117 protein-coding genes and 3 pseudogenes (2 of these 120 cut by a window edge) are annotated in these 113962 nt (G+C 51.0%); 72 read left to right on the forward strand and 48 right to left on the reverse strand.

The features are described 5' to 3' along the window. On the forward strand, positions 1-884 hold the 3' portion of the coding sequence (locus tag C1A10_RS11345; protein WP_101910370.1) for an enolase C-terminal domain-like protein. It extends 445 nt beyond the left edge of the window; only the last 884 of its 1329 coding nucleotides appear in the window; its start codon lies beyond the left edge, outside the window; it ends in the stop codon at positions 882-884. A gap of 60 nt (positions 885-944) precedes the next feature. Further along, on the forward strand, positions 945-1853 hold the full coding sequence (locus tag C1A10_RS11350) for an AEC family transporter (protein WP_101910371.1): 909 nt from the start codon (positions 945-947) through the stop codon (positions 1851-1853). 10 nt (positions 1854-1863) lie between these two features. Here C1A10_RS11350 and C1A10_RS11355 read toward each other — a convergent pair whose 3' ends face one another. From C1A10_RS11355 to C1A10_RS11375, 5 genes are all read right to left on the reverse strand, one after another. Beyond that, the gene (locus C1A10_RS11355) at positions 1864-2013 is read right to left on the reverse strand and encodes a helix-turn-helix domain-containing protein (protein WP_180951110.1); all 150 of its coding nucleotides are present in this window, start codon (positions 2011-2013) and stop codon (positions 1864-1866) included. A 627-nt stretch (positions 2014-2640) separates the two neighbouring features. After that, complete coding sequence (locus tag C1A10_RS11360; protein WP_101910373.1) at positions 2641-3162, reverse strand: TRAP transporter small permease; 522 nt, start codon at positions 3160-3162, stop codon at positions 2641-2643. 11 nt (positions 3163-3173) lie between these two features. Beyond that, positions 3174-4454 carry a TRAP transporter large permease gene (locus C1A10_RS11365; protein ID WP_101910374.1) on the reverse strand — a complete coding sequence of 427 codons (1281 nt, stop codon included), beginning with the start codon at positions 4452-4454 and terminating at the stop codon, positions 3174-3176. Positions 4455-4555: 101 nt separating this feature from the next. Beyond that, positions 4556-5659 (reverse strand): TRAP transporter substrate-binding protein, encoded by a 1104-nt coding sequence (locus C1A10_RS11370; RefSeq protein ID WP_101910375.1) that lies wholly within the window; start codon positions 5657-5659, stop codon positions 4556-4558. A gap of 49 nt (positions 5660-5708) precedes the next feature. Then, positions 5709-6176 (reverse strand): cupin domain-containing protein, encoded by a 468-nt coding sequence (locus C1A10_RS11375; protein WP_180951111.1) that lies wholly within the window; start codon positions 6174-6176, stop codon positions 5709-5711. A gap of 468 nt (positions 6177-6644) precedes the next feature. Here C1A10_RS11375 and C1A10_RS11380 point away from each other — a divergent pair, with 468 nt between their 5' ends. From C1A10_RS11380 to C1A10_RS11390, 3 genes are read left to right on the forward strand one after another with little or no spacing between them, the layout of a single operon-like run. Further along, the gene (locus C1A10_RS11380) at positions 6645-7394 is read left to right on the forward strand and encodes a GntR family transcriptional regulator (protein ID WP_101910377.1); all 750 of its coding nucleotides are present in this window, start codon (positions 6645-6647) and stop codon (positions 7392-7394) included. Between the two features lie 27 nt (positions 7395-7421). Further along, the gene (gene kduI / locus C1A10_RS11385; RefSeq protein ID WP_101910378.1) at positions 7422-8264 is read left to right on the forward strand and encodes a 5-dehydro-4-deoxy-D-glucuronate isomerase; all 843 of its coding nucleotides are present in this window, start codon (positions 7422-7424) and stop codon (positions 8262-8264) included. A 24-nt stretch (positions 8265-8288) separates the two neighbouring features. Further along, positions 8289-9023, forward strand: coding sequence for an SDR family NAD(P)-dependent oxidoreductase (locus C1A10_RS11390; protein WP_180951112.1), 735 nt, complete (start codon positions 8289-8291; stop codon positions 9021-9023). 167 nt (positions 9024-9190) lie between these two features. Here the strand turns inward: C1A10_RS11390 and C1A10_RS11395 are convergent, their stop codons facing one another. After that, complete coding sequence (locus C1A10_RS11395) at positions 9191-9886, reverse strand: GntR family transcriptional regulator (RefSeq protein ID WP_101910380.1); 696 nt, start codon at positions 9884-9886, stop codon at positions 9191-9193. Between the two features lie 501 nt (positions 9887-10387). Here C1A10_RS11395 and C1A10_RS11400 point away from each other — a divergent pair. The 5 genes from C1A10_RS11400 to C1A10_RS11420 all read left to right on the forward strand — a co-directional run bounded on the left by C1A10_RS11400 (position 10388) and on the right by C1A10_RS11420 (position 15522). Beyond that, a complete protein-coding gene (locus C1A10_RS11400; protein WP_242968979.1) occupies positions 10388-11479 on the forward strand; it encodes a TRAP transporter substrate-binding protein in 1092 nt (363 codons plus the stop codon). A gap of 104 nt (positions 11480-11583) precedes the next feature. Next, a complete protein-coding gene (locus C1A10_RS11405) occupies positions 11584-12114 on the forward strand; it encodes a TRAP transporter small permease (protein WP_242968918.1) in 531 nt (176 codons plus the stop codon). A 6-nt stretch (positions 12115-12120) separates the two neighbouring features. After that, positions 12121-13410 carry a TRAP transporter large permease gene (locus tag C1A10_RS11410; protein WP_101910382.1) on the forward strand — a complete coding sequence of 430 codons (1290 nt, stop codon included), beginning with the start codon at positions 12121-12123 and terminating at the stop codon, positions 13408-13410. Positions 13411-13511: 101 nt separating this feature from the next. Continuing rightward, on the forward strand, positions 13512-14306 hold the full coding sequence (locus C1A10_RS11415) for an HpcH/HpaI aldolase family protein (protein WP_101910383.1): 795 nt from the start codon (positions 13512-13514) through the stop codon (positions 14304-14306). An 85-nt stretch (positions 14307-14391) separates the two neighbouring features. Further along, positions 14392-15522: an MFS transporter gene (locus C1A10_RS11420; protein WP_101910384.1), complete on the forward strand. Its 1131-nt coding sequence runs from the start codon at positions 14392-14394 to the stop codon at positions 15520-15522. A 2-nt stretch (positions 15523-15524) separates the two neighbouring features. Here the strand turns inward: C1A10_RS11420 and C1A10_RS11425 are convergent, their stop codons facing one another. Beyond that, the gene (locus C1A10_RS11425; protein WP_101910385.1) at positions 15525-16220 is read right to left on the reverse strand and encodes a FadR/GntR family transcriptional regulator; all 696 of its coding nucleotides are present in this window, start codon (positions 16218-16220) and stop codon (positions 15525-15527) included. Positions 16221-16412: 192 nt separating this feature from the next. Here C1A10_RS11425 and tnpA (C1A10_RS11430) point away from each other — a divergent pair. Next, positions 16413-16877 (forward strand): annotated as a pseudogene (tnpA, locus tag C1A10_RS11430) (IS200/IS605 family transposase). A 238-nt stretch (positions 16878-17115) separates the two neighbouring features. Here tnpA (C1A10_RS11430) and C1A10_RS11435 read toward each other — a convergent pair. The 3 genes from C1A10_RS11435 to C1A10_RS18860 all read right to left on the reverse strand — a co-directional run bounded on the left by C1A10_RS11435 (position 17116) and on the right by C1A10_RS18860 (position 19091). Beyond that, a complete protein-coding gene (locus C1A10_RS11435; protein ID WP_101910386.1) occupies positions 17116-18396 on the reverse strand; it encodes a TRAP transporter large permease in 1281 nt (426 codons plus the stop codon). Then, complete coding sequence (locus tag C1A10_RS11440; protein WP_101910387.1) at positions 18397-18903, reverse strand: TRAP transporter small permease; 507 nt, start codon at positions 18901-18903, stop codon at positions 18397-18399. It lies immediately after the preceding gene. 65 nt (positions 18904-18968) lie between these two features. Next, complete coding sequence (locus C1A10_RS18860) at positions 18969-19091, reverse strand: hypothetical protein (protein WP_278309124.1); 123 nt, start codon at positions 19089-19091, stop codon at positions 18969-18971. A gap of 282 nt (positions 19092-19373) precedes the next feature. Here C1A10_RS18860 and C1A10_RS11450 point away from each other — a divergent pair, with 282 nt between their 5' ends. The 4 genes from C1A10_RS11450 (at position 19374) to C1A10_RS19015 (ending at position 22649) form a co-directional block, all read left to right on the forward strand. Then, positions 19374-20138, forward strand: coding sequence for an SDR family NAD(P)-dependent oxidoreductase (locus tag C1A10_RS11450; RefSeq protein WP_101910389.1), 765 nt, complete (start codon positions 19374-19376; stop codon positions 20136-20138). Between the two features lie 23 nt (positions 20139-20161). Beyond that, complete coding sequence (locus C1A10_RS11455) at positions 20162-21412, forward strand: enolase C-terminal domain-like protein (RefSeq protein WP_101910390.1); 1251 nt, start codon at positions 20162-20164, stop codon at positions 21410-21412. Positions 21413-21507: 95 nt separating this feature from the next. After that, positions 21508-22263: a galactonate dehydratase gene (dgoD, locus tag C1A10_RS11460; protein WP_242968919.1), complete on the forward strand. Its 756-nt coding sequence runs from the start codon at positions 21508-21510 to the stop codon at positions 22261-22263. Beyond that, entirely contained in the window at positions 22245-22649 is a 405-nt protein-coding gene (locus tag C1A10_RS19015; RefSeq protein WP_341456911.1) for an enolase C-terminal domain-like protein, read from the forward strand. Before dgoD ends, C1A10_RS19015 begins: the two co-directional genes overlap by 19 nt. Before the next feature lie 182 nt (positions 22650-22831). On the opposite strand, the gene C1A10_RS11465 is transcribed toward C1A10_RS19015, so the two are convergent. The 4 genes and pseudogenes from C1A10_RS11465 to C1A10_RS11480 all read right to left on the reverse strand — a co-directional run bounded on the left by C1A10_RS11465 (position 22832) and on the right by C1A10_RS11480 (position 25157). Continuing rightward, entirely contained in the window at positions 22832-23242 is a 411-nt protein-coding gene (locus tag C1A10_RS11465) for a DDE-type integrase/transposase/recombinase (RefSeq protein ID WP_101910391.1), read from the reverse strand. Positions 23243-24130: 888 nt separating this feature from the next. Beyond that, a complete protein-coding gene (locus tag C1A10_RS11470; protein WP_101910392.1) occupies positions 24131-24361 on the reverse strand; it encodes a hypothetical protein in 231 nt (76 codons plus the stop codon). 27 nt (positions 24362-24388) lie between these two features. Beyond that, positions 24389-24822, reverse strand: a pseudogene (locus tag C1A10_RS18990) (M23 family metallopeptidase). Continuing rightward, positions 24774-25157: a hypothetical protein gene (locus C1A10_RS11480; RefSeq protein ID WP_101910393.1), complete on the reverse strand. Its 384-nt coding sequence runs from the start codon at positions 25155-25157 to the stop codon at positions 24774-24776. Before C1A10_RS11480 ends, C1A10_RS18990 begins: the two are co-directional and overlap by 49 nt. A 737-nt stretch (positions 25158-25894) precedes the next feature. On the opposite strand from C1A10_RS11480, the gene C1A10_RS11485 reads away from it, so the two are divergent. The 9 genes and pseudogenes from C1A10_RS11485 to C1A10_RS11525 form a co-directional block, all read left to right on the forward strand. Beyond that, complete coding sequence (locus C1A10_RS11485) at positions 25895-27280, forward strand: glycerate kinase type-2 family protein (RefSeq protein ID WP_101910394.1); 1386 nt, start codon at positions 25895-25897, stop codon at positions 27278-27280. A gap of 1 nt (position 27281) precedes the next feature. Continuing rightward, positions 27282-28502 (forward strand): phosphopyruvate hydratase, encoded by a 1221-nt coding sequence (eno, locus tag C1A10_RS11490; RefSeq protein ID WP_278309137.1) that lies wholly within the window; start codon positions 27282-27284, stop codon positions 28500-28502. Between the two features lie 96 nt (positions 28503-28598). Next, positions 28599-29270, forward strand: a complete 672-nt coding sequence (locus tag C1A10_RS11495) for a GntR family transcriptional regulator (RefSeq protein ID WP_101910396.1) — start codon at positions 28599-28601, stop codon at positions 29268-29270. A 2-nt stretch (positions 29271-29272) separates the two neighbouring features. After that, a complete protein-coding gene (locus C1A10_RS11500; RefSeq protein ID WP_180951114.1) occupies positions 29273-30334 on the forward strand; it encodes a tripartite tricarboxylate transporter substrate binding protein in 1062 nt (353 codons plus the stop codon). 110 nt (positions 30335-30444) lie between these two features. Then, positions 30445-30930: a tripartite tricarboxylate transporter TctB family protein gene (locus C1A10_RS11505; RefSeq protein WP_101910398.1), complete on the forward strand. Its 486-nt coding sequence runs from the start codon at positions 30445-30447 to the stop codon at positions 30928-30930. 12 nt (positions 30931-30942) lie between these two features. Beyond that, the gene (locus tag C1A10_RS11510) at positions 30943-32433 is read left to right on the forward strand and encodes a tripartite tricarboxylate transporter permease (RefSeq protein ID WP_101910399.1); all 1491 of its coding nucleotides are present in this window, start codon (positions 30943-30945) and stop codon (positions 32431-32433) included. Positions 32434-32818: 385 nt separating this feature from the next. Next, positions 32819-33274: an IS200/IS605 family transposase gene (gene tnpA / locus C1A10_RS11515; RefSeq protein ID WP_101909239.1), complete on the forward strand. Its 456-nt coding sequence runs from the start codon at positions 32819-32821 to the stop codon at positions 33272-33274. Positions 33275-33447: 173 nt separating this feature from the next. Next, entirely contained in the window at positions 33448-33678 is a 231-nt protein-coding gene (locus C1A10_RS11520; RefSeq protein ID WP_101910400.1) for a type II toxin-antitoxin system MqsA family antitoxin, read from the forward strand. A gap of 54 nt (positions 33679-33732) precedes the next feature. After that, a pseudogene (locus C1A10_RS11525) lies at positions 33733-33891 on the forward strand (sporulation transcriptional regulator SpoIIID); the annotation flags it as partial. Between the two features lie 64 nt (positions 33892-33955). Here the strand turns inward: C1A10_RS11525 and C1A10_RS11530 are convergent. The 4 genes from C1A10_RS11530 to C1A10_RS11545 all read right to left on the reverse strand — a co-directional run bounded on the left by C1A10_RS11530 (position 33956) and on the right by C1A10_RS11545 (position 39150). Next, positions 33956-34483 carry a hypothetical protein gene (locus tag C1A10_RS11530; protein ID WP_101910402.1) on the reverse strand — a complete coding sequence of 176 codons (528 nt, stop codon included), beginning with the start codon at positions 34481-34483 and terminating at the stop codon, positions 33956-33958. Positions 34484-34676: 193 nt separating this feature from the next. Continuing rightward, complete coding sequence (gene asnB, locus C1A10_RS11535; RefSeq protein WP_101910403.1) at positions 34677-36512, reverse strand: asparagine synthase (glutamine-hydrolyzing); 1836 nt, start codon at positions 36510-36512, stop codon at positions 34677-34679. A gap of 118 nt (positions 36513-36630) precedes the next feature. Next, complete coding sequence (locus C1A10_RS11540) at positions 36631-37206, reverse strand: SLOG family protein (protein ID WP_101910404.1); 576 nt, start codon at positions 37204-37206, stop codon at positions 36631-36633. A gap of 168 nt (positions 37207-37374) precedes the next feature. Continuing rightward, entirely contained in the window at positions 37375-39150 is a 1776-nt protein-coding gene (locus tag C1A10_RS11545; protein WP_101910405.1) for a methyl-accepting chemotaxis protein, read from the reverse strand. Positions 39151-39601: 451 nt separating this feature from the next. Between C1A10_RS11545 and C1A10_RS11550 the strand changes: the two genes are divergently transcribed. The 6 genes from C1A10_RS11550 to C1A10_RS11580 all read left to right on the forward strand — a co-directional run bounded on the left by C1A10_RS11550 (position 39602) and on the right by C1A10_RS11580 (position 47245). Then, positions 39602-39883 (forward strand): DUF503 domain-containing protein, encoded by a 282-nt coding sequence (locus C1A10_RS11550; RefSeq protein WP_101910406.1) that lies wholly within the window; start codon positions 39602-39604, stop codon positions 39881-39883. Positions 39884-39972: 89 nt separating this feature from the next. Beyond that, positions 39973-40398 (forward strand): CBS domain-containing protein, encoded by a 426-nt coding sequence (locus C1A10_RS11555; RefSeq protein WP_101910407.1) that lies wholly within the window; start codon positions 39973-39975, stop codon positions 40396-40398. Positions 40399-40570: 172 nt separating this feature from the next. Next, entirely contained in the window at positions 40571-43000 is a 2430-nt protein-coding gene (locus tag C1A10_RS11560) for a DsrE/DsrF/DrsH-like family protein (protein ID WP_341456912.1), read from the forward strand. A gap of 146 nt (positions 43001-43146) precedes the next feature. Further along, on the forward strand, positions 43147-45060 hold the full coding sequence (cooS, locus tag C1A10_RS11565; protein ID WP_101910408.1) for an anaerobic carbon-monoxide dehydrogenase catalytic subunit: 1914 nt from the start codon (positions 43147-43149) through the stop codon (positions 45058-45060). Between the two features lie 466 nt (positions 45061-45526). Beyond that, a complete protein-coding gene (locus tag C1A10_RS11575) occupies positions 45527-46756 on the forward strand; it encodes an MFS transporter (protein WP_101910410.1) in 1230 nt (409 codons plus the stop codon). A gap of 234 nt (positions 46757-46990) precedes the next feature. Beyond that, complete coding sequence (locus C1A10_RS11580; RefSeq protein WP_101910411.1) at positions 46991-47245, forward strand: hypothetical protein; 255 nt, start codon at positions 46991-46993, stop codon at positions 47243-47245. A 56-nt stretch (positions 47246-47301) separates the two neighbouring features. Here the strand turns inward: C1A10_RS11580 and C1A10_RS11585 are convergent, their stop codons facing one another. The 5 genes from C1A10_RS11585 to C1A10_RS11605 form a co-directional block, all read right to left on the reverse strand. Next, positions 47302-48477, reverse strand: coding sequence for an NAD(P)-dependent malic enzyme (locus C1A10_RS11585; RefSeq protein ID WP_101910412.1), 1176 nt, complete (start codon positions 48475-48477; stop codon positions 47302-47304). 25 nt (positions 48478-48502) lie between these two features. Beyond that, a complete protein-coding gene (fumC, locus tag C1A10_RS11590) occupies positions 48503-49867 on the reverse strand; it encodes a class II fumarate hydratase (protein WP_101910413.1) in 1365 nt (454 codons plus the stop codon). Between the two features lie 118 nt (positions 49868-49985). Continuing rightward, positions 49986-51170 (reverse strand): MalY/PatB family protein, encoded by a 1185-nt coding sequence (locus C1A10_RS11595; protein ID WP_101910414.1) that lies wholly within the window; start codon positions 51168-51170, stop codon positions 49986-49988. Further along, positions 51170-52312: a trans-sulfuration enzyme family protein gene (locus C1A10_RS11600; RefSeq protein ID WP_101910415.1), complete on the reverse strand. Its 1143-nt coding sequence runs from the start codon at positions 52310-52312 to the stop codon at positions 51170-51172. The genes C1A10_RS11595 and C1A10_RS11600 overlap by 1 nt, the downstream gene beginning before the upstream one ends. Positions 52313-52325: 13 nt before the next feature. After that, entirely contained in the window at positions 52326-52772 is a 447-nt protein-coding gene (locus tag C1A10_RS11605) for an RrF2 family transcriptional regulator (protein WP_101910416.1), read from the reverse strand. 146 nt (positions 52773-52918) lie between these two features. On the opposite strand from C1A10_RS11605, the gene C1A10_RS11610 reads away from it, so the two are divergent. Beyond that, the gene (locus C1A10_RS11610; RefSeq protein WP_101910417.1) at positions 52919-53383 is read left to right on the forward strand and encodes an RrF2 family transcriptional regulator; all 465 of its coding nucleotides are present in this window, start codon (positions 52919-52921) and stop codon (positions 53381-53383) included. 36 nt (positions 53384-53419) lie between these two features. Here the strand turns inward: C1A10_RS11610 and C1A10_RS11615 are convergent, their stop codons facing one another. From C1A10_RS11615 to C1A10_RS11625, 3 genes are read right to left on the reverse strand one after another with little or no spacing between them, the layout of a single operon-like run. Next, on the reverse strand, positions 53420-54391 hold the full coding sequence (locus C1A10_RS11615; protein ID WP_101910418.1) for a pectinesterase family protein: 972 nt from the start codon (positions 54389-54391) through the stop codon (positions 53420-53422). Continuing rightward, entirely contained in the window at positions 54382-55563 is a 1182-nt protein-coding gene (locus tag C1A10_RS11620) for a glycoside hydrolase family 88/105 protein (RefSeq protein ID WP_101911639.1), read from the reverse strand. The genes C1A10_RS11615 and C1A10_RS11620 overlap by 10 nt, the downstream gene beginning before the upstream one ends. 9 nt (positions 55564-55572) lie before the next feature. Beyond that, positions 55573-57132, reverse strand: a complete 1560-nt coding sequence (locus tag C1A10_RS11625; RefSeq protein WP_101910419.1) for a glycoside hydrolase family 28 protein — start codon at positions 57130-57132, stop codon at positions 55573-55575. Between the two features lie 99 nt (positions 57133-57231). Between C1A10_RS11625 and C1A10_RS11630 the strand changes: the two genes are divergently transcribed. After that, on the forward strand, positions 57232-58083 hold the full coding sequence (locus tag C1A10_RS11630) for a helix-turn-helix domain-containing protein (RefSeq protein WP_180951116.1): 852 nt from the start codon (positions 57232-57234) through the stop codon (positions 58081-58083). 34 nt (positions 58084-58117) lie between these two features. On the opposite strand, the gene C1A10_RS11635 is transcribed toward C1A10_RS11630, so the two are convergent. The 8 genes from C1A10_RS11635 to pflB all read right to left on the reverse strand — a co-directional run bounded on the left by C1A10_RS11635 (position 58118) and on the right by pflB (position 67916). Continuing rightward, positions 58118-58990 (reverse strand): carbohydrate ABC transporter permease, encoded by an 873-nt coding sequence (locus C1A10_RS11635; RefSeq protein ID WP_207654730.1) that lies wholly within the window; start codon positions 58988-58990, stop codon positions 58118-58120. Further along, positions 58983-59954: a carbohydrate ABC transporter permease gene (locus C1A10_RS11640; RefSeq protein WP_101910422.1), complete on the reverse strand. Its 972-nt coding sequence runs from the start codon at positions 59952-59954 to the stop codon at positions 58983-58985. The genes C1A10_RS11635 and C1A10_RS11640 overlap by 8 nt, the downstream gene beginning before the upstream one ends. A 90-nt stretch (positions 59955-60044) precedes the next feature. After that, entirely contained in the window at positions 60045-61421 is a 1377-nt protein-coding gene (locus C1A10_RS11645) for an ABC transporter substrate-binding protein (RefSeq protein WP_101910423.1), read from the reverse strand. A 278-nt stretch (positions 61422-61699) separates the two neighbouring features. Then, positions 61700-63040, reverse strand: a complete 1341-nt coding sequence (locus tag C1A10_RS11650; protein WP_242968921.1) for an MATE family efflux transporter — start codon at positions 63038-63040, stop codon at positions 61700-61702. A gap of 56 nt (positions 63041-63096) precedes the next feature. Beyond that, a complete protein-coding gene (locus C1A10_RS11655; protein WP_101910424.1) occupies positions 63097-63555 on the reverse strand; it encodes a MarR family winged helix-turn-helix transcriptional regulator in 459 nt (152 codons plus the stop codon). 91 nt (positions 63556-63646) lie between these two features. After that, positions 63647-64936 (reverse strand): phosphopyruvate hydratase, encoded by a 1290-nt coding sequence (gene eno, locus C1A10_RS11660; protein WP_101910425.1) that lies wholly within the window; start codon positions 64934-64936, stop codon positions 63647-63649. After that, a complete protein-coding gene (pflA, locus tag C1A10_RS11665) occupies positions 64933-65694 on the reverse strand; it encodes a pyruvate formate-lyase-activating protein (protein ID WP_101911641.1) in 762 nt (253 codons plus the stop codon). The genes eno (C1A10_RS11660) and pflA overlap by 4 nt, the downstream gene beginning before the upstream one ends. An 8-nt stretch (positions 65695-65702) precedes the next feature. Beyond that, positions 65703-67916 carry a formate C-acetyltransferase gene (gene pflB / locus C1A10_RS11670; protein ID WP_101910426.1) on the reverse strand — a complete coding sequence of 738 codons (2214 nt, stop codon included), beginning with the start codon at positions 67914-67916 and terminating at the stop codon, positions 65703-65705. Between the two features lie 304 nt (positions 67917-68220). On the opposite strand from pflB, the gene C1A10_RS11675 reads away from it, so the two are divergent. The 6 genes from C1A10_RS11675 to C1A10_RS11700 all read left to right on the forward strand — a co-directional run bounded on the left by C1A10_RS11675 (position 68221) and on the right by C1A10_RS11700 (position 73625). Further along, the gene (locus C1A10_RS11675) at positions 68221-68571 is read left to right on the forward strand and encodes a hypothetical protein (RefSeq protein ID WP_101910427.1); all 351 of its coding nucleotides are present in this window, start codon (positions 68221-68223) and stop codon (positions 68569-68571) included. After that, a complete protein-coding gene (locus C1A10_RS11680) occupies positions 68561-68848 on the forward strand; it encodes a hypothetical protein (protein ID WP_101910428.1) in 288 nt (95 codons plus the stop codon). Before C1A10_RS11675 ends, C1A10_RS11680 begins: the two co-directional genes overlap by 11 nt. A gap of 179 nt (positions 68849-69027) precedes the next feature. Continuing rightward, positions 69028-70023, forward strand: a complete 996-nt coding sequence (locus tag C1A10_RS11685; RefSeq protein ID WP_101910429.1) for an ABC transporter ATP-binding protein — start codon at positions 69028-69030, stop codon at positions 70021-70023. Then, complete coding sequence (locus C1A10_RS11690) at positions 70023-70727, forward strand: ABC transporter permease subunit (protein WP_101910430.1); 705 nt, start codon at positions 70023-70025, stop codon at positions 70725-70727. Before C1A10_RS11685 ends, C1A10_RS11690 begins: the two co-directional genes overlap by 1 nt. Positions 70728-70739: 12 nt before the next feature. Next, positions 70740-72197, forward strand: a complete 1458-nt coding sequence (locus C1A10_RS11695) for a GldG family protein (protein WP_101910431.1) — start codon at positions 70740-70742, stop codon at positions 72195-72197. 15 nt (positions 72198-72212) lie between these two features. Next, a complete protein-coding gene (locus C1A10_RS11700) occupies positions 72213-73625 on the forward strand; it encodes a DUF4340 domain-containing protein (protein ID WP_101910432.1) in 1413 nt (470 codons plus the stop codon). A 53-nt stretch (positions 73626-73678) separates the two neighbouring features. Here the strand turns inward: C1A10_RS11700 and C1A10_RS11705 are convergent, their stop codons facing one another. Continuing rightward, positions 73679-75301 carry a M20/M25/M40 family metallo-hydrolase gene (locus tag C1A10_RS11705; protein ID WP_101910433.1) on the reverse strand — a complete coding sequence of 541 codons (1623 nt, stop codon included), beginning with the start codon at positions 75299-75301 and terminating at the stop codon, positions 73679-73681. A gap of 145 nt (positions 75302-75446) precedes the next feature. On the opposite strand from C1A10_RS11705, the gene glpK reads away from it, so the two are divergent. The 6 genes from glpK (at position 75447) to C1A10_RS11735 (ending at position 80680) form a co-directional block, all read left to right on the forward strand. Further along, positions 75447-76940 (forward strand): glycerol kinase GlpK, encoded by a 1494-nt coding sequence (gene glpK / locus C1A10_RS11710; protein WP_101910434.1) that lies wholly within the window; start codon positions 75447-75449, stop codon positions 76938-76940. Between the two features lie 161 nt (positions 76941-77101). Further along, positions 77102-77830: a nitroreductase family protein gene (locus tag C1A10_RS11715; protein ID WP_101910435.1), complete on the forward strand. Its 729-nt coding sequence runs from the start codon at positions 77102-77104 to the stop codon at positions 77828-77830. A 70-nt stretch (positions 77831-77900) separates the two neighbouring features. Then, positions 77901-78443, forward strand: a complete 543-nt coding sequence (locus C1A10_RS11720; RefSeq protein WP_242968922.1) for a phosphohydrolase — start codon at positions 77901-77903, stop codon at positions 78441-78443. Positions 78444-78531: 88 nt separating this feature from the next. Then, positions 78532-79431: a helix-turn-helix transcriptional regulator gene (locus C1A10_RS11725; RefSeq protein WP_101910436.1), complete on the forward strand. Its 900-nt coding sequence runs from the start codon at positions 78532-78534 to the stop codon at positions 79429-79431. Between the two features lie 67 nt (positions 79432-79498). Next, positions 79499-79762: a zinc ribbon domain-containing protein gene (locus tag C1A10_RS11730; protein WP_101910437.1), complete on the forward strand. Its 264-nt coding sequence runs from the start codon at positions 79499-79501 to the stop codon at positions 79760-79762. Positions 79763-79792: 30 nt separating this feature from the next. Continuing rightward, a complete protein-coding gene (locus C1A10_RS11735; protein ID WP_101910438.1) occupies positions 79793-80680 on the forward strand; it encodes an SPL family radical SAM protein in 888 nt (295 codons plus the stop codon). A gap of 105 nt (positions 80681-80785) precedes the next feature. On the opposite strand, the gene C1A10_RS11740 is transcribed toward C1A10_RS11735, so the two are convergent. Further along, positions 80786-81709, reverse strand: a complete 924-nt coding sequence (locus C1A10_RS11740) for a uridine kinase family protein (protein WP_101910439.1) — start codon at positions 81707-81709, stop codon at positions 80786-80788. A 257-nt stretch (positions 81710-81966) separates the two neighbouring features. On the opposite strand from C1A10_RS11740, the gene C1A10_RS11745 reads away from it, so the two are divergent. The 4 genes from C1A10_RS11745 (at position 81967) to C1A10_RS11760 (ending at position 84537) form a co-directional block, all read left to right on the forward strand. Next, the gene (locus tag C1A10_RS11745) at positions 81967-82803 is read left to right on the forward strand and encodes a YwaF family protein (RefSeq protein WP_101910440.1); all 837 of its coding nucleotides are present in this window, start codon (positions 81967-81969) and stop codon (positions 82801-82803) included. A gap of 121 nt (positions 82804-82924) precedes the next feature. Then, positions 82925-83518, forward strand: coding sequence for an NUDIX hydrolase (locus C1A10_RS11750; RefSeq protein ID WP_101910441.1), 594 nt, complete (start codon positions 82925-82927; stop codon positions 83516-83518). Positions 83519-83520: 2 nt separating this feature from the next. Further along, a complete protein-coding gene (locus C1A10_RS11755; protein WP_101910442.1) occupies positions 83521-84225 on the forward strand; it encodes an MBL fold metallo-hydrolase in 705 nt (234 codons plus the stop codon). 87 nt (positions 84226-84312) lie between these two features. Further along, positions 84313-84537, forward strand: coding sequence for a methylenetetrahydrofolate dehydrogenase (locus C1A10_RS11760; protein WP_101910443.1), 225 nt, complete (start codon positions 84313-84315; stop codon positions 84535-84537). 81 nt (positions 84538-84618) lie between these two features. Here the strand turns inward: C1A10_RS11760 and C1A10_RS11765 are convergent, their stop codons facing one another. Beyond that, positions 84619-85563 carry a 2-hydroxyacid dehydrogenase gene (locus C1A10_RS11765; protein WP_101911643.1) on the reverse strand — a complete coding sequence of 315 codons (945 nt, stop codon included), beginning with the start codon at positions 85561-85563 and terminating at the stop codon, positions 84619-84621. 145 nt (positions 85564-85708) lie between these two features. On the opposite strand from C1A10_RS11765, the gene C1A10_RS11770 reads away from it, so the two are divergent. The 3 genes from C1A10_RS11770 to C1A10_RS11780 are packed head-to-tail and all read left to right on the forward strand — an operon-like array spanning position 85709 to position 87837. After that, positions 85709-86461, forward strand: coding sequence for an SDR family NAD(P)-dependent oxidoreductase (locus tag C1A10_RS11770; RefSeq protein ID WP_101910444.1), 753 nt, complete (start codon positions 85709-85711; stop codon positions 86459-86461). Positions 86462-86518: 57 nt separating this feature from the next. Next, on the forward strand, positions 86519-87343 hold the full coding sequence (locus tag C1A10_RS11775; RefSeq protein ID WP_101910445.1) for an MYG1 family protein: 825 nt from the start codon (positions 86519-86521) through the stop codon (positions 87341-87343). After that, entirely contained in the window at positions 87340-87837 is a 498-nt protein-coding gene (locus tag C1A10_RS11780) for a GNAT family N-acetyltransferase (protein WP_180951117.1), read from the forward strand. The genes C1A10_RS11775 and C1A10_RS11780 overlap by 4 nt, the downstream gene beginning before the upstream one ends. Before the next feature lie 43 nt (positions 87838-87880). Here C1A10_RS11780 and aroF read toward each other — a convergent pair whose 3' ends face one another. The 3 genes from aroF to C1A10_RS11795 form a co-directional block, all read right to left on the reverse strand. After that, positions 87881-88894: a 3-deoxy-7-phosphoheptulonate synthase gene (gene aroF, locus C1A10_RS11785; protein ID WP_101911645.1), complete on the reverse strand. Its 1014-nt coding sequence runs from the start codon at positions 88892-88894 to the stop codon at positions 87881-87883. A 277-nt stretch (positions 88895-89171) separates the two neighbouring features. Further along, positions 89172-89654 (reverse strand): hypothetical protein, encoded by a 483-nt coding sequence (locus C1A10_RS11790; RefSeq protein WP_101910446.1) that lies wholly within the window; start codon positions 89652-89654, stop codon positions 89172-89174. A 139-nt stretch (positions 89655-89793) separates the two neighbouring features. Continuing rightward, complete coding sequence (locus tag C1A10_RS11795; RefSeq protein WP_101910447.1) at positions 89794-91119, reverse strand: MATE family efflux transporter; 1326 nt, start codon at positions 91117-91119, stop codon at positions 89794-89796. 234 nt (positions 91120-91353) lie between these two features. On the opposite strand from C1A10_RS11795, the gene C1A10_RS11800 reads away from it, so the two are divergent. The 11 genes from C1A10_RS11800 to C1A10_RS11850 all read left to right on the forward strand — a co-directional run bounded on the left by C1A10_RS11800 (position 91354) and on the right by C1A10_RS11850 (position 98344). Beyond that, entirely contained in the window at positions 91354-91833 is a 480-nt protein-coding gene (locus C1A10_RS11800; protein WP_101910448.1) for a hypothetical protein, read from the forward strand. 92 nt (positions 91834-91925) lie between these two features. Next, complete coding sequence (locus C1A10_RS11805; RefSeq protein ID WP_101910449.1) at positions 91926-92267, forward strand: arsenate reductase family protein; 342 nt, start codon at positions 91926-91928, stop codon at positions 92265-92267. A 4-nt stretch (positions 92268-92271) separates the two neighbouring features. Beyond that, complete coding sequence (locus C1A10_RS11810) at positions 92272-92481, forward strand: YwbE family protein (protein WP_101910450.1); 210 nt, start codon at positions 92272-92274, stop codon at positions 92479-92481. A 15-nt stretch (positions 92482-92496) separates the two neighbouring features. Continuing rightward, a complete protein-coding gene (locus C1A10_RS11815; RefSeq protein ID WP_101910451.1) occupies positions 92497-92997 on the forward strand; it encodes a CYTH domain-containing protein in 501 nt (166 codons plus the stop codon). 15 nt (positions 92998-93012) lie between these two features. Then, a complete protein-coding gene (locus C1A10_RS11820) occupies positions 93013-93279 on the forward strand; it encodes a GIY-YIG nuclease family protein (protein ID WP_101910452.1) in 267 nt (88 codons plus the stop codon). 63 nt (positions 93280-93342) lie between these two features. Then, positions 93343-94416 carry an ABC transporter substrate-binding protein gene (locus tag C1A10_RS11825; protein WP_101910453.1) on the forward strand — a complete coding sequence of 358 codons (1074 nt, stop codon included), beginning with the start codon at positions 93343-93345 and terminating at the stop codon, positions 94414-94416. Beyond that, complete coding sequence (locus tag C1A10_RS11830) at positions 94391-95164, forward strand: ABC transporter permease (RefSeq protein WP_341456914.1); 774 nt, start codon at positions 94391-94393, stop codon at positions 95162-95164. Before C1A10_RS11825 ends, C1A10_RS11830 begins: the two co-directional genes overlap by 26 nt. Positions 95165-95168: 4 nt before the next feature. Beyond that, positions 95169-95747 (forward strand): ATP-binding cassette domain-containing protein, encoded by a 579-nt coding sequence (locus C1A10_RS11835; RefSeq protein ID WP_101910454.1) that lies wholly within the window; start codon positions 95169-95171, stop codon positions 95745-95747. A gap of 111 nt (positions 95748-95858) precedes the next feature. Next, positions 95859-96221: an ArsR/SmtB family transcription factor gene (locus C1A10_RS11840; RefSeq protein ID WP_101910455.1), complete on the forward strand. Its 363-nt coding sequence runs from the start codon at positions 95859-95861 to the stop codon at positions 96219-96221. A 17-nt stretch (positions 96222-96238) separates the two neighbouring features. Beyond that, positions 96239-96457 (forward strand): cation transporter, encoded by a 219-nt coding sequence (locus tag C1A10_RS11845; protein ID WP_101910456.1) that lies wholly within the window; start codon positions 96239-96241, stop codon positions 96455-96457. Positions 96458-96493: 36 nt separating this feature from the next. Further along, positions 96494-98344 carry a heavy metal translocating P-type ATPase gene (locus C1A10_RS11850; protein ID WP_180951118.1) on the forward strand — a complete coding sequence of 617 codons (1851 nt, stop codon included), beginning with the start codon at positions 96494-96496 and terminating at the stop codon, positions 98342-98344. A 54-nt stretch (positions 98345-98398) separates the two neighbouring features. On the opposite strand, the gene C1A10_RS11855 is transcribed toward C1A10_RS11850, so the two are convergent. The 3 genes from C1A10_RS11855 to C1A10_RS11865 all read right to left on the reverse strand — a co-directional run bounded on the left by C1A10_RS11855 (position 98399) and on the right by C1A10_RS11865 (position 99955). Beyond that, the gene (locus C1A10_RS11855; RefSeq protein ID WP_101910457.1) at positions 98399-98587 is read right to left on the reverse strand and encodes a ferredoxin; all 189 of its coding nucleotides are present in this window, start codon (positions 98585-98587) and stop codon (positions 98399-98401) included. Positions 98588-98701: 114 nt separating this feature from the next. After that, positions 98702-99289, reverse strand: coding sequence for an ECF transporter S component (locus C1A10_RS11860; RefSeq protein WP_101910458.1), 588 nt, complete (start codon positions 99287-99289; stop codon positions 98702-98704). Positions 99290-99544: 255 nt separating this feature from the next. Further along, complete coding sequence (locus tag C1A10_RS11865) at positions 99545-99955, reverse strand: hypothetical protein (protein WP_101910459.1); 411 nt, start codon at positions 99953-99955, stop codon at positions 99545-99547. A 222-nt stretch (positions 99956-100177) separates the two neighbouring features. Between C1A10_RS11865 and C1A10_RS11870 the strand changes: the two genes are divergently transcribed. The 3 genes from C1A10_RS11870 (at position 100178) to C1A10_RS11880 (ending at position 103006) form a co-directional block, all read left to right on the forward strand. Then, complete coding sequence (locus C1A10_RS11870) at positions 100178-100924, forward strand: alpha/beta fold hydrolase (RefSeq protein WP_101910460.1); 747 nt, start codon at positions 100178-100180, stop codon at positions 100922-100924. Between the two features lie 158 nt (positions 100925-101082). Further along, positions 101083-102234, forward strand: coding sequence for a ribose-phosphate pyrophosphokinase (locus C1A10_RS11875; protein ID WP_101910461.1), 1152 nt, complete (start codon positions 101083-101085; stop codon positions 102232-102234). A gap of 265 nt (positions 102235-102499) precedes the next feature. Then, complete coding sequence (locus tag C1A10_RS11880) at positions 102500-103006, forward strand: diguanylate cyclase domain-containing protein (RefSeq protein ID WP_180951119.1); 507 nt, start codon at positions 102500-102502, stop codon at positions 103004-103006. Positions 103007-103050: 44 nt separating this feature from the next. On the opposite strand, the gene C1A10_RS11885 is transcribed toward C1A10_RS11880, so the two are convergent. Beyond that, on the reverse strand, positions 103051-104187 hold the full coding sequence (locus C1A10_RS11885) for a DEAD/DEAH box helicase (protein ID WP_101910463.1): 1137 nt from the start codon (positions 104185-104187) through the stop codon (positions 103051-103053). Positions 104188-104397: 210 nt separating this feature from the next. Between C1A10_RS11885 and C1A10_RS11890 the strand changes: the two genes are divergently transcribed. Genes C1A10_RS11890 through C1A10_RS11900 form a run of 3 tightly spaced genes read left to right on the forward strand, consistent with a single transcriptional unit; the run spans position 104398 to position 106624 of the window. Next, positions 104398-105651, forward strand: coding sequence for a competence/damage-inducible protein A (locus C1A10_RS11890; protein ID WP_101910464.1), 1254 nt, complete (start codon positions 104398-104400; stop codon positions 105649-105651). Then, positions 105648-106166, forward strand: coding sequence for a DNA-deoxyinosine glycosylase (locus tag C1A10_RS11895; protein WP_101910465.1), 519 nt, complete (start codon positions 105648-105650; stop codon positions 106164-106166). The genes C1A10_RS11890 and C1A10_RS11895 overlap by 4 nt, the downstream gene beginning before the upstream one ends. Next, positions 106163-106624, forward strand: coding sequence for an S-ribosylhomocysteine lyase (locus tag C1A10_RS11900; protein ID WP_101910466.1), 462 nt, complete (start codon positions 106163-106165; stop codon positions 106622-106624). Before C1A10_RS11895 ends, C1A10_RS11900 begins: the two co-directional genes overlap by 4 nt. 89 nt (positions 106625-106713) lie before the next feature. Here the strand turns inward: C1A10_RS11900 and C1A10_RS11905 are convergent, their stop codons facing one another. After that, positions 106714-108315 carry a peptide chain release factor 3 gene (locus C1A10_RS11905; protein ID WP_101910467.1) on the reverse strand — a complete coding sequence of 534 codons (1602 nt, stop codon included), beginning with the start codon at positions 108313-108315 and terminating at the stop codon, positions 106714-106716. A 393-nt stretch (positions 108316-108708) separates the two neighbouring features. On the opposite strand from C1A10_RS11905, the gene C1A10_RS18520 reads away from it, so the two are divergent. Continuing rightward, the gene (locus tag C1A10_RS18520; RefSeq protein ID WP_180951120.1) at positions 108709-108873 is read left to right on the forward strand and encodes a hypothetical protein; all 165 of its coding nucleotides are present in this window, start codon (positions 108709-108711) and stop codon (positions 108871-108873) included. Beyond that, entirely contained in the window at positions 108840-109217 is a 378-nt protein-coding gene (locus C1A10_RS11910; protein WP_341456916.1) for an MGMT family protein, read from the forward strand. Before C1A10_RS18520 ends, C1A10_RS11910 begins: the two co-directional genes overlap by 34 nt. Positions 109218-109261: 44 nt before the next feature. On the opposite strand, the gene mnmM is transcribed toward C1A10_RS11910, so the two are convergent. Both mnmM and C1A10_RS11920 read right to left on the reverse strand, forming a co-directional pair. Beyond that, positions 109262-109828, reverse strand: a complete 567-nt coding sequence (gene mnmM, locus C1A10_RS11915) for a tRNA 5-(aminomethyl)-2-thiouridylate-methyltransferase MnmM (protein ID WP_242968923.1) — start codon at positions 109826-109828, stop codon at positions 109262-109264. Between the two features lie 13 nt (positions 109829-109841). Further along, positions 109842-110594, reverse strand: a complete 753-nt coding sequence (locus tag C1A10_RS11920) for an exodeoxyribonuclease III (RefSeq protein WP_101911649.1) — start codon at positions 110592-110594, stop codon at positions 109842-109844. 148 nt (positions 110595-110742) lie between these two features. Between C1A10_RS11920 and C1A10_RS11925 the strand changes: the two genes are divergently transcribed. Then, positions 110743-111588, forward strand: a complete 846-nt coding sequence (locus C1A10_RS11925) for a patatin-like phospholipase family protein (RefSeq protein ID WP_101910469.1) — start codon at positions 110743-110745, stop codon at positions 111586-111588. A 42-nt stretch (positions 111589-111630) separates the two neighbouring features. Here the strand turns inward: C1A10_RS11925 and rpoN are convergent, their stop codons facing one another. Further along, positions 111631-112977 (reverse strand): RNA polymerase factor sigma-54, encoded by a 1347-nt coding sequence (rpoN, locus tag C1A10_RS11930; RefSeq protein WP_180951121.1) that lies wholly within the window; start codon positions 112975-112977, stop codon positions 111631-111633. A 286-nt stretch (positions 112978-113263) separates the two neighbouring features. On the opposite strand from rpoN, the gene C1A10_RS11935 reads away from it, so the two are divergent. Then, positions 113264-113962: the 5' portion of an exonuclease SbcCD subunit D gene (locus tag C1A10_RS11935; protein ID WP_101910471.1), read on the forward strand. Its footprint extends 423 nt past the window's final position; the window shows 699 of its 1122 coding nt (coding positions 1-699); the start codon lies at positions 113264-113266; its stop codon lies beyond the right edge, outside the window.

Below are 113962 nucleotides of genomic sequence, written 5' to 3' on the forward strand. Positions count from 1 at the left end.
TTGTAGGCGACCGCAAAAAAACAGATTTGCCATACTACTCTGAACCGGACTCTGACTGCGATTGGTACCGTCTGCGTCATGAAGAAGCGATGACCCCCGATGCCATCGTCGCGCTTGCGAAAGCGACGCAGAGGAAATACGGATTTCAGGACTTTAAGCTCAAAGGTGGCGTACTGGCGGGCAAAGACGAAGTCAAAGCCGTCGCCGCCCTGAAAGAAGCCTTCCCAGAAGCCCACATCACACTGGACCCTAACGGCGGCTGGCTGCTGAAAGAGGCGCTCGAGCTCGCCCCTGAGCTGAAAAAAGTGCTCACCTACTGTGAAGACCCGTGCGGTGCGGAAGGCGGCTTCTCCGGCCGTGAAATCATGGCGGAATTCCGCCGGGCAACCGGTATGCCCACCGCAACCAATATGATTAATACGGACTGGCGCCAGATGTGCCATTGCATTTCCTTGCAAAGTGTAGATATTCCGCTTGCCGACCCGCATTTCTGGACCATGAGCGGTTCTGTGCGCGTTGGACAGATGTGCAACGATTTCGGCCTGATGTGGGGCTGCCATTCCAATAATCACTTCGACATTTCACTGGCTATGGTTGTGCAGTGCGCTGCCGCAATTCCGGGAAAAATGAACGGCATTGATACCCACTGGATCTGGCAGGAAGGCATTGAGCGCCTGACCAAAAAACCGCTGCAGATTGTAGACGGCTGCATTGATCTGCCCCAGAAGCCCGGCCTTGGCATCGAAGTGGATCGGGAACAGGTTCTGAAAGCCCACCAGCTCTATCTTGACAACTGCCTCGGTGCGCGTGATGACGCCATCGGCATGCAGTATCTGATCCCCGGGTGGAAATTCGATCCCAAATGCCCCTGCATGGTCCGCTGAATACTGATACTATTGAAGATGCCTTTGACGGCAAAGGCATCTTCCTTTTTGGGAGGCATCATGGAAAACTTCTTAATGATGGTCAGAATACAGGCCATTTTGCTGATTTACCTGCTGGTAGGCGTTTATGCCCGCAAAAAAAACATCATCACCGACAACAGCCAGCAGAGTTTTATTGATTTTCTTATCCGCATAGCATTACCCTGTATGGTATTTGAATCGTTCAACCAGGAGCTCACAGCCAGGCAATTATTGTCCGCATCACTCATTCTTGCAGTGGCGTTTGCTGTTTCCCTGTTCAGTCTGCTGCTTGGCAAAGTGCTATTTCGCCATTATCCGGCGAGACGAAAAAGTATTCTGCAGTATGGCGCGCTTATCAGCAATTCCGGATTTGCCGGACTGCCATTGGTGGAAAGCGCTTATGGAAGCCTCGGCCTTTTTTATGCTTCCGTTTTTATTATTCCAAACAGGATCTTTATGTGGAGCGCCGGAATTTCGCTGTTCACACAGGCGGACTTTAAGAGCCGTATGAAAAATATCCTGCTGAACCCCGGTATTATTGCCGTTTTTCTTGGCATCTTCAGAATGCTGACCCGTTTGCCTTTTCCCGCTTTTGCGGACACCGCCATAAAGTCTATTGGAAACTGTACCGCATCGCTGTCTATGATTGTTGTGGGAACAATTCTGGCCGATATTTCGCCCAAAAGCGTTTTTGACAGGGATGCTTTCCTGCTCAGCTTCATCCGGTTGCTGGCACTGCCGGGTTTCACGCTCATCCTGTTAAAAATGGTGAATTTTGACATGACTGCCACAGCGGTAGCGGTCATCCTCACTGCAATGCCGGTGGGCACTACCACCGCGCTTCTGGGCAAAAAATATCATGCGGATGCGGAATTTGCCTCAAAATGCGTATTTGTTTCCACTGCGTTAAGTCTGGTGACCGTACCGTTTCTCACGCTGTTTCTATAAAGTTCTTCGCTTATACCTCTTCTTCCAGCCCGTATTTTTTGATGCGCCTCCAGAGCGTTGTCTTCCTGATTCCGAGCTCGGCAGCGGTTTTCCCACGGTCGCCCTTATATTTTGTCAGAATCTCTCTCAGCTGCTCTGCCTTGGGACTGCTGTACACCACAATCTGCTCTAAATGCTGCTGTTCACGGATGACGGGATTATCGATAAAAGCCGTGCCCTTTTTGAAATGAATTCTTTCTCATTTCTCTCATATTTGCATTGTAATAGTTTGTTCATGAATTTCCATTCGCAAAAAACCTAATCTTTTTGAAATAGTATAGATATTTGCATTATAATTTCATTTTTTGCTTCTATTAATTTCAAAAATGCTTATTTGTTTCATGATTTTTCACGTTTTTCGTTTTTTATAAAAATTTTACCTGCTTCGTACGCTGTTATGAAATTTAAAAATCCGACAGCGTGGAAATGAAGAAGAAATGACATTTCCAAATACAGCCCAGAAAAAGACGGCAACAGATATGAACCCATAGTTTTAAAAAGGCTGTATGGCTTTTCCCGGCGTATATGCCGGGAATCAGCGGAGACAAGAAGAAGGTGGCTGCCTAACGGCAGCCACCTTCTTCTTGAATGATTTGGTTCATATTAAGAAACAACGATATGTTCACGCTGAAATCATATTTGCGAAATATGAAAGGAGACTGAATTATCCGTGCCTTTTGATGCGCTTATAAACTGTTCCTTGCACCGTCTTCGCTGTATCATATCGCAGAGAGCGATCGAACGTGATTTAATTGGGGCTTGAATATACATATTTCGTTAGAGACTGCAAGTGCTTTGCCAAATTTCTAACTGTGTACAACAGCATAATGGAAAAATTAAATGGCATGCACAGATAAAACCATCTCTTTTGAAGCCTGAGCACCGGGCTGGTCTGCACAGCTTCAGTGGTCAGCTGCCAACTATAAAAAATAAAAATCAATAAAAACAGCGCGGATACAACATCTATGAATAGTTCAAGAATCGAGCACCACTTGCATTCTCCTAACTTCATTTGAATCAAGTCTACCCGAAAGTGTTGGTTCATTCTGGTTAGAAGAGATGCCGCTGAAAATACCATCCATGCAAATAGCAGTTCTACAATTTCATCAAACCATCCCATCGAGAAATTCGAAAATACAGAAAGGACGGGAATAAATCTGAAAAACACATTGAAGACCAAAATCACAAAGAGCAACACTAAACAAAGAAGCACGATCATTTTTAAGGTAGTAAAAATCGCTCTGTCAACTTTATTCCAAATAGCTTTCATAGAGAACCTCCCTACGCAAAAAGATTGGGAAGAAACATGGAAATGGGCGGGAAAAATGCAACAAGAAGCAAAACAAGGAAAATACCAATCAAGTATGGTAATACTGCCTTAGATAGACTTACAACATCAACATCGCAGATACTGGAGACCGCATATAAACTCATGCCTACCGGTGGCGTTAATAACCCGATCATAGACGCGAGAATCATAATGACCCCGAATTGAACAGGATCCATTCCCATCTGTGTAATGATTGGATAAAAAATCGGCGTTGCAATTAGGATTACGGCAGTTCCTTCAATAAAACACCCAAGTATCAACAAAATAGCAATAATGATTAAAATCAGAATATAAGGGTTGGATGTTAATGAGGTCATTCCGTGGATTACTTGATCAGGAATTTTCTGATGCATGAGAAAATACGCTAGAAAGTTTGCGATTGCAATGATAAACAGAGTTTTGCATGACTGAAGCATCGATTCGAAAAGTATAGTTTTGAGCTTTACAAATTTAATTTCTTTATAAACAAGTGTTCCTAGAATTAATGCATATAAACAAGCGACGGCCGCTGCTTCAGTCGGAGTAAAGATTCCGCCCCAGATGCCCCCAATAATAATAATGATTGTGAAAAGCGATGGTACAGCCTTTATAAAATAGTTTACTCGAAGTTTGAATGGTACCCGTGGCTCCACAGGGTATTTTCTTTTGACGGAAGTATAATATACGGCAATCGCCATTGCGATTGCCATCATGAACCCGGGAATAAACCCGGCCATAAACAGTTTACCGACAGAAACACCGACAATCGACCCGTAGACAACAAAAGGAATGCTTGGGGGAATGACTGGCCCAATGGTCGAGGATGCAGCGGTAATACCCGCTGAAAAAGTCTTGTCAAAACCGGCGTCTCCCATTGCTTTCATTTCAATCGCACCGAGTCCGGCAGCATCCGCGACCGCCGCTCCGGACATGCCGGAGAAAATTACGCTTGAAAAAATGTTAACCTGTCCAAGACCGCCCGGGCAATGGCCGCAGCAGGCCCTTGCAAAGTTAAAAATGCGGTCTGTAATACCACCGATATTCATTAAGTTCCCGGCGAGAATAAAAAACGGTATTGCAAGCAGTGTGAAACTGGTTGTACCTGTGTAAGTGCGTTGCGCCATGACAGCCAGAAAATCACCTTGTCCTAATGCACTGAAAATGCCGACCGCAGTCAATCCCATACTGATTCCGACGGGAATTCCGATTGCCATAAGTCCAACTAACAGGATACAAACAATCAATGCCAGCATAGTGTCCCTCCCTTACTTTAAAGCAGCAGCCAAACCGGCCGTTTTTGATAAAACTCGGTTTGGCAGCAGCATACACTACTACCAAACCGAGAAGACAAATGCTACTTCTTCCTGCAGTCATCAACCATTTTTAAGAATGTATCAATATACTCTTGATTTCCGCAATATTCTGAAATTGCTTTATAAGATGGTTCCATTAGAGCCGCAAATTGAGCACGGTCAGGATAAGTAACCTCCATCCCTTGTTCTTCCAGCAGCTTAATATAGTTTTCTTCTGAAGATTGGATTGCTCCGCGCATATAATCAGCTGCGTTTTTGCTTTCTTCCCTGATAATTGTCTGCTGCTCGGGAGTCAGTTTTTCCCACGTTTTTTTACTGATCACAAGGTTCATAGAATTATAAACATGGTTTGTAATCGCAAGATATTTCTGGGCTTCGTAATATTTGTTGTAATAAATTACAGCAAGAGGATTTTCCTGCCCATCTACAACGCCCTGCTTCAGGGACAAGTAAAGCTCGTTAAACGCAATTTTCTGTACATTGGCGCCCAGAGCCTCCATGCAAGACTGCAGCTGAATTTCACCGGGCGTACGGATTTTCAAACCGGAAACGTCGGCCGGAGAATTCACCGGATGTTTGCTGTTGGTTAGGTTACGGAACCCGTAATCCCAGCTTCCGACAAAAACCAAACCCTGTTCGTCCAGATCATTGACTGTCCAATCGTAAAATGGACCATCAAGTACGTCATACGCGTGTTGATAATTGTCAAACACAAAGGGGAGCATCACTGTTGCAAATTTTTTCGAGTATTTATCAAGAGATCCCTGGGTACCTAAAGTCATGTCAACTGCGCCGAGTATATTTTGTTCCAGCATTTCATCCGGTGCGCCCAGTTCATTGTTTGGATAAACTGAAATATGAATCGCACCGTTTGTTCGCTTTGCAATATTATCTGCAAACATTTGAGCCGCAATGCCGCCGGGATGATCCACAGCCGCATAATGCGCCAGTTTCATTTCGATAACCGGACCGGACGCTGTGGTCTCGGAGCCGGAACTTGAGGCGGCAGAGGCTTCTGATGATGACGCTGGTTGAGATGAGGAAACTGGGGCTGACGAAGATGAACTGACCGCTTTATAGTTTCCGCATGCAGTCGTAGAAACTGCCAATGAAAGGGCAAATACAACAGACAACAGCTTTTTCATAACTTTTCCTCCTCATGATATGTATTGAAATTGACACAACTGCTTGTGCTTATTTTTTAGACATTGCTGCCATTACCGCCTTAAACCAGGTTTCAATTCCCGCATCAATTTTGTTCTCGGGGTAGCTTCCATCGGGATTCGGCATGGTTTTGTATTTTTGCATCCGCTCAACGTGACCGCCAACCCCATCCCTAGGAGGGGAGAAAATGTCGATGCCCTTAAATCCCGTTAGTGTTTTACCACCGTGCTCTACACCGCCCGGGTGAACACATACATCTCCGGCTTCCATATGAAACTCTTTCCCATCCACAATGTGTTCCTCGGTGCCTTCCAGCATAATGAGAATCTGTTCACAATCGTGGCTGTGCAGCGGGAAAGTTGCTCCCGGGGGGTTCTGAATAAAGCTGATTTGGATATTATCTCCCAGGATAAATTGTGTGTTAATGTTTTCTTTTTCTACCAGCGGTGTAAACGGGAGTGCATCAATGTGATAGACAAACTGCTTTCTTTCGGCCATAATAATCCTTCTTTCTTTTGCCGTGCACACTTTCAACATTTTTTTATGTTTTTGTACTAGTTGCATAGTATACACAAGAATTTGATCGAGGTTTTGTCTTTGTACACATGATATACTCTTTGACGAAAGAACGTCAATAGGCTTGTTTCAGTTAAAAAATCTCTATTTGTATTTGTAGAACAAGAATAAGAAGATAAAACCAAAATAGCTAATTTAAACAAATAAATTAGCTACATAATATAAAAATTAAAGCAAATTTTAGCGATAAAATATATTAAATGCTTTAATTCCAGAAAAAATTATGAGGTGAATTCAAATAAATTGATTTAAGTTTCTTTAAGTTTTGTATAATTGAACAAATAAAAAAAATAAACTTAGGTGATTGCATAATTGACTTTTAAGTTCGTCATTGGTATCATAATTTTGTGCTTGTATACATGTATATGAGATTAATCAGAGGGGTACCAAATGGACAAAATAGGAAGAGCGGCAAACATTTATGTTTCAAATTATGACATCTATACCATTCTCCGAAATGAAATACTGGACATGACAATTCCACCGGGACAGTTGCTTTCTGAAAATGCGGTTGCAAAACGGTTTGAAGTCTCCAGAACACCAGTCCGAACTGTTTTTGACTGGCTGCGCAAGGACGACCTGATTGAAGTTCATCCTCGAAAAGGTACATTTGTGAGCTTGCTGGATTTAGATATGATTGACCAGATTATTTACATGCGTACCATGGTGGAAGCCGGTGTCATGACCAAAATTGCAAAAGAACGCCCGCCGATGGTGATAGAGAAGCTGCGGGCAAACATTAAACAGCAAAAATACCTGATTGATTCCGGCATCACGCCCAAAGAATTTTTTGAAGTTGATAGCGCATTCCATGAGCAATGTATGATTGCTGCAAAAAAACAAAAGCTCTGGCAGATGATCCGTCATTTAGATGTGCATTATTCCAGATATAGAATGCTTGATTATACAGTGACCTATCGGTTTGAGGACCTGTATGAGCAGCATTGTCAATTGTTTCGTTATATGGAGACGGGTCAGCATGCAAAAATCGCCAGCGCAATTAAAGTCCACTTATTCAGCGGATTTATTTATATTGGGGATCGTTTGACCACAGAATTTAAGGATTATTTTTCAGATGGGAAGCGTTCGATTTATGAAATCCTTACAGACTTGCGGGCAACGATTGACGATATAACATAACAAGAATAGTTAAAGGAGGGCCTAATCTTGGAAATTCGTTATTCCGTGAACCCTGAAGATTTTAAAGGCTATCACACTGAGGAGATGCGCAAGGAGTTTTTAATTGAGAATCTCTACCTCCCGGATAAGGTCGTTTCAGTCTATTCCCATGTAGACCGCATGGTAACGCTTGGCTGCATGCCGGTTAATGATACCGTTTCCATTGACAAAGGCCTGGATGTATGGAAGAACTTTGGAACATCTTATTTCCTTGAACGTCGCGAAATTGGTATCTTTAACATTGGAGGAGCAGGCAGTATTTTTGTGGATGATATGGAGTATCCGATGGGCTTTGAAGATTGCCTGTATATTGCCAAAGGGGCAAAGAAAGTCCTGTTCAAAAGCGATCATACTGAAAATCCCGCGAAATTTTATATGGTCTCAGCACCAGCACACAAAATATGCAGAACAACATTTATCTCTATCAAGGATGCGAATAAGCGCCGCTTGGGCGCAGCAGAAACCGCAAATGCCCGCACTCTCAACCAGTTTATCCATCCAGACGTGCTTGAAACCTGTCAGCTTTCTATGGGCCTGACCCGGCTGGATCCGGGATCAGTTTGGAATACGATGCCTGCGCATACCCATGAGCGTCGTATGGAAATTTATACTTATTTTAATCTGTCTGAAACTAATGTTGTGTTCCACATGATGGGGGAAGGGCAGCAAACCCGCCATATTGTTATTCAGAATGAGCAGGCAGTCATTAGCCCAAGTTGGAGCATTCATTCCGGATGCGGAACCAGCAACTATACCTTTATTTGGGCAATGGGTGGCGAAAATCAGGCTTTTGATGATATGGACAGCATTCCGACTGAAAACCTTCGCTAGACGAGACAAATGAAAGGAGAAGCTATGTCTAAGAAAATTTTTATCACTGGAGCAGGCACAGGAATAGGCGCTGAGACTTCTCGTCTTTTAGCTCCCGGGAATGAATTGTTTCTTCATTACAATACGTCTGTTGATGCTGTCTGCGCGGTCAAAGAGGATTGTGAAAAAGCCGGTGCTTTAAAGGTACATCTTTTACAGGCTGATATCATGACTGAAGAAGCATGCCAAAAATTAGTCAGCGATTTGCGTTCGTTGACTGATTCACTCGATGTCCTCGTCAATAATGCGGGCGGAATGATTCGCCGGCAAGCTGCCGACCAGCTGCAATGGGAAACTATGGAACAGATTTTTTCGCTCAATGCATTTTCTCTTTTTAAAATAACATCATTATGTATTCCTTTGCTAAAAAATGGTACAGATCCCAACGTCGTCAATATTTCATCAATCGTAATCCGCCATGGCGGCGCAGGTTCGACCCTTTATGCAGCTGCCAAAGGTGCGGTAGACGTTTTTACCAGGGGACTTTTCCGCGAACTTGCTCCTGCTATTCGTGTCAATGCAGTTTGTCCAGGGGTTATCGATACTCCTTTTCATGAGAAAGTGTCTACACCGGAACAGATGCAGGCTTGGGCGCAGGGGAATCCATTAAAACGCAACGGCTATCCGATTCACATAGCAAAAGCAATTAAGCTTTGCGTTGATGACGATTTCATTAATGGTGAAACCATAGATGTAAACGGAGGACAAATGATTCGATAAAACGGGCAAAAAGAGAACGATGCAGTTTTTATTTTAAACTGCATCGTTCTCTTTTTATAGGAAGAAAACCATTCGTCCAGCGAGTAGTTCCTAATACAAATACCGGAATCGGAAATTCTGGCGCCGGGGGTATTCACTTACTGTTTTCACGATGCTCTTTCTTACGGCTACTCCAATGGAGCGAAGTAGCTCCAAAGCTCCGTATAAATTTGGCTGCCCAGCCGTCGTACGCCGCCATACAGATGCTGTTGCATTAACTGTTCAATTGCCGCGATTGGGATTTTCCGGTCTATAATATCCATCATTTGCTTATGCTCGGAAAGAACATCGGGCACATTGTTTGCTTCAACGATGTCTAACATGCAAAAACGTGTATAGTCTGCCTGCGGATGGCTGAATGCGTTCCACAGGCAGACTTTGTCCGTTTCACGGAACCAGACTTCATGCATGGCAAAATCGAGCTGTAAAAAGCGGTCGATATCGAAAGAATCGGTGCCGTCGGTGAGTTTATTTGCCTCGCTATTCATTTGCTCCAGCTTATAGCGGACATGTTCCGCAACCGGAGGGCTGCACTGCAGGACGAAATCGCGCAGCACCATCGTTTCTACCGCCACACGCTGATAAATCAGTTGATTCATAACGCTATAATCAATAGGAGTGACAAAGGTTCCCTTATAGGGGATGATCTGTACAAAGCGATTTTGCTGCAGCCTCTGCAAGACACTGCGAATAGGAGTGCGGGATACAGAAAATCGCTCGCACAGCTGGTTCTCACTGAGAGTTTCGCCTGGCTTCAGCTTTAATGTAACAATTTCACGCTCCAAGATGGCGTAAATCTCTTCATTTGATAAGAAATGGTTCAACCGCGCTACCTCTTTCTCATTGCATATCCTGTATACAACTAGTAAATTCACACTATCTCAGATTCTAAAACAAAAAGATAAAATTGTCAACAGTTGTTATTTATTCGATAATTAAATCTCAAATCAATAATTATTTGTACAATTTATTTCAATTATTTTATGTAAACTGCTAAAACACACCTGTATACAAGCATAAATAATTCAGTACATGTCTTAACAAATTGGCAATGATTATGTTATATTCAACAACTGATTGATTAAATATTAGGAAGATATAAACAAATCAATCTAAAATGTAGAATAAAAAGTAAGGGTTGAATTCCCAAAAGTTCTTTGCTATTATTGGGGAAAACAAGCACAAGCCCCGTGAATTGCATAGGATAACCCGGTTTATTGGCTTGGTGAATTGGCTACTGGCCAAGAAGCAGGACCTACAAAGCTTGTATACAGGAGGCTCGAAATAAGGCTTGTAACATTTAAGGAGGCTTATTTGTGAAAAAGATGATCGCACTTGTCCTGAGTTTTGCAACGGCGTGCAGTCTGACCGCCTGTGGCAACAGCGCTCCGGAATCCACGAAGACTTCTTCCACCGCACCCGCCGGTTCTTCTGCGACCGCCAGTGCTTCTGCGGCTGGCGGAAGTGAGGATTCCTTTGCTGCTCTGGGCGACTTCACCATGACGGTCTGCCATGCGCAACCCGAAGGCAATCCTCGTTTTGTTTCTATGGAAAAGTTCGCCGCCGATGTTGCGGAAAAGACAAACGGCCATGTAACTGTTGAGGTATTTGGCAATGGCCAGCTGGGCACCGAGAAAGAGATGCTGGAGCAGGTCGTTCAGGGGACTGTGCAGGGCATGCGCGGCGGCCAGTTCGATTTCAGCCCCCGCCTGCTGATGTTCACGCTGCCGTTCCTCTCCAATACCCGTGCTCAAATCACTGCTCTGCTGCAAAGTGATCTGGCCAAAAAAGTTTGTACCGAAGCGGAAGAAGCGACCGGCACTGTCATCATTAACCTGTGCGATGCCGGCGGCTATCGTCAATTTTCAAACAATTCGCGCCCGATTAAACAGCCGTCCGATCTGGCAGGCCTGAAGATGCGCACAAACGGTATGAAGACCATCGATCTGACTTTCCTCACTTTGGGCGCCACCACAACGACCATCCCCTATGCCGACCTGTACATGGGCCTCAAGACCGGCGTTGCTGACGGTCAGGAGAACCCTTGGGTGAACGTTGAAGGCATGAAGTTCTATGAGGTGCAGAAATACTTCACCGAGGTGAACTACCAGTTCCATCCCGATCCTTTCTATGTAAATGCTGCCTGGTGGAACGATCTGCCTACCGATTATCAGAATATCATCAGCGAATGTGCTGCTGAAATGGGCAATTACAATGACCAGTTGATTGACGAAAACAGCGAAAAAGCCAAACAGGTCATTATCGACAGCGGCGCAGAGGTGTATGTGCCCACTGCCGAGGAGCTCGCTGCGTTTCAGAAAGCCTGCGAGCCCGTGTATCAGGCCTGTGTTGATGAAGGCATTTGCAGCCAGGAAGAAATCGACGAGATGATTAAAATTGTAGCCGATGCCGGCTGATCGTTTCTCCCAAACACTTTTTGCGTAAGTAAAAAGGGAGGGGCTTAGCCTCTCCCTCTTTGAGACTTTTGCGGTAGACCGGGGGAAAGAAAGGGAGACTGTTCATGGATCAAAAGAAAAAAATCAGTCAGAAGCTGACTGATTTGTATGCTGCCGTCGGTACCGTGGCTATGGGATTACTGGCGTTGCTGGTCGTGTTTACCGTTATCATGCGGTATTGCTTCTCGCTTAGCTGGAAAGGCCTAAGCGAGTTCAATGTAGTGCTGTTTGCGTTTACTACCTTCTGGGGCATGGGTCTCAACATACTGAAAGGCGAACACGTGATGATCGATATTTTATATGATGGCGTTAAGCCCGCTGCCAAACGCTGGCTCAGCGTATTCAATTACATCGTTGTATTGATTGTTGATCTGGTGTTTACCTATCAGGGCTGGCTGTACACTGCCAAAATGGGCAAGCAAATCAGTCAGGGCATGGAAATCCCCATGTATTTCATGTATGGCATTATGCCTGTGTGCGGGGTGCTGTGCGCGATATGCGTTGTGGCGAAGATCGTCGAATTTATCATGGCCGACATTTCATATTTTGCCCCTCGTAATAAAGCAGAGACCAAAAAACCGGAAGAAAGGGGCTGACGCATTATGGCAATGCTGATTTTACTTGTGCTGCTGATCATTTTTGCAGCCCTGGGCGTGCCCCTGGCCTTTGCCATTGGCGCTTCCTGTGTTTCTTACATCGTTACGAATGCTCCCAATTTTATGAGTATGGTACCCCAGCGCGTATGGAACGGTGCGTTCAGCGAACTCATGATTGCGATGCCGCTGTTCATGCTGGCCGGTGAACTGATGAATACCGGCGGCATCACCAAGCGCATTATCAATTTCTGCCTGCAGCTGCTGAAACCGTTTCACGGCGGGCTGGGCGAGGTAAACATCGTTGCCTCCATGATCTTTGGCGGCATTTCCGGATCTTCGGTGGCCGACACCTCGGCGCTGGGCAGTATTTTGATTCCTGCCATGGAGGACCACGGTTATCCGCCCGATGCGTCCGCCGGCATTACGGTGGCTTCGTCTACCATGGGAATGATCATTCCGCCCTCCACACCGATGATCGTGTATTCCATGATCTCAGGCGCCAGCGTGGGTGCTCTGTTCATAGCAGGCGCTGTGCCCGGCATTCTCATCGGCCTGACACAGTTGGTTCTGGTTTTCTGGATCAGTCATAAAAAGCGCTGGCATCCCGCCCGTACACCCTTTGTGGCGAAAGAATTTGCCGGCGCGATTCTGTCCGGTATTCCGGCGCTGCTAATGCCTGTGTTCATTATACTGTGCGTATCCTTTGGCATCTGCACCGCCTCTGAAAGCGCCGGAGTGGCCGTTCTGTATGCTCTTTTAGTCGGTTTCTTCATCTACCGTGAACTTACCTGGAAAAGCGTTTGGGAGGCCCTCAAGAAAACGCTGATCTCCTCATCCGCCATTATGCTTATCATCGGTTTTACCACCATCTTTACATGGGTACTCACCATGCAAAAGGTACCGCAGATAGTGGCGGCGTTCTTCAGCGGTCTCAATATGCCCGCTTGGGGCATTGCGTTGATGTTCGATGTGCTTATTCTTCTGATCGGCACGTTTATCGATGTCAGTCCGGCTATTTTACTGCTCACGCCCATCATGCTGCCTGTTATGCAAAGCTTTGGATTCTCGGCGCTGCAGTTTGGCGCTATGATGATCACCGGCCTGGCTATCGGCTTGGTCACGCCGCCGGTAGGCATGTGCCTGAACGCCTGCAATAAGATTAACCGTATGCCCGTAGTAGATATCTTCAAAGGTGCGATGCCCTATGTTACCTGCAATGTAATCGTGCTGGTTTCGATCAGCCTGTGGGGTCCGCTCACTACCTGGCTGCCCCAACTGCTGGGGTACAGTCTGTAAGTCGGAAACCCTCAGCATAGAACCATGGACGGCCCGTCCGCCCCGATGCGGAATGGGCCTGTCTTTTTATGTACGTTTTATAAAAAAGGAGCTGTTTTATCATGACATTGAAAGAAAAAATAAAGAGAGGCCCCGTGTTTGGAATGGCTTGCTTCACCGGCACCACCTGCATTATAGAGAACATTGCCATGTCCGGCCTTGACTTCATCTATCTCGACCTCGAGCACACGAACTGGATGCTGAACGAAGAGTTTGAAAAGCAGATTATGGCCGCCCGCTTGCATGACATTTCGGTGCTTGTGCGCATGGCCGATGATGACGAAGTGGCTATCCGCAAGGTGCTGGAATGGGGCGCCGACGGTGTCGTGATCCCCCATTGCAAAACGGCGGAGATAGCCCGCCGCTGCGTGGAGGCGGCCAAATTTTCGCCCATGGGCCGCCGCGGAGGAGAAAACAACGTGCGCGCTGCCGGATTCGGCTATCACAATTTTGATTGGAACGCCTACATGGCGCAGCAGAACCGTGACACAATGGTAATTCCTATGGATGAGGATTATGAATTCACCGATAACATTGACGAAATTTTAGCGGTAGAGGGCGTGGATGCTGTCAACTTCGGTCCGATCGATTACGCGGTGTCTAAAAACCTCAAAGTAGGCTATTCCATGGGCGAAGAAGTGAAAGAGGCTTTCCATGTGCTGGTGAAAAAGGCTAAGGCGAAAGGAATCGGCGTACTGGGCCCTGTGGTGCCGCCTACGTCTGAAAACCTGAAAAGCGCCATTGCCGACGGCTATAATATGATTATTTTGGGCAATGACATGTGGCACTTCCAGGGAGCTTTGAAGGGCATGATGAACACTGCTGTCGACCCGCTGCGCAAAGAACTGGACCTGTAAAGCAATTACCTTTCCATGCAGCGCCGGTTTACCGACGCTGCATTTTTTCAATCCGTCATCCTCAAAAAAGCAGGGGGGCTGTTTTATGACCACACGTCAGGCACGGCGCATGCAGTGGATTTGTTTTGTTACCATGGCACTTAATGGTCTGTACGCCACCAGCGGCAGTCTTGTAATGCCGCTTTTGCGCGCACAGTACAGCTTGAGCTACGACATGGGCGGTATGCTGCTTAGTGCACTTAACTTCGGCAATCTGCTTACCAGCTTTGTATGCGGCGTACTGGCAGGCCGTATTGGCCGTAAGCCGGCTTTACTGCTGTTAACAGCCGGCTCATATCTGGGCTATCTGGTACTTAGCTTCACCGGCATGCCGATTCTCATGCTGGTGTGCTTTTTCGCGGTTGGCGTTTCCAAGGGTGCAGTTTACAATATGGATAATACCATTGTCCCCGAGTGTTCTGAGAACAAGACCTACAGCGTCAATATTTTACACGCCTGCTTTGCCATTGGCAGTCTTTTGTGCGCGCCGCTGGCTGCTGTATGCTGTACGCGTTCGATACTGTGCCTGACGCTGGCGGCGGTATGCATGGTGTTGCCCTTGCTCTATATCATGAGCCCTCTAAGTAGCCGGCTCGCGATGACTAGCGTACAAAAAGGCGGCTGGCGGTTTTTGCGTCGGAAGAGTTTCTGGGTATCAGGCCTTTTGATATTTTTTGAAATTAGCGCCGAAACCGCTGTCTCCGGCTGGATTGTCTCCTATTTTCAGGACAGCAACATTATGAGCCGTGCAATGGCCCAGATGATGCTGTCGCTCAACTGGATTCTTATGATGGCAGGCCGTTTGCTCGTGGCTTTTGTGCCGCTTCAAGTGAATCCGCACAAACTGGTGTTGGGGCTGGCTGTGGGCACGGGGGCCAGCTACGCCGTTATGTTGATAGCACGGGCACCCGTGTCTGCGGTACTGGGGCTGTGTGGTTTCGCGCTGTGCGTGGCTCCGGTACAGCCCACGGTACTGGCGAATCTTGCACCCGAAGACGGAACATCTCGTGCACTTTCGGTGCTGCTGCCCATAGGCTCTGCGGGAGGTATCTTTATGCCGGCTGTTACCGGATGGGTGGCTTCTGCCACGGGTATATGGGGCGGCATGGCCGCAATTGCGGTTGCCTGTGTGGCTTTGATGATCTGCGCGTTTTTGAATATGCGAAGCCTACGATAACTTTATATATCCGGTGTCGATAAATTTTCATTATCAATTTCGAGGTCCTCTATGCCCTTTTGCAGGTGCTCACGCATAATGCTGCGCGCTCGTTTGCCATCATGCTTTTGCAGCGCATCCAACAGTAGGGTGTGATAATAAATACCTCCATAATAACCAACCGCGTTATTAAGTTGTACATGCCGCTCGCTTTTTTGCTTTAAAATATCGGACATAACCGTTTTTAGGACTGTGTTGTTCATTACGTTGCAAATTTCCTGATGAAAATCCATATCAGAATGGACGAAGCTCTCACCATGCCCGATTTCAGCCTTCATTTTCTCTAAAAGAAAGGTTAGTTTTTCAAGAGTTTCAGGTGTAATTTGTTGTGCAACAATGCTGCAAACTTCCGGCTCAATTAGCAGACGAAATTCGAGCATCTGTTTCATATCTGAAAAGTTCTTATCCGGTGATAGTCCATATCCGAATACCTCAAGGTTGTCCGACAGCACAAATGTTCCTTTGCCATGCTGACTTTGCAGAACATTAAGGGCGATAAACTGTTGAAGTGCGCTTCTGACACTGATGCGGCTTACCCCGAGTTCCCTGCAAAGCTTATGTTCCGACGGTATTTTGGAACCGACCGGCCAAATGCCTTCCCGGATATTTTTTTTCATATAGCTAACCACGCGACTTGTCACATTCTTTGTGCCTACCATCGGTGAACACCCTTTCTGCTACTACTATGGAATGGTAATACAAGTATATTTTATTGTCGTACGAAAACTCCCGGCTGTGCCGGGAGTTCAAAAAAGCTTTAGCGATGAGTATAGCAAAAAACCTCCTTTTGATATAATGAAGCTGCGGTCTGCCAACTGCAACGAGACATATCAAAAGGAGGAACATTCGACATGAAGACGAATGATATAGATAGTTTAAATCATACGAGCTGAAATTGCAAATACCATATAGTGTTTGCCCCAAAGTATCGAAGAAAAGTAACATACGGAAATATGCGGGCTGAGATAGGAAAAATACTGAGGGAGTTATGTAACTGGAAACAGGTGGAGATCATAGAAGCGGAGGTGTGTCCGGACCATATACACATGTTGGTGAAAATACCACCAAAGATGAGCGTTTCCGGATTCGTAGGATTTCTCAAAGGAAAGAGTACCTTGCTGATATTTGAGCGGCATGCGAATTTGAAATACAAGTATGGAAACCGGACATTCTGGTGCAGGGGCTATTTTGTGGATACGGCAGGGAAGAATGATAAAGCAATAGCCCAATATATCAAAAATCAACTGGAAGAAGATCAGGTTGAAGACCAGATGACACTCAAGGAGTACGTAAACCCGTTTACGGGTAGCAAGTAACAAACTTTTGCAATTGGCAGACCGTACCAGCGCCTTGAGGCGCAGCTAGTAAAACAGGGCTTTGCCCGCATATGGAGAACCCCCGGCTTTGCCGGGGGGTAACTATTTTTTTATTTTAAAATCAACCATGAACAACCGCCGCCCGTTTTTTGGCGGGCGGCGGTTGTTGTCCGCTGTATGGGTGTGTTCAGATAGGGCTTTGTAAAATGGGCCGAAAAAGAACAGACGTTATTTTATATCAGGCGAACAGATTGGGGAGAAACAGGCAGATGCCCGGTATGTAGGCCACTATGAACATAACGAGGATAAACATAATAATGAATGGCCACATTTCCGGCAGCAGCCTTGAAAACCGGACTTTGCCGACCGCACTGGCAACATACAGCGTGATGCCGACGGGAGGGGTAATGCCGCCAAGAATGAAGGTGAGCACCATAACCATACCAAAATGGATGCCGTCAATGCCTAGCGACGCTGCGATTGGCTGAAAAATTGGCACCATGATGATTGCCGCAGAGGTGGTATCCATAAAACACCCAATAACTAACATGCAGAAGATCATCAGTAGCATCAAAAGATTAGGATCTGACGATATGCCAGTTAGAAGAGCACTGACCTTTGCTGGAAATTTTTCAATTGCAAGGCAATAACCAAATACAGTTGCGCTGGCAACAATCAGCATGGTCATCCCACTTGTTTTACAAGCGCTAACGATGGTTCGCACGGAGCGCTTAAAATCAAATTCTTTGTAAACAAAGATGCCGATTAACAGCCCATATCCACCTGCAATTGCGCCAGCCTCAGTTGCGGTAAACACACCCGAAAGTGTACCTCCGATTATGATCAGTGGCATGATCAGCGCTGGAATAGCGTCAATAAAACTTTTCCAAAACCGTTTCAGATTGAATGTGTAATGTGTATTTCCGTTGTATTTTGAGGGGCAGCGCTTCGCCTGCACAAAAGCATAGGTCATTTGTGAAAAGCAAACCAGTAGTCCAGGAATTACACCTGCCATAAATAATTTTCCGCAGGAAATGCCTGTGATGGAAGAATAGAGTACCATCAGAATTGATGGGGGAATAATGGAGCCGATCGTAGCGGAAGCTGCGGTAATCGCGGTGGAATATGCGCGGTCAAAGCCTTCCTTTTCCATCCCGGCCACTTCCATGACACCAAGAGATGCGACATCGGCAGTTGTAGAGCCGGAAATACCGGCAAACAGCGTAGAGGCCAGTACGTTGACATGCGCAAGACTACCGGGGATGAATCCGACCAGTTCGTTTGCAAAATTAAAAATGCGCTTGGTGACACCGCACTCGTTCATAATCTCTCCGGCGAAAATGAACAAGGGAATTGCCATTAGCGTAAAAGAATCACTGCCGGCAAAAATACGCTGTGTCAAAATAATCAAATTTTCATTGTGTGTTGCAAGGTATAGCACGGAACACAGCCCCATAGTAAACACAGCCGGCACGTTTAACAGGAGCAGTATAAAAAACAAAAGCAGCATCAGAGTCATTCAGAGCGCGCCCCCTTCTTCGGAAGTGATATCCGGATCCAGCTGAGGGATGCGCTCCGGATGAAGAATATTGAGCGCGATCTCAATCATCATGCCAAGACCTCCGACCACCATAGCGGAGTAAGGAATCGCCATCGGAATCTGCATAGCGCTGGATTTTACAGTAATGCTAGTGAGAGTCATTTTGATCGCCTGCCATGTAAAAATCAGTAAAAAAAAGAAGACTAAGATCCGTCCGCACAAATTAACCGTGTCACGCATTTTCGTGGGCATTTTGTTAACAAAAATATCAAGGCCAATGTGGCCGTTGTCTCGCATGACATAAATGGCACCGAGATAAATCACACCCGCGAAACAGTAACGGCTAAGTTCGACGGCATAAGTAATAGGGGCATTAAAAAAATAGCGCATAATCACGTTAAGTGTCGTAACACTGAACATTGTAATAAAAAGCAGAATCATGAGCGTATAAAGGAGCTTATCAACTATAGCCTGCACTTTTTTCACAGTTTTGCCTCCTAGTCAGGGTTGTTGTACGCGGAACTTTCGTTCCGCGTACGTCGTTACGACAGTTATTTTGCGGAAACCTGCGCAGACTCAAGAATTTTCTTAGCGGTATCACCTTTCATGCAATCAAAGGTGGTGTAATCAATTTTTGCTTTCATCGAATCCACGTCGGTGTCCACAATCGTCATGCTTTCCTTAAGGATGTCTCGAGCGGCGGTGTCATTTTGCTGCGTCAGCTCCAAACCGAATTTAGAAGCGGCCCTGGCTGCTTGGGTCAGGATGTCCTGCTGTTCTCCTGTCAGACCCTCAAATACTTTATGGGAGATGGAAGGGCTTGTTTCTCATTATATCCCGTTCAGCAAAATCAATGAGGTATTTTACCATATTGATCATCCGGATGCCAGTGTAAAAAAAATGATAATCATTTTTGATAGATAATGCAAAAATAGGTATTAAAGGAGCAAATGATCATGGTTTCTAGTAAATTTGATGTCGCAGGGAAATGCTGCATTGTAACCGGCGGCGCTCAGGGGCTATCCCGCAGCATGGCGGAAGGCCTGCTTGAGAACGGCTGCAAGGTTGTACTGATGGATGTCCAGAAGGAAAAGCTGGAGGCTGCCGTGTCCGAATACCGTTCAATAGGCTATGACGCCTGTGCCGTATCCGGCAATCTAGCCGACCGCGCCGAAATAGACCGGATGTTTGAGGAAGCAATGAAATACCTTGGAGGAAAGCTGGATGTTCTTGTGCCGGCTGCCGGTATTCAGCGCCGCCATCTGCCAGAGGAATTTCCCGTTGAGGAGTGGGATTTGGTGCTGGCTGTCAATCTGAACCATGTCTGGCTCATGTGCCAAAATGCGCTGAAAGTTATGCTTAGGCAGCCCACCGGCGGAAAAATCATCAACATTGCCTCTATGGTGTCCTGGTTTGGCGGTACGACCGTACCCGCTTATACGGCGGCTAAAGGCGCTGTGACCCAGCTGACCAAATCGCTGGCCAGCGACTGCGCAGGGCGCGGCATCAACATCAATGCGCTTGCCCCCGGCTATATGGATACCGAAATGAACAGCGGACTGACCGATGCCCGCAAAGCGGAAATTTCTCAGCGCATTCCGCAGGTCCGCTGGGGAACCGGAGAAGACATGAAAGGCCCTCTGCTGTTTCTGGCTTCCGGCGCTTCCGACTATCTGAACGGCGCTATTATTCCGGTCGACGGCGGTTATCTGGTGAAGTAAATACTGTTACGGAGGAAATTTAAATGAGCCCCAAGATTCAGGATGTGCAGGTGATCTGCACTGCGCCGGAGGGTATCAATCTGGTAGTCGTCAAAGTGCTGACGACGGAGGACGGACTGTATGGATTGGGCTGTGCCACCTTTGCATACCGCCATTTAGCCGTAAAACTCCTGATTGAAGAGTATATCAGGCCGCTGATTGTAGGCCTGGATGTGAGCAATATTACGGAAATCTGGCAGCTGATGCACCAGAACGCATACTGGCGCAATGGCCCCATTGAAAATAACGCAATATCAGGCGTCGACATGGCCCTATGGGATATCAAAGGGAAAATGGCCGGCATGCCGCTTTACCAGCTGTTCGGCGGAAAAGTGCGGGAAGGGGTTCCCGTCTATCGCCACGCGGACGGCAGGGACGTAAATGAAATCTGCGAAAATATCGAGAAGTACCGCGGTATCGGCATCAAGCATATTCGCTGCCAGTGCGGCGGCTATGGCGGCGGCGGCTACGGCGCCGCGCCAACAAGCGCGCCGGCAGGCGCAACCCCCGGTATCTATCTGGACGGCGGGAAATACATGCGCGATACCGTGAAGCTGTTTGAAGGAATCCGCAGCAAAATCGGCTTTGAAATGGAGCTGGTGCATGATGTGCATGAGCGCATTCATCCCGCTGACGCCGTTCAATTCGCAAAGGAAATGGAACCGTTCAAGCTGTTTTTTCTGGAGGATACCGTTTCTCTGGAACATTTGGACTGGCTGCGCCGCATCCGTTCCGCCACGACTACCCCGCTGGCACAGGGCGAGCTGTTTAACAATCCACAGGAATGGCAGCAGCTGATCAGTAGCCATCTGATCGACTTTGTACGTGTCCATATCAGCCAGATCGGCGGCATTACACCAGCGCGTAAGCTGGCCCTGTTCGCAGAGCAGTACGGCGTACGGATCTGCTGGCATGGGCCCGGGGACATGAGCCCGATTGCGCACGCCGCGAATATTCATATTGACCTTGCCGCCCCGAATCTGGGTTTACAGGAATGGAGCGGCATTGAGCCGCCCAATTTCGTGATACAGCAACTCAAGGGCCCGCGCGGAGCACTGCTGGATGTTTTCCCGGGATTGCCTGCCTACGGCAACGACGGATTTGTTTATGCCAATGACAAACCCGGTCTCGGTGTGGACCTTGTCGAAAAGGAAGCCGCAAAATATCCCTGTGAAAATACGGTGACAACCTGGACGCAGACGCGTTTGCCGGATGGCTCTCTGCAAACACCGTAACCATCTTTTTAAACATTGAAACGGCGCTTCGCACAAAAGATTCTTACTTTTGTATGGAGCGCCGTTTCCTATCAAAAAACCGGAGGCAGATTGCTGTGAAAATTATCGGAGTTCATACCTATCTTGTTCGACCCAGATGGGGATTTGTAGAAATTCTCACGGATGCCGGGATATCTGGTTGGGGAGAACCCGTGCTTGAAGGACATTGTTCTACGGTTCAGGCTTGCGTGCAAGAAATGGAGTCATATTTGCTTGGTGAAAACCCAATGTGTATTGAGGATATTTGGACTAAACTTTTCCGCTGTGGCTTTTATCGCGGCGGCGGCGTGCTAATGAGCGCTATTTCCGGAATTGATCAGGCACTTTGGGATATCAAAGGCAAGTATTTTGGAGTACCTGCTTATGAACTATTAGGCGGTGCATGCCGTAATAAAGTTAAGGTATATTCATGGGTCGGCGGGGATCGCCCGGCTGATGTTGCCGCTGCTGCAAAGGATCGCAAAAACGCAGGTTTCCCGGCCGTTAAAATGAATGGAACAGAAGAATTGCAGATGATTGACAGCTATGAAAAAATAGATGCTGTATTAGAACGTGTAGCGGCCGTAAGAGAGCGCTGTGGTAAATATTTCGGAATCGCAATAGATTTCCATGGCCGGGTTCATAAGCCATTAGCTAAGATCCTGGCAAAAAACTGGAAGAATTCGACCCTATGTTTATTGAAGAGCCCGTCCTGTGTGAAAACATGGAATATTTTCCTGAGATTGCAGCGGCATGCAATATTCCGATTGCCACGGGAGAACGTCTTTTTACAAAATATGATTATAAGCGGCTATTGCAAACCGGCGGCGTAGATATCATACAACCTGATCTTTCTCATGCGGGCGGTCTGACAGAAGTCAAAAAAATTGCCTCGATGGCAGAGGCCTATGACGTAGCGCTTGCGCCCCACTGCCCTCTTGGCCCTATTGCACTGGCTAGCTGCCTTAACATGGATGCAACCTGCTATAATGCGATAATCCAGGAGCAAAGCGTCGGTATTCATTACAATAAAGATCAGAGCGTTTCAGACTATGTGAAAAATAAAAGTGATTTTACGGACGGCTTTATTAATTTGCCATGCCTACCCGGTCTCGGAGTAGATGTAAATAAAGAACTTGTGCTTGAGGAAAACAAAACCCCTCATACTTGGAAAAGCCCGGTTTGGCGGCATAAGGATGGTTCGATTGCAGAGTGGTAAATAATAAGGGCTAAGACTTTACTGTAACAACAGTAGTGATGAATAGGAAAAAGTATATATCCCGTCCGACAAACCCAAAGCGGATTTGAGCAAGCCCCTTGCGTGTGCTGGACCGTGCCAATGCCATTTAGGCGTGACCAGTAAATAAGAGCTACCCCATCAAAGAAAAACCGCAGGCTACTTTACTTATTGATAAAGTTCTGAGCGCCTTTCACATCAGCCATTCTCTCAGCCTGAAAGGTTGCCTGTATGACAACGGCATTATCATAAGGGCAGCCCTTTAGACTTATGGGTCGGCTGATATGAAAAGAATCCAGAACTTTATCAATAATCTCATTATTGAATTCACTGCCCCGATCCGTATGAAATATCTGGATGCGATCCAAGTCGGTATGCACAGTCGCAAAGGCATCAAAAACAAGTTCTGCATTTTTATGTGCTCCGGTACTATAGCCTATGATCTCCAGGTTAAAAAGATCAACAAGTAGACATATGTAGTTCCACTTGTAATTAACCCTTACATAGGTCAAATCGCTCACAACAGTTGCGTATTCAGGATGCTCATTAAACTGGCGATTCAGTAGATTCGGCAATTCATTGGTGGTGTCAACCCCGGCGCATTACCAGCGGCATTGTAATGAATATACCCCTTACTCTTGTTACTAGTAAAGATTAATAGTTGCTCCTTTGGCAAGAGTTGGGATAGATAGCGCTGACGACAGGGCCTTGAATGTCCGTATCGACTGGAGCGCACCACCGAAACGATCAGTATCGTACCTACAGGCTCAAATCCCGTCAGGAAGGAAACAGCCAGCTCTAATGTGGCAAGAGCGATGAAGCCATCAGCCAGCGTAATAAGGTATTTGTGATTATACCGATCTGTTAGCGCGCCGCCGAATAAAGAAACACCAGTACCTATGGCACCATAGAACAAATGGTTACAAGCATAATCCGGATTCTCGAGGATGTAGTGAGTATGATGTACTGTAGAGCGGTAACCACCACGGATGAGTCGAATAGGGAGATATTTTGGCTTATCAAAGACTGGGAGGTCTTTGTTTCAAACCGATATTCTTTAATTTTATATTTGAATCCATAAAAAATGTTCTCTCTACTGAAATATCTTTTTGTCCTACCCTTTTTACCCATCCTTTTTCACCCCAATTATAAGTATAACCTATAAGTAAACAGTGGTTTTTCTGTCTACTTACAGGTTATCACTTCACTTTGCCGAGGTTCTTCATATGAGGACAAAGCCCTAGCTAAGCCAATCCTCTATACGGAAAATTTCAGTACCGTACTCCGGATTTTCTGCTTTGATTGCTTTAGTTTTGGCGGCAAAGATTTTATTGTGTTGTACCTCTACTTGGGAAAGGCTAAGAAGCTCTGATTCCAAGGAATTCTGACTATACCATGCCTCCCGCAACTGGCGGACAACGGCATCATGCTTTACGGCTGCGGCATAAGCCTCGGCCTTTTCCTTATCGAGTTTTCCCCCTTCTCACTGATGACCACATAAAAAGAGCCGCCAAGCTGACTTTTTCCAGTCTGGCTACATCCGCCTGTTCCTTGGAACGAATTTTAGCAAGCCTTTGCTCTTCCATTTCCAGTTTCGTGAGTTGGGTGCGAATGCTGGTTAGCATAGATTTAATCATTGATTTACGAGCCAGATTCTCCCTAAGCACGTTGAACTCGATGTCGTAATCCTTCATGTCAGAATCCCCCTTTTTGGATACAGTTCAATTAAATTTTTCTATTAAAACAGACTGTTCTTTTTGCTCTTCTTCAGACGTTAGGTAGCCGCTGGAGTCCACATCTATTCCGTTCTCCCTCACTTCAAAATGAAGGTGTGCACCAGTTGCGTTGCCGGAGGAGCCGATTTCCCCAATCTGCTGTCCTTTAACCACTATTTCGCCTTCCCGCACAGAAGTTTATTCAGATGCGCGTAGAGAGTGGCGATGCCGCCGCCATGATCCAGAATGAGATATCGACCGTATCCCCCTCCTAGATTCTCCTTTGCATTGTTTGCAAAAGCAACCATATCGTCCTGCGCGGCGACCACTGGCGTGCCACGGACGTCCTTGCCGCCGATATCAATGCCGGTATGGAAATCCTGTCCGTCGTTCATCCAGCCATAGGAGTGATAATATGTTCGGCTTTCGGGGCGGGCCATGCCATTGCGCCGCCAGGATACTGAGCCGTACTGTCAGACATAATGCGCTCAAACACTTTCTCCAGTTCCAGTAGCGTATCGGTGCCGATATCGTTTAGCATGCTTTCTGAAGGGCTTTCGTGTTCTTCAACCAAATCCACCTCTTTCTCCGGTTCCGAGGATACCGAAATAGCTTCCTGCGAAGACACCACCTGCAAAGAAGCGTCTGAAATCGGCTTTTGCAGCATCTCTGTCGAAAGCGGGGCACAGCCGATCAGCAGGCTTCCAGCTGTAATGAAAGCGGTACAAAGCGCCAGAAGTGACAGCCCTCTTTTTTTTGCAGGATGTATCCGCAATCTGTTGAATCCGAATTTTCATATCCTTTTTTCCTCCATAAAATTGTGTGCTGAGTATCATGTGCTTTGTCCTGGCGAGCTGAGACAGGATTGCAAGCCCGTATTCTTGTAGTAAGGAGGAGTCTTGCATGGAATCCTATAAGCGTCTTCCGGACGCCGAATTGGAGGTTATGCTGCTGATTTGGCAGCATAGAACGTTATTATAATAAATGTGCAGCCAGAGATTCTAATATCTCGACCAGTTGACCGGTATTGACAAACGAAATGTCAACTATGGCAGAAGCATTTTCCACACTATTAAATCAGCAGAAGTCAGAGTTCTAATCTTATTAAATAAATTATTAAAAGGTAATTTGGTTATTTTGCAAGTAGACATAGCATATATTAAAATGTTAATATTTTAATATACCAGTTTCAAGGAGGAAATACGTATAAAACTATATGAGCGATATGAAGCTGTTTCTGTAGAGGTGTAGTGAAAATGTAGTCGTTGCTCCAAGTAGGAGAAGCTGAGGAGTCCCCATTGTGGAAGATCAAAATTGTTTTAACCGGCAGGGTTAAGCCTTAATGCAAAATAAACTTGAACTTTGCATGATGAACATTTCCCTGCAAGCTCTATGATGCTATACATAATAAAAATATGCTTTCGAAATAAGTCATTACCAGTCGGAGTTTTCAGGACAACTCTATTTTTAAAGCATAATTGAATAAAGATTTTATAGGAAAGCAGGGAAAAAATGGGGGAAAATAGTGCGCTTTACAAAAATTATGAGAAGCTGACAGTAAAGGGACAGCAAAAAGAGCGCATAGATGCGTTAGACATTATTGAAAGCGGTATCCGACGCGCTGTTCCGTATACAGAAACGTTGAAGCTGCTGGAGGTATCCAAAGATAGGCTTCGGATCGGTGGGAGAGAGTACCTTTTATCTGAAATCGGAAACATTTATGTTGTTGGCGTAGGAAAAGGCAGTTTTCCAATCGCTCAAGCATTGGATGAAAAGCTTGGAAGCCGGATTGAAAAAGGATTGGTCGTCGTCAAAGAAGGTGAAAAACGCAGATTAAGTCACATCGATGTATTTGAATCCAGCCATCCTATTCCGGATGAGCGGAGCATCGTTGCAGCAAAAGAGATGGTAAAAATTTTGGCTGAGGCGAAAAAAGGTGATATTGTTTTTGCGGCAATCACTGGAGGCTCTTCTGCGATGGCCAATATGCCCGCTGACCCGATTACCATTGACGAGCTGAAAGCACTGAATGTTATGCTGCTTAAATGCGGTGCTTCCATTGGGAAAATCAATGCAGTGAGAAAACATATTTGCCAGATCAAGGGTGGTCGCCTACTGGAATATGCGGCTCCGGCGAAAATTATTACCTTAACTCTTAATACTGCGCCGCCTGATATGCCTTGGCCGGACATGTGTTTGCCAGACCCCACCACATATCAGGATGCCATAGAGATGCTTCAGGAATACCGACTATGGGATCAGATAGCACCATCAATTCGCAACAGATTGGAGAAAGGGCTTCGGGGAGAAGTTAGCGAGACTGTAAAATCTCTGGATGCATTCGACTGTAGTCTGTACAGTGTTGCGGATCCGCGTTCCTGCTGTGAGGCGGCAGCCAAAAAGGCGGAGGAGTTGGGATATCATACGATGCTACTTTCTACAACGCTGGAAGGTGAAGCAAAAGATCTTGGTATTGTGTTGGCGGGAATCGCGACAGAAGCTGCCCGCTTTGGTCGTCCTGTGAAAACACCTTGTGCAATCATTTCTGGTGGAGAAACCACAGTCACAATTAACGGAACCTATGGAGACGGCGGTCCGAATCAGGAAACGGCACTTGGTTTTTCAACAAAGTGGTATTTAGATGTACCGGTGGCTTGCGCATCAATTGATACAGACGGGACAGATGGACCATGTATGATCGCGGGTGGAATCGTTGATGGACTGACGAAAGCAAGAGCAGAAAAAATGGGCCTTAGCATAAATAATGCTTTAAATACGCACGACGCTTCCAATGCGCTAAGGTTGCTGGAGGATGAGATCATTACTGGACACACAGGTACAAATGTAATGAATCTCAGAGTAGTTGTTGTAGGGAAAGGAGGAGAATCCAATAGATAAAATCGTTTCGGTTACAGGCAGAGAAATTTTAAATGCCAGGGGCAAACCTACAGTAGAGGCAACAGTAATTACGGAAAACGGAATCAAGGCTATCGCATCTGTCCCAAGCGGTACATCCAGAGGAAAGTATGAAGCGCATGAGTTGTATGATGGCGGAACACGTTATCGCGGATATGGTACAAAAAAAGCGGCGCAGAATATTTCTACGGTTATTAATAAAGCAATATGTGGAATGGATGTAACCGACCAGCAAGGGATCGATCAGAAAATGATTGATCTGGATGGTACTAATAATAAAGAAGTACTGGGCGGAAATACAATTTTGGCGGTATCTGTTGCTGTCTGCCGTGCGGCAGCGCTTTCGCAGGGAAAGGAGTTGTATCATTACATAGCGCCCAATCATTCTAAAGGGCTTCCTGATGTAATTGCGACAGTAATTGCAGGCGGAGAGTTCTCAACATCCGGTTTGGAATTTGAAGATTACTTGTTGCTTTTAAACGGATTTGATACTTTTGCACAGCAGGTGGAAGCATTAGCCGATATGCGTTACAGGTTGGAAAAGCTTCTTGTTGGTAAGTATGGTATGTTCCCAGAGGATGGAGGTGCATTAGCGCCACCGCTGAAATCCACAGCAGAAGCGTTTGAATGCATGCTTCAAGTTGCGCGGGAATCCGGATATGCGGAACATGTAACACTTGGCTTGGATGTTGCCGCCAGTGAACTTTATAATAAGGAAACGGGCTGCTACAAGGTCTGTGGAAGAGAAATGGATAAGCATGAACTAATTGCATATTATGTTTCTCTGGCAAAATCGTTCCCGCTTACTTATATCGAAGATCCGTTTGACCAGGATGATTTTGATTCATACACGGAATTGAAAAAAAAGCTGGGCGATGGAATTCAGATCGTTGGAGACGATCTGTTTGTCACAAATATTGAAAGGTTAAAAACGGGAATTGAAAATAACTGCGCTAATACGCTACTACTCAAAATGAATCAAATCGGCACGGTAACAGAAACAGTAGAAGCTTGTGCATTGGCGGAAGAAAACGGATATGATGTCACAGTTTCATTGCGCTCCGGAGAAACCACAGATGATTTCATCGCGGATTTGGCGGCAGCGCTGGGAACAAGACAGATCAAGCTTGGTTCGCCGGTACGTGCCGAACGGAATGTGAAATATAACCGCCTGTTGAAGATTGCGGATGACATGCACGCTTAGCCTCTTTTCAAAAGTCGCAGAACGGTATAAGATATTAGTATAGTAATATCTTAGAACGCTATATGTGAAAAAGAGAATGGATATGAGGTGTGCGACATGTATGTCAAAAAAACGATGGGCGATTATATTTATGAAGACCTCAAGGAGGGTATTTCCAAGCTGGTATATGCTCCGGGTGAAAAATTGAGTGAAACGGTGCTTTCTCAAAAATACGGAGTTAGCCGGGCACCAATTCGCGATGCGTTTACAAAATTAGAAAGAGAAGGCCTTGTCAGAATATTTCCTCAAAGTGGTACGATCGTAAGTCCAATCAGCGAAAAAAAAGCCATGGACATTTGTGAAATCAGAATGCTGTTTGAGACATACGCAGTGAAAAAAGCTGCTGAAAAAATAACAGATGAACATGTTCGGGAACTGGATAGACAGTTTCAGCATCTGGAAGCAACAGAGAAAGGCACTGATGAAAAAAGACAGACAGTTTTTGAAGTGGATCGCTTTATGCATGATTTGATCCTTACACTTTGCGGAAATGATGAAATTACAAAAATACTGGATACTTTTAAGCCAGAGATACGCAGAATACAGCTTTCGAATTCACTGCATAATCTACGCTTTATCGATTCCGAGCAGGAAATGATTGCTGTTTACCGTGCGCTTCGGGAAAGAAACACTGAAGATGCCGGAAAAGCGATGGAAACGCATATTGGCAATATACAGAAAGCTGTAAAAAAATATTTGATGGATCTGGCAATTGAAAAAGGAGAATGAATATGCTTAGTAAGCAAATAGTTACAGTTGCTCTCGGTATCGCAATGATTCTTTCGATGGCAGCTTGCTCCAAAACGCAGAATTCTACAACAGTTTCTTCCGAAGCGTCGGTTCCGGCAGTTTCGTCCGAGCCTGATTCGACGACGTCTCCGGAAAAAGCGCCTGAAAAAACGGCGGAGATTACAAAGCCGATCACATTGATCGTTCCATGGAATGCCGGCGGCGGTACGGATATTATGGCGCGCTATTTGCAGCCCATCTTTAAAAATGAGTTGGGTATTGACCTAACAATTAAAAACGTTGAAGGGGGCGGCAGTGCAGTTGGTTTGACCGAAGTTATTGCGTCTAAACCGGATGGATACACGCTGGGATTGGCTTCCAGCTCCTATCTTGCGCTAGTTGCTCAAGGCAGAATGGACGCAGGAATTGATAAAACGACCAATATCGTGACTGTTTCTGAGGATCCGATTATTCTCGTTGCGAAAGCAAATGGCAAATATGCAGATGCAAAAGCATTTGTTGACGCTGCCAAGGCGAATCCCGGAAAGGTCTCTATCGGTGTCCCCGGTTCTAACAATGTTAATCAGGCATTTGCAGCCCTGCTTGGCAGAGGCGCTGACACGGAATTTAACTTTTTGCCTTTTGATGGGGCCTCGCGTGTTAGTGCGGATATCATCGGTGGGCATATTGACGCGGGCGTTGTAAAACCCAGTGAAGCAATCACACAAATTCAAAGCGGCGATCTAATTGCACTCGGTGTGTTCAGTAACAATCGGCTGACACTTTTACCTGAGACCCCAACCTTCGCGGAAGTTGGCTACGATGTTTTTTCACTTGGTCAGATTACCCAGATGAGTTATATTATCGGTCCTGCCGGAATGGATCCAGAAATGCAGAAAACACTTGCAGAGCTATTCCAGAAAGCGCTGCAGAGCAACGATTTTCAGAAGTTTGCTGATGAAAGAGTTTTTGTGTGCAGTCCAATCATCGGCGATGAGCTGGATTCTTACATAAACGATATCTATGCAGGTATGGAGAAAGTCAGCACGGAGATCTTTTCCTGATTTGATATTGAGATATTTCGGTTTCCGGTCGTAGGAAATCTTATCCGCCGGAACGCAAACTGCGGCAGGTCGGTACGAATCGGCTTGCCGCAGTAAAACAGGAGGATGCTATGAATAAAACACAAAGGCAGTTTGAATTGTGTGTCCTGGTGATATTGACAGTGGTGTGCAGCTTTTCGCTGTATACAGCATTTACCGCGGAGTCAAAATTTGCCGTCGAAGGGCTCACCTCCATGGATTTTCCGAAAGCAGTTTTCGGAATCATTGTTTTTTTCTGCCTCTGTCTTATGGTTCCAAATGTGAAAGCGCTGATTGTTTTTCACAAACAGAGCAGTAACGCAGAGAAAATTATGGACTGGCGAATTCCAGGTACGATGTTGTTAATCATCGTGTATGGGCTTAGCTGGAAATTGTTTGGATTTTTTTTGAGTTCTTTTCTATATTTTACATTTCAGGCTCGATTATTGGATAAATCAACTGGGATTATAAAAAATGTAGCCATTAGCTTTTCGCTGGTTGCATTTGTGTACTTAGTGTTTGGACTACTGTTTAGAGTAGATTTTCCGGAACCTTTGCTGGAAATGATTTTGGGTTGAGGAGAATAGAGTATGGATTTGAATGTTATTATAACAAATGCTATTGCAGTTTTTCTTGACCCATCTACACTGCTGTTAGTAATTGTCGGTACATTTATGGGGCTGGTATTCGGTGCGCTTCCCGGCTTGACTTCAACAATGGGAGTTGCAATTTTAATTCCGCTGACCTTTACACTGGAACCGGTTCAGGCGATCGGTATGATGTTGGGAACTTATGTTGGCGGTATGGCTGGGGGGGCGGTATCGGCAATCCTGCTGAATATCCCCGGTACTCCGTCGGCAGTAGTAACTTGTTTGGATGGATATCCAATGGCCAAACAAGGACGCGGCGCGGAAGCATTAGGCTGGGCTGCCTTTGCTTCGGGCTTTGGCAGTATCATCAGTTGGCTTATTCTCGTAATCCTTTCGCCTTATCTGGCCAGACTTTGTACAGGTTTTGGTTCGCCTGAATATGCGGCTCTTGCGTTTTTTGGATTGACGATTATTGCGGCGGTATCCGGAAAATCCATTATCAAGGGCATCATTGCGGGATTGATCGGTGTATCGTTGTCTTTCGTAGGAGTGGATCCGATCTGGGGAGATCTGCGTTTTACATTTGGAAACATCAACCTTATGAGCGGTATTAGCACAATGCCTGCGCTGATCGGATTTTATTCGATCCCACAAATTTTGATGAGTTGCACGGATAAAAATAATACGGAAAAGGTTGATATTAAGCTACATAATTTTGTTCCTTCTTTAAAAAAACTGTTTCAGTCAATGGTGAATATTATTCGTTCCAGCGTAATTGGAACGATTATTGGGATTATTCCTGCTACTGGTGGCAATATTGCTTCATTTCTAGCCTACGATCAAGAAAAACGTTTTTCAAAAGTACCAGCAAGCTTTGGTAAGGGAAACGAACAAGGAGTTATCGCTTCAGAAGCTGCCAATAATGGCGTCTGTGGAGGTGCATTAATTCCGATGCTAACACTTGGAATTCCAGGAGACAGTGTCACAGCTATATTGCTTGGCGGTTTGATGATTCACGGATTGAAACCGGGCCCTGCACTATTTCTGGAATCTCCAGACGTTGTCGTCGGAATTTTTACGACATTGTTCATAGCGACAGTGGTAATGGTTCTGATTCAAATGGTTGGAATTAAACTTTTTATTAAGGTGCTCAATGTCCCGGTTCATTATTTGACTGCTGCTCTGGTTATCCTTTCGTTGGTTGGGTCGTATGCGCTGCGCAATAATTTCTTTGACGTTATTTTGACGTTGGTCTTGGGGATACTGGGATATTTTATGGCGAAAGCCAAATTTCCAATGGCGCCAACGGTTCTGGGGTTGGTATTGGGTGCTATGTTTGAAGGCGAAATTCGCCGTTCACTAAAAATGAGTGCTGGTGCAGTTTCGATTTTTTTTACAAGACCGGTTGCTTGCGTAATTATTTTAATTGCATTGACGGTTGTAGTGACTAATATCGTGAAAGCAATTAGAAAACAAAATGAAGCGCAGTAAGGTGCTTTTCAAGATGACTTAAACTTTTAATAATTTGCGAAATCTTTTTCAGCCCTCACATTTTCCAACATTCCTCCTTTAATGCTGCCGTGTTCTATAAAAAGGGTATAGCGTATCATGCCCTCCATAAATTCAGAACCCCACGCAAGGCGTGGGGTATGAACAACGGTCCTATAGGGACCATAATATCAGCCGCGCCTCAAAACGGGCGCATAAAAGTGACGCTAGCCGCACGTTAGCGTCACTTATTGTATATGAAAACCCCGCGATAGTCGCGGGGTTCAGTGGAGCTTTAGCGATGAGACATGACAAAAAAACTCCTTTTGATGTAGGATAAACTTGCGGTCTGGCAACTGCAAGGGACATCAAAAGGAGGTCAGTCAAAGTGAATGACAGTCATAGTCTATCACACACAACATGGAACTGCAAATATCACAAAGTATGGGCACCAAAATACAGACGCAAAGTATTTTATGGAGAGAAACGTCTGGAAATAGGAGCAATATTGAGGGAATTATGCCAATGGAAAGGTGTAAATATCATAGAGGCAGAAGTATGCCCAGACCAGATACACATGCTGGTAGAAATACCGCCTAAAATGAGTGTAAGTAGTTTCATGGGCTTTCTAAAAGGAAAGAGCAGCCTGATGATATATGAAAAGTGGGGCAATATGAGATTCAAATATCGAAACAGAGAATTCTGGTGTAGGGGGTACTATGTGGATACGGTAGGAAAGAATGCGGAAAAGATACAAGAATATATCGCAAAGCAACTCAAAGAAGATGAGCTTAATGGTCAGCTGACACTGGAGGAAGAGAACCCGTTCACGGGTAGCAAGTAAAACGCTCTTCGCGTGTGCCAGACCGTACCAACCTCATTTAGGGGTGGCTAGCAATCAAGGGCTACGCCCGTTAAAGGAAAACCGCCGGCTAGGCCGGCGGATAGTTATTTGTACGCGAACTTGCGCGGTACCTGTAAATGGGATATACTGATATCACGAAAGCGAGATGTATCATGAGGTGCCTGTACTGTAAAGGCTCATTGGAAGATCGGCAGACCAATTTTATCGTCGACCTTGGCGAATGCATTATGATTATTAAAAATGTACCTTCGCAGGTTTGCAGCCAGTGCGGCGAAGTGTCTTACAGCAACGAGGTTGCTAAGAAGCTGGAGGCAGTTGTTGACCGGATGCGGTCGATGGTGAGGGACGTCGCGGTATTTGAATATTCCAAAATCGTAGCATAGCACGATTGGAGCTTTTACAAAATGGAGACGGCGGAACAGCCGCTCCATTTTGTTACATCAGTACATAAAGACGTAACGGACCGGCTGAAAAAAATCAACCCAACTATCTATACGCAGGTCAAAGCCGTTTTGGAACAGAATAAGTCGGAACGACACATCCGCGGCGGGATTGCAACACGCGAAAAATACGCAAGAATTAAGGCACATCATTAAAAGATGCGGGCACGACAATTGTTGTGTCCGCATTTTGACGGTAAAATATGTATGCATCGAACGGCTATTCAGCCGACGGTTCTGTCTGCAAAGCGACGTCCTGCGCTTGAAGTACGGAATCTTGCAAGGCCGCGTCTTTTTCCCGCACAAAGATGGAATCATCTTCTGATGCGGATGGCTCCGTTCCCCGTGCCGCCTCAGCGACCGCTCGTTTCATAAGTTCTGTCTGAGCCTGTGCATAGGTAATCGTGCCTTCCTGAACCAGCTCATTGATCTCATCCTCAGTCAATGAGCTTAGGTCGGTGTAGTCGGATGTGCTGCCGTCGGTTTTCCAGGTGGTTTCTGTGCTGGAAACCGTGGGGCCCTGTGCTGCTGATTTCGCAGCGGCGAGCGCGGCTTTTCCTTCTGCGCTGATTTCAACTGTGTCCAGCCGGGATACAGATTCCTGCTGTGATTTCCCCGCCTGCTGCACAGAGGAGCTGCTTACGGCCGAAACTTCTTCCGTAGAATTTGCAATATCCGAAGAACTGACCTGCTGCTGGTATAAAAGCTGCTCCAAAGAATAACTGCTGCTGTTGATTGCCTCGATCATGCTGTTCACCTCTTATTTTCTGTTGTTTTAAAAGAAATGCTGTTGAACGACGCTATTTTATTTAATAATAGGTCACTATTGTGTCACAAGCGTGAAATTTCGGTGAAACTTATCTGAAGCCTGTAACAAATGATGCGTTTTATATACAATAAAAAATACTCCTGCTATTTGAAAAGCAGGAGCATTTTGCGCATCAGCGGATCTGAATCTGGTAGGTTTTGAGCCAGTAGTTTACCTGCAGGAAATAAGCAATTGTCTGCGGGACGGTCATGAGCTGCCCATACCAGGGGATTTGATTGCCCGAATGCAGCAGTTCAATCAGTTTTTCCCGCTTGACGAACTGGAACAGCGGTTCCTCAGGATTTTGTATGATTTCTTCCAAACGTTTGGAAACTGCATTCAGATAGGATGGGTTGTGCGTTTTGGGATAAGGGCTCTTTTTGCGCCAAAGAATCTCATCGGGCAGGAGCCCCTCTGCCGCCTTGCGAAGCAGTCCCTTTTCATAATTCTGATAATCTTTATATTCCCACGGAACCGAATAGAGATATTCCGCGATCCGGTAATCGCAGAATGGCACACGGACTTCCAGCCCCGAATACATGCTCATACGGTCTTTCCGGTCGAGCAGCGTCTGCATAAACCAGTTCATATTGAGGTTGATCATAATTTTGCCCATGCGGTCCTCATACAGGTCTGTGCAGCTCAGATCGGTAGAGCCCGCCGTCATCCTGTATCGGTCGAACACATAGTTCTGTACGTCGACCTGCGCAGCGAACTCGTCTTTCAGGAAGCCTGCCCGCCAGCTGGTTGACTGCGCCCAGGGGAATCCCTCCGTTTCCCGGATGGTCTTATCCCGATACCAGGGGTATCCTCCGAAAATCTCGTCGGCGCATTCACCGGACAGAGCAACGGTACAGTGTTCCTTGATGGATTTGCAGAACAGCAGCAGGGAGGAATCCACATCCGCCATGCCGGGCAGATCGCGTGCGTCGACCGCTTCATATAAGGCATCCGCGAGCTCGTCGGTATCAATTACCACATGGTGCGGACGACAGTTTAAATACTTTTCCATAATGCCGATGTACTGTGAATCGCTGTTTGGCTGGAATTTGCTGGTTTTAAAATATTTGTCATTGTCTTTATAGTAAACGGAAAAAGTATCAAGCTGCCGCCCTTGCTCCGCCATGGAACGGGCCGCTATCGAGGAGATGATGCTGGAATCCAGCCCGCCGGACAAAAAAGTCCCGATTGGAACATCGGATACAAGCTGCCGTTTGATGGCATCTCCGACCAGAAAACGCACCTTTTCCACCGTTTCTTCGAAAGAATCCGTATGCTGCCGGTCAGTCAGATCCCAATATTTCCGGATAGATTTTCCATTGGCCGTCACAAATCCGCAGCAGGCGGGGGGCAATTCCTGAATGTTGCAAAAGACCCCGTATCCGGGCGTTCTGCCCGGCCCGATCAGCATGATTTCCGAAATGGAATGGAGATCAATTTCCGGGCGGACGAGCGGATGCTTCAGGAGGGTTTTGATTTCGGACGCGAATAAGAATTTTCCGCCGATTTCGGCATAAAAGAACGGTTTGACCCCCATTTTATCCCGCGCGACGAAGAGCCGTTTCTGTTTGCTCTCCCAAACTGCAAACGCGAAGATTCCATTGAACCGGTTGACACAGTCCTCTCCCCAGGCGATGTATGCTTTGAGCAGCACTTCCGTGTCGGAATGGCTTCGGAAGTTCCAGCCCATTTGCGAAAGTTTCGCACGCACCTCGTCCGTATTGTATAATTCTCCATTATAAACAACGGTATAGTCCTCGTTTTCAGTTTGCTCGGTCATCGGCTGCCTGCCGTTTTCAAGATCGATGACACTGAGGCGCGCGTGCAGCAGAGCGGCGTTTTCCGATAAAAACGTATCGCTCTGGTCGGGCCCCCTGCGCCGCATGGTTGAAAGCATATCCTGATAATAGGTATGACTGCATTCCAGCAGATTGTTACAAAAGTCAAGCTCGCCCGCGATTGCGCACATGATATCCCCTCCCAAAAAATCAGGTGCCCTTCCTTTGGGAAGAACACCTTTGTTCCGTTTCTATCCTATGCAAATTGAACCGGAATATTTACAGATGGGAGGACGAACGAAAAATACGTCAATACAAATCTCCATTGCAGCCATATGCTTCAATTCGGATGGGCGTTACCCGGGCGGTATCCGGATGTATGTAGATAATGCCTTTTCCTGCCTCCTTCGCGTCATTGACGATTGCAGTTACAGGGTCCAGCGTGGTGGTAATTTTTGTGTTATAAACCGCGAGTACGAAGTTGGAATGCTCCACCAGATAGTTGCCGCAGAGCCGGTAGCTGTCCTGAGTCAGTTGTTTCTGAATATAACAGCTGTCCGTACACTTTTCCAGGATATTAAAATAACGGTCCCGCAGATCCGGTGTCCATTTTGTTGCCTGTTCCTCATAGGGAATTGCGCAAAACAGCCTGATAGATTTCAGCTTGTCCATCAATGCAATGATTGCTTCCGCTCCCCACATCGGCGGGCCCGTTTCACAGTTTGTGAAAAAATCTGTGACGCCGTTCTGGTAAAGAATTAGAATCTGGCGGATCATTTCCAGCTTAATTTTGTGGCAAAGAGCATCGTCTTCATCATAGCCGAATCGAAATCTCATGGGGTGCTGTCCGATTAACGTGCAGGACATGGTGGTCACAAAAATCATCCTCCTTTCTGCTTTACATCCTTTGCTTTCTTTTTAGTTAATTATATACCAATTATGTATAATTTCCGTGACTTAGTTACAAATAATCTGTGAATGAAGATGTTATTATTTTAGCGGTGTTTAAAAAAGGCTCTTTCATAGATGAAAGAGCCTTTTCAAGTGAAATTGTCACTCTGCAGAGCCGATACTGTTATCAGCAACAAGGGTATATTTGCCTGGTTGCTTGTCGGCAGAAACGGAATGCTTATCTGCACTTATACCGGTATCCGTCCTGGTATGGAGGAGCTTAAATTTGCCGGCCAGTTTTTTGAGTATCTGCGCCTGCCCATCCAGCTCTTCGCTTGCCGCTGCGCTTTCTTCCGCCGTGGCGGAGTTGTTCTGAACGACCGCCGAAATCTGTTCCACACCAAGTGTAGTCTGAATCACCGCGTCTGCCTGTTGATTGGATGCTTTGGCAATTTCATTGACCAGAAGGGAAACATCGCGGGCCTTTGAAACAATTTCGTTCAGAGACTGCGCCGTCTCGTCTGCAATTTGTGTGCCGTTCTTTACCGCGTGAATCGCGTTTTCAATCAGAAGAGTTGTGTTTTTGGCGGCCTGAGCGCTCTTGCCGGCAAGGTTTCTCACTTCATCCGCAACGACGGCGAACCCTTTGCCCGCGGCCCCGGCTCTGGCGGCTTCCACCGCAGCATTGAGCGCGAGGATATTGGTCTGGAACGCAATGTCGTCGATCGTCTTAATGATCTTGCCGATCTCGCCGGAAGTTCCGGAAATGTCGTTCATTGCCTCGACCAGACGGCTCATCTGCTGGTTGCCGTGCTCAATCTCCGCAACGGTTTCCAGCACCATTTTATCCGACTGCTGCGCGTTCTGCGCATTTTGCCTGATCTGCCCGGAAATCTCGTTGATCGTGGCGGAAAGTTCTTCGATCGAGCTGGCTTGTTCGGTGCTTCCCTGGCTGAGTGTCTGCGCTCCGTCCGACACTTGTCCGGACCCGCTTGTGATCTGATCAGAAGTCAGGGCGATTTGGGACAGCGTATCGTTTAGCGCCCGCAGAATCCGCTGCATGGAACTTTTGATCGGCGCGAAATCTCCCGCATAGTCGAGATGGATGGTGGGCGTCATATCTCCTTCGGCCATCCTGCCAAGAACTTCAGAAATATTCGCGACATAGGAGCGGAGGATGGCTACCATTTCCCGTATGCTTCCCGACAGGCTGCCCAACTCATCCTTTGACTGGTAAGAGATGGCCACATTCAAATCGCCGTTTGCCATTTTGTTTGCCGCCAGTTCGATTTCGTGTATCGGCTTTGTGATACTGCGCACAATATACAGACATACCAGAATAATAAAAATCAGCGAAACCGCGGAGAGCAGCAACAGCAGAATAAATGCAAATTGCTGCATAGAGCTTCCCTGGGCATAAAAGCCGGATGCATCGTCGGCGCAATCCTGTTCAATCTGGCTGAGCAAATCCCTTGCGGAAATCAGAACCGGTTCATATTCCTGATTATAAGCCTTCATAGCCTCGTCATTTTGGTTATTTGCCGCAAGCTGAAAAATTTTCTCTCTGATTGGGGCGGCTTCACCCGTCGTTGTGCTGAAATCTTCAATTAATTGTTTATTACCGGTATAATTTTCCCTCAATACAGCGATTCCGTCATTTAAGCGATCAATGGCGGCCTGGCATTTGTCAATATAATCTTTGGTGGTTTCAGGGTCTGTGGACGTGCAGGATTTAATTAAATATTTTTCAGCTTCCTGTATATTGGCACGCATTTGGATGGACTCGGTGGCCACGGTATAGGGGCCATGATAAAATGTTGTAAAGTTCGAGGACAGGATGCCAATACAGAAGAGCCCTGACACAGCTGAAGCTGCAAATAATAGGATTACGATTCCAAATGTGACAAAAAGCTTTTTCCCAATCTTTAAATTTTTCACGTTCGTTCCTCTTTTCCAATTTCATAGTAGCCTTTCCGGCTGAGTCACATTCAGCATGTCCCACCCCTTGCTTTACGTTGAAAACGGAATTTAGGAATTTGTCAAATGAAACCGTTTTTGATAGACTTATAAAAATATCATGTAAAAATAGCACGGTCCCTCTTATGGCATTTTATAAATAAAAGTAAGATTTTATATAGAAAACTTTTCTGGATTATAGTTCATTTAATAAATTAATTTTTTGGATTTTGGTAATATTATACAGTCTTTATCTTGCCAACATTATATCAGTTTTATTGACATTGATCAACAAAATTCTAGCTAATATTTGGAAAAATATTTCCAAAACAGGGTAAATATAAGCAATCTGCTTATATAATATTCCGGAATGGAATAAAAAACCAAAAAAATGGATTTATCATAGAAAATAGATTCCATCAGGAGGGAATTTATGAGAGTTATAGCCCTGACAATCCGGCTGTATGCGCCATGGGTACACTCGCTGAAAGAAAAACGTATGGAGGTCAAAAGTCTGATTGCAAAACTTCAGAACAAATTTCATGTATCCGCTGCGGAAGTTGACGAACAGGACATTCATCAGACAATTGTCATTGGCATTGCGGCGGTTGCCGTCGGCCAGATGCAGGCGGACAGCATTGCCGATCATCTTTGCAATTACGTAGAGGCGAATACCGAAGCGGAAATTATATCCATTCAGAGAGACTTCTATTGACTGTTTTTTCTTATGAAAAGCGGAAGGATTTCTATAGAATTTTTTCATAATACCTGCTTCTTCGGGTATGATATCATTGAGGTGATACTATGAAAGTAAAAGAAATTATGTCCAGAGATGTTGCCTGCTTAAGTTCCGAAGATTCTGTTGAGAAGGCCGCGTTGCTGATGAAGCAATACGATGTAGGCTCGATCCCTGTTTGCAGCCAGAAAAAAGTAGTCGGTATTATCACAGACAGGGACCTTGCGCTGAGATGCGTTGCAGTGGGACAAAATACGAAACAGCAGAAGGTCAAAGATGTCATGAGCGCGAACCCGGTGACCGGATATCCCGATATGGATGTTCATGAGGCGGCCAATATCATGGGCTCAAGGCAGATTCGCAGGCTGCCCATTGTTGAAAACGATAGTTTGGTTGGTATCGTCGCCTTGGGCGATATCTCCATGGAGCCCGAGCTTCAGGACAATGCCGAGCAGGCGCTGAAAAATATTTCTCAGCCAAGCAGTTTTCAGTAAAAACAATATACAAAGAACAAAACAGCAGGCCGCTTCCGGTCTGCTGTTTTCGCTTTGTGGGGGTTATGTGACTTAATCACTGTATGTAAACCTGTCGGGCGCTATAATGAGAATGAAAATCAGAATTGACATAAATTTAACAAAATCAATTACTGAAAGGTGGCTGCTTATTGTGCGTAAGATACTCATTGTCGGCGGGGTTGCGGGCGGCGCCTCCGCGGCGGCACGTATGCGCAGACTGGATGAACACGCGGAGATTATTCTGTTTGAGCGGGGGGAATATATTTCATTTGCCAACTGCGGGCTTCCCTATTATATCGGCGGGGAGATTACGGAGCGGTCGGCGCTGACTTTGCAGACTCCCGAGAGCTTCAACGCGCGTTTTCGGGTGGACGTGCGCGTGCAAAGTGAAGTCCTGTCAATTGACCGCGCGGGCAAAACGGTCTCCGTTCGGAATCTGAAAACAGGAGAAGAATATACGGAAAGTTATGACAAGCTGATTCTGTCACCCGGTGCGGCGCCAGTGAAACCGGCGATCACAGGTGTGGACAGCGGCAGAGTTTTCACGCTGCGCAATATCCCGGATACTTACCGGATCAAGGACTTTCTGGAAGAAAAGCATCCCAAAACGGCGGTCGTTGTGGGCGGTGGGTATATCGGCGTGGAAATGGCGGAAAATCTGGTGCACGCCGGAGTAAAAGTGACAATTGTTGAGTTTTCTGATCACCTGATTGCGCCGCTTGACTATGAGATGGCCTGCGATGTACATAACCACGTACGGGAAAAGGGTGTAAAGCTGATTCTGGGCGACGGCGTCAAGGCGATTGACGATACCGGCAACGAACTCCTGATTACGCTCGGCTGTGGTGAAATTTCTGCGGATATGGCCATTCTCTCTGTTGGTGTGCGGCCGGATAGCCTGCTTGCCCGGAAAGCAGGGCTTGAGGTAAACGGACGCGGAGCCATTCTCGTGAACGCGCAGATGCGGACCAGCGATTCGGATATCTATGCTGTGGGAGACGCGGTGGAGATCACCGATTTTGTAACGGGCGGACAGGGATATATCCCGCTTGCGGGCCCCGCCAATAAACAGGGGCGGATTGCCGCGGACAATATCGCGGGGATTGCAAGTACTTACGGCGGCACGCAGGGCACAGGAATCCTGAAAGTCTTTGACCTTACGGTCGCAACTACCGGAATCACCGAAGCCAAGGCGCGGCAGGAGGGCCTGCCCTATGAAAAATCCTATACTTATTCCGCTTCCCATGCCTCCTATTATCCGGGCGCGGTGAACATGTCGGTAAAGCTGCTGTTTGAAAAGGACGGCGGCAGGATTCTCGGCGCACAGATTGTAGGGTTCGACGGGGTAGACAAACGAATCGATGTAATTGCCACCGCCATGCGCGCCGGCATGACCGTATATGACCTGACCAAACTCGAATTGGCTTACGCACCGCCGTTTTCTTCCGCGAAGGACCCTGTCAATATGGCGGGATTTGTCGCTGAAAATGTGCTGGAAGGCAGGGTCAAGCTGTTCCACTGGAATGAGGTGGATACGCTCCCGCGCGACGGGAGTGTTACGCTTCTGGATGTGCGCACAGCGCCAGAGTTCCGCAACGGCGGTCCCGCCGGATTTGTCAATATTCCGCTTGATGAACTGCGCGCGCATGTCAGCGAACTGGACAGATCAAAGCCGGTCTATGCGACCTGCCAGATTGGTCTGCGCGGCTATGTGGCGTGCCGCATGCTCAGCCAGCTGGGGTTTGACTGCTATAACCTTTCCGGCGGCTGCCGCCTCTACAACAGTGTCTTTGGACGACAGGGAATTGTGAGGGAGGATGTTACCATGAACAGCGAGACTATGCTGCCGACCTCGGCTCCAACCGTCAAAATCAATGCCTGCGGCCTGCAGTGCCCCGGTCCGATTATGAAGCTCGGCGAGGCGGTCAAAAAAGCGGCCGACGGCGAAATCATCGAAATTCAGACAACAGACCCGGCCTTCTCCGCCGATGTGGAAGCATGGTGCCGCCGGACCGGAAACACCTTTGGAGGGGTCAAAAGCGAAAAAGGCGTGTATACCGCTTTGGTTAAAAAAGGCGGTGCAAGCGTGTGCGCGGCAGCCGGTTTAAAGGGCGACAAGAAAAACATCATTGTCTTTTCCGGCGACCTCGATAAAGCGATCGCATCTTTTATTATCGCAAATGCCGCCGTTTCCATGGGACGTCAGGTATCGATGTTCTTTACCTTCTGGGGGCTGAATATCCTGCGCCGTCCCGAACGGGTTAAAACCGGCAAGGATTTCATGAGCCGTATGTTCGGGGCGATGATGCCCAGAGGCTCACAGAAGCTGTCCCTTTCCAAGATGAATATGGGCGGCATGGGCGCGAAGATGATCCGCGGAGTCATGAAGAACAAGCATATCGACAGCCTGGAAGACCTCATCAAAGCATCCCGGCAAAACGGCATTGAATTGGTGGCCTGTTCTATGAGCATGGACGTGATGGGCATCAAGAAGGAAGAACTGATCGACGGAGTAAAGCTTGGTGGTGCTGCTGCAATGCTGGCAAACGCCGAGGAATCGGATATGTCGTTGTTTATCTGATGTATAAGCGCACTTAAACTATAAAAATCCCGCAGACTGGTCTGCGGGATTTTTATAGTCCGTAAATTTGAAGAAACCGTAATGATTACAAGAAATAGGCGCACAATAGATAGCATGAAAAATTTTCATTTCATAAGGAGGACATTATGTCTGTTAAAGTTCTGCAAACAAAAGAAGGACGCATGAGTTATCATGATTCCGTTGAAGAAATGCTCATACGAATCAGGGATGACGGCCTTTCCAGCGTTTTTTCCAGATGGGGTGAACAGGAAAAAATCCGCTGCAAGTTCTGCCTGGAGGGGTTAAGCTGCCAGCTGTGCACCCAGGGCCCCTGCCGCATCAGTGAAAAAACCGGAGCGGTCAAGGGTGTCTGCGGAATCGGCCCGGACGCAATGGCGATGCGGAACCTGCTGATGCGCAATATTATGGGCGCGGCAACCTATGCGCACCATGCCTATGAAACATTCCGGACGCTCAAAGCTACCGGCGAGGGCAAAACGCCGTTTCAGATTACCGATGTAAACAAGCTGAAAACGATGTGCCAGAAAGTCGGGATTGACACCAATCAAGAAGTCAATCAGCTGGCTGTTCAGCTGGCGGAGCTGTTCGACGCGGAACTAAGCGTCAATCCGGATCAGGACAGTATCATGGTAAAGGCCTTTGCGCCAAAGAAACGGATCCCGGTCTGGAAGGAACTGCATATCTATCCGTCGGGTGTGCAGCACGAGGTGGAGCTCTGCATCGCAAGCTGCCTGACAAACGTGGACGGAGACTATGTCTCGCTGGCGAAAAAAGCGTTGCGGCTTGGCCTGTCGACCATTTACACCGCGCAGATCGGGTTGGAAATGACACAGGACATCCTGTTCGGTACGCCGATGCCGCATGAAGTAACTGTGGACCTTGGCATTATGGACCCCGATTATGTGAATATCGCTTTCAACGGGCACCAGCCGTGGATCGGCGTAGCAACGCTGCAGAAAGCAAAACAGGCAGACTATCAGGAGATGGCAAAAAAGGCCGGTGCGAAAGGGATTCATATCGTCGGCTCGATTGAAACGGGGCAGGAGCTGCTTCAGAGATTCAAAGTGGACGACGTGTTTGTGGGTCTGATGGGCAACTGGCTGGCGATTGAACCGTTCCTGGCGACCGGTACCGTGGATGCCCTCGTCATGGAAGAAAACTGTTCACCGCCCGCCATTGACCAGTATGCGGAGAAATATCAGGTCGCACTTGTAAGCGTGAGCACGATTATCGGCGTGCCGGGCGCACAGCACGCCATGCCTTATTATCCGGCGAAAGCGGACGAAATGGCAGATCAATGCATTCAGATAGCCATTGAGAACTTCAAAAAACGACATGGATACGTTGCCCCGATGGTTCCCAAAAGAACGCAGAAGGCAATTGCGGGATTTTCCACCGAGGCGGTTTTAGGCGCCATTGGCAACGACCTGAACACGCTGGTTGACGTGATCGCCAAAGGCCAGATAAAAGGCGTTGTAGCTCTGGCAAACTGCTCGACTTTACGGAACGGGCCGCAGGACTGGAACACCGTTAATCTGACCTATGAGCTGATTAAAAAGGACATCCTTGTGGTTGCCGGAGGCTGCGGAAATCACGGCCTGGAAGTAGCCGGCCTTTGCAGCCTTGACGCCGTTGAGCTTGCCGGAGACGGCCTGAAAGGCGTTTGCAGGGCGTTGGGGATTCCCCCGGTGTTAAGCTTCGGCACCTGCACGGATACAGGACGCATCTCCATGCTGGTTACCGCGCTTGCGGACCATTTGAATGTCGATATTCCCGATCTTCCGATTGCGGTAACCGCGCCTGAGTGGATGGAGCAGAAAGCGACCATTGACGGCATCTTCGCGGTTGCCTACGGGGCGTACACGCACCTTTCTCCCACACCGTTTATTACAGGCGCGCCCAACCTCGTAAAACTTGTAACGCGGGATGTGGAAGGTCTGACCGGCGGAAAGGTTGCCTTGGGGGACGACCCTGTTGAAGTGGCCAAAGGAATCGAAGACCACATTCTAAAAAAACGGAAAAAATTGGGCCTCAGTTAAAGGTATGCTTTTCCTGCTTGACTTTTTTTCGGCACTGTGCTAGACTCAAACAATCAAATGAACAAGGAGAGGGATTATGCGTCTGAAGTTCTAATAATCAGCCTGCAGCTGCATCGGACACCCGGAAAAAGGGGTTTTTTGTCGTGCAACGAAAGCGGTCGATTATCAGAGCAAAGACCAGCGGCCTTACAGCGCCGTATCTCTTTCTGCTCACTGTCGCCATGCTTTTGCGCGGGCAAAGACCTAAACCGGTTTTTGTCCGCGTTTTTTGTTTTGTAATCCGCGGCATCTGCGTGATTCCAAAAGGTTCTGAAAGGAGGATGGGCACGATGCGTTTTTTCCAAAAACCATGGGATAGAAAGCAGCGTAAACAACCAAACTAGGTACATCCAATGAAAAGGTGTGCCTTATCTGCCAACAAAACGGCGGCTCTTGCCCGCTGTTTATCACTTAGGAGGAACACCGCTTGAATCATTTGAAAAATTGGAAAAAGACATTTGCCATTATTTATATCGGCCAGGCATTTTCGCTGATTGGATCGGGTGCGGTCCAGTTTTCGATTATCTGGTGGCTGACCGTGAAAACCGATTCGGCGATTGTGCTGACGATCGCATCCATTGTCGGGCTGCTGCCGCAGGCGCTGATTGGCCCGTTTGCGGGCGTATGGGTGGACCGGTACGACCGGAAAACAATTATGATAGTCGCCGACGGGGTGGTTGCGCTGTCCAGCGGCGCGCTTGCCGCCGCGTTTTTGTTCGGTGACCCGCCGCTTTGGTTTTTCTATCTGGTTGCATTTATCCGCGCGCTGGGCAGTACCTTTCACGCTCCTGCCATGCAGGCAAGCATCCCGCTGCTGGTCCCTCAGGAAAAGCTGACGCAGGCGGGCGGCTGGGGGCAGCTGGTCAACTCCGTAAGCTTTATGGCAGGGCCTGTCATTGGCGCGGCGCTGATGGGAGTCCTTCCCCTGCACAGCATCATGTTTGTCGATATTCTTGGCGCGGCATTCGCCATTTCCGCTTTGCTGCTGGTCAAATTTCCAAAGGCACCGGTCCAGACCGTAAAGCTGCATCTGTTTGAGGACCTGAAACAGGGGCTTCGTGCAATGCGCTCCAACAGGCCATTGATGGCGGTAACCATTCCCGTGCTGGTGGCCTGCGTCGTCTACATGCCGCTGGGGTCGCTGCTGCCGCTTTTAATCCGTACCCATTACAGTGGGACTGCATGGCACAGCGGCGTAAGCGAATTCCTGTTTGCGGCGGGGATGGCGGCGTCGGCGTCGGCCATTGGCATCTGGGGCGGGATGAAACGGCAGTTTCTGATGATTTCCATCGGCCTTTCCGCACTGGGCCTGTGCGCCGCGCTTTCGGGAATGCTGCCCGGTTCCTGGTTTACTGTTTTTGCGGCGATTTCCTTTATCATGGGCGGTACCGGCACCTTCTTCAATGTGCCTTATACCGCTTATATTCAGCGTACGGTGCCGCCGGAATCCATGGGCAAGGTGTTTTCGTTGGTCGTGAGCGCCATGAGCCTCGCCTCGCCTGCCGGCTTGATGCTGGCGGGTCCTGTATCGGAAGTTGTGGGGATTACCAACTGGTTTACCGTTTCCGGCATTCTGATGTTTTTGACCGGTATTATCTGCTACTTCGTCACTCGGCGGTATGACCGTCCAGCCGAGACCTCGCAGCCAAATCAATGAAATTTTGCGGCAATTTTTGCGGATTCTCTGTATTTTCTGCATGAAGCCGGGAAAAGCGCGCAAAATAAGAGCAATGCGGCAATCTTTTTACGCAAAGCTGCAGGTGGGGACAAATCATCCGGAAACACCATCGATAAAATGGTCTGCATGACTTGTCAACCTTTTGGAAATGGAGTATAATAAATCCAATTCTAGTTCTATATAAAATTTACCGGATACAGGAGGAAGCAGCAGATGGGAAGAGGCACCTTTATTTCAATCATTGCTTTGTTGGTTGCAATTGCAGGGGCAATTGTAGCTTTTGCGGCCTATTTTAAATATCGGAACTTTGTGCTTTGTGACGACATGGAGGATGATATGGAGGACGATGATCTGTCGGATATTGACTATTACTCCACTTCGGTTCCGGACAGTACCGAAGCGGAGGAAACCGAAGAAGAAAGCCAGCCCTCTGAGGACACTCAAACCGATAAAGCCATGGAAGAATAGCACAGGAATTCTAATCAGAAACCCCTCCCGCCACTGGCGGGAGGGTTTTGTTCTGCCTATTTGCCGATGCGGGCATTCCCGGGTTCAATGGCTTCATCGGCAACCGCTTTTGCCACTGTATCCGCGACGCTCTTGTCCAAAGCGGACGGCAGGATATAATCGGCGGAAAGCTGTTCCGATGTTACAAGCGCGGCCAGCGCATAAGCGGCGCGCCGTTTCATGCCTTCTGTAATCTCCCGGGCGCGTACGGAAAGCGCCCCCTTGAAAATCCCGGGGAAGACCAGCACATTGTTGATCTGGTTGGGATAGTCTGAACGGCCTGTGCCCACGACCGCCGCGCCGCCGGCTTTCGCCTGCTCCGGCATGATTTCGGGTACGGGATTCGCCATGGCAAACACAATACCCTTGTTCATCGTGGAAACCATCTCCGGCGTTACCAGATTCGGGCGGGAAACGCCCACGAAAGCGTCGGCGCCTTTCATGGCGTCCGCCAGGGTTCCATGCTCATGATTCAGGTTGCTGATATGGGAAATCTGCTCCTGTCCTGCGTTCAGGTCGCTGTCACCCTCGCAGATGATGCCGCCGATGTCGCACATGACCACATTGCCAAATCCCATCGAGATCAGCAGGTTGCCGATGGCGATGCCCGCGGCACCCGCGCCGTTGATGACGATTTTCATGGTTCCCATCGTTTTCCCGGTTACTTTTGCCGCGTTGAGCAGTGCGGCCGCCACCACAATGGCGGTGCCGTGCTGGTCGTCATGGAAAACCGGGATATCACAGAGCTCCTTGAGCCGCCGTTCGACCTCGAAGCAGCGCGGGGCGGCAATGTCCTCCAGATTGATGCCGCCAAAGCTTTTGGAAATCAGCGCAATGGTTTCCACCAGCTTGTCCACGTCCTTGGTGTCTACGCAGATAGGAAACGCGTCGACGCCCGCAAACTCTTTAAACAGCACGCATTTGCCCTCCATCACCGGCATGCCGGCGGCAGGGCCGATATCGCCAAGCCCCAGCACGGCGGAGCCGTCGGTAATGACAGCCACCAGATTGCTGCGGCGGGTCAGTTCAAATGATTTTTCATAATCTTTTGCAATTTCGCGGCACGGTTCGGCCACGCCCGGAGTGTACGCGAGCGATAAGTCCTCCCGCGTTTTAATCGGGATGCGGGAGACCACTTCGAGCTTTCCGCGCAGCTGATAATGAAGTTTCAAAGATTCCTGATTAATATCCACAATGGTCCTTCCTTTCAAGCAGTCCCTATACCATCTGTTCCGGATGGAACACCTCGTCAAACCGTTCGGCGGTGAGAAAGCCGAGCTGCACGCAGGCTTCCTTGAGCGAGATGTTTTCGGCATAGGCTTTTTTTGCGGTTTTGGCAGCGTTGTCATAGCCGATATAGGGGTTCAGCGCTGTCACCAGCATGAGCGAATGGTGCAGGTTCGACCGCATTTTTTCGCGGTTGGCGGTAATGCCGGCGGCGCAGTGGCTGTTGAACGAAACCATGGCGTCCGCAAGCAGCCGTACCGACTGGAGAAAATTATAAATGCAGACCGGCATAAACACATTCAGCTCGAAGTTGCCCTGTGAAGCGGCCATGCCGACAGCAACGTCGTTCGCCATCACCTGTACGGCAACCATCGTCATGGCCTCACACTGGGTGGGATTTACCTTGCCGGGCATAATCGAGCTGCCCGGTTCGTTTTCCGGGATTTGGATTTCCCCAAGCCCGCAGCGCGGCCCGCTGGCCAGCCAGCGGACATCGTTGGCGATTTTCATCAGGTTTGCCGCAAGCGCCTTGAGTGCACCATGGGCAAAAACCAGATCGTCTTTGCTGGTGAGGGCGTGGAATTTATTCTCCGCCGTTACAAACGGCTTCCCGGTCAGTTCCGAAGCGGCCTTTGCCACCTCGGCGCCGAATTCCTTCGGCGCGTTCAGCCCTGTCCCAACTGCCGTCCCGCCGAGCGCCAGCTCGGACAGCCCGGGGATCGCCGTCTCCAGCATGAGGCGGGTCTTTTCCAGCATATTGCGCCAGCCGCTGATTTCCTGCGCGAAGGTGACGGGCGTTGCGTCCTGCAGGTGTGTGCGCCCTGTTTTGATTGCGTCCGCGTTTTCCGATTCCAGCCGCCGGAAGGTACCGGTCAGCAGGTCCATCGCGGGGAACAGCCTGTCCTCCAGTTCTATCACCGCGGCAATATGCATTGCGGTGGGGAAGGTATCATTGGAGCTCTGCGACATATTTACATGGTCGTTGGGGTGGAGCAGTTTTTCCCCATGGAGCTCGTTGCCCCGGTTGGCAACCACCTCGTTGACGTTCATGTTCGACTGGGTGCCGCTGCCCGTCTGCCAGACGGCAAGCGGGAAATGCGCGTCAAGCCTGCCTGCGATGATTTCCTCGCAGACTTGGACGATCAGCCCGCAGCGCTCCGCATCCAGCTTTCCCAGCCGGTTATTGGCGATTGCTGCCGCTTTTTTGAGATAACCGAAGGCGCGGATGATTTCCGGCGGCATCTTCTCCACGCCGATTTCAAAATTTTCAAGGCTGCGCTGGGTCTGTGCCGCCCAGTACCGGTCGGCCGGTACCTGAATTTCCCCCATCGAGTCCTTTTCGATACGATATTCCATTTTTTATGGAGCCTCCTTTCCGACATTGCGCGCCGCATGCGCAATTACATCCCGAAAAATGCTACGGGATATCAGTTAATAAGCATACCATAACGCTCGCGGAAAGAAAATAGCATTTTTAAGTTATAGACGGATTTTCCACTGATTTTTGGAGCCTGCCCAGCGCTTCCTTGAGCGTCGCCCTCGGGCATGCGATATTCACGCGCTCAAAGCCTTCTCCGCCCGCACCAAACATTGTCCCTGTATCCAGCCAAAGTCCGGCTTTTTCCACCAGCAGCCGTTCGCGCTGCTGATCGTCCAGCCCCAGTCCGCGGCAGTCCAGCCAGACCAGATAGGTGCCTTCCGGTTCCACCAGCCGGATCTGCGGGATCTGAGCTTGCAGAAACTGCCGGACACAGTCCAGATTTCCGGCGAGATAGGCGCGGAGCTGGTCAAGCCACTCCTGCCCCTGTGTGTAAGCCGCGCGGCAGGCAACCAGCCCCATAACGTTCGGCTGGCTGTAACCGGCCCTTCCGATTTCATGGCGGAACCGCGTGCGGAGTGCGCTGTTTGCGATCAGGATATTGGAAATTTGCAGTCCCGCGAGATTAAAGGTTTTAGTAGGAGCGGTGCAGGTGACAGTTATTTCAGAAAACGCGGGGTTCAGCCCCGCGAATACCAGATGGCGATGGCCCGGATAAACGAAGTCGGCGTGGATTTCGTCCGAAACCACGATAACGCCATGTTTGACACAGATATCCCCCATGGCGGTTAGTTCTTCTTCGGTCCAGACGCGCCCGACCGGATTGTGCGGGCTGCACAGGATAAACAGTTTGACCTGATTCTGTACGATTTTTTCCTCAAAATCGCGCAGATCAATGGTATACTTCCCGTCCGCGTAGATCAGCTGGTTCACCACCAGTTTGCGGTTGTTGGAAACAATGGACTCCGTGAACGGGTAATAAACGGGCTGCTGGATCAGGACGGCGTCCTGATCCTTTGTAAACGCGCGGATCGCTGCACAGATTGCGAACACCACGCTGGGGGTTTTGACAAGCCATTCCGGGCGGATCTCCCAGTCGAAGTTTTTACAATACCAGCCGCTAAGCGCGGCAAAATAGTCCTCGCGCCCCTCGCTGTACCCGAAAATTCCGTGGCGGCTCTTTTCAGTCAGCGCCTCGATCACGGCGGGCGGGGCGGGGAAATCCATATCAGCCACCCAAAGCGGCAGAATGTCACGCGGTTTGCCGCGTTTTTCCGCAAAGTCGTATTTCAGGGAATCGGTATTCCTGCGGTCTGTCAGCCGGTCGAATGGATACTGCATTATGCATTCCTCCCCAGTGCCTGGTTCAGGTCGGCGATCAGGTCGTCCGCGCATTCCAGACCAACTGACAGCCGGAGCAGCCGTTCATTGATCCCCTTTGCCTCCCGCTCCTCTGCAGGAACATCGGCATGGGTCTGCAGCATCGGGTAGGTGATCAGACTTTCTACGCCGCCGAGGCTTTCCGCATATTGAATCAGTGAGACATGCTCCAGCAGGCGGCGGGCGGTTTCGCTGCCATCCACCTCAAAAGAGATCATCGCGCCGAAACCGGACGCCTGCCGTTTGGAGATTTCATAGTCGGGATGGGAGGGGAGCCCCGCGTAATGCACCGCGCGAATAGATTTCTGCGTGCGGAGCCATTCCGCGATCTTCAACGCGCTTTGCTGCTGCCGCTCCATGCGGACGGACAGCGTTTTGATCCCGCGGATGAGGAGCCAGCTGTCAAAAGGGGACAGACACGCCCCGGTGGTCTTATAGATATAGCGCAGACGCTCCGAAAGGCCGGCATCCTTCGCAACCAGAAAACCTGCGAGCGTATCGTTATGGCCGCCCAGATATTTTGTGCCGCTGTGCACCACAATGTCGGCGCCCAGCAGAAGCGGCTTCTGAAAGTAAGGCGTCAGAAAGGTGTTGTCCACAATCAGCAGAAGATTGTGAGCGCGGCAGATCGACGACACCGCGGCGATATCGGTCACCTGCATCATCGGGTTGGACGGGGTCTCGACCAGTACCGCTTTTGTCTGTGGATGGATGTGGGAAGTAATCAGGGAACAGTCCGAAGTATTCACAAGGTCGACGGCAATCCCGTTTTTCCTGGAGATGCTGTGCAGCAGGCGGTGGGAACCGCCGTACAGGTCGTCCGAAGCGATGATATGGTCGCCCGGGGAGAACAGCTCCATCAAAGCCGCGACGGCCGCCATCCCGGAGGAAAAGGCCATGGCGTCCGCGCCGTTTTCCAGCTTGGCGACGGTCACTTCCAGCTGCTCCCGCGTCGGGTTCTGCAGCCGGGAATAATCATAACCGGTGCTTTGCCCCACCGCCGGGTGGGCGAATGTGGCGGATTGATAAATAGGGACGCTGACAGCGCCCGAAGTATCACAACAGCATTTGCCGCCGTGAATGCAGAGGGTAGAGAAATCCATGAAAACACTCCTGTCAAATATAAAACATCGGCGCGGAATCGGACTGATAGTGTTCAGCCTCCGCGACCAAATCTTCAAGCGTAATTTTTTCCAAAGCACTTTTGATGGCATGATCCAATACGTCAAACGCAGATGACCGTATGGCGGCTTCGATGGCCGGGGCTTTCTCGGGGACGGTATCCTCGGCTTTTTCAAATAACGAGAGCTCCACAGCGGAAAGCACGTCCAGTACAGTAATCTGCCTGGGCATTCGTGCGAGCTGGTAACCGCCCTGGGAACCTTTGACGGAGGTGACGATTTTACTCCGTTTCAAAAGCGAAAAGACCTGCTCCAAATAGATCTTGGAGATCCCCAGATATTCTGAAATGCGTATAACGGTGATCGGTTCACCAGCAGCATAGTTCTGCGCCATGTGGATGACAGCGGCAAGCGCGTAACGGCCTTTTGCAGAAACTCTCATGATATAACCTCATTTCATACTTCTATACTATGTATTAAATAGTATGCGATAATCGGCAACTTGTCAATAGCATACCCGTTTAGCATCTTGAATTTGCGGCTCAATTAAAGTACAATATAAATGTTATGAAAATGGAGGAAGTTGCCATGAAAATATCCACACGGGGGCGTTACGCGCTCAGGCTGATGCTGACTCTGGCGATGAATGAAACAGATCAGTGTATGACGATTAAGAGTATTTCCGAACAGCAGGAAATATCAGGAAAATATCTGGAACAGATTATTTCTGTCTTAAACCGCGCGGGATATGTAAAAAGTGTGCGGGGTGCGCAGGGCGGTTATAAGCTTGTGCGTCCGGCTCAGGAATATACCGTGGGGATGATTCTCCGCCTGATCGAGGGAAGCCTTGTCCCTGTGGCGTGCATGGAAACAGAACCGAACGCATGCCCGCGCAGCCGGCGGTGTGTAACGCTCGATGTTTGGGAGCAGCTGAATGAGGCGATCAACGGCGTTGTTGATCATATCACGCTTGCCGACCTTGTCGAAAAACAAAAGCAAAAGCTTGCCGCGGAGGAAACCGGAAGCGTGATGGAAGAAACCATTGGAAGATAACAGGAGCCGCAGCCAAATGGCTGCGGCTCTATCGTTTTACCGGGGTATGCTAAGACACTGTCTGCGAACAAGCTCTATTTGATCATAATAAGCTCGCGCCTGATCTTGGTCCGGCGTCCGGCGCCAGAGAACCCGGTCAGCAGAATCGGCACCCGGCCCATCGTTTCGATATTCTGCGAAGACGGCGGTTTTTTCATTCGCTGGGTTATCCCAGTTGTTCCAGCCGGATGGCGCGATATGCCGGCCAAGCTCACACTCCAGAAATACCGCCTTTCCGTATTCCCTCCAGGGACGGCCTAAAAAAACGGTGCCCGGTTTGCAGTTTTCGGATAACAGGCGGCAATGGTAAAACAGGAATCCGAACGCCTGCCTTTTTGGCGTGCAGGGAGCGGCGATATAACCGTTTACCGCTTCATTGCGGCTGAGAGAAACCAACTCGCATCCTTCGAATACGGTATGCGCTCCGCCGAAAATAAAATCCACATCACCCTCGATGTGGCAGTCAAGGTAATATTGTGTGTTCGGTTCCCGGGGTGCGTTTTCGCGCGGCCCGATAAAAGAACCGGGAATGCGCGGCGCTTCGGGCAGCGGCGCGGCAAACAGCGTATCCTGCCTTCCCAGAAACCGAACATTGCGGAAATACGCGAAACGCGTATCCACATAGGCTGCGATTGCCTGTCCGGCGACCCGCCCGTCTCCCGCTGTATTTTCAATCGTCAGATTTTCCGCCCGCACCCTGCCGCCGCCGAAAAAAGCAGTATAACTGCGGAAAGTGCCGAAAGGCCGCCCGTCGGAATGCCTGTGATAAGCGCCGTCGCCCCAGGAAAGGATCGTATTTTTCGCATTTTCCCCAATCAGAGCGATATCCGCCTTGTCGCAGGTCAGCTTTTCACAATAGATTCCGGAACGGATGTAAATAACCGACGGTTCCTCATATGGAATTTCCGCGATGGCCTCACCTATTGTCCGAAAGCTGCCGCTGCCGTCTTTTGCGACTGTCAGTTCCATGAAATTTTCCCGGAATGTGTTTTACACGGTCCTTCCTGTGCGCGAAGGATTTCCGAATAGGCCATAAACAAGGGTGCCAACCCTTTCCCTTCATTTTCCACCACCGGCTCGCTCAGGTAGTAGGCGAGGGACCCGTCCCGCTTTTGCGCCCCGCCCAGACCGGCTACAAGGCAGATACCGCCGAGCGTCAGCTCGCCGCTGCCGTCCCGCCGCAGATAGCGGTCGATCGTTCCGTAAAACGCGCGTTCCCCGTAAGCCCGGTAACGGCGGGGCAGAAGCTCCAGACGCACCGCCTTCAGAAGACTGTATGCGATGAGAAGCGTACCGCTGGTTTCGGGATAATTGCCGGGTTCATCCGGCCGGTCGACCACCTGATAAAACATCCCGCAGTCCTGCTGATAGAGGAGAAGCGCGTCAACCAGTTCTTTGAGCATCGCGGAGAGCTGCCGGTATTCGTAATACAGCTGTTCGTCCATTTTTTCCAGCGTGTCGGTGAGTGCGCAGGCCAGCCACCCGATTGCGCGCAGCCAAAAGTTTTGCGAACAGCCGGTTTTGGGGTCTGCCCAGTACATGGTACGGGATTCGTCGTAGCCGTGGTAGTACAGCCCGGTTGTCTCATCGCGCAGAGATTGGCGCACCCGCAAAAACTGCTGCACGATGTCCAGACAACGGCGCATACCGTGACAGCGGGTTTCGTACTCCATATAGAATGGCTGTGCCATATAGAGTCCGTCCAGCCAGACCTGATTGGGATAAATCTTTTTATGCCAGAAGCTGCCCTCGTTTGTCCGGGGCTGATTCCTGATCTGGCGATAAACGGTTTTAATCCCCGTGCAGTAACGGTCTTTCCCGGTCAGGTCGCACAGGGTAAACAGGTTTTTAGCGGGGTTGATGTTGTCGAGATTGTAATCCTCTTCCTGATAGGTTTGAATCGAACCATCTTCCCGCACAAACCATTCCATGAATTCGTCCGCAAACCGTAGATAGTTTTTTTCTCCGGTGATGAGGTAAAACTCCAGAATGGCATAAATCATGCAGCCGTCCACATAGTTCCAGCTGTTGGGTCTCCCGGAGCGGATTTTTTCCAGATTCCAGGCAGGATTCTGCGCGTCGCTTTTCATAAGCAGACTGTCAAGGAACGCCAGCAGGCAGCCTGCGTCCGGTTTTTGCATTTCCACAGGCTACTCCTCCTCGTCAAGCTGTTCGACGGCGTCCGTAATCAAGCGGCGTCCTTCGTAACCTTCGATTTTCACCCGCTTGAGGCGGAGCTGTTTTACATTGCAGGCGAAGAGCCCCATCTTTTCTGTCATCTCAATCTGATCCATCATCGCGGGGAATCCCTTTTGTGCGTCGGGCCGGAAAGAAATCAGGATATTTTCGAGTTCCACACAGGCAATCGGCATTTCGGGAAGCCCGTAAAAAAACGCCCCCGCCACGCTGCAGTTTACGCAGGTCACGTCCCGGCAGAGCAGTCTGCCTACACGTGGCGTCTCATCGCTGACCGGCATAGGCGATTTCTCCCAGACATACTTCGAATGCCCGTCGGGGTCGCAGAAATAGAACATATTGATCACAAACGGGGTCAATACCCCGTCCATATGGACATTTTCAAACAGGATGTTATCCAGGATACAGCTGCTTCCGCGGCCGCGTCTGGTTTTGATGCGCATTCCCCGGTCGGTGTTGTTCAGCAGGCACTGGCTGACCCGGACGTCCTGTACGCCGGCTGATACTTCGCTGCCGATGACCACTCCGCCGTGCCCGCGTTCCAGCAGGCAATTCCGCACGATAATTCCGGCGGAAGGCATTTTTTGCTTTTCCCCCATAAACCGCTTGCCGGATTTGATCGCGATGCAGTCGTCCCCCACGGAAATGCGCACGCCGATAATCTGCACATCCTCGCAGGATTCCGGATCAATCCCGTCGGTATTGGGGGAAAGTTCATAATTCAGTATGGAACTGTCCAGCAGACGGATCTGCTTGCTGAAATACGGATGGATGGTCCAGGCGTAGGAATTGCGGAAAGTTACCCCCTGCACCCGGATATTGCAGCAGCGGCATAAAAACAGGACGCGCGGGCGCCACGCGCCGCGTTTGACCTTGGCCTGTACCCACCAGTCCCCGTTTTGCGCGTTCGCGTCTATCGTTCCCTGTCCGGTAATGTTCACATTGTTTACTTCTATTCCTGTCAAAAGGCTGGCATAGGAGGTCAGGGGATTTCCTTCCCATGTGCCCAGATAATATTCGTCGTTTTCATTGGCGGAAAGGGTCACGCCGGGCAACAGCGGATACTTTTCACGGTCCGTCTCGCCAAGCAAAACAGCGCCTTCCTCCAGATACAGCGTAATGCCGCTTTTCAGAAAGAGCGGCCCGGTCAGAAAAATGCCCCGCGGAAAATAAACCGTCCCGCCCGCCGGGCAGCTGAGGACCGCGGCCTGAACAGCCGCGGTAGACGGGGTCACCCCGTCACCGACTGCTCCGAACCGCCGCACATCGAGAAGAATTGATTCGTCAGGTGTGCGGAAGACGCATTCCCGCTGTTCCCCGCCGGATTCAAGCAAAACGGTATAGCCGGTGCCGGGCAGCAGATGATAGAGCGAAAAAACATTCTCTGTCCGGTTTGACATAACCAGCCGCCCATTCAGGTAAACGCAATAGGGCCTGGCTGTCCGGTAGATCTCGCGGTTATCCAGTTCAAAGGTTGCGCTTCTGACAAAAAGCTCTAAAAGATGAAAATCCATATTCGATACACCAATTCATAAAATTTCTGATTTTTTTCTGTTTTCAAACGCCGATTTATGCTACACTAAAGAAAAAGTGGGATGCAGGAGGTCTGCGGCATGGTGAAAGAATTCGTTTTTTCTCCGCACTGCGATTTTTTCATTGATAAGGCGCACCGGGAGTCCGGCTATGATATGCGTACCTTTCATCTGCATAAAAAGTATGAAATCTACTATCAGGAGGAAGGCTGCCGCAAATATTTCATCAATGACGCGGTTTATCTGGTCAATGCCGGGAATGTCGTCATCCTCGGCAGAGACGAGGTGCATAAAACCAGCTCAGTTGACGACACGCCTTACACCCGTTATGTGCTGAATTTCAACAGCGAGTACATAGAGGACGTGGCGAAATCGCTGGGAAACGTGGATTTGCTGTCCTTCTTTGATGAGGGCATTAAGGTGCTTACCGTTTCGATGAAGATGCAGGGCATGGTGCAAAGCCTGCTCACGCGGCTGATGGAGGCGAGGACCAGCCCGGAAGGGGACGCCGAACCGTTTTGCAGGGTGCTGCTGCTGGAACTGCTGTTTTATCTCAAAGGCTGTGTCGCCGAGCAGAAAAGCAGGCAGGAAAATGCCCCCATTCTCAGCAATAAGACGATTGACAAGATTTCCAGTTACATTGCCCGGAACTACCAAAGCAGCCTGACACTGCCGGAAATTGCGGCGCGCTTTTATATCAGCCCGTTTTATTTGAGCCGGCTGTTTAAAAAAACCACGAATCTGACGCTTGTGGAATATATCAACAGCGTGCGCATCCGTGCGGCGAGGAATCTTCTGGAAACCACCCATCTGCGCATTTCCGCTATCGCGGAGCAGACCGGATTTTCCACGACGGCGCACTTCAGCCGTATTTTCAAGGAAGGTACCGGTGTTTCTCCTCAGAAATACCGCAAGTTCTATCATCTTGAATAATTTTGAAACGACCCTGCTTCCGGCGGGGTCTTTTTTATCCTTTTACGCTGCCGGTCGTAATACCGTCAATAAACTGGCTCTGCGCGCACATAAACACGACAATAGACGGAATCAGGCTGACAATCGACATCGCAATGATGCGGTTTTCATCATAGCCCGCGCCTGTTGCGTCCATCGACATTCGAAGGGCAATCGTGATTGGATATTTTTCAACACTCGAAATAAAAATCAGGGGACCCATAAAGTCATTCATCGTCCACATAAACGAGAACAGCGCGATAGAGGTGATTGCCGGTTTGATGACCGGCACCAGAATCCGGATGAGTGTCATAAAGCGCCCGCAGCCATCGATTCTTGCCGCTTCGTCGAGTTCTTTCGGGATTCCCCGGAAAAACTGGATGAGCATGAATACGAACAGTGCGTCGGTTGCGAACAGCGCGGGCAGCGTCAGCGGCGCGTAGGTATCCAGCAGATGAAACCAGTTCCACATCAGATAACTCGGGATGCGCAGAATGATGTTTGGCAGGAGCAGCGTCCCGATCAAAAGCGCAAAAAGCTGCTTTTTAAACGGAAACTCAAAGCGCGCGAAGCCGTAGGCGGTGAGCGTCACCGAAATGACGGTAAAAATCACGCGGGGAATGACAATTTTAAATGTGTTTACGAAATAATGCCCCATGGTATACTGGGAACCGGTTTTCCATCCGTCTATGTAGGGTTGGAGGCTGAACGACTTGGGCATGAACCAGATGGAAGAGTGGATTTCGGCGTTATTCTTAAACGACGCGCCGAACAGCCATACCATTGGATAGAGCATGACAATCGCCACAAAAATCAACAACACGTATAATACGACAGATTTTATCCGTTTTCGTGCTAAAGTACGTGCATTATATTCGGTATTACGCATCTTTCTCGCCGGCCCCCTTTCCATCGTCGCTGTAAAATACCCAGTATTTTGAGCCTTTGAAAGCGAATGCCGTGAAAATCATAATAATAATGAACAAGATCCAGGACATTGCCGCCGCATATCCCATTTTATAATATTTAAAGGTGTTTTCATAAATCAGGATCGGCAGCAGGTAGGTGCCTTTCTGCGGACCGCCTTTTGTGATCAGGTAAGGCGCGTTGAATTCCTGGAAGGCATGGATTAACTGCATGACAAAGTTAAAAAAGATCGTGGGGCTGAGCAGCGGAATGGTGATCCGGAAGAACTGCCTGAATTTGGTGCATCCGTCCACTGACGCCGCTTCATAAACATCCTGCGGAAGGCTTTTGAGTGCCGCAAGGAAGATGACCATGGTAGACCCGAATTCCCAGACACGCAGCAGCACAATTGTGATCAGCGCGGGGAACTGCTCGCCAAACCAGCCGACAGAAGGCATCCCCAGCAGATTCAGAACCTGATTGACGAGGCCGTTTGTCTGGAATATAAATTTCCACAGGACGGCAATGGCTACATTGGACCCCAAAATGGAAGGGATGTAATAAGCGGTGCGAAAGAAATTGATACCGCGCAGCTTCATATTGAGAATCATAGCCACAAACAGGGAGAATGCCAGTTTGAGCGGCACTTCCCAGATCACATACTGAAATGTGACGGTGAGTGCTTTCCGGAAAACGGGATCCTTGAACATGCGCACATAGTTATCCAGCCCGATAAATTTCGGCGCGGAAACAAGATCGTATTTTGTAAAGCTCAGATAAAACGAGGCCACAATGGGGTAGAGCGTGAAAACCAAAAACCCGATCAGCCACGGCGTGATATACAGCAGACCATGATAGGGGCTTTCACCGAGCCTGCTTCTGCGTTTGCCGGATTTTTTGCCGGGCTGCGTCCCGAGGACAGGTTTTGCGACAGTTGCTTGAGACATAGTCAACCTCCTTGAGTAGCGCGGTATCGTTGCTGAAACAATACGGGTGTGCCCGGGGACACACCCGTATGATCATTTTGCCTTGTCTGGTCAGGCTGTCAGTTCGGCAAGAATGTCGGTGACGGAATCGAACATGGTTTGCGCGGCGTCCTGTGAAGTCGCCGAGCCGTATGAAACGGATTCCACTGCGGTCTTATAGGCTTCCTTCATCTCAGCGTTCTCCATGTAGGGGCTTACGATGCATGGGTTACAGTTCATAATCTGCTCTGTTCCGAGAAAAGCAAGGTCATTTTCCAGATCAACGCTGGCTTTAAGCGCTTCCATTGCGGATTTGCTGGAGGGGATTCCGCGGGAGGTTCCGAGAATGACAGACGCCTCGGGGTCGTTGAGCAGATAGTTGAGGAACAGCGCGGATTCCTTGGGATGGGCTGTTTTTGCGTTGATCGCGAACAACAGGGACGGTTTCATGAACCAGCCATTCATTTTCGCACCGTCAATGACAGGAAGATCGCCGAGCACCAGTTCGTCGGGAGGATCTTTTTCGGTCAGCACTTTTGCAAATTTACCGATAGAGGAGCCCCATTCCAGAACGCCCGCCACGTTGCCCGAGATAAAAGGATCGGTCTGGTAAAGCGCGGTTTCACCGGCGTCGTTCATGCGGGTCTGCTGGGTCCGGATGGCCTTGGACTGCTCAAGGCTCATATAGAAGTCAAGCGCGTCCTTGATCTCATCCACGGTGAATCCGAGCTTATTATCGTCGGTGATAAACTGTTTGCCGGTTTTCTGCTGCTCATAGACACAAGCGGCATACCAGGCAGGGAAGCCGGACCCGGTGTCAAGGTCGAACGGGTACATGTTTTCGCCCGCGGCCTGGAATTTAGCGCCCGCAGCTTTCAGGTCATCCCAGGTATTGGGAATTTCCACACCAAGCCTGTCAAAGGTTGATTTGTTGTAGTAGAGGCTGCGGCCCGTGACAGAAACCGGAATAGCATTCAGGATACCGTTGCTGTAACCGAATTTCAAAACGGACTCGTCCCAGTTGGAAAGATCAATTTCCGGCGCGGATTTCAGATCGAGGAAGCCTTTTCCGTCGGGTGAAAGGTTTGCGATCCAGTCGTAATTGACCTGAAGTACGTCCGCCGCGGTACCGCCCGCAAACTGGGTGTTGACCTTTTCCGTGTGTCCGTCCCAGCCGCCGTACTCGGGCTCAACGGTGATATAATCGTATTTCTTCTGGAAGGCTTCAATCGCTTTGAGGGTCGCCTCATGCCGGTCATCGCCGCCCCACCACTGGACGCGGATTGTTACCGGTTCCTGAACGGCTTCGGAAGATTCTGCTGATGAGGACTCGGAAGCTGCGGGAGCCTGGGATGAAGCCGGGGCTTCGGGCGCTGCATTGCCTCCGCAACCGGCAAAGGAACCCAACGCCAACATTGCTGCCAAACTGATTGCGATAATCTTCTTCATGATTTCTCCTCCATTACTACATTTATCAGATTGGATTGTTGTTTTTCCTTGTTTTCATTCTAGCAGAAGCGGGAACCAATAACACGGTATTTTTTGGCTGTCCTGTTCGAAACCGCGCATATTTTGCTCTGTTTTTTTTCGATGAATAAAAAATATCGACTGTAAATACTTGATGAGTTTAAATATTTTAGCAAAAGTATCTAAAAATTTTTGCAAAAAACTGCTGTCATTGAAAAAACAGCAGTAAAGGAGTTATGCAAAATATGTCTGATGAGCGTTTAATTTACCTTTCCGGGATTCCGGATTTTTGATATAGCCAGCAAAAAGCCGATCATCACCAGCGTGGTGAGGCCGTCCGCCGCAGCCTGGGCGTAATAGATGCCCGTCGTATTCCATATCCGCTCAAATAAAAAGAGCACAGGCAGATACATGAGACCCTGCCTGCCAATGCTGAACAGGAAGCCCGCACGATTGTATTTGATACAAAGCAGATATACCGTAGCCATCGCCTGAAATCCATAAGTGAAAAACAGGACGCTTGCCGCAATCAAAGCCTGTACGCCGATGGAAATGACAGCGCCGTCCTGCGAAAACGCCCGCACAATCGGTTCCGCGAGCAGAATCTGTCCCAGCGAGATAACGGCTCCGCCGCCAAGCCCCCACAGATATGCCTTTTTGGTTGCTTCGCGGATGCGCTGCCAGTAGCCCGCTCCGTAGTTATACGAAATGAAGGTCTGATACCCGCGCGAAAATCCTGTGATAGCAAAGGTCGTCATGCCGACGACGCGGTTTGCAATTCCCAGCGCGGCGACCACTCGGTCACCGTATGGCGCGGCGGCGATATTGGCCGCGCCGAGCGAAAGGCTCTGAAACAGGTTGATCGCGAACAGGGGGACGCCGATCTTCAGAATGGGGGAAACAATCCAACTGTGCAGGCGTGTCTTCCGGAAGTCCAGTCTCAGATAGCTTTTTTTCCTCAGATAATATTGGACCAGAATGGCAAATGACACAAACTGTGAGATCGCGGTTGCCACTGCCGCCCCGCGGATACCCATTCCAAGGGAAAAAATAAAGATGGGGTCTAGGATGATATTTAAGATAGAGCCTGTCAGCTGGGAGCAGGTGCTGAGTCCCACCGCGCCTTCAGCCCGCACCAGGTTCATCAGGCAGACCGAAGGGATGTGGAACAGAAAGGAAACCAGCAGAATGCGTGCATAGTCCAGCGCAAGCGGAAGCACCTGCTCCGACGCGCCCATGGCGGTGAGAAGTCCCGACAGAAAGGGGAGAGTAAGCTGGGAAAGCACGCTTAAAGAGAAACAGTAAAAGATGGTCGATGCCAGAACGGTTTCCGCCTCATCCTTTTTCCCCGCACCCAACAGCTCGGAAATAAAAGCGGCGCCGCCGTTTCCGAACAGCAGGCCGAGACCCGGCACCAGCGTGACAAACGGATAAACGATCGAGATTGCCCCCATAGCCTCGGTACCGAGCTGCGCGACAAAGTAACTGTCCACAAAATTATAAAACCCGGTCATTAACAGGCCTACAATCGTGGGAAGCCCCAGATAGAGCAGTGCCTTGCCGACCGGTCCGTTTTCCATCATCTGCAGTTTTTTGTTCATGGGTAAGCTCCTTTGAATCTATTTTTTAACGATGTGGTCAACGCCAAAAACAGCACTCAGTCCGAGTGCTGTTTCCACTGTTCTTCCATTCGTTTCAGAAATTGACAGACAGCGGCGGTCTCTTCGTCGGTGAAGTCCTGCAATGCGTTTGCAAGATCCCTGTCGAGGCGATTATGGTAACGGCAGTGCCCATCAAAAGCAATCTGCCCCTTTGCCGACAGACGCACAACCATCCTTGTTTTATTCCCGGTGTCCACCGCTTTGATCAGATATCCTTTCCGCTCCAGCTTTTTCACCATCTGCGATATGGCGCCTTTCGTCACCTGCAGTTCCCTGGCAATTTCTGAAATATAGCAGTCCCTGTGGCTGCCGATATAATCAATCAGATGAATTTCGGAAAGGAAAAGCACATGGTCAGTCCCAAATGAGCGGGTGAGCCGGTCATAACAATTAAACTGTTGGATCGTATCCAGAAGCTGTCTGGACAGTTTTTTTACGCCGTTCTTCTGTTCCATACCGTAATCGTATACCTACTATACGTTTTTGTCAAGGGTTTGCCGCCGCACAGGGACAAGAAAGCCCGCCGCTTCCGCGGCGGGCGGATCATTATCTTTGTACGTTGAAAGCCTGCTTTTTGAGGTATTTGGCGCCGACTCCGAGTTCTTCCTCGATGCGCAGCAGTTGGTTGTATTTCGCCACCCGCTCGCTTCTGCTGGGAGCGCCTGTTTTAATCTGCCCCGCGTTGAGAGCGACGGCGAGATCGGCGATCGTCGTGTCCTCGGTCTCGCCGGAGCGGTGGGAAACGACCGCGGTATAGCCGGCCTTGTGCGCCATTTTGATCGCCTCAAGTGTTTCGGAGACGGAGCCGATCTGGTTGAGCTTGATCAGAATGGAGTTGCCGCAGCCCGATTCGATTCCTTTCTTGAGTCGTTCCGTGTTGGTGACGAACAGGTCGTCGCCGACCAGCTGAACCTTGCCGCCAAGCTCCAAAGTGAGCTGCTTCCAGCCTTCCCAGTCCTCCTCGTCGAGCGCGTCCTCGATGGAATAGATGGGATATTTTTCACAGAGCGTTTTCCAATGGGCAATCAGTTCCGACGCGGTCATCTTTTTTTGTGCCTTCGGCAGCAGATAGCATCCGTCGCCTTTCCATTCGCTGGACGCCGCGTCAATGGCAAGTACGAAGTCGTCTCCCGCCTCGTAACCTGCCTTTTCAACCGCCTGCAGAATCAGTTCGATCGCTTCTTCATCCGACGCCAGGTTCGGCGCGAATCCGCCTTCGTCTCCCACAGAGGTCGCAAGTCCGCGTTCTTTCAGGATGCCGGCCAGCGCATGGAACACTTCGGTGCACCAGCGCAGGCCCTGCCGGAAGCTTTCCGCGCCCACAGGCATGATCATGAACTCCTGCACATCCACGTTGTTTGCCGCATGGGCGCCGCCGTTGAGGATATTCATCATCGGCACGGGAAGCGTATTGCCGTTTACGCCGCCGAGATAGCGGTACAGCGGAAGATGGAGGGCGGTGGCAGCGGCCCTCACGCAGGCGATGGATACCGCGAGAATCGCGTTTGCGCCCAGGCTGGACTTGTCTTTTGTTCCATCCTCTTCACACATGAGCCGGTCAATCGCGTAGATGTCCAATGCGTTTACGCCGCTGAGGACTTTGTTGATACTGGTGTTGATGTTGTGGACTGCCTTGGAAACGCCTTTTCCGCCAAACCGCTTTTTATCCTTGTCGCGCAGCTCCAGCGCTTCAAAAACGCCGGTGGATGCGCCGCTTGGCGCGGCCCCGCGTCCGACGGTGCCGTCTGAAAGGTATACTTCCGCCTCTACAGTAGGATTTCCGCGGGAATCAATGATTTCCCGCCCTGTGACTTTTGCGATCGTGAGTTGTTTCATAGCCATTTCCTTTCTGTTTCATATATTAAATGATGGTTCCGAAAAATTTCCGTTGCCTGACGGAGCTCCTCAGAAGAAGGCGCGGGCGTTTCGTACAGTTGATAAGGTTCGTTTAGTTCCGCCCATTTATACTCGCCCATTTTATGGAACGGGAGCAAATCGACCCGTTTGACGCAGGAAAGACCGCTGAGATATTCCGCGAGCTTTTCAAGCAGCGGCGGGGAAAGCGTATAGCCGGGGACGAGAACATGCCTGATCCAGACAGGCTTGCCGATGCTTTCGCAATATTCCAGCGTTTTCAGCGCAAGGGAATGCGCACTTTCCGAACCGGTCAGCTTTTCACAGAGCCCGGGGTCATAGGACTTGATATCAAGCAGCAGCAGATCGGACAGATCAATCACTTCCTGCGAAACCTCCAGCGGCACGCTGCCCGCTGTGTCGAGCGCCGTATGGAATCCCAGCCGCCTGCATCCCCGCAGAAGCGCGGCGGCGAATTCCGGCTGGAGCAGCGGTTCACCGCCGGAGAGTGTGACACCCCCGCTTTTAATGAAGTTGCGGTAGGCGGCGATATCCTCCAGCAGCTTGCCGACCGTAACCTCTTTCCCGCCGCCGACAGCCCACGAATCGGGATTGTGGCAGTAGAGGCAGCGCAGACGGCAGCCCTGAAAAAAGACCACATAGCGGATGCCTGGGCCGTCCACCGCGCCGAACGTTTCTATCGAATGTATCCTGCCGGCAACCGCGTCGTCATTGTGCATGTTCAATCCTAAAACCTCTCGTGGAAAGTACGATGAATCACATCAAGCTGCTGCTCTCTGGTCAGTTTGATAAAGTTGACAGCATAACCGGAAACTCGGATCGTCAGCTGCGGATAGTTTTCCGGATGTTCCATCGCGTCCAGGAGCACCTCCCGGTTGAGCACATTGACATTAATATGGTGGCCGCGTTCCGCGAAGTAGCCGTCCAGCAGCGCGGCAAGGTTTTCGACCTTCTCCTGCGCCTCCTTGCCGAGCGCGCCGGGTACAATGGAAAAGGTGTAGGAGATGCCGTCCTCGGAATAGTCATAGGGCAGTTTTGCGACCGACTTCATGGAAGCCACGCAGCCGTGGGTATCCCGGCCGTGCATCGGGTTGGCGCCGGGGGCAAAGGGTTCGCCCGCCTTCCGGCCGTCGGGGGTGGCGCCGGTCTTTTTGCCGTAGACCACGTTGGAGGTAATCGTCAGAATCGACATGGTCGGTTTGGATTCACGATAGGTGCGGTGCTTTTCAATCTTTTTCATAAAGTTTTTCACAACGCTGACGGCAATCTCATCCACCTGTGGGTCATTGTTTCCGAATTTGGGATAGTCGCCCTCGATTTCGAAGTCCACCGCGAGGCCGGACTCATTGCGGACGGGTCTGACTTTGGCATACTTGATGGCGGAGAGGCTGTCCACCACGACCGAAAGCCCCGCAAGGCCGCAGGCCGAAGTCCTTACAATAGTTTCGTCATGCAAGGCCATTTCAATTCGTTCGTAACAATATTTATCGTGCATATAATGGATAATATTCAGCGTGTTGATGTAGAGCTTGGACAGCCATTCGCAGACGGTGTCGAACCGCTGCATCACTTCGTCATACTCCAGATATTCGGAAGCAACCGGCGCCAGCACGGGAGCGACCTGATCTCCGTAGCGTTCGTCACGGCCGCCGTTGATTGCGTAAAGGAGCGCTTTGGCAAGGTTGGCGCGCGCACCGAAAAACTGCATCTGCTTGCCAATTCTCATGGCGGAGACGCAGCAGGCGATGCCATAGTCATCCCCGAATTTTTCCCGCATGAGATCATCGTTCTCATACTGGATGGAGGAGGTGCCGATGGAAATCTTCGCGCAGTATTCCTTGAAAGCCGTGGGCAGATGCCCGCTCCACAGGATCGTGAGGTTGGGTTCGGGCGCCGAGCCCAGGTTGACCAGCGTATGCAGGAAGCGGTAGGACATCCTGGTCACCATGTGCCTGCCGTCCAGACACATGCCGCCGATTGCCTCCGTGATCCAGGTCGGGTCTCCGGAAAACAATTCGTCATATGCGGGCGTGCGCAAAAACCGGATGATGCGCAGCTTCATGATAAAGTGATCGACCAGCTCCTGAATTTCCTGTTCGGTATATCTTCCTTCCGCTAAGTCCTTTTCGGCGTAAATATCAAGGAAGGTGGAAATCCGCCCGATCGACATGGCCGCGCCATTCTGCTCCTTGACCGCCGCAAGGTACCCGAAATAAAGCCACTGGATGGCTTCCTTTGTATTCTGTGCGGGAGCAGACAGATCAATTCCGTATTTTGCGGCCATCTCCTTGAGTTCCCTGAGGGCTTTGATCTGTTCGGAAACCTCTTCCCGCAGGCGGATGGTAGGGCTGTCCATGATGTCAAACACAAGGTTTTTCTTGGCGGCCTCCTTCTCCCGGATCAGGAGATCCACGCCGTAAAGCGCAATGCGCCGGTAATCACCGATGATCCTGCCCCGGCCGTAAGCGTCGGGAAGCCCGGTAATGATGCCCGTATGGCGCGCTTTTTTCATTTCATCAGTATAGGCGTCAAACACGCCGTCGTTGTGTGTCTTGCGGTATTGAAAGACATTCGCGACCTGTGGGTCCATTTTCTTGCCGTAGGCGTCCAGCGAGGTATAAACCAGTCGGATGCCGCCGAACGGCATGATCGCCCGTTTAAGCGGTTCGTCGGTCTGCAGGCCGACAATCTGCTCCAGGTCTTTGTCGATATAGCCTGCGCTATGGGACGTGATGGTGGAAATCGTCTTTTCATCAATCTCATAAACGCCGCCGCGCTCACGCTCCAGTTTCATCTGTTCGCTGAGCCTTTTCCATAATTTCAGTGTCCGTTGTGTCGGCAAGGCGAGAAACTCTTCCCCGCCGTCATACGGCGCATAGTTTCTCACGATAAAATCGCGAACATTGACTTCATCCTGCCAAACACCCTTTGCGAATTCCATAAATCCACATCCCCTTCCGTCACGTCAATTAGTATGTACTAATTTGCGGTGCAATCAGTATGTCAGGCCGCATCAAAGTTGTTGCGGTCAAATTGGTTAGCCTGAACTAACCTTTCGTATACTATTATAATATACAATCCGTCCGAAGTCAATAACAAACGGGCTGCGGCGGCGGTACTGACTTTTTGCCGGCAGCGGCTTGCCTGCGCGGCAAATCAAAAATCGTCCGGCAAACATATCATACAATAGCGCCATTCTCTTCTTGGACCAAACAGATAGAATCAAAAGACAGGAGGAACCTTTTATGAATAGTATTCAAATCCTTCGATCGGTTTTGTATGTCCTGACTGCTGCTTTTGGCGGGCTGGCGCTCTGGTACCGGCAGAATGCGGCCATCAGGAGCAAAGTTGCAGGCCTGATCGCGGAAGCTGAGAACAGATACAGCATACTGTCCAAATCCGGTGATATCAAATTTGAATGGGTGGCCAGTAGAATCTATCAGATGGTTCCCGCCGCGCTCCGGCTGTTTATTCCACGGAGCCTGATTAATACCGTGATTCAGGCAACGTTTGACGCGATGGAAAACTATGCAGGGCAGCAACTTGAGCGGCTTGCCGAAAAAGAAAAAAAGGATGTGAATGAGGATGCCATATGATGAGTGCAATCTGGAGCAGTCTGTCGCTTCTCTGAAAGAAGATAGCAAAGAGAATCAGGCTGCCCATCGGGAAATCTATGCTAAAATTGAAAAAATCAGTCAGGATAATGCCATTGCGAATGAACGGTATCAGCAGATATTAACGTCCATGAATGAACTCAAAGCCGATGTGAAGGAACTCAAAGAAAGACCGGGGAAAAAATGGGATTTTTTAATGAGTATCGTACTGCAGTGGGCCGTTCTTGGAATTCTGGCCGCTACGGTTGTTTTAAAATAAAAAAGGAGCCTGCCGCCGGCAGGCTCCTTCGCTTTACCAATTCCCGTATAAAATGCCGATGTTTTTTCAATTTCAGGATACAATTCGGTAACAAATCACTTCTATAATAAGAGCAGTTTTGTTTGGGCTCAATAACAGGCCGCGCAGTATTGCGCAGCCGTCTGGGAGGCAGATAACAGATGCTTGAGGTGAAACATCTCACAAAAACCTATGGCGGCAAGCGTGCCGTTGACGATGTCAGCTTCACGGTGGAACGGGGGCAGATCCTGGGATTTCTTGGCCCGAACGGCGCGGGGAAATCCACCACAATGAATATGATTACCGGCTATCTGGCGTCCACTTCGGGAACAGCATTGATTGACGGGCTCGACATTCTCTCCAGTCCCGTGAAAGCCAAGTCGAAAATCGGGTATCTGCCGGAACGGCCCCCGCTTTACATGGATATGACCGTCCGGGAATACCTGGATTTCATGTATGAGCTCAAAGCGGTCAGGCTGCCGAAGGAGGAACATATCGGGGAAATCTGTGAACTGGTGAAAATTTCAGACGTTTATGGACGGCTGATCAAAAACCTTTCAAAGGGTTACCGCCAGCGAATCGGCATTGCGCAGGCACTGCTGGGAAATCCCGACCTGCTGATTCTTGACGAACCGACCGTCGGGCTGGACCCAAAGCAGATCATCGACATCCGCGGCCTGATTAAAACGCTCGGCCAGAAGCAGACGGTCATCCTGTCTTCCCATATCCTGCCGGAGGTGCAGGCGGTCTGCGACCGGGTAATCGTCATCAACAAGGGGCGGCTGGTCGCGGATGACACACCGGAACACCTCGAACAGGCGATGAGCGCCGAACACAGGCTCACTGTCCGTATTGCTGGGCCGGAAGAGGAGCTCTTCCGGCTGCTCTCGGCGCTTCCGGGCATGCTCGAGGTACACAGGCTGGGCGAACGCGAATCCGGCACTTTTGAATTCAGCCTGGAAACAGGGCGCGAGCAGGATATCCGGCGCGAATTATTTTTCCGGCTGGCGGAAAAAGGCTGGCCGCTGCTGGCGTCCCGCCCGGCGGGGCTGAGCCTCGAAGAAGTATTCCTGTCGCTGACTTCCGAAAGCGAAAGCGGACCCGGGGAACAGACGGACGCGGAAAACAGCGAAGCTCAAGAGGGAGGGGAAGCATAATGCTGGCAATTTTAAAGCGGGAGATGCGCAACTATTTCACCTCCCCGATTGGCTATGTGTATCTCGCGGTATTCTATTTTTTCGCCGGGTTCTATTTCTTCGGTTCAACGGTGCTGCCAAATACCACCGATCTGTCCAATGTGTTCTCCAGCCTGTTTATCATTTCCCTGTTTGTTTTGCCGATTCTTACGATGCGGCTGATGAGCGAGGATTTAAAGAATAAAACCGACCAGGCGCTTCTGACCGCACCGATCAGCCTGTTCTCTCTGGTCATGGGCAAATACCTCGCGGCGCTTGCCATGTTTGTCATCGGGATTTCGGTCACGCTGGCGTATGCGCTGGTGATCGCGCTGTTTTCCACGCCGGACTGGGCGATGCTGGCGGGGCACTTTATCGGGCTGTTCCTGCTTGGCTGTGCGCTTGCCGCCATCGGCATGTTTATCTCCTCCCTGACAGAGAACCAGGTGGTTGCCGCGGCGGGCGCTTTCGCTGCCAGCCTGGGGCTGATGCTGGTCGACGGGCTTTCCTCCCTGACACAGAACACCCTGCTGAAAAAGATCATGGACGGGCTGTCCTTCAACAGCCATTATACGAGCTTTACGCAGGGGATGCTCAGCCTGAAGGACGTGGTCTTTTTCCTGAGCATCTGCGCGGTGTTTCTATTCCTGACGGTCCGCGTATTTGAAAAACGCAGATGGAATTGAGGAGGCGCAGACATGAAGATGAAAGAATGGTTCCAGTCCAAACAGGCCCGCTACGGCGGAATGTCGGCCGCCATCACCGCGGTGTTCCTGATCGTAATCGTACTTACTAATATTGTGGCTTCCGTATTGACCGATAAATTCCCGCTGACAGCCGATCTGACAAAAAATCAGATTTATGAAATCTCCGACCAGTCCGTGCAGTTCCTCAGTCAGCTGGAGAAGCCGGTCAAACTGACGGTGTTCATGGATGAAAAGCAGGCGGATACCGATAAATACCTGCTACAGTTCAAACGGGTGATTTCCCAGTATGAGCAGTACACCAAAAATCTGACCGTTACCTTTATCGACCTGCTTTCCAACCCCGGCTACGCGTCCAATTATGCCGACCTCAACCCCACCGATTACGACATCATTGTGGAGTCGGACGGCAAGACACGAAAGGTCAACATCAACGACCTGTTCAATTTCGACAGCAATCCTTATACCGGAGAGACCGTCATTATCTCCTCCAAAGCCGATCAGGTGCTGACCTCCGCGATGATGGGTGTTACCAGCGACACCGCGGTAAAGGCAGTGCTGCTGACAGGGCATGGCGAAACGGTGCCGGACGGGTTCAAAAATTTGCTTACCCAGAACAATTTTGAACTGGAGGAGCAAAACCTTGCCACCGAGGAAATCGACCCGCAGGCCGATCTGGCCATCATGGTCGGGACGAGCCGCGACCCGGACGAAACGGTTCTCAAAAAGCTGGACACTTTCCTCGAAAACGGGAAAAACTACGGCAAAACTCTGTTTTACGCGCCTGCCACCACCGCTTACGACCTGCCTAATCTGGATGCGTTCCTCGCGGAGTGGGGCATTGAGGTAACCCCCGGGATCCTGCTGGAAAGCGATGCAAAGAACATCTTTAACGCGACCCCCGCTCTCTGCGCAGTGGAATATAAGGCACCGGATTATACCGACGGGCTGCCGGCAAATAACCGGTTTGCCAGCTATGCGGGACGAGAGCTGAACCTTCTGTTTGACACTCAGGACGGATATCAGACCACAGAACTGCTTTCGTACTATGACAGTGCATTTGTGGTGCCGCCTGATGCCGCGGAGGACTGGGCTCCCACCGATGCCGATATCCACGCGGCTCCGGCAATGATCCGTTCCAGCTATGCAAAGGATGTAAACGGCAAACCGTCCGTGAGCAATGTGCTTGTGGCGGCGTCCTCCGCTTCTCTCGACGAGATGTTTCTGACCAACAAATCCGTTTCAAACGCGGATTATCTGCTTTGTGCGTTTAACACGCTGACCAATCGGGGGAATGCGGTCACCATCGCGCCCAAGGACCTTGGCGGCGACGAGCTGGGACTTTCCAACATGGTGCAGGCTTATCTGCTGGGAGGCATCTTTACCCTCCTTCTGCCGCTGGCGGTTCTGATCGCGGGTGTTGCGGTCTGGCTGCACAGGCGCCACCTGTAAGTTTGGGAGGGCCATATGAAAAAGCAACTGATTCTGTTATTGATCTGCGCCCTGCTTGCGGCGGGGCTGGGCGGTGCGCTGTGGTTCCTGAACGGCTATACGCCGGATCAGGCAGCCCAGAGCAGTGCCGCCGCGCAAGGCAGTACCCCACTGCTGCAAAAAAAGGAAAGCGAACTGACTTCCATCACTGTCACGAATGAGGCGGGAGGCTTTGCCGTAACCTTCTCCGACGGCGGTTATCGTGTCGTGGGGCTGGACGACTCCATTCTGCTGGCAAAAAGCAGGGTGGAGAGTATGCGCAGCGCGATGCTGAATGTGCAGGCGGCCACAGTCATTGGGCAGGTTTCTGACCTCGCAGACTTCGGGCTGGACCGTCCGCGTGCCGCCGTAAAGGCGGACTATACGGACGGGACTGTCTTTACGCTGGATATCGGCGCGGATGCGCCTGCCGAGAAAGGTATTTACTGTAAAACCGGCGAGGGAACCGTTTATGTTGTTACCGCCGCTCAGGTGGAGAATTTTCTCGGCGGCCTGACGGATCTGGTGGATACCACGGTAACGGAACTGCCGGAGTCGTCGGGATCATCCGGTTCCGCGGGGCCGCGGGTTCAAAAAGTGACGTTCGCTGGCCCGGCGCATAAGCAGCCGGTGTCCATAGAACGCAAACAGGATTCCTCGGCGGTTGAGGTTTACCGGATGGTTTCGCCGGGGCAGGGAAGCGTAGGTTCCGAAAGGGAACAGATGATTGCCGATCTGCTCGAAATCAAAGCGGAACGGGCGGTTGCCGTCCATCCAAAGGCCGGACAGCTGGAATCTTTCGGGCTCGCGGAACCGTATTCCACCGCGGAATTTACCTGGGACAATAACGGAACGGAAGAGAGCTGCCTGCTTTTGGCGAGCGCCCCTTCGGGCGAAACCGTTTATCTGATGCGGGAGGGCAGACCGGTTGTTTATCAGGCCACGGCGGACAGCCTGCCCTGGCTGGAAATGAACTACGGCGATTTTGTCAGCACCAAGCTGACAATGCCTGACCTGGAGGACTTGCAGTCGGTTTCCGTTGCGACGCCGGATAAACAGGTGACTTTTAATCTTGCCGGCGAAAAGGACAGCCTGAAAGTAACCTGCGGCGGGGAACCGGTAGATGCCGGGCGGTTCCGGAGTTACTTCCAGTCCCTGACGGGTGTACCGGCAGACGCTTACACGGAGGACGCGCCTGCCTCCGAAACACCGCTCCTGACCGTTACCTATACCTATCGCGACAGCGCAAAACCAGAAGAAACCGTACTCTGGTTTACGGGTCCGGCCCGCCGGGCGATCCTGCAAACGAATAATGGCGACCGGTTTTTGATTCGTGAAAAGTATCTGGAGACACTGACCGCAAATACGCAGGCGATTCAGTCGGGCGGAGAAATCGAGCAGTTGAGCTGATGATGGACAAGGAGGCTTCCCGTGCTACGGGAAGCCTCCTTGTTTTTGAATAGCTATTCCGACAACAGCCGGACGAGACGCAGCAGCAGTTCCGGCGCTTTGCCGAAGGAATACGCGAGATCTACCCGTTCGGTAAATTTGTGAGGGTCCCGCCCGAGCGGCCCGAAATTGATAAACGGAATGTCCAGCGCGCGGATTTCTTCCAAAGGCACCGAATAGCGCGCTCCCCAGACCGGGAAGCTTTCACGCAGGGCGGCTGTGTCCACATCCCCGCGCAGGGAAAGATAAGACATATCGGTCAGCCCGTTGAAGCAGTAGTCGATTGCGAACGCTTCCCCGAAATTTTCCGCTTCCTTTGCCAGAGCTTGGCATGCGCGGACGGTCGGGCTGTCCTCCTCAGTAAACCCGCTGTGCGGATAATAGGGCGGGGCGAAACACAGGATGACCATGGGGTCGCGGTCGGGGCAGAAACTGTGCGCCTCCCGAATCAGTTCCACCGTCAGCAATCGCAGGTCGGTTTCCTCCGACTGCTCAAGAAACTGCTCCATATGCGCGGTAAACGTTTTGCCGTGCGCCTGCTCGCAAAGCCGGAACAGATCGCCGTACCGCATCACTTTTGGGGTAAACACATCCCGGCGGACAGCGCGTCCCAGCTTTTTTTCCGCCCCTGCGTGTTTTTCTTCGATCCGGCGCAAGGCATCGGCAAAAGCGTCACGCGCCGTCTGCTCCATCAGGCGAAGCAGCTGTTCGGGCGTATGCGTGATCGTCATCACATTGTAATAGGCGTAGGCGGCGCAGGGGGTCTGCACAGAATACGCTGTTTTGAGGTCGCTTTGCTTCAGGCAGGTGGGAGCGGGCGTATAGCAGCCCCGGTCGGAATCGATGAAATCAGCCGAAAGCTCCATGCGCGCGGTAATTTCAGAAAGCAGCAGGTCGGGGTTTAACCCGCAGAACGGTTCCCCGACGTGCGTCTCTTTTCCCGCGCAGTAAAAAAGGGGCATCAGCTTGCCCGCCGCGCCGACATGCATTTTTTGGGCGGAACCTCCCTGTTCGGGCGAGATGTCCGGTTCTCCCACAAGACAGCAGGTATAGGTCAGCCGGTTCGCTTCGCGGTAGCTTAGAAGCCGTTTTGCCGCCGAAAGCATCCCGATGGAGTTGCGTTCCTCGTCGGGCACCGAAACCATCAGCAGATTAACGCCGAGCTGTTCGGGATGCTCCGAAAACCAGCGGAGCAGTTCCAAATCCGCGGCAATGCCCCATTTCATATCGCAGGTGCCGCGTCCGAACAGGAAATTGCCGGACTCCAGGTCCATTTTTGCCTGTGCCGGGAGACTGATTGCTCCGGTTTTTAAATAGCCGGTATAGCGGGCGGGGTCGAACGCGAGGGCCTGTGCGGCGCCGTATTCCTCCACGCCGACTACATCAAAATGGCTGAGCAGCAAAAGTGTTTTTGCCTGTTCCCGCCGGCAGCGCATCAGCGCGAACAGATAGGTCCCGCCCTTTGGATCGTTTTCAATAAGGAAACTATCGATCTGCGACGGATGCTGCGCGAAATAAGGAATGCGCAGCAGCATCTCGCGCAGTTTTTGGGACATTGCGCGCTCTCCGTCACTGTCGCTGATACTGGGAACCGCGCAAAGCTCCAAAAGATTTTTCATGATCAATTCTGAATTCAAAGTCCTTCACCCCTCAAGGATTTTATTATAACACCGATCACTGATTTTGTATCGGAAATGGATGATTTTGTCGGAACCCGTTGACAAAATATCAAACACGGCACATACTTTTGATAAAAGCCTGACCATACCAAGGAGGAGTAGCATGGGCCGCTATATCATGGCGCTTGACCAGGGGACGACCAGTTCCCGCGCAATCCTGTTTGACCGCGAACAAAATATCGTGGAACTGTCCCAGAAGGAATTGACCCAGTATTATCCCAAAGAGGGCTGGGTGGAGCATGACCCTATGGAGATCTATTCCTCCCAGTATGCGGTCATGATGGAGGTCATTGCGAAAAGCGGGGTGGATGTCCATGAAATCGCCGCGATCGGGATTACCAACCAGCGGGAAACCACGATTGTCTGGGATAAGTCGACCGGCCGCCCGATTCATCCTGCGATCGTTTGGCAGTGCCGCCGTACGGCGGATCTCTGTGACGACTTGAAGGCGCAGGGCCTGTCCGAATACATCCGCGAAGCGACCGGACTTCTGCCGGACGCTTATTTTTCCGCAACCAAAATCAAATGGATTCTCGACCTTGTGCCGGGGGCGCGTGAAAAAGCGAAACGGGGGGGAATCCTGTTCGGCACGGTCGACAGCTGGCTGATCTGGAAGCTGACCGGAGGAGCGGCGCATGTCACCGACTACACCAACGCTTCCCGCACCATGCTCTATAACATTCACCGGCTGGACTGGGACGAACGGCTGCTGGAAGCGCTGGACATTCCACGCGCAATGCTGCCCGAGGTGCGCAATTCCAGCGAAGTTTACGGGCATGTCCTGATCCAGAACACACCGGTCCCGATTGCGGGCATTGCGGGAGACCAGCAGGCCGCCCTGTTCGGGCAGACCTGCTTTTCGGAAGGCGAAGCCAAGAATACCTATGGAACCGGATGCTTTCTGCTGATGAATACGGGGGATACCCCCTGCAAAAGCGAAAACGGCCTGCTGACCACGATTGCCGTCGGCCTTGGGGGGAAAGTGCAGTATGCGCTGGAAGGCAGTGTCTTTGTGGGCGGTGCGGTGATCCAGTGGATGCGCGACGAACTGCGGTTTATTACGGAAAGCTGCGACGCCGCATATTATGCCCAAAAGGTAGAAGATACCGGCGGCGTTTATATCGTTCCCGCGTTTACAGGGTTGGGGGCGCCTTATTGGGATATGTACGCGCGCGGCTGTATCATGGGAATCACACGCGGCACACGAAGAGAGCATCTTATCCGGGCAGCACAGGAATCCATCGCCTATCAGAGCCTTGAACTGGTGGAAGCGATGGAAAAGGATACGGGAATCAAATTGCGGGAACTGAACGTGGACGGCGGCGCGAGCCGCGATGAATTTCTCATGCAGTTCCAGTCCGACATGCTCAGAAAACCGGTGCGCCGCCCCATGATCCGCGAAACGACCGCGCTGGGTGCGGCTTATCTTGCGGGGCTTGCCGTGGGCATGTGGAAAGATACGGAGGAAATCAAACGGCTGTGGAGCTGCGACACCACGTATCAACCCAATATGGAAGAGGAAAGACGCCAAAAGCTGCTTCGCGGCTGGCGAAAAGCGGTCTCACGCAGCCTCGACTGGGCGGAACACGACGAATAGCAAAACGGGGCTGTTGATCCTGCAGGGATATTACGTATTCTGGCGGGAAACATAAGAACCTGCCAGAGAATTCCCACAGATTTTGGCAGAGAGCAGGGAGTTCGCACTGGGAAAAGCAGTTTTGAGACTGCCCGCAATCAGAACACAATGGAGGGTTTGCCATGACAGACTATCAGAAAGCAATCAACGAGCGGTGCTCACGGCGTGCTTTTGTGCTGGAACCGCTGGAAAACGCGGCTTCTTTGCGGGAACGCATGGAGCTTTATAATCTTGAAAGCGGCCTTCGTATCCGTTTGGTGGAAAATGACCGCGATGTCATGAAGGGAATTTCCGCAAGTTACGGGATGTTTTCCGGCGTGCGGCATTTTTTCGCGCTTGCCGGAAAACAGAGTGAGCCGCGCCTCAATGAAAAAGCCGGCTACTGGGGGGAGCGGCTTGTTTTGGACGCGACGATGCTTGGACTCGGCACCTGCTGGGTAGGGGGCACCTATCATAAGGACCTTTGCGAGAAAAAGATCGGGCTTGCGCCGGACGAAAAACTGGTGGCAATTATACTGGTGGGGAAAGTGCCGCACCAAAAGACGATCAAGGAACACCTGATCCGCTCCGTAGCGCGGCGTGGCACCAAGCCGCTCGATGAGCTGTATACAGCCGCCGAAACACCGGAAAATTTTTTAAACGGTATGAGAGCCGTCCAGAAGGCTCCGTCCGCGATAAACAAGCAGCCGGTGCACTTCCAGTATAAGAACCGTACGGTAACCGCGGAAGTGCCCGACCGGAGCGGTCACCAGGGAATTGATCTGGGCATTGCTCTGCTGCATTTTGAAGTCGGCTCCAGAGCGGAAAACCGGTTCGGGGAAATTGACGGGCATTACATGCTCCAGCTTTGAATACAATAAAGAAAATATTGCAAGCATGTAAAAGCGGGAACCTGCGGTCCCTGCTTTGGAAGGACGGAGTATGGGGAGAGACGATTTTATTACCACCGCGTCCGGGATGCATTTTACCCCTTTTTCACCGCGCGCGGAGCAGATCCGCATCGGGGACGTCGCGCACGCGCTGTCCAATCTGTGCCGCGCCAACGGCCATTGCCGGCACTTTTATTCTGTTGCGCAGCATTCCATCAACTGCGCACGGGAAGCGGCGGCGCGCGGATACAGCCGGCGGGTGCAGCTTGCCTGCCTGCTCCATGATGCCAGCGAGGCGTACCTGTCCGATATCACCCGGCCGGTCAAACGGAACATGCCCGCGTATCTGGACTTTGAAAAAGTGCTGCAGGACGCGATTTTTGCCGCTTTTGGGTTGGATCATCTGACAGACGGGGAACAGGCGCAGATCATCAGCGTGGATGATGCTCTTCTGTGGTATGAATTCCTGGCGCTGATGCCTGAGCCGATCTCCCCGGAAGCGCCCAGGCTGGAAAGCAGTCCGGAATTCGGCAGGCTGGAATTTGAATCTGTGGAGCAGGACTTTTTGAACCTTTTTTCCGAATTGAGCGAATGAAAACAAGCCCCGGAAAATTTCTCCGGGGCTTGTTTTCAAATCAGATGACCAGGTTATTTTATGTTATAATAAAGCCGGGTGATGGAACGTGCAGACACAGCGATTATTTGAAATGACCTATCTGCTTCTCAGCCGGCGGAACATGACCGCCAAAGAACTGGCAGAACGCTTTGAGGTCTCCGAGCGGACAATTTACCGCGATGTAGACGCGCTTTCCGCCGCGGGCATACCCGTTTATACGGCAAAGGGAAAAGGCGGCGGGATTCGGCTGCTGGATGATTTTGTGCTTGACCGGTCGGTGCTGTCAGAGGCGGAGCAGAGGGAAATCCTGTCCGCGCTCCGCGGGCTTGCGGCAGTCCGCATGCCGGATATGGACCGTACCATATTGGAAAAACTGGGCGGTATCTTCCGCAAGGAGACTGTCAACTGGGTGGATATCGATTTTTCGGGTTGGGAAGGTAAGCAGGAGCGGGACTGGTTCCCATTGCTGAAAGAAGCCGTTCTGCAGAATCGAGTAGCCAGATTTGATTATTTTAGCAGTACGGGGGAACAGTCCGCACGGACTGTGGAACCGCTGCGGCTGATTTTCAAAGGGCGGGGCTGGTATTTATATGCCTATTGCAGAACCCGCGGGGCGGAGCGCTTTTTTAAACTCACACGGATAAAAAACCTGCTGGTGACACAGGAACGGTTTGAGCGCGCCGCGCCGGACAAGCTCCCTTTTTCGGAACCCTATCCGCAGAAGATGCTTCGGCTGAAACTTCGTCTGGACGCGTCCTGCGCGTTCCGGATTTACGATGAGTTTTCGCCGGAACAGATTACGCGCAACCCAGATGGCAGCTTTTTGGTGACCGTTGAATTCCCGCCCGGTGAGTGGATATTCGGCTATCTTTTGACTTTCGGCGGTGCGGTGACTGTGCTGGAACCGGAAGAAATTCGCTCGGAACTGATTCTCCGGCTTCGGGACGCATTGAAAAATTATTTATAATATGACATGCAGATGTCCGATTCTGTCTGCTATTCTTACTGTAAGAAATGTGAAAGGAGCAATCAGAATGGAAAAAACGCATTATTGCCAAAGCTGCGGGATGCCGATGGAGGACAGTTTGTACGGAACGGAGAAAGACGGGACGAAAAGCCCGGATTACTGTTCCTACTGCTACCAGAACGGAACGTTTACCGGGGAGATGACGATGGAACAGATGATTGATTTCTGTGCCACGCCGATGGCGGAACACCAGCCGGGGATGACGGAAGAAAAAGCGAAAGAAATGATGCGGCAGTTTTTCCCGTCACTGAAGCGCTGGAGACAGCAGTGATCGGAGAAATCCCGCATAGGGGAGCCTGATATGGACTATATTCCCGCCAAAACGATTGTCACGCGTAGCAAATCCAGCACGTGGTTCGGCATCGATTACAATATGAATATTTACCGCGGCTGCTGTCATGGCTGTATCTACTGTGACAGCCGCAGCGAGTGCTATGGTATCGAGGCGTTTGACCGGGTGCGCGCCAAGGAAAACGCGCTGGAAATCATCCGCAACGACCTGCGGCGCAAGGTGCGCCCGGGCGTGGTGGGTACCGGCGCGATGAGCGACCCCTACAATCCGTTTGAGCGGGAGCTGCAGCTTACCCGTCATGCCCTCGAACTTTTGAATGCCTATGGGTTCGGCGTGGCAATCGCAACCAAAAGCAGCCTCGTGACGCGCGACATCGATCTTCTGCGGGAGATCAAAAGCCATTCCCCGGTGCTTGTGAAGGTGACGGTAACGGCGGCGGACGACGACCTTTCCGCGTTGGTGGAACCGGGCGCCCCGCGCTCCTCCGAACGGCTGGAGGCGGTTGCGAAGCTATCGGATGCCGGTATCTTTACCGGGCTTCTGCTGATGCCGGTTCTGCCGTTTCTCGAAGATAACACAGATAATATCCTTGCCATTGTCCATAAAGCGAAAGAGGCCGGCGCACGCTTTCTCTATCCCGCGTTCGGTATGACTTTGCGGGACCGCCAGAAAGAATGGTATTTTCAAAAGCTGGACACGCTGCTCTCCGGGCAGAATCTGCGGCAACAGTATGCGCGCGCTTTCGGGAACAGCTACCAGTGCGTCAGCCCTCATGCTAAAACACTGTGGAAGGAGTTTTCCGCGGCATGTGAACAGCAAGGGCTTCTGTTTCGGATGCAGGATATTATCCGCGCGTATAAAGTGGGCTATGGCGACAGCCAGCTGACCTTCTTTTGACGGAATGCTTGCAGATGAAAAGAAATTACTTTCCCGTTTAGTTGCATAAAGCACAGAGGCAGGTGACTACCTGCCTCCCTGCTTTATGCGAAGCCTCTGTAAAATTCAGTTGAATGTTCCGCCGCCGATGAATTCCCGCAAAAGAGAATTTTTGGGGACCAAATCGGCATCCACCGGTTCCACATGTTCAAGAAATTCGCGGATTTCCGCGAGATCGCCGGTTTTTCCGCCGACCGCCTCCAGTTCAGAAAGCAGAAAAGGGCGGTAGACAGACAGTTCGCTGGGGAAAAAGGTGTCGATATCAAATTTGGCACGGTATTTGTAGGGCATAATAAACAGATTTTCCCCGCGGGAAACGCTGCGGAAGCTGGCTAGTGTGTCGTCAAAACCCCGCCCGCGAAACAGTTTGTTGCGGATCAGTCTCCGGGCGAGCCGGATTTTGGACGGATGCAGCAATGCGCCGGAAGGATGCTCCGCGCGTGTCCGGACGCTGACATAGATGCAGGTGGCGGTTTCGTCGGTCTGGCCCGTCACCGACGGATTCAGCGCGTGAATCCCTTCCAGAATAATCAGTTCGTCTTTTTTTCGGTGCAGCGGCACCGAGCCGGTGCGTGTCTGGGTCGTAAAATCAAAGATCGGGACTTCCACGGGTTCATAATTGAAGAGCCGGGTCAAATGCTCGGTCAGGAGCTCTGCGTCCAGCCTTTTGGGAGATTCAAGATCAACATGGCCCTGCTCATCCAGCGGCATCGGGCCGAAATCGTATGGCAGAAAATAGTTATCCATCGAAATTGTATGGGTTTCACAGCTCCAGCTGTCAAGAAGCTGCTCAATCCGCAGCGCGGTGGTAGTTTTTCCGGAACCGGATGGGCCTGAAATCAGGATAATCGGTTTTCGGGAACGATTTTCATACAGCTGCTGTGCGACCGCAAGAATCTGCTGACTGTAAACATGCTCGGCCTGCGCGACAAATTGTGCCGCGTCGCGGCGGATGCTTTGATTCATACTGTTAATTTTGTAGTACTTCACAGAATTCCCCCTGCCTTTTGGAGCTATAAATTCATTATATCACTTTTTTGGTTGTTTTACCACAGCTGACAAGGATTATCCCTCTGTTTTTGTATAAAAGCATTCAGAAGAAAGTCGAATCTGCACGCTTTTTGGTATTTCACAGGTGTCAGTTCAAAAAAAATCAGACAGCGCCCAGTCGCTTGATAATTTCTGCATTTTTTGGCAAAAATAGGATAGAATGAATTAGCAGCATCCAATCGAAAAGGAGGAAAATCATGAACTGGTTTTTCGCGCTGGAAGGAGAGGCGCCGCAGGAACTCTGGATTCCCGTTTTCAGCAGAGCCCACGCGGCATGGTTGATTTCTTCCGCGGTATTCTGCGCGGCGGTGACCGTTTGGTTTCTCAGACAACCCCCCGCCAGAAGAAAACAAGTGCTGAAAATCTGCGCGTGCGCGGCTGTCGGCTCTGAACTGCTGCGGGACGTCTGGCTTTTATGCAGCGGGGAATTTGACCCTGTTTATATGCTGCCGCTGCATCTTTGCGGCGCCATGCTTTTTGCAGAGTTTGCTGCGGTTTATACCGAAAAGCCGTTTCTGAAAGAGCTTTGCTACTGCCTTGGGCTGCCCGGTGCGCTGAGCGCGCTGATTACCCCGGGGGTCACCGGCTTCCCATTGTGGAACCTGATGTACCTGCAGTTTATTTTTGCGCATACAATGCTGCTGCTGATACCGGTTCTGCTGCTGGCCGGCGGGTTCCGGCCCGACTGCAGGCAGCTGCCGAAATGCTTCTTATCCCTGCTTCTGCTGGCTGTTTTCGACAGCCTGACCAATTTTATCCTGAACAGCAACTATTTGTTTTTGCGCAGCCCTTCGGCAGGCTCGGTATTGGAATTGATCGGGAATATGGCAGGCTCGTTTTACTTGCCCGCTGTTATGGGTTTCGTCTGGCTGGTATGGGCCGTGTTCTATCTGCCGTGGGTACTTTTGCAGAAATCGTCCCGGCTTCAAACGGCTCCGCAGACCGCGGCTGCCGAACTTCCGAAACAAAGGGTTTCGGCGTTGAGCCTTTTCCAAAAAATCGCGCTCGCGGCGCATATCCGCCCGCGCGGCTGAACAAGCGATGCAGGAAGGACCGCTGTGAAAAAGCGGTCCTTTTCCTGTGTCGAAATTTCTTGCAATCTTCTCGCAGAATGCGTAAAATAAAGAAAAAACTTGCGGCAACAGGGCGGGGGAAATGATGGAACTGTTAACCATCCTTGATGAGGATTTGCGCGAAACCGGCACAGTCCCGCGCGGGCAGGCGCACGCACAGGGTCTGCTGCACCAGGTGGTCCACTGCTGGGTGGTGTCTGAGCGGGAAGGCGGGACATGGGTCTATTACCAGCAGCGGTCTTTTCAAAAACGGGACTTCCCGGGCCTTTATGATCTGGCGGTAGGCGGCCATATTGGGGCGGGCGAGGATCCCGCGGACGCGATACTCCGCGAAATGTACGAGGAAATCGGGATTGCGGCGAAACCCGGGGAACTGGAATTTCTCGGCACGATCCGCGAGGATACCCATATCGGCGATTTTTTCGACAGGGAACTCGGATACATTTATCTCTACCGCCATCCAGAACCACAGTTCGCGGTGGGTGAAGAGGTGGAGCGCATGATTCGGGTGCCGCTTGAGGAACTCCGGCATAAAGAGCCGGGAGGCCCGGAACCGATTCAATGCTATACGCTTGAGGGCGAGCCGTTTCTGGCGGGGGCGGACTGCTGGTGCAGACACCCCGGGGAATTTCAGACAAAACTGCTTCCGGTATTGGGACAGAAAGAGGAGGGTTAAATTTGGAAATTTATAATCTGTATCATGATGGATTTCTGGTGAGAACCGGAACGCATACGCTGATTTTTGACTACTATCCGGGAAAACAGTCCGCGGGCGGGCTGCGGGATGGGATGATTGACCCGCAGGAACTGCGTGACGAAAATGTTGTGGTGTTTGCCTCGCACCGTCATCCTGATCATTTCAGCCGTGAAATACTTGACTGGCGCGAGAATCTGCCGCAGGTCCGCTATGTGCTCTCCGACGATATCCGCACTGGTGAAGATGTTCATAAAATGGGGCCGGGTGCTGTTCTGGATTTAGGGGATGTCTGGGTGCGGACACTGGAATCCACCGATGAAGGCGTAGCTTTCCTGGTCAAAACAGATGGCGTCTGTCTCTATCACGCAGGTGATTTAAACTGGTGGGATTGGGAAGGGGAACCGCCGCGCGCGCGGGAACTGATGGGCCAACGCTACCGGGAACAGATTGACCTGCTTCGCGGAGAAAAAATCGACGTTGCTTTTCTTCCCGCCGATTCCCGGCTGGAAAAAAGCTATCTGCTCGGCATGGATTATTTTATGCGGACTGTCGGCGCGGATTTTGTGGTGCCGATGCATTTCTGGGACGACTATGCCGTCTGTACCCGCCTGCAAAACGAGGAACAGACGGCGGACTACCGGAACCGGATTGCATCCTATGCCAAACGGGGCCAAAGAATTCTGTAAAGAAAAAAGACTTGACCGGATGCCTCCAGTCGGATAAAATAAGCCTGTACGCGCGCAGGCGCAATTATAATGGAGGAACGTGAAACTATGAAAGCAAGAATACCGAAACATCGGGAGTTCATTATCGACCTCAAGGAAGAGGAAGAGCCGAAGCACGAAGAATGCTGGGCGAAACTGACTGCGATTCTGGACGATTATAAAAAGCAGGGGAAATCCGTTTACACCGACACCTTTATCGAAGACAATGAGGACAAAGTGAAAGCACTCCAGCAGGAGTACAAATTCACCTACACGGTGGAATGGCAGAACTAAACGACCTTTCCGGTCATCAAATGAAAACAGGTATCCCGCATGCGGGATACCTGTTTTATTCTATCGGCTCTGCCGGTTCGATTATACAATCACATTCCGGGGCTTGCCGTCCAGCCATGCCGCGATATTATCGCAGACAATGACCGCCCTTTTTTCCATCGCCTGCTGGCTGGCAAACGCCACATGCGGCGTCGCCACAAGATGCGGCGCGCCGAACAGCGGATGATCGGAAGGAATCGGCGGTTCCTTTTCAAACACGTCAATGCCCGCGCCCGCAATCCTGCCGGACTTCAGCGCTTCGGCGAGCGCGGTGCTGTCCACGATGGGGCCGCGCGCCGTGTTAATCAAAATGGCCGTGGGTTTCATCAGCGCCAGCTTTTCCGCGCTGATCAGCCCGATGGTTTCGCTGGTCTGAGGAACATGAAGCGAAACAATGTCGCAGGTGGAAAGCAGGGTATCCAGATCCACATAGGTAATACCCGGCAGATTCTTTTGGGTCCGGCTGTAAGCGTAGACCTCGCAGCCGAACGCCTGCGCGATTCTTGCGGTGCGCAGGCCGATTGCGCCGGTGCCCACCACGCCGAATTTTTTGCCTTCCAGCTCAAAGCCGATCAGTCCCGCCTTGGTGCCGCCCGCACGGACTGCCTGATCGCAGGGAAGGATATTGCGCGCAAGCGCGATGACCAGCCCGAACACGAGATCCGCGACCGCCACGGTGGAATAGCCCGCACAGTTGCAGACGGTGATTCCCCGCTCCCTGCAGTAGGCGATATCCACATGGTCGATGCCGGTAAACGCCACACACACCAGTTTCAGGTTGGGGCAATGCTCCATCACTTCGCGCCGGTACTGGAAGTTGGAAAGGACTATCACATCCGCATCGCGGCTCCGTTCGATCAAAGTCGGCGTATCCTCCGCGCGGGTGTCATAGTACACGACCTCCATACGCCCGTTCACAGCTTTTTCCGCCATGGCGAGCAGGTTTTCTTTTGCCACACCCAGCGGTTCCAAGATTGCCAGTTTCATAAGAAGCCTCCCGCTTTCTTTTTTTCTTTTATCATAGCGCGATTCATCGGTAAAATCTACCCCGATTTGCAGAATCCATGTAATTTTGAGGGAATTTATGGTATGATAACCACAGATCAAATCAAAAGAGGAAGGCGGCGGTTCCATGAAAGCGCTGATTACCGGCGCAAGCTCCGGGATAGGGCGGGATATGGCGATCATTCTGGATGAGATGGGGTTTGACCTCATTCTTGCCGCGCGCAGACAAGACCGGCTGGAAGCGCTGAAAGAGCAGCTGTCCGGGAATGTGCAGATCATAACCACGGACCTTTCCCGTGAGGAAAGCTGCTTTGCGCTTTATGAGCAGGTGAAGGAGCAGGAAATCAATATTCTCATCAATAACGCCGGGTTCGGTCTGTTCGGCCGGTTTGACAGAACAGACCTGCGGCGTGAACTGGAAATGATCAACCTGAATATAAAAGCGGTGCATATTCTCACCAAACTGTTTCTCCGGGATTTTAAAAGAAGAAATGCGGGTTATATTCTGAATGTGGCATCTTCCGCCGCGTTTCTTCCCGGACCGCTCCTGTCCTCCTACTACGCGACAAAGGCGTATGTGCTGCGGCTGACACAGGCGGTCTATGAAGAACTGCGCCGCGACAGGAGCAGGGTCTATATCGGGGCGCTCTGTCCCGGCCCGGTGGATACGGAGTTCAGCAGCACTGCCAATGTCAGATTCAGCCTCAAAGGCATGGGGAGCCGTGATGTCGCGCTCTGCGCGATCGACGGCATGTTTCAAAGAAAACTGGTGATTGTGCCGGGCCTGAAAATGAAGCTGGCGCGGATTGGCGGGCATTTCCTGCCTGACAAACTGCTGCTGCGCGCAGCTTACCATTTTCAGAAGAAAAAAGAAGGCTGAACCAGTTTAGCCCTCACGGAATAAAATCAAAAACAGATCAAGGAAAGAGTGGCTTGGATGAAGGTACCTGACAGCGCCATGACGCATGGCGGAAAATTTCACGCGGATGATGTGTTCTCTTCCGCGCTCCTGCGGATTTTGAATCCCAACATCCGCTTTACACGGGTTTTTGAGGTCCCGGAAAATTACGACGGGCTGGTGTTTGACATCGGATGGGGCAGATTTGACCACCACCAAAGGGACGCGAAGGTGCGTCCCAACGGGACTGCTTATGCCGCGTTCGGCCTGCTGTGGCAGGAATTCGGCGCGGAGCTGGTAGGCGGGGAAGAGGCGTCGCGTATGGACGAGTATTTTGTCCAGCCGCTGGACAGAGACGACAACACGGGCTGCGGAAGCGTTCTCGCGGATGTCATAGGCTCGTTCAATCCCAACTGGGATTCTGAGGAGGATCCGGATGTCTGCTTTGAGGAAGCGGTGCAGTTCGCGACCACGTTGCTGAAAAAGAAGCTGGAAACCGTCTGGAGCATCCAGCGCGCGAAAAAACTGGTGGAAGCTGCCTGCGCCGATATGCAGGACGGCATTGTCGTGCTGCCGCGCTTTGCTCCGTGGAAACAGGTGCTGGCCGGTACCGGCGCCGATTTCGTGGTTTATCCGTCTCAGCGCGGCGGGTTCAGCGCACAGGGGGTTCCGGCCGACAGGGAAAGTTCTGCGCTGAAATATGAGTTTCCCACCGCATGGGCGGGAAAGCCGGAGGAGGAACTGACGGCGGTATCGGGCGTCAAAACGCTGCGGTTCTGCCATAACAACCGGTTTTTAATTTCCACAGGCACCATGGAGGACGCAATCCGTGCCTGTAAACTGACAAGGGGAGAAAACGTGTGATTTACAGGACAGCAATAGAGCACTTTACCATCCGGACGGCAGAACCGGAGGACACCGCGCTGATTCTGCGGTTTATCAGGGAACTGGCGGTTTATGAAAAACTGGAGCACGAGGTGGTGGCGACGGAGGAAGTGCTGCACCGGTCTTTATTCAGGAATCATCAGGCGGAAGTGCTGATTGCGCAGGAAGAAGATCGGCCGGTGGGATTCGCCCTGTTTTTCCATAATTTCTCCACTTTTCTCGGCAAGGCAAACCTGTATCTCGAAGACCTTTATGTTGACCCGGCGTGCAGGGGAAAGGGTTACGGAAAGGCGCTGCTGTCCTGCCTTGCGAAAGTTGCCGTCGAACGCGGGTGTGAGCGGCTTGACTGGTGGTGCCTGGACTGGAACGAACCTTCCGTCCGGTTTTACCGGTCGCTGGGTGCAAAGCCGATGTCCGACTGGACGGTTTACCGGCTGGAGGGGGACAGCCTGAAGGCACTTGGTAACAACTAAACAGAACGCGCCGCCCGATTTTACCGGGCGGCGCGTTCTACCGTCAGCCGAGCTTTTTTCCGAAGAATTCGGCTGTTTTGCGGATTCTTTCCATCACAGGCCGGAATTGGGCCGGCGTCAGGGACTGCGCGCCGTCCGAGAGCGCTTTTTCCGGGTGCGGATGCACCTCGATGATCAGCCCGTCGGCGCCCGCCGCAATTGCCGCGAGGGAAAGCGGCTCTACCATCCAGGTGATGCCGGCGGCATGGCTGGGGTCTACCACAACCGGAAGATGCGACATTTTTTTGAGCATGGGGATTGCGGAGATATCCAGCGTATTCCGTGTGGACGTTTCAAATGTGCGGATACCGCGTTCGCAGAGGATGACCTGTTCATTGCCGCCCGCCATAATGTATTCGGCGCTCATGAGCAGTTCCTCCAGTGTGTTGGCGAGCCCGCGTTTAAGCAGGATGGGGCGGCGGAGCTGCCCCAACTTTTTCAGCAGCTCGAAATTCTGCATGTTTCTGGCGCCCACCTGAATGATATCCACGTCCTCGAACAGCGGAATTTCGGAGGCGTCCATAATTTCCGTAACAAACGGCATCCCTGTTTTTGCGCGTGCCAGCCGGAGCAGTTCCAGCCCCTCCGCGCCCATGCCTTGAAACGAGTAAGGGCTGGTACGGGGCTTAAACGCGCCGCCGCGCAGCAGCCCCGCGCCTTCTTCGCCGACCGCATCGGCAACCTCCAGAATCTGTTCTTCGCTTTCCACAGAGCACGGCCCCGAAATGACCTGAAAGTGCCCGCCGCCGAATTTTCTGCCGCAGACGTCGATCACGGTGTCCTGCGGGTGGAATTTGCGGTTTGCGTTTTTATAAGGCTCCTGAATCCGCTTCACCTGGTCGACGGCGTCATTTGCGAGCAGGGCGTTCTCATCGACCTTCGAGGTATCCCCTACCAGCCCGATCAGGCGGGTATGCAGCCCCTGTGACTCGTGGATGGCAAATCCCTGCTCCTTGAGCTGTGCAATCAGCAGGTTTACTTTCTCTTCCGGGGCGTGTTCTTTTAAAATAACAATCATAAAAAACAACCTTTCCAAATAAATTCCGGGCATTTGGGAAATGAAAAAGCGGTGCTTTCGCCATGAAAGCACCGCTCGAAAATCTGCCGCAGGAGAAACCGTCAGCCCGCGTTTTTTCGAAATGGAACAGTTTCACAGCAAAACAAACCCGGATAGCGATACTCCGAGCCGCAATAATAAAAGTATGAAGCTGTTCTGCCGATCAATACCGTCATTCCGGGTTTCCTCCTCTTTAGTGATTTTATGTGTTAAATTATAGCCGTTTTGCGAGCGGCTGTCAAGTGCCGCCGCTGTTTTTTCTGTCGGACTCCGGAATCCGCTTATTGACGGCAATCAGCATGCAGGGCGGGATTTGGCACTCAGCTTTCAGAAATTCCTCCATGGTGCGGATATCATCCGCCGCCCCGGACAGCGCATTATAAAAATGGAACCGCTCATCCTCCCGGCGCAGTGCGGCGAAATGGTTGCCTTTGCGGTGGCGGTAGAGCAGAATGCAGGCGTCCGCGGTTTTCGCCACTGCGGAGAACCGCAAAGGAATCACGCACAGGCGCACCCGGTAGCCGCGCTTTCGCAGATAATGCTGGACATAGTAAACATGGGTCCCGAACTTTCCGCCCAATACAAGCCCGCCGCGCAGGTCTTCCATCACCCATTCGGGGCGGACCTTTGCTCCGAGCATTTTCAGCACATTGTAGACAGCGATCCAGCCGCATCCGTTTTGGTCGGAACCGAACCAGCCGTTTTTCAGATCACCCAGCAAAGACTGGTTGATCAGCAGCCCTTCTTTGGAAAATGCGCGTGAATCGATAAGCCAATCCTCCTTTTTCTTTAGTGTTTGTCAAATAAAGTGAAACAATCGCTTTTCACGGAAAAAATCGAATTTGTTGAAAGCCGGCCCCCTAAACAAGCCGTTTATGCTGCCATCTGCTGCCGCAAAAACGGATGACAAACGCTGTGGTGCGGACGCCCCAGTCCGATATCATGGCAAACCAGACACCGGGGACTCCCCATCCCATCATATGTACAAACAGGTAGCTCAGCCCGATCCGGCAGGTCCACATCGAAATGATCGAAACCGTCATTGTGAATTTTGCGTCGCCGGCCGCACGCAGTGCGTTCGGAAGGGTAAACGAAAGAGGCCAGATAATCATGGCGCCGATGCCGTGGATAATCAGCAGCTGAAGTGCCACCGATGTGGTTTGCTCAGACATCCGGTAGACATTGACAATCGGATGGCAGAAAATCAGGATGGCAGCGTTCAGTGCAATCATCGAAAGATAGGTGATTTTCATCAGCTTTATCGTATACTGTCTTGCCTGCACATAGTCCTGCGCGCCCACACACTGCCCCACAACCGTGATCAGCGCGAGCCCGATTGCGGCGCCCGGAATGACCTCCATACTTGCAATGTTGTTGGCGATTGCATTTGCCGCGATCGCGGTTGTACCGATGGAAACGATCAGCCCCTGCACAAGTACCTTTCCGATCTGGAAAATACCGTTTTCCAATCCCGTTGGGACACCCACTGAGAGAATGCTGCGCACCATGGCAGGCCGAAACTCAAGTGTCAGCAGATGCTCAATATGGATGGAATTTTCACGGTGACGCAGAAGCAGCAGCATAATTACGCAGCCGAGCATGCGTGAAACAAGCGAAGCGATAGCGGCTCCGCGCACCCCCATGCCGAACCCGAAAATCAAAAGCGCGTTGCCGCCGATGTTGGCCATGTTCATCAGCAGCGATGTAAACATGGAAATCCGGGAGTTGCCCATTGAGCGGAACAGGGCGGCTCCCGCATTGTAAAGGGCCAGAAAGGGATAGGAATAGGCAGATATGGCAAAATAAATCTGCGCGTTTTTCATGACCTGAGGATCAATGTTGCCGAAAATATTTGTGAGAAGAAAGTCACGCAGTGTCAGGCAGGCCAGCATGATGACCAGTGAAAACAACAGCGTAACATAGATAAGCTGTTTTGCCGCGACACAGGCATTCTCCGGCTCCTGCTTGCCCAGATACTGTGAGGATACGACAGCGCCGCCGGTTGCCAGGGCGGAAAAAATATTGATAAGCAGCACATTGATGACATCAACCAGAGCAATGCCGGAAACGGCCGCTTCCCCGCTGCCCGACACCATGATCGTGTCGGCCATACCGATTGTGACAGCCAGCACCTGCTCAACAATCAGCGGGAAAATCAGCCGCTTTAAATCCTGATTTGTAAACATGGACCCTCCTATATGCGTTTATAATACAGCCTTTATTCTACCTTCAATGTGCAACGAATGCAAGCATATTATCATTGGATCATTCACGGCCGAATCGTCAGGAACGGACTATGTTTGGCCCCTTGACGCAGAAAAAGGTCCGCCGACGGGAACACCTGTTCCGCTTGCCTTTTTAAAAAAAATTTGTTACAATTCCAAATTGTGCGATTTTTGAGGAAAGGATTTTTTAAATTCATGAGTGATATCAGCGAAATCTATAATAAACCGAAATATCTTCCCTTTTTAATTTACTGCCGGGAGCATCATTACAAAGCGATGGAGGATCTGGCCCGATGCCCATTCCATCTTCTGACCAAGGAACCGGGGTTTACGCCCCTTCTTGCAAGCCGCGTCAAAGCGGTATATATCACTTTTTGCAAAGCAGGGAAAAACACAGACAATATGCAGGGGCAAACAGGCGAATGTCCGGAACCCGAACAGCCAAAGGCTGCCGTGAAAGCGCCGGTTCTTCCCAAAACACTAAGCGAACCGGAGCTGGTGATTCTGCTGCATGCGTATTTTGAGAAGAACGGCGACCGGCTGATTTCGATCGACGACGCCTGTAAAGCGGCGGGAGGGCGCGCCAAACGGGCGGAAATCGCAAAAATCCTGCAAAATGTGGCATGGTGCCGCATCGTTGATAAGGGGACTTTTTTCTACGCGCCAATCAATTGATTGAAAATTACCGCTGTTCCGGCGGCTTATTCTCTTTACAAGTTTGAAGAAATTTCCTATACTGGAAGTCATACCGAAAGGGGCGCTGGCGGATGAATATTCAGATTTTCGGAAAAAGCAAATGCTTCGACACGAAAAAGGCGGAGCGATATTTCAAGGAGCGGAACATCCGGTTTCAGAGCATCGACGTTGCCAAATTCGGCATGAGCAGGGGGGAACTGGGCAGCGTGAAAGCTGCTGTGGGAGGAATCCGGGAGCTGATAGACCCCAAATCGAGGGACTATGAGAAGTCTTTTATTGCTTATCTGGCGTCCGAGCAAAATATGGAGGATAAGCTTCTGGAATATCCGGCGCTGTTTAAAACGCCGATTGTCCGAAACGGGAAGCGGGCGACGGTAGGCTACCATCCTGAAATCTGGGAAACATGGGAGTAAAATGATGAACGGGCAGATTAGAAAAAACATTACAATCGGCGCGCTGGTAGACATCGTGCTGAAAAAGGACCAGCCCACCGGCAAGCTGACCCGCGGGCATGTCAAACGCATCCTGACCAACAGCCCCACGCACCCGCATGGCATCAAGGTGATGCTTGAAGAGGACGACATGGTGGGGCGCGTGCAGGAAATCTTAGAGGAAACTGCGAACTGAAGACGGGAGAAAACAGTGGAAATTGAACGGAAGTTTTTGATCGACGGGTTCCCGGATCTGCCGCCGCTCAGGGAATCGGTGGTTTATCAGGGCTACCTGTCCACAGAGCCGGTTGTGCGTATCCGCAGTTCCCAAACCGGAGATGAAATCCGGTTTGTGCTTTGTATCAAGGGGAAGGGAACCCTTGCGCGCGAAGAAATTGAACTGGGTCTCGACGCGGAAACGTTTCTGCGCCTGCGGGGCCTGCTCACATTGCCGATGATCCGCAAGGATTATAAGACCTACGCGCTGCCCGGCGGGCTTACACTGGAATGCAGCCTGGTTGACGCGGGGGAACCGACCGCGTTTTATTACGCGGAAGTGGAGTTCTGCTCTGTGGAAGAAGCCCTCTGCTTTGTTCCCCCCGCATTTCTGGGCCGGGAAGTGACCGAAGAACCGGGCTGGGGCATGGGCCATTACTGGCGGAAGAGAGCGCTGCCCGCAAAAAATGCGGCAGGAGTGAAAAAAGCGGATTGAAAAGGGGCGCTCTGTGTGAAAGAGAGCGGCAATTTTGTCTACATCCTGCGATGCGCCGACGGAACGCTCTATACAGGCTGGACAACAGACCTGCAGGCGCGTCTGCGCGCGCATAATGCCGGAAAAGGCGCGAAATATACCAAAGCCCGTCTGCCGGTACGCATGGTGTATTCGGAAAGCCTTCCGTCAAAAAACGAGGCCATGCGGCGGGAATCAGCCATTAAACGGCTGACACGGGCCAGCAAACTGAAGCTGGCTGGAATTGACAAAAGTGGAGTTTAATGGTATAGTTGTCCCTGATAAATAAATATCATTTACCGAGGTCAAGGAAAGAAGGAATCTCCAATGAAAAAATTCATGGCTGTTGCTTTGTCAGCATTGCTCAGCGTATCGCTTCTGGCGGGCTGCGGCGGCGGATCGGGCGCATCAGAAAGCGCTCCGGCATCCGCGGTATCGTCCCCCTCGGAAGCGGCGCCGTCCGGGGAGCCCGCATCTTCGGAGCAGGAAACTGCCGGCGAAAAGACGGCAATCCGGGTGGCGTCTATGAAAGGGCCGACCTCCATTGGGCTTTTGAAGCTGATGGAAGATGCGGAAAAAGGAGAGGCCGCCAATGATTACAGCTTTGCCATTGTCGGAACCGCGGACGAAATTGTCCCGAAACTGGTGAAAGGCGAACTGGATCTCGCGGCGATTCCGGCCAATCTGGCCTCTGTGCTGTACGGGAAAACACAGGGGGAAATCAGCGTGCTTGCCGTTAACACGCTGGGCGTGCTTTATCTGGTTGAAACAGGCGACACCATCCATTCTATTGCCGACCTGAAAGGGAAAACCATCTATTCGACAGGTAAAGGGACAACCCCGGAATACGCGCTCAACTATGTGCTGTCCGCGAACGGCATCGATCCGGAAAAAGACCTGACTGTGGAATATAAGTCCGAATCGACCGAAGTGGCTGCGCTGCTTTCCCAGGGGGAGAATGCGATTGCGATGCTGCCGCAGCCGTATGTAGCCACCGTGCAGGCTAAGAATGATAAGCTGCGCATTGCGCTGAATATGACCGAAGAATGGGATAAGGTACAGGGAGAAGACAAGAGCGCCCTGATCACAGGCGTAGTAGTCGCACGGAATGATTTTATCAGTGAGAACCCGGAGGCATTGGATACGTTTTTGAATGAATATCAGAAGTCGGTCGCGTTCGCCAACGATAACCTCGACGAGAGCGCGGCTCTGACCGAAAAATATGGGATTGTTCCGGCAGCGGCCATTGCCAGGCAGGCGATCCCGTACTGCAACATTACCTTTATCGAGGGTACGGAAATGAAGGAAAAGCTGAGCGGCTATCTGAAAGCCCTGTTTGACCAGAATCCGCAGGCTGTAGGAGGAACTCTCCCCGATGATGCGTTCTATTTCAGCCGCTGAGCGAAAAAAAGCGGGGATAAAAATAACCGCCCTGCTGTTCTGGCTGATCGTCTGGCAGGGCGTCAGCATGGCAATTGGACAGGAGATACTGCTGGTATCTCCTGTTTCTGTTGTTGTGCGTTTGGTAGAACTGGCGGGTACGTGGAATTTTTGGGGTACCGTCTGGTTTTCGTTGATGCGTATTGCATCAGGCTTTCTCCTTGCGCTGATAGCCGGGACAATATCTGCTGTGCTGTCCGCGAATCTTGGACTCGTGCGCATACTGCTCTCACCCCTGGTTTCGGCGGTGAAGTCCACGCCTGTCGCAAGCTTTATCATCCTGTGCCTGATCTGGGCGGATTCGCGCAACCTGTCTGTCATCATTTCATTTTTGATGGTATATCCGGTGGTTTACATCAATATGCTGCAGGGAATCGACAGCGCCGACCGTCAGCTTTTGGAAATGGCGGATGTTTTTCAAATCCATGGCATGCGCCGGGTGTTTTACATCTATACCCCGCAGATGATGCCCCATTTCCTTTCCGCCTGTACGGTTTCACTTGGCCTGTGCTGGAAGTCAGGCATATCGGCCGAAGTCATCGGAATCCCATCCGGTTCCATCGGTGAAAAGCTCTACCAGTCAAAGCTGTTCCTCTCCACCGCCGACCTGCTGGCATGGACGCTGACGATTATTTTAGTGAGCACGTTGTTTGAACGGCTGTTTCTGCTTTTGGTGCGGAAAATCTGCCGCCGCATAGAAAGGATGTGACTGGATGGAAATTGCGGTAGAAAATCTTTCGAAACAGTATCGCGGGATTCCGGTCCTTTCCGGCTTCAGCGCCGCATTTCCGGAGGGAGAGACCACCTGCATCATGGGCCCGTCCGGCTGCGGGAAAACAACGCTGCTGCGCATTCTCATGGGGCTGGAATCTGCCGACGGCGGAAGGGTGAAAGGACTGTCGGGGCGGAAGATCAGCGCGGTCTTTCAGGAGGACCGTCTGTGCGAAAACCTGAGCGCTGTTTCAAATATCCGGATCGTCTGCCCCAAAACGGTGAAACGAGAGGCGATAGAAGCCGCGCTGCGGGCGGTCGGCCTGGAAGAAGCATCCCTGTACCAGCCGGCGGGGGAGCTGAGCGGCGGAATGAAACGCCGTGTGGCAATCGTACGCGGTGTGCTGGCGCCCTCCGAGGCAGTTTTAATGGATGAGCCGTTCAGGGGATTGGATGAAGGTACCCGCGCCCGGACAGCGGCCTTTGTGAAAGAAAATCTCCGGGGGAAGACGCTGATTCTTGTTACACATGACCCCGAGGAACCGGACATGATGGGCGGCAGTTTGATCGTCATGGGCTAAATTTGCCGCCTCGATAAAAAATTTTAAAGAAGAACCGGAAGCTATTGACAAAACGTTTGTCGGAACATATAATGAACATATGAACAATGATTCATATGAAGAGGTGAGAATATGACAGATATAAATGGAGTGGAGCGCTGTGATTATATCTGCACACATCCGGAAGTTATTTCAGCCGTTACGGAACAGATGCCGGATGAAGAACTGCTTTATGATCTGGCCGAACTCTATAAGATTTTCGGGGACAGCACCCGCATTAAAATTCTCTATGTGCTGTTGGAGGCGGAAATGTGCGTGTGTGATATTGCGCAGCTGCTCAATATGAGCCAGTCCGCGATTTCCCACCAGCTGCGGGTGCTCAAGCAGTCACGGCTGGTCAAATTCCGCAGAGACGGAAAAATCGTTTTTTATTCCCTGGCGGACGGTCATGTCAGAACCATTATCAGCCAGGGTATGGAACATATTACAGAATAAAGAATGGGGGAATTTGTATGAAAAAGACATACCGTATGAAAGATCTTGACTGTGCCAACTGCGCCGCAAAGATGGAGGCGGCGATTAAGCAGATCGATGGGGTCAGCGCCGCGACCGTCAGCTTTATGACGCAGAAGATGACCATTGAGGCTGTCGATGAAAAGTTTGAGGCAATCGTAAAGGAAGCCGTAAAAATTTGCAGGAAAATTGAACCCGACTGTTCTGTCGTGCTTTGAGACATATTAAATTAGCAGTTTGAGGGGGTATCGTTGTTGTCGAAGAAACAGAAACGTGCTTTTCTGCGCATTGTATTAGGGGCCTTGCTGTTTATGATCGCGCTTTTGATTCCGCAGAGCGGGATTGGGAGGTTATTCCTGTTTCTGCCCGCTTATCTGGTGGTGGGGGGAGATGTGCTTTGGAAAGCGTGCAGAAATATTGCGCAGGGGCAGGTGTTTGATGAGAATTTTCTCATGAGTATCGCCACCATGGGTGCATTTTTTGTGGGGGAATATCCGGAAGGCGTTGCGGTTATGCTGTTCTATCAGGTGGGGGAACTGTTCCAAAGCTACGCGGTCAGCCGCTCCCGCCAATCTATTTCCACACTGATGGATATACGTCCCGATTATGCCAACGTTCCGACCCCGGACGGCCTGAAGCAGGTAGACCCGGAGGAAGTTGCCGTCGGAGATCGAATTGTCATTAAAGCGGGCGAAAAAGTGCCGCTGGACGGTAAGGTGCTTGAAGGTACCTCAACACTGGATACTTCCGCACTGACCGGTGAGGCTCTTCCGCGTGAGGTAGAGGTTGGGGACGGCGTGATCAGCGGTTGTATCAATCTAACCGGTATGCTGACAGTGGAGGTCACCAGAGAATTTGGCGAGTCCACCGTTGCGAAAATTCTTGACCTTGTGGAAAATGCGGGCAGCAAAAAAGCAAAGGCGGAAAACTTTATTACCAAATTTGCCCGCTGGTATACACCGGCGGTTGTCCTTGGCGCGGCTCTGCTCGCGGTAATCCCCCCGCTGGTTTTGGGCGGCGGGTTTGCTAACTGGGGGCATCGCGCACTGATCTTTCTGGTCATTTCCTGCCCTTGCGCACTGGTGATCTCCGTTCCGCTGAGCTTTTTCGGAGGAATCGGCGGCGCGTCAAAATGCGGCGTGCTTGTAAAGGGAAGTAACTATCTGGAAGCGCTGGCAAGGACGGATATCGTTGTTTTTGATAAGACGGGAACCCTTACAAAAGGAACCTTCCGTGTCACGGAGCTGCATCCCAGCGGGGTTTCCGAGCAGGAGCTGCTGGAGCTGGCCGCCCTTGCGGAAAGCTATTCCACCCACCCGATCTCGCTTTCCCTCCAAAACGCTTACGGCGGACAAAAAGAGGAAAACCGTGTGAGCGATGTGGAGGAACTTGCCGGATACGGCGTGAAAGCGCTGGTGGACGGAAGAAAGGTATGCGTCGGGAATGCCCGGCTGATGCAGAAAATCGGTGTCGACTGCGCTCCCGCAGAGGCCATTGGCACCGCGGTGCATGTAGCGGCCGACGGCGTTTATATCGGTTATCTTGTGATATCGGATGTCATTAAAGAGGATTCGGCCGCCGCTGTCGCGGCGTTGAAAAAAGCGGGTGTGCGCAGGACGGTTATGCTCACCGGAGACGCCAAGGCGGTCGGCGAGCAGGTTGCCGGACAGCTCGGGCTGGACGAGGTGCATGCCGGGCTGCTGCCCGCCGACAAGGTGGACCGTGTGGAAGAACTGCTGAATCGGAAGATTCCGGGCGGGCAGCTTGTCTTCGTCGGGGATGGAATCAACGACGCGCCGGTGCTTTCCCGCGCGGATATCGGAATCGCAATGGGCGGCCTTGGGTCGGATGCGGCAATTGAAGCGGCGGATGTCGTGATTATGGACGACAAGCCTTCCAAAATTGCTGTTGCCATTCGAATTTCCCGTAAAACACTCGTTATCGTAAAGCAGAACATCGTGTTTGCGCTGGGCGTGAAGGCCCTGGTGCTGGCGCTGGGCGCGTTTGGCATGGCAAATATGTGGGAAGCGGTATTTGCGGATGTAGGCGTATCGGTGATTGCGATTCTCAACGCCAGCCGCGCGCTGAAAACACGAAATTTATAAAAAAGAAAGGAACCCCCTTGCCGCTTGCCGGCAGGGGGGTTCCTGAAATTTTGTTCAGCTAATGCTGATGACCGATACAGGACAGCCGTCGCGCGCTTCCTCGGCGGCATCCTCCTCTTCTTCGGGAATTTCATCCACATAAGCTTCCGCCAGACCGTCTTCCGCCATCCGGAACACCTCAGGGCAGGTTTCGGCGCAAAGGCCGCAGGAAATACAGCCGTCACGGTCGATGATTGCTTTCATAGCAACCCTCCTTTCCATTTTCAGGGGACGGCTATAGTATGGTCAGAGTTTACCAGGCACATACATTTTTAAAACTGAAAAAAGTGCCGCCCGGGCAGGGCGGCACAGTCTATGCTAATTTCGAGATGGAAACAGTTTCTGGCCGAACCCCGCGCGAAGCAGGGCGGCGCGGAAGACAGGCGCCAAAAGCACCGATACCACAACCGCAAACACCGCGTTGAATCCGGAAGTAATCAATTGGATTCCGCAGGCGGCAATCGCGGCGGAAAATCCGCTTCCCGCGAGCAGCAGGGTAATCAGGCTCTTTCCGATATGCAGTACCAGATAGGTTCCCGCGCCGGAAACCGCACCGATGATATTCCATTTGGTGTCCGTGCCTTTCCTCCCGTTCCAATGGGCAATCAGCCCGCATACAAAGCTCATAAGAAAGAAAAAGAGGAGTGTAAACGGGGCGCTTGCCGCAAAAACCGGATCGGTCAGATCATAAAGCGCCGAACCGATGCCTGCGGAGAGCCCTCCCCGGATACCCCCAAACAACAGTCCGCTAAGCAGGCAGACGATGTTGCCGACCTTCAGCATCGTGGGGCCCGCCGGCGTAGGAATCGGCCCGATTTTCAGAAAAGCGGTTGTGACAAAACATAAAGCCGCCATAACCCCTACGATGACGATATCATAGGTGGAAAAATGCCTGGATGAACGCATGGTAAAAACCTCCTCAAAAAATCTGTCCACTGTTATTATATCGTTCCCAATTTAAACAGGCAAAAAGCCTGACAGCAGGAGGGGTCTGCCGGGGAAGTAGGTTATTTGCACAAATGCGGTCTTTAAAAATTTTAGAATTTAGAGAGAAAATACAGCCCGGTTCCGCCCGCCGGAGCGGAAAAAACCGGACTGCAAAAATGTGCATAAATGGTATAGGGAAAGAGTTCCTGAAGCTGTGAAGAAGGTAGAATTTTATCATTCAGCGGCAAGATAAGCCGCTCTTCCTTTTTGTGTAACGGTAACGACTCCGCGTTTGACAGCCGCAGTGTCAAACAGGAATCCAGGCTTGCCGCGTCCTTCCTCCACAAGCCCGCAAAGCTGCGCAAACAGATCGCTGTCGTAATAGATCTGATAATCCGAGCGGGCGGAAACGGGCAGATGGAAGCAGACCTGAATCAGCCCTTCTTCGCACATTTCCCGAAGCAGCGCGCCTCGGCTTTTTACAGCCTCCATGGTATCGTGTATATCCTTGATGCGGACAAAATCCAACGCGGTTGAGATTAAATCGCTTTCGCGGCTGCTGCGTAACTCAAACTTTGCCACACAATACCGTTTGCAGTTCTTCACATCGGCAATCAGCGCCTTTTGCTCTGGGGATAGTTCCATGATGAATCCTCTTTTCTTCCGGTTAAACCGGATAAACTTATTTTATCATTTCGTCATTTTTGTTTCAATAAAATTCGAAAACCTGTCCAAAATTCAGTAAGAGATGATTTTTTTCCGAATCCATACCGCTGTTACTGTTGGAAAATTTTTCTTTTTGTTGTAAAATAAGAGAAATAAAGCAGAGCCGCGGATCGCGGCGAATCTGCGGTAGGAGGTGCTAAAATGCCGGAGTTTTTTGTGGACGGCGCATCGCTGCACTACGAGGATACCGGAGAAGGCGAGCCGTTATTGCTGCTTCACGGTAACGGGGAGGATCTGCACTATTTTGATAAGCAGATCCCTGTATTTGCCCAGCGGTACCGGGTGATTGCGATGGATACGCGCGCTCACGGAAAATCAACCCACGGAGAGGGCGAGCTTCGTTTTGAACGGCTTGCCGACGACGCAGCGGCGCTTTTAAAACATTTGGGGATCAAAAGCGCCCATCTGCTCGGTTTTTCCGACGGAGGCAATACGGCAATGCTGTTTGCGCTCAGGCATCCGGAAATGATTCGTTCCCTGATTCTTAACGGTGCGAACGCAGACCCGTCGGGCGTAAAACTGTTTTGGCGGATTTTTACATGGATCAGCTATTGGCTGCTGTTTCTATTCGCCCAATTTTCTGAATCGGCAGGATATAAGCGGGAAGTCATAGGGCTTATGGTCTCTCAGCCACATCTTACCTCGGTCAACTTATCTGCGATCAGAATACCTACGCTCGTGGTGGTGGGGCAACATGATATGATCCGCGCGTCCCACAGCAGGATGCTTGCAAGGAATATCAGGCACGCAAAGCTTGTAGTCGTTCCGGGAGCCGGTCACGCGGTGGCCCGGAAAAAGCCGGAAACATTCAACCGGATTGCGCTGGATTTTTTTCAGGACCCCATGAAACAAACGGATGAGGAAGCCGGGCTTTTGCAGGAGCAATAAAAGGGAATTCTTTTACGGCGCGCAAATTGACAATCGATGTCTGTGTGGTTATAATAAAATGGCTCAATTGCGGATATGCTGGGATTTCCGGCCGAAAAATGAGTGAAATTGGAAAATGTGCGGTTTAAAGAACCGAAAAAGAAAAGGAGCTTATGCAAATGGCATCACAGATGGAAGTTGGGGATTTTTTTAATTTGGAAAACCGGGTGGCGCCCCTTGGCTTGGTTGTTACCGAAGGTGCTCAGGAACTCGGTGCAAAAATTGATGCCCACCTGACCAAATGGGCTGCGGAAGGCGGCAAAGATATTGAGACCTTTATTGTAGAGAGTGAATGCCCGAGGTTTTCCTCCGGAGACAGCAAGGGCCTGATTAAATCCACGGTTCGCGGTGATGACCTGTTTTTTCTGATTGATGTCGGTAACTATAGCTGCACATACGATCTCTTTGGCGAAAAGAACCATATGTCGCCGGATGACCATTTTCAGGATTTGAAGCGCCTGATTCAGGCGGCATCCGGAAAAGCACACCGTATCACTGTTATTATGCCCATCCTGTACGGCGGAAGGCAGCATCGCCGCAACTACCGGGAATCCCTTGACTGTGCCTGCGCCCTGCAGGAACTGCAGGCAATGGGCGTTTCCAACATTATTTCCTTTGATGCGCATGATGCCCGCGTGCAGAACGCGATCCCTCTGATGGGATTTGATAATGTCATGCCTTCTTATCAGGTGCTGAAAGCATTGTTCCACAATGTTCCCGACCTTATGCTGGACCGGGATCATTTTATGGTGGTCAGCCCGGATGAGGGCGCCATGAACCGCAATATGTATTATGCCTCCGTTCTTGGAGTGGACCTCGGCATGTTCTATAAGCGCCGCGATTATTCCCGCGTGGTCAACGGGCGCAACCCGATTGTCGCCCATGAATATCTGGGTACTTCCGTAGAAGGCAAGGATGTTTTCATTACAGACGATATTATTTCATCCGGCGAATCGATGCTGGATATTGCCTATGAGCTCAAAAAGCAGAAAGCCCGCCGTATTTTCTGCTATGCGACCTATGCGATTTTCACAAATGGGCTTGACCCGTTTGACAAAGCCGTGAACAGCGGGGTAGTTGACGGCGTATTCGGAAGCAACCTGACCTATCGGAGCCCCGAACTGCGCCGCCGGGAGTGGTTCTATGAAGTGGATGTTTCCAAATATATCGCTTATTTCATTGCGGCAATTAATCATGACATGTCTATCAGCTCTATTATTGACCCGCATGAAAAGATCAAAGCGCTGCTTGCAAAGCGTAAAGGCGAATAAAAACAGGAGAGGCCGGCGCTTGCTTTGCTCCGGCCTTTTCCCGAAAACAAAAGCCGATCAGATTGTAGGACTGTAATATCATAAAAAATTAAAATGTACGAAACAAAACATTTAAATTTCGCCAATTTCAGTCGATAATCACAATGTAGGTAAACTTGTTTTACAGCGAATGATCGTTCTGCAAGCGGGTGTCAGGCTGTTCACGTACATCATTTGTAAATGCGCATCAGGCTGGTGCTGTCTCAATAAAAAGGAGGTGCACTTGTTGCTACAAAATGATAAACGTTCTGTCTACGAACAACAGGACGTCAATCTGCTGGACTTGGAGATGGAAACTATCCGCAGTGTGGAGACGGATTTTTCCATTATCCTGTCGGAGTTATCGGAAGCCCAGGAATATGATGGAGCTTATTGTTGTACCTATGAGGGCTTCAAGAACATTTACCGGTTTGTCACGCGAAACACCAAACGGAGCAGGCAGCCCTGCTATCTGGTGCTGTATACGCTGATCGACCGCAATAACGATGTGCCTTCGGCCAGCTTGGGGGATCGGGCTATCCGTATTCTCAAGGATGCGATTTCCCGCTCGCTTCGCTGTGGGGATTTGTATGCGCGCTACAGCTATTGTCAGTTTGTTGTGATATTGCCCGGTGCTTCGGATGAAAATGCGCAGAAGGTTGCGCAGCGCGTTTTGGAATGCTACAGCAGCTATGGCACGATCCCCGGTATCCGGCTCACCTATAAACTCCACCCCCTTGCGGACGATGAATAAGAAAAAAGGCTGTCTCACTCCGTTGAGACAGCCTTTCATATGCCTTAAGCTTCCACAAGTTCTCCTTTTTCATTAAAGCGAAGTTCCACCACATGGGCACGGGCGTATTTCAGAATATTGCGCAGGCGGGGAAGCTCTTCCCGCGAATAAAAGATATAGGAAGTTCCTTCTTTTTTTGCCCGCCCGGTGCGCCCGATCCGATGCGTATAATATTCATTCTCCGTGGGAATTTCAAAATTGAAAACGGCATCCACATCGGTGACATCGATCCCGCGCGCGGCCACATCGGTAGCCACCAGCACATCAATTTTGCCTTCGCGGAAATCGGACATGATTTTATTGCGTTCGGACTGGCGCATATCGCCGTTGAGACAGTCCGCATTGAACCCCTTTTCCCGCAGCATGCTGGAAAGGCTGGTGGTGGAATATTTGGTGTTGCAGAAGATCATCACTCTGTGATATTCATAAAACTGCATGATATATACCAGATCCGCGAATTTCTGCCGGCCCACGCTTTCAATCATATATTGTGAAATCTTCGGCTCGTTGTCCTGCACCGGCTCTACGGTAAGCTCCACAGTGTCCCGCTGGTAAAGCCAGCCGATATCCATAACCTCGCGGGAGATGGTAGCGGAAAACATCACCATCTGCTTGTCCTTGGGCAGGCGGTCAAGAATTTTGCAGACATCTTTGTAGAAGCCCATATCCAGCATTTCATCCGCCTCGTCGAGGACGGCGTATCTGACCGCTGAAAGGTTGATTGTCCGGCGGTGCATATGGTCGAGCATGCGCCCCGGGGTGGCGACGACAATCTGCGCGCCGCGTTTGAGCGCGTTGATCTGCTTGTCGATCGGCTGTCCGCCGTACACGGAAATAATTTTAAGCCCCTGCTTGAAAAATGCCAGCTCCCGCAGCTCGTCGCAGATCTGGGTGGCGAGCTCACGGGTGGGACAGAGCACAATCGCCTGCAGTCTGGGGCTGGAAAGGTCAACCTTTTCAATCAGCGGGATACCGAAAGCGCAGGTTTTCCCGGTGCCTGTCGGCGCTTTCGCAATGATCTCGTGCCCTTCCAGCATGACGGGAATGGCTTTTTCCTGAATTTCGGTCATTTCTGTGAACCCCATGCGTTCCACAGCGTTCAGCAATTCCTCAGAGAGGGGCAAATCGCGATATTTTGCCATCTACTATTCAAACTCCTTTATTAAAAACGGCGTCATAACCGTTTAAATAAGCATCTTTTATGTATTATAGCACATACCTATCCTCACCGTAAAGGTCGGAATGCCAATTGCCGGCGGAGGAAAGACATGAATTCGAAAAAAAGAATGCTGATTGCACCTATTCGTGGTATAATAAATGCGCTAACCGCGAAAGAAATGGAGTGAAACCGAATGAAAGATTCAGCCGAAATTCTCTGTATCGGAACTGAAATTTTGCTGGGAAACATCGTCAATACCAACTCGGCGGTGATTTCCCGCGGGCTTGCCGATATCGGCATTGACATGTATCACCATACGGTCGTGGGCGATAACCCGGAACGCCTGAAGCAGGCGCTGGATATCGCTTTTTCCCGTAATAATATTGTCATCACCACCGGAGGGCTCGGCCCCACCTATGATGATCTGAGCAAGGAGACGATTGCCGAATATTTTGGCATGCCGCTGGAAATGCACCAGCCGTCTGCGGATTTTTTGACTGCCTTTTTTAAAAAGGTGGGCCGGGAAATGACGGAAAACAACCTCAAGCAGGCGATGATGCCAAAAGGCTGTATTGTGCTGGAAAACCATAACGGGACCGCGCCCGGCGCGATTCTGGAAAAGGACGGAAAAGTAGCGGTCATGATGCCCGGCCCGCCCCGTGAGATGGAGCCGATGTTCCAAAAGCAGGTTCTGCCGTGGCTGATGAAACGTTCTCATCAGGTGTTCCGCTCCCACTGCATCTATTTCTTCGGGATCGGCGAGAGCGCGCTGGAATATCAGCTGCGCGATCAGATGCAGGCCATGAAAAATCCGACCCTGGCGCCGTATGCCAAGGAAGGGGAAGTGATGCTCCGTGTCACCGCCTCCGCCAAAACCGAGGAGGAAGCGGAAGCGCTGATGCAGCCGGTCCTGAAGGACTTGCAGGAACGGTTTCCGGATCTGATTTACGGCGTGGATGTGGACAACCTCCAGACCGCGGTTGTATGCGCGCTCAAGGAGAAGGGGCTGAAACTTGCGACGGCGGAAAGCTGTACCGGCGGCTATCTTTCCAAGCGCATCACCGATGTGCCGGGAAGCTCGCAGGTATTTGACTGCGGCGTTACCAGCTATGCCAATGAAATCAAAGAGAAGGTGCTGGGCGTCAGCCATGAAACGCTGCAAACATACGGCGCCGTATCCCCGCAGACCGCGCGCGAAATGGCGGACGGCGCGCGCAGGATTTCAGGGGCGGATATCGCCGTTTCCACAACCGGAATCGCCGGCCCTGACGGCGGCACCGCTGAAAAACCGGTCGGGCTGGTCTATGTGGGAGTCAGCAGCGGATGGCACAGTGATGTAATTGAGCTGAAGCTTGGCCGCGGATATGCCGCCGAGCGCGACCTGATCCGTTATGTCGCCGCTTCCCATGCGCTGTCCCAGGTTCTGAAAGCCGTCCGGCTGAAATGACGGGGAGCGGAAAACCGGAGCGTATTGTCCATGAGATTTCCCCCGTTTACGATACGCGCTCCCGCGTGCTGGTTCTGGGAACCATGCCGTCGCCCAAGTCGAGGGAAGCGGGCTTTTTCTACGGGCATCCGCAGAACCGGTTCTGGCGGGTGATGGCGTCTATCCTGAAAAGTCCATTGCCCCGGACTACGGAGGAAAAACGGGCGCTCATGCTGGAAAACCGGATTGCGCTGTGGGACGTACTTCATTCGTGCATGATTGAAGGGGCGGGGGACGCCAGTATCCGGGATGCCGTCCCGAACGATCTTACGCCGATTCTGCGGGCCGCGGACATCCGCGCCGTTTTTACCACTGGGACAAAGGCGTTTGCGCTTTACAACCGTTATATCCGGCCAAATGTCGGCAGGGAAGCGATTCCGCTCCCTTCCACAAGCCCCGCAAACTGCGCACAGTCGCTGGAAAGCCTCTGCGGGCGGTATGCGGAAATTCTGACTTATTTGGAGGAACTGCCATGAATAAAATTGCCAGTTTTTGCGTCGATCATACAAAATTGAAGCCGGGCGTCTATGTTTCTCGCGTGGATGGGGACGTGGTAACCTATGATATCCGTATGCGGCGCCCGAACTGCGGAAACTATCTGGAAAACGGTGTGCTGCACACGTTTGAGCACCTGTTTGCCACCTACGCGCGCAACAGCCGGTTCAGCGACAGCATCATCTATGTGGGACCCATGGGCTGCCGCACAGGGTTCTATTTCCTCGTGCGCGATAAAATGTCCCATGAGGACGTCATCAGGCTTTTGCAGGAGTCGTTTGCATTTGTAGCCGCTTTCGAGGGGGACATTCCGGGAGCCGCCGAGTCGGAATGCGGGAACTATCTGGAGCATGATCTGGAAGGCGCCAAACGGGTAGCCGCGGAAATGGGCGAAGTGATTAAAGACTGGACGCCTGAAAAGACGCGCTATGAAGCCTGACCTCCGGACACGGTTTGTCTGTAAGAATTCCATAAAAACGAAAAGCGCGCTGTCCGGCTGAATACCGGGCAGTGCGCTTTTGTTTATCATCACCAGCGTCCGAATTCGGTCAGGCGCAGGTCGGGGTTTTTCTCGAGCGCCCAGCGGATATTCCATTCGTTGGTGAAAAGCAGCAGGAAATTGCCTTTGAAGTCCTGCACGATTTTCGTATCGGAGGTGAGGTCGAGCTTTTTCAGGTCGCTTTCCTCGTAGTCATTTTCAATCCAGCGGATAAACTGGTAGGAGAGGTTCTCCCGCCTGATATCTACGCCATATTCGTTTTTCAGACGGTATTCCAGAATTTCAAACTGTAGGACGCCGACAACGCCCACAATGACTTCCTCCATGCCCTTGAGCGGTTCCTGAAAAATCTGGATAGCGCCCTCCTGCGCAATCTGCGCGGTGCCCTTGATGAACTGCTTGCGCTTGAGGGTGTCCACCTGCGTGACACGGGCGAAGTGTTCCGGCGCAAAGGTCGGGATACCCGCGTACTCCAGCTTTTGTCCCGGCATGCAGATGGTGTCCCCGATGGAAAAAATGCCGGGGTCAAAGACGCCGATGATGTCACCGGCGTAGGCTTCCTCAACAATTTCACGTTCCTGCGCCATCAGCTGCTGCGGCTGGGAAAGCTTGATTTTTTTGTTTCCCTGCACATGCCAGACTTCCATGCCCTTTTTAAACTTACCGGAACAAATCCGCATAAACGCGATACGGTCACGGTGCGCTTTATTCATGTTCGCCTGAATCTTAAATACAAAGGCGGTAAAATTCGGGTCGAACGGGTCGACCGTATCTTCACCCGCCTGACGGGGCAGGGGCGAAGTTGTCAGGCGGAGAAAATCCTCCAGAAACGGTTCCACACCGAAATTTGTGAGCGCAGATCCGAAAAATACGGGAGACAGCTGCCCGTTCTGCACCGCGTCCGTGTCAAAGTCATAGCTTGCCCCGTCGAGGAGCTCAATATCGTCCGAAAGCTGCCGATGCAGATGTTCGCCCAACAACTCATCCAGACGGGGGTCGCCGGGCTGGAACGCCTCTTTTTCAACTTCGCGCTGGCCGTTTGCGAATTCGCCGGCGGTAAACTTGATGACCTCTTTCCGGTTACGGTCATAAACGCCTTTAAACTCTTTCCCGCAGCCGATCGGCCAGTTCATGGGATAGGTTTGGATGCCAAGCTCCTGCTCAATCTGTTCAAGCAGATCAAACGGGTCGCGTGCCTCACGGTCCATCTTGTTGATAAAGGTGAAGATAGGAATATGCCGCAGGACGCAGACCTTGAACAGCTTGCGGGTCTGATTTTCCACACCCTTGGAAGCGTCGATGACCATGACGGCGGAATCCGCCGCCATCAGTGTCCGGTAGGTATCTTCCGAGAAGTCCTGATGTCCGGGTGTATCCAGAATGTTGATGCAGAAGCCCTCGTAATTAAACTGCATCACCGAGGATGTAACCGAAATTCCGCGCTGTTTTTCAATTTCCATCCAGTCGGAAACGGCATGGCGCGCGTTCTTTTTCCCTTTGACCGAGCCGGCCAGCGCAATGGCGCCCCCGTACAGCAGAAATTTTTCCGTCAGCGTTGTTTTGCCCGCGTCCGGATGGGAGATAATCGCAAAGGTTCTCCTGCGTTTTATTTCATCAATATAGTCAGACAATCAAATTCCTCCAACCTGTAAACCACCCGGACATACCGGCTGTATAACGCCGAAAGGCGGTCACAAAGCATTAACCAAATTATTTTACCATTTTTCCCGTTCCTGTGCAAGAAATCCCGCGAAATTATTTCTGCCGCCGCCAAAGTGATCCCCATGTTTTCAGCCCGCGCGGGTTGGCGGAACCGCGGATTTATGCTATAATAACCGCAGAACAAATAGCGAAGCTGTTTGTGGCCACGCTGATGTGCCGCGCTGCGGATGTTCAAACATAATCCAGCCGACATTGTCGGCTATCGCCGCTTTACGGCGAATCAAACCATAAAATGGTTTGTAATTATGTTATAATAACCGCAGAAACAACCGGGCATGCCGCCCGGAATTGGGAGGATGCGCATGGGGCCGGTTTATTATACTGTCAGACAGATTAACGGAGAGTATGCACAGCTGATAACGGACGACGGGGTTGAGAACACAGTGGCTATGGCGCTGCTGCCGCCCGAAACGGATGAGGGGATGCGTCTGCTGTGGGAGAACTTTCTCTATTCCGTAATCGTCTGAACAAGCAGATGCGTGAAAAGGGGAAACATCAGATGAGCTTCTATGAACTGGTATACGACGCGGTGCAGAAAATCCCGAAGGGCCGGGTCGCATCTTACGGACAGATTGCGATGCTGTGCGGAAATCCCCGGGCGTCCCGCGCGGTGGGCGGCGCGCTCCACCAGAACCCGCTGCCCGGCGTCATCCCCTGCCACCGCGTGGTGAACCGAAATGGGCGTCTCGCGCCCGAATTCGCGTTCGGCGGGCCGGAGGAGCAGAAAAGGCTTCTGGAGGCGGAGGGCGTCGAGGTAGGGGACGATCACTGTGTCAATATGGCGCGCTATGCATGGTATGGCGAACCGTGAAGCAGAGCAGGAAAGCGGCTGCCCGGGACCGGGCAGCCGCTTTTTCACAGTTCCTTGATGATGTAGGCGAAGATGGTGGGGCAGTTGGGGCGGTTGACAAACTGGCTGACCACCACGGTATAACACTGGGAATCAATGGTTTGAAAATAACGGAGAAGGGCATCCCGCTCTTCAAACCCGGATTCCCCGCCGTAGTAGATGCACATGCTGATCAGCCCTTCCGGACGGACAACCCGCATGGCGGCCTCAATCGCGGGGATACTGGTTTCCGCCCGCGTAAAAATGGAGTGGTTGCCTTTTGGCAGCCAGCCGAAGTTGAACGCGACGCAGTCCGCCGTTTCCGGCTTGACATACCCTTCCATGTTGCTGTGGCTGTCCAGAATCAGGCGGGCATTGGAGAGCCCGCGCTCTTTTAACAGTTGGGTGGTGCTGTCCAGCGCGTCCTGCTGGATGTCAAATGCAAGCACCTGCCCGTCCGGCCCTGTCAGGCCGCACAGATAGGCGGTATCAAATCCGCGCCCCATCGTCGCGTCGACGCAGAGGCCGCCGGGACGCACAAATTCCGCCAACATTTTGTGCGAGAGGGTCAGCGCGTTGTAATTTTGCGGCATGATGAACGCTCCTTCAGAAAATCTCCAGCTCCACCGGGCAGTGATCGCTTCCGGTGATTTCCGGATGGATTCTGCTGTCGTGCATCCGGTCCCGGAGCCGCGCGGAGACCAAAAAATAGTCGATGCGCCAACCGGCATTGTTTGCCCGAGCGTTGAACCGGTAGGACCACCAGCTGTAAGCGCCGGTCAGCTCCGGATAAAAATGGCGGAACGAATCGATGAAGCCGCTGCCGAGCAGCGTGGTCATTTTAGCGCGCTCCTGATCAGAAAAGCCGGGGTTTTCCCGGTTGGTCTTCGGATTTTTCAGGTCGATTTCCTCGTGCGCGACGTTGAGGTCCCCGCAGAGGATGACCGGTTTTCTGGCGTCAAGCCCCATGACGTAGGCGCGGAAATCCTCCTCCCAGCGCATGCGGTAATCGATGCGGGCCAGCTTGTCCTGCGAGTTGGGGGTATAGACATTCACCAGAAAAAACGAATCAAATTCCAGCGTGATGACACGGCCTTCGTGGTCATGCTCCTCAATCCCCAGCCCGTAAGAGACCGAAAGCGGAGGGATGCGGCTGAAAACCGCCGTGCCGGAATAGCCCTTGCGTTCCGCGCTGTTCCAGTACTGCAGATAGCCCGGCAGGTCGACCTGCGCCTGTTCGGGCTGCATCTTTGTTTCCTGCAGGCTGACGATGTCCGCGTCCAGCGACGCCAGCGATTCCAGCATGCCCTTCCCCAGGCAGGCCCGCAGGCCGTTCACATTCCAAGAAGCCAGTTTCATCCAACCATCCTTTTCCATTGTGATTCTTGCTTCAGCATACCATAGCTTGCCCGAAAAGGCAATCATTCCGCAATTCTGTACAGCACTGGACATCCATGGGGAAATTTAGTAAAATAAAGGATAATCAGATAAAAGCGGGGAAAAGACAATGAAAACAGGTTTGGTTCTGGAAGGCGGCGGAATGCGCGGCCTTTATACGATCGGTGTTCTGGACTGCCTGATGGACAGCCAATTTATGGTGGACTATGTGATCGGCGTTTCAGCCGGGGCCTGCAACGGGGTTTCCTATATTTCCGGCCAGCGGGGGCGCAGCCTGCGGGTCAACACCGGTTATCTTGGCGATGAGCGTTATGTCAGCCTGAAGAGCTTTCTCAAAACAAAATCCATGTTTGGGATGGACTTCTTATTCGACGAAATCCCGAACCGGCTTGAGCCGTTTGACTATGACGCGTTTTTCGCCAATCCCTGTGAATTTACAGCGGGTGTAACGGATGTCGAAACCGGGAAGCCCGACTATTTTGATAAATCGCATTTTGACCATGACTGCACGGTGCTGCGGGCATCCTCTTCCATTCCGGTGTTTTCGCCGATTGTCCATTACCGCGGCGGAAGCTATCTTGACGGCGGTACCTCCGACCCGATTCCGGTGAAAAGGGCCCTGGAGGACGGCTGCGATCGGGTAATTGTGGTTTTGACGCGCGACGCGGGCTATGTCAAACGTCCGGAAAGCTTCCGGCCTGTCTACCGCCGCATGTTCCGGGATTATCCGGCCATGGTGGAGACCCTTGATCACCGGCATGAGGCGTATAACCAAACCCGTGCCGATCTGCACGGTCTTGAAAAACAGGGCAGGGCAATTGTAATCGCGCCCGAAAAGCCTGTGGAAATCAGCCGGTTTGAAAAGAACCTCAAAAAGCTGACGGCGCTTTACAAGACGGGGATGACGGACGCCGCAAAACGGCTCGCTGCCCTGCGGGAATTTGTATCTGTATAAAAAAATAACAGGCGCGGAGGCATTTACGCTCCGTGCCTGTTGCTATTTTCTGGCGGAGGAATTCGGGATGCCGAGTTCCTCGCGGTATTTTGCGACCGTACGCCGCGAAATGGTGAACCCCTCGGCGGACAGCAGCTCCGCGAGCTTCTGGTCGCTGAGCGGACGAGCACTGTTTTCGGCTTCAATGAGCTGGGTAATACGCCGTTTTGCGTCCGGGGCTCCCGGAGCTTCCGGCGAAGCGCAGTTTTCCATCCCGCGCACAAAGAAATGTCTGAGCGGATAGACGCCGTGTGAACACTGCAGATATTTGTCCCGTACAGCCCTGCTGACGGTGGATTCATGAATTTCCAGCTGGTCGGCGACATCCTTCATCCGCAGAACGTTCAGGTACTGCGGCCCGTAGCGGAAGAACCGCTCCTGCCGGCGGACAATCGCTTTTGCTACGCGCAGCAGGGTATTGTTGCGGCTTTCAATGCATTTGTGAATCCATTCGATCTGCCTGATTTTTCCGCTGATGTAATCGGATACCTCGCGGTCTCCACTTTCCTGCGCCATGCGAAGATAGCTTTGGTTGATCCGGATTTCCGGGTAGCTGAATTCACAGAGCATAACGTTATACTGGTTTTCAAAGCTGGTGACCACAACGTCCGGCGTGATATAACGCGGGGCTTCCGTGCGGCTGTAAAGCGCGCCGGGTTTGGGATTGAGCTGCCGGATGCGGCGGATTGCACTCTCAATCTCGGTTTCCGAAGTATGTAACTGTTTCACAAGATTCGCAATCCTGTTTCTGGCAATCTCCTCAAGGTGGCAGTCCACCAGCCGGCGGGCAAGCGTATCCTCCGGCGCCAGCTGCAGGAGCAGGCATTCGCGCAGATCCGCGGCGCCTACCCCGGCGGGGTCGAACCCCTGCACGACTGAAACCGCCTGAGAAGTTTGTTCTTCGGAAAAATCGGACGAGGCAAGCAGTTCCTGTTTTGACATGGCCAGATAGCCGTTTTCATCGAGACATCCAATCACGTAACGGACGGCGGGCAGCAGGGTTTGGGCAATATCAGAGTAGGAAGTCTGCCTGAGCAGATAATCAGCGAGGGCTTCCCCGCCTTCCGCGGCAGCCATTTTTTCCACCGTCATGCCGTCGTCCTCATCATAGTAACCGACGTTTTCTTTTTCACGGACGGTCTGGTTTTCCAGCCATTCCATTTTTTTGATTGCCAGTTCATCCCGGTTTTCCCTTTCGGGCGGCAATTCCAATTCGGCGACCGGATTTTCCAGCATGACTTCCCGGAGATATTCTGTCAACCGGATGCTGTCCATCTGCAAAATGCGGACAGACAGTTCCATCTGGGGCGAAAGCGTTAGATTTTGTGAAGTTTTTAAAGAGAGCTCCATCTGCCCACCTGCCATTCAAATTTGTAATAATTATATCAAATTTCAAAGAATCGTGCAAGATGATTTGGCTATTTGCCGATTTCTGCCGATTTTTAGACGATTCAGCGGGACATCCGGATGCGTTAAATGATTGCGCGCTTTCATAAAAACGGACTGCGCGGCTGGTTTCGGTTTCCCGTTTCTGCTATAATCTTATTCAGAATATCCCGGCTAATTGCCTGACCGGAGAAAATCCGGGATAACAAAACTCCGGAGGGTACGAAACCGGGAACAGGAGGGAATCGACATGCGCATCCTGCATACATCCGACTGGCATCTGGGTTTGGCGCTGTATCATGTTTCCATGCTGGACGAGCAGCGGGAAATGGTGCGGCAGCTTTTGAAAACGGTAGAAATCGAGCGGGTGGAAGCGGTGATTCTGGCGGGGGATGTTTTTGACCACGCGGTGGCGAATGCCGAGACCATCAGGCTTTATAACGACGCGATGACTGCGCTTTGCCAGAGGGCGGGTGTCCCTGTGCTCATCTGTGCCGGCAACCACGACGGCGCGGCGCGCCTCGCTTCCTGCGCATCCCTTCTACGGGAAGCCGGGCTGTTTGTGTCCGGCAGGCTGACCAGGGAAATTCAGCCGGTTATCGTCGGGGACGCGGCGATCTTTCTGCTGCCTTATTTTCATATCGATGAAGTGCGCGCCCTCTACCCCGAAGCGGAGGTGAAAAGCTATGCGGAAGCCATGGCGGCGGTAACGGCGGAGATGCGCGGCAGGTTCGTGGCGGGCAAGCGCAATATTTTGGCGGCGCACTGCTTCGCGGCGGGTGCGCAGCTTTCGGAAAGCGACCGCGCCGCCGCTGTCGGAGGCAGTAATCAGGTGGGCTGCGACGTGTTTGAAGGGTTTGATTATGTGGCGTTGGGGCATCTGCACCGCGCCCAGAATCCCGCGCCGCAGGTACGTTACAGCGGGACGCCGCTCTGCTATTCCTTTTCG

It is taken from the genome of Marasmitruncus massiliensis, from assembly GCF_900186535.1.
GTDB lineage: Bacteria > Bacillota > Clostridia > Oscillospirales > Ruminococcaceae > Anaerotruncus > Anaerotruncus massiliensis_A.

Excerpts from the sequence above, each read along its gene's own strand:
- C1A10_RS11595 (WP_101910414.1), bottom strand. The coding sequence starts at position 51,170 with ATGCAGTATCCATTCGACCGGCTGACAGACCGCAGGAATACCGATTCC.
- C1A10_RS11415 (WP_101910383.1), top strand. The coding sequence starts at position 13,512 with ATGACATTGAAAGAAAAAATAAAGAGAGGCCCCGTGTTTGGAATGGCT.
- C1A10_RS11420 (WP_101910384.1), top strand. The coding sequence starts at position 14,392 with ATGACCACACGTCAGGCACGGCGCATGCAGTGGATTTGTTTTGTTACC.
- C1A10_RS11810 (WP_101910450.1), top strand. The coding sequence starts at position 92,272 with ATGAACGGGCAGATTAGAAAAAACATTACAATCGGCGCGCTGGTAGAC.
- C1A10_RS11505 (WP_101910398.1), top strand. The coding sequence starts at position 30,445 with ATGAATAAAACACAAAGGCAGTTTGAATTGTGTGTCCTGGTGATATTG.
- C1A10_RS11750 (WP_101910441.1), top strand. The coding sequence starts at position 82,925 with ATGATGGAACTGTTAACCATCCTTGATGAGGATTTGCGCGAAACCGGC.
- cooS (WP_101910408.1), top strand. The coding sequence starts at position 43,147 with ATGTCTGTTAAAGTTCTGCAAACAAAAGAAGGACGCATGAGTTATCAT.
- C1A10_RS11405 (WP_242968918.1), top strand. The coding sequence starts at position 11,584 with ATGGATCAAAAGAAAAAAATCAGTCAGAAGCTGACTGATTTGTATGCT.
- C1A10_RS11615 (WP_101910418.1), bottom strand. The coding sequence starts at position 54,391 with ATGGAACTGACAGTCGCAAAAGACGGCAGCGGCAGCTTTCGGACAATA.
- C1A10_RS11380 (WP_101910377.1), top strand. The coding sequence starts at position 6,645 with ATGGACAAAATAGGAAGAGCGGCAAACATTTATGTTTCAAATTATGAC.
- C1A10_RS11700 (WP_101910432.1), top strand. The coding sequence starts at position 72,213 with ATGAAAAAGCAACTGATTCTGTTATTGATCTGCGCCCTGCTTGCGGCG.
- C1A10_RS11390 (WP_180951112.1), top strand. The coding sequence starts at position 8,289 with ATGTCTAAGAAAATTTTTATCACTGGAGCAGGCACAGGAATAGGCGCT.
- C1A10_RS11425 (WP_101910385.1), bottom strand. The coding sequence starts at position 16,220 with ATGGTAGGCACAAAGAATGTGACAAGTCGCGTGGTTAGCTATATGAAA.
- C1A10_RS11925 (WP_101910469.1), top strand. The coding sequence starts at position 110,743 with ATGAAAACAGGTTTGGTTCTGGAAGGCGGCGGAATGCGCGGCCTTTAT.
- C1A10_RS11555 (WP_101910407.1), top strand. The coding sequence starts at position 39,973 with ATGAAAGTAAAAGAAATTATGTCCAGAGATGTTGCCTGCTTAAGTTCC.
- C1A10_RS11675 (WP_101910427.1), top strand. The coding sequence starts at position 68,221 with ATGAATAGTATTCAAATCCTTCGATCGGTTTTGTATGTCCTGACTGCT.
- C1A10_RS11840 (WP_101910455.1), top strand. The coding sequence starts at position 95,859 with ATGACAGATATAAATGGAGTGGAGCGCTGTGATTATATCTGCACACAT.
- C1A10_RS11365 (WP_101910374.1), bottom strand. The coding sequence starts at position 4,454 with ATGCTGGCATTGATTGTTTGTATCCTGTTAGTTGGACTTATGGCAATC.
- C1A10_RS11720 (WP_242968922.1), top strand. The coding sequence starts at position 77,901 with ATGGGGAGAGACGATTTTATTACCACCGCGTCCGGGATGCATTTTACC.
- C1A10_RS11435 (WP_101910386.1), bottom strand. The coding sequence starts at position 18,396 with ATGACTCTGATGCTGCTTTTGTTTTTTATACTGCTCCTGTTAAACGTG.
- pflA (WP_101911641.1), bottom strand. The coding sequence starts at position 65,694 with ATGCACAATGACGACGCGGTTGCCGGCAGGATACATTCGATAGAAACG.
- C1A10_RS11450 (WP_101910389.1), top strand. The coding sequence starts at position 19,374 with ATGGTTTCTAGTAAATTTGATGTCGCAGGGAAATGCTGCATTGTAACC.
- C1A10_RS11625 (WP_101910419.1), bottom strand. The coding sequence starts at position 57,132 with ATGGATTTTCATCTTTTAGAGCTTTTTGTCAGAAGCGCAACCTTTGAA.
- C1A10_RS11455 (WP_101910390.1), top strand. The coding sequence starts at position 20,162 with ATGAGCCCCAAGATTCAGGATGTGCAGGTGATCTGCACTGCGCCGGAG.
- C1A10_RS11860 (WP_101910458.1), bottom strand. The coding sequence starts at position 99,289 with ATGCGTTCATCCAGGCATTTTTCCACCTATGATATCGTCATCGTAGGG.
- C1A10_RS11520 (WP_101910400.1), top strand. The coding sequence starts at position 33,448 with ATGAGGTGCCTGTACTGTAAAGGCTCATTGGAAGATCGGCAGACCAAT.
- C1A10_RS11800 (WP_101910448.1), top strand. The coding sequence starts at position 91,354 with ATGAGTGATATCAGCGAAATCTATAATAAACCGAAATATCTTCCCTTT.
- C1A10_RS11635 (WP_207654730.1), bottom strand. The coding sequence starts at position 58,990 with ATGCGTAATACCGAATATAATGCACGTACTTTAGCACGAAAACGGATA.
- C1A10_RS11845 (WP_101910456.1), top strand. The coding sequence starts at position 96,239 with ATGAAAAAGACATACCGTATGAAAGATCTTGACTGTGCCAACTGCGCC.
- C1A10_RS11470 (WP_101910392.1), bottom strand. The coding sequence starts at position 24,361 with ATGAAGGATTACGACATCGAGTTCAACGTGCTTAGGGAGAATCTGGCT.
- C1A10_RS11825 (WP_101910453.1), top strand. The coding sequence starts at position 93,343 with ATGAAAAAATTCATGGCTGTTGCTTTGTCAGCATTGCTCAGCGTATCG.
- C1A10_RS11695 (WP_101910431.1), top strand. The coding sequence starts at position 70,740 with ATGAAGATGAAAGAATGGTTCCAGTCCAAACAGGCCCGCTACGGCGGA.
- C1A10_RS11500 (WP_180951114.1), top strand. The coding sequence starts at position 29,273 with ATGCTTAGTAAGCAAATAGTTACAGTTGCTCTCGGTATCGCAATGATT.
- C1A10_RS11680 (WP_101910428.1), top strand. The coding sequence starts at position 68,561 with ATGCCATATGATGAGTGCAATCTGGAGCAGTCTGTCGCTTCTCTGAAA.
- C1A10_RS11375 (WP_180951111.1), bottom strand. The coding sequence starts at position 6,176 with ATGGCCGAAAGAAAGCAGTTTGTCTATCACATTGATGCACTCCCGTTT.
- asnB (WP_101910403.1), bottom strand. The coding sequence starts at position 36,512 with ATGTGCGCAATCGCGGGCGAGCTTGACTTTTGTAACAATCTGCTGGAA.
- C1A10_RS11760 (WP_101910443.1), top strand. The coding sequence starts at position 84,313 with ATGAAAGCAAGAATACCGAAACATCGGGAGTTCATTATCGACCTCAAG.
- C1A10_RS11550 (WP_101910406.1), top strand. The coding sequence starts at position 39,602 with ATGAGAGTTATAGCCCTGACAATCCGGCTGTATGCGCCATGGGTACAC.
- C1A10_RS11730 (WP_101910437.1), top strand. The coding sequence starts at position 79,499 with ATGGAAAAAACGCATTATTGCCAAAGCTGCGGGATGCCGATGGAGGAC.
- fumC (WP_101910413.1), bottom strand. The coding sequence starts at position 49,867 with ATGGAATATCGTATCGAAAAGGACTCGATGGGGGAAATTCAGGTACCG.
- C1A10_RS11530 (WP_101910402.1), bottom strand. The coding sequence starts at position 34,483 with ATGATCGAGGCAATCAACAGCAGCAGTTATTCTTTGGAGCAGCTTTTA.
- mnmM (WP_242968923.1), bottom strand. The coding sequence starts at position 109,828 with ATGCCGCAAAATTACAACGCGCTGACCCTCTCGCACAAAATGTTGGCG.
- C1A10_RS11655 (WP_101910424.1), bottom strand. The coding sequence starts at position 63,555 with ATGGAACAGAAGAACGGCGTAAAAAAACTGTCCAGACAGCTTCTGGAT.
- C1A10_RS11610 (WP_101910417.1), top strand. The coding sequence starts at position 52,919 with ATGAAAATATCCACACGGGGGCGTTACGCGCTCAGGCTGATGCTGACT.
- C1A10_RS11830 (WP_341456914.1), top strand. The coding sequence starts at position 94,391 with ATGATGCGTTCTATTTCAGCCGCTGAGCGAAAAAAAGCGGGGATAAAA.
- C1A10_RS11900 (WP_101910466.1), top strand. The coding sequence starts at position 106,163 with ATGAATAAAATTGCCAGTTTTTGCGTCGATCATACAAAATTGAAGCCG.
- eno (WP_101910425.1), bottom strand. The coding sequence starts at position 64,936 with ATGAAACAACTCACGATCGCAAAAGTCACAGGGCGGGAAATCATTGAT.
- rpoN (WP_180951121.1), bottom strand. The coding sequence starts at position 112,977 with ATGGAGCTCTCTTTAAAAACTTCACAAAATCTAACGCTTTCGCCCCAG.
- C1A10_RS11775 (WP_101910445.1), top strand. The coding sequence starts at position 86,519 with ATGAAGGTACCTGACAGCGCCATGACGCATGGCGGAAAATTTCACGCG.
- C1A10_RS11410 (WP_101910382.1), top strand. The coding sequence starts at position 12,121 with ATGGCAATGCTGATTTTACTTGTGCTGCTGATCATTTTTGCAGCCCTG.
- C1A10_RS11690 (WP_101910430.1), top strand. The coding sequence starts at position 70,023 with ATGCTGGCAATTTTAAAGCGGGAGATGCGCAACTATTTCACCTCCCCG.
- C1A10_RS11735 (WP_101910438.1), top strand. The coding sequence starts at position 79,793 with ATGGACTATATTCCCGCCAAAACGATTGTCACGCGTAGCAAATCCAGC.
- C1A10_RS11890 (WP_101910464.1), top strand. The coding sequence starts at position 104,398 with ATGAAAGATTCAGCCGAAATTCTCTGTATCGGAACTGAAATTTTGCTG.
- pflB (WP_101910426.1), bottom strand. The coding sequence starts at position 67,916 with ATGGAATTCGCAAAGGGTGTTTGGCAGGATGAAGTCAATGTTCGCGAT.
- glpK (WP_101910434.1), top strand. The coding sequence starts at position 75,447 with ATGGGCCGCTATATCATGGCGCTTGACCAGGGGACGACCAGTTCCCGC.
- C1A10_RS11645 (WP_101910423.1), bottom strand. The coding sequence starts at position 61,421 with ATGAAGAAGATTATCGCAATCAGTTTGGCAGCAATGTTGGCGTTGGGT.
- C1A10_RS11580 (WP_101910411.1), top strand. The coding sequence starts at position 46,991 with ATGGGAAGAGGCACCTTTATTTCAATCATTGCTTTGTTGGTTGCAATT.
- C1A10_RS11885 (WP_101910463.1), bottom strand. The coding sequence starts at position 104,187 with ATGGCAAAATATCGCGATTTGCCCCTCTCTGAGGAATTGCTGAACGCT.
- C1A10_RS11875 (WP_101910461.1), top strand. The coding sequence starts at position 101,083 with ATGGCATCACAGATGGAAGTTGGGGATTTTTTTAATTTGGAAAACCGG.
- C1A10_RS11715 (WP_101910435.1), top strand. The coding sequence starts at position 77,102 with ATGACAGACTATCAGAAAGCAATCAACGAGCGGTGCTCACGGCGTGCT.
- C1A10_RS11370 (WP_101910375.1), bottom strand. The coding sequence starts at position 5,659 with ATGAAAAAGCTGTTGTCTGTTGTATTTGCCCTTTCATTGGCAGTTTCT.
- C1A10_RS11685 (WP_101910429.1), top strand. The coding sequence starts at position 69,028 with ATGCTTGAGGTGAAACATCTCACAAAAACCTATGGCGGCAAGCGTGCC.
- C1A10_RS11620 (WP_101911639.1), bottom strand. The coding sequence starts at position 55,563 with ATGCAAAAACCGGACGCAGGCTGCCTGCTGGCGTTCCTTGACAGTCTG.
- C1A10_RS11510 (WP_101910399.1), top strand. The coding sequence starts at position 30,943 with ATGGATTTGAATGTTATTATAACAAATGCTATTGCAGTTTTTCTTGAC.
- C1A10_RS11920 (WP_101911649.1), bottom strand. The coding sequence starts at position 110,594 with ATGAAACTGGCTTCTTGGAATGTGAACGGCCTGCGGGCCTGCCTGGGG.
- C1A10_RS11835 (WP_101910454.1), top strand. The coding sequence starts at position 95,169 with ATGGAAATTGCGGTAGAAAATCTTTCGAAACAGTATCGCGGGATTCCG.
- C1A10_RS11795 (WP_101910447.1), bottom strand. The coding sequence starts at position 91,119 with ATGTTTACAAATCAGGATTTAAAGCGGCTGATTTTCCCGCTGATTGTT.
- C1A10_RS11640 (WP_101910422.1), bottom strand. The coding sequence starts at position 59,954 with ATGTCTCAAGCAACTGTCGCAAAACCTGTCCTCGGGACGCAGCCCGGC.
- C1A10_RS18520 (WP_180951120.1), top strand. The coding sequence starts at position 108,709 with ATGGGGCCGGTTTATTATACTGTCAGACAGATTAACGGAGAGTATGCA.
- C1A10_RS11495 (WP_101910396.1), top strand. The coding sequence starts at position 28,599 with ATGTATGTCAAAAAAACGATGGGCGATTATATTTATGAAGACCTCAAG.
- C1A10_RS11350 (WP_101910371.1), top strand. The coding sequence starts at position 945 with ATGGAAAACTTCTTAATGATGGTCAGAATACAGGCCATTTTGCTGATT.
- C1A10_RS11540 (WP_101910404.1), bottom strand. The coding sequence starts at position 37,206 with ATGATTTTTGTGACCACCATGTCCTGCACGTTAATCGGACAGCACCCC.
- C1A10_RS11360 (WP_101910373.1), bottom strand. The coding sequence starts at position 3,162 with ATGAAAGCTATTTGGAATAAAGTTGACAGAGCGATTTTTACTACCTTA.
- C1A10_RS11765 (WP_101911643.1), bottom strand. The coding sequence starts at position 85,563 with ATGAAACTGGCAATCTTGGAACCGCTGGGTGTGGCAAAAGAAAACCTG.
- C1A10_RS11485 (WP_101910394.1), top strand. The coding sequence starts at position 25,895 with ATGGGGGAAAATAGTGCGCTTTACAAAAATTATGAGAAGCTGACAGTA.
- C1A10_RS11855 (WP_101910457.1), bottom strand. The coding sequence starts at position 98,587 with ATGAAAGCAATCATCGACCGTGACGGCTGTATTTCCTGCGGCCTTTGC.
- C1A10_RS11870 (WP_101910460.1), top strand. The coding sequence starts at position 100,178 with ATGCCGGAGTTTTTTGTGGACGGCGCATCGCTGCACTACGAGGATACC.
- C1A10_RS11865 (WP_101910459.1), bottom strand. The coding sequence starts at position 99,955 with ATGGAACTATCCCCAGAGCAAAAGGCGCTGATTGCCGATGTGAAGAAC.
- C1A10_RS11895 (WP_101910465.1), top strand. The coding sequence starts at position 105,648 with ATGACGGGGAGCGGAAAACCGGAGCGTATTGTCCATGAGATTTCCCCC.
- C1A10_RS18860 (WP_278309124.1), bottom strand. The coding sequence starts at position 19,091 with ATGACGATTGTGGACACCGACGTGGATTCGATGAAAGCAAAAATTGAT.
- C1A10_RS11650 (WP_242968921.1), bottom strand. The coding sequence starts at position 63,040 with ATGAACAAAAAACTGCAGATGATGGAAAACGGACCGGTCGGCAAGGCA.
- C1A10_RS11600 (WP_101910415.1), bottom strand. The coding sequence starts at position 52,312 with ATGGATTTCTCTACCCTCTGCATTCACGGCGGCAAATGCTGTTGTGAT.
- C1A10_RS11605 (WP_101910416.1), bottom strand. The coding sequence starts at position 52,772 with ATGAGAGTTTCTGCAAAAGGCCGTTACGCGCTTGCCGCTGTCATCCAC.
- C1A10_RS11805 (WP_101910449.1), top strand. The coding sequence starts at position 91,926 with ATGAATATTCAGATTTTCGGAAAAAGCAAATGCTTCGACACGAAAAAG.
- aroF (WP_101911645.1), bottom strand. The coding sequence starts at position 88,894 with ATGATTGTTATTTTAAAAGAACACGCCCCGGAAGAGAAAGTAAACCTG.
- C1A10_RS11630 (WP_180951116.1), top strand. The coding sequence starts at position 57,232 with ATGGTGAAAGAATTCGTTTTTTCTCCGCACTGCGATTTTTTCATTGAT.
- C1A10_RS11770 (WP_101910444.1), top strand. The coding sequence starts at position 85,709 with ATGAAAGCGCTGATTACCGGCGCAAGCTCCGGGATAGGGCGGGATATG.
- C1A10_RS11400 (WP_242968979.1), top strand. The coding sequence starts at position 10,388 with ATGATCGCACTTGTCCTGAGTTTTGCAACGGCGTGCAGTCTGACCGCC.
- C1A10_RS11745 (WP_101910440.1), top strand. The coding sequence starts at position 81,967 with ATGAACTGGTTTTTCGCGCTGGAAGGAGAGGCGCCGCAGGAACTCTGG.